This window comes from Actinopolymorpha cephalotaxi (assembly GCF_013408535.1).
In the GTDB taxonomy this organism is placed as follows: domain Bacteria; phylum Actinomycetota; class Actinomycetes; order Propionibacteriales; family Actinopolymorphaceae; genus Actinopolymorpha; species Actinopolymorpha cephalotaxi.
In genome coordinates this window covers 6,416,155-6,529,290 of the sequence record NZ_JACBZA010000001.1, presented here as the reverse complement: position 1 = coordinate 6,529,290, position 113,136 = coordinate 6,416,155, and the positions used below count along the sequence as shown (strand labels likewise).

General features: G+C 71.3%; 107 protein-coding genes, 1 tRNA gene and 1 riboswitch (2 of these 109 cut by a window edge). Of the genes, 49 read left to right on the top strand and 59 right to left on the bottom strand.

Translation table 11 applies throughout. The features are described 5' to 3' along the window. Positions 1–55: the 3' end of a TIGR03621 family F420-dependent LLM class oxidoreductase gene (locus FHR37_RS29130; RefSeq protein WP_092886385.1), read on the top strand. Its footprint begins 839 nt before the window's first position; the window shows 55 of its 894 coding nt (coding positions 840–894); its start codon lies beyond the left edge, outside the window; its stop codon occupies positions 53–55. A 227-nt stretch (positions 56–282) separates the two neighbouring features. Beyond that, the gene (locus tag FHR37_RS29125) at positions 283–2,139 is read left to right on the top strand and encodes a phosphoenolpyruvate carboxykinase (GTP) (RefSeq protein ID WP_092886387.1); all 1,857 of its coding nucleotides are present in this window, start codon (positions 283–285) and stop codon (positions 2,137–2,139) included. On the opposite strand, the gene FHR37_RS29120 is transcribed toward FHR37_RS29125, so the two are convergent. The 4 genes from FHR37_RS29120 to FHR37_RS29105 form a co-directional block, all read right to left on the bottom strand. After that, positions 2,114–3,928, bottom strand: coding sequence for an acyltransferase (locus tag FHR37_RS29120; protein ID WP_092886389.1), 1,815 nt, complete (start codon positions 3,926–3,928; stop codon positions 2,114–2,116). The genes FHR37_RS29125 and FHR37_RS29120 overlap by 26 nt on opposite strands. Positions 3,929–4,077: 149 nt before the next feature. Beyond that, positions 4,078–5,286, bottom strand: coding sequence for a hypothetical protein (locus tag FHR37_RS29115; RefSeq protein WP_092886391.1), 1,209 nt, complete (start codon positions 5,284–5,286; stop codon positions 4,078–4,080). Positions 5,287–5,574: 288 nt separating this feature from the next. Then, positions 5,575–6,114 (bottom strand): hypothetical protein, encoded by a 540-nt coding sequence (locus FHR37_RS29110; RefSeq protein ID WP_139239101.1) that lies wholly within the window; start codon positions 6,112–6,114, stop codon positions 5,575–5,577. A gap of 387 nt (positions 6,115–6,501) precedes the next feature. Beyond that, positions 6,502–6,595: transfer RNA gene (locus tag FHR37_RS29105), tRNA-Ser, on the bottom strand. A 473-nt stretch (positions 6,596–7,068) separates the two neighbouring features. Between FHR37_RS29105 and FHR37_RS29100 the strand changes: the two genes are divergently transcribed. Next, positions 7,069–8,595: an LCP family protein gene (locus FHR37_RS29100; RefSeq protein WP_202884575.1), complete on the top strand. Its 1,527-nt coding sequence runs from the start codon at positions 7,069–7,071 to the stop codon at positions 8,593–8,595. Positions 8,596–8,635: 40 nt separating this feature from the next. Here FHR37_RS29100 and FHR37_RS29095 read toward each other — a convergent pair whose 3' ends face one another. Beyond that, positions 8,636–9,172, bottom strand: coding sequence for a hypothetical protein (locus tag FHR37_RS29095; RefSeq protein WP_092886395.1), 537 nt, complete (start codon positions 9,170–9,172; stop codon positions 8,636–8,638). A 177-nt stretch (positions 9,173–9,349) separates the two neighbouring features. On the opposite strand from FHR37_RS29095, the gene FHR37_RS29090 reads away from it, so the two are divergent. Further along, positions 9,350–10,363: a DUF6081 family protein gene (locus tag FHR37_RS29090; protein ID WP_092886397.1), complete on the top strand. Its 1,014-nt coding sequence runs from the start codon at positions 9,350–9,352 to the stop codon at positions 10,361–10,363. Positions 10,364–10,387: 24 nt separating this feature from the next. Here FHR37_RS29090 and FHR37_RS29085 read toward each other — a convergent pair whose 3' ends face one another. Next, positions 10,388–11,017, bottom strand: coding sequence for a TetR/AcrR family transcriptional regulator (locus tag FHR37_RS29085; RefSeq protein WP_092886399.1), 630 nt, complete (start codon positions 11,015–11,017; stop codon positions 10,388–10,390). A gap of 88 nt (positions 11,018–11,105) precedes the next feature. Here FHR37_RS29085 and FHR37_RS29080 point away from each other — a divergent pair, with 88 nt between their 5' ends. Beyond that, on the top strand, positions 11,106–12,074 hold the full coding sequence (locus FHR37_RS29080; RefSeq protein ID WP_175542693.1) for a nuclear transport factor 2 family protein: 969 nt from the start codon (positions 11,106–11,108) through the stop codon (positions 12,072–12,074). Here the strand turns inward: FHR37_RS29080 and FHR37_RS29075 are convergent. The 8 genes from FHR37_RS29075 to FHR37_RS29040 form a co-directional block, all read right to left on the bottom strand. Next, positions 12,064–12,960 carry a carbohydrate ABC transporter permease gene (locus FHR37_RS29075; RefSeq protein ID WP_175542694.1) on the bottom strand — a complete coding sequence of 299 codons (897 nt, stop codon included), beginning with the start codon at positions 12,958–12,960 and terminating at the stop codon, positions 12,064–12,066. The two genes, FHR37_RS29080 and FHR37_RS29075, sit on opposite strands and share 11 nt — an antisense overlap. Next, the gene (locus FHR37_RS29070; protein WP_092886401.1) at positions 12,960–13,910 is read right to left on the bottom strand and encodes a carbohydrate ABC transporter permease; all 951 of its coding nucleotides are present in this window, start codon (positions 13,908–13,910) and stop codon (positions 12,960–12,962) included. The genes FHR37_RS29075 and FHR37_RS29070 overlap by 1 nt, the downstream gene beginning before the upstream one ends. 6 nt (positions 13,911–13,916) lie before the next feature. Continuing rightward, positions 13,917–15,206 (bottom strand): ABC transporter substrate-binding protein, encoded by a 1,290-nt coding sequence (locus FHR37_RS29065; protein WP_092886403.1) that lies wholly within the window; start codon positions 15,204–15,206, stop codon positions 13,917–13,919. Between the two features lie 548 nt (positions 15,207–15,754). Beyond that, a complete protein-coding gene (locus tag FHR37_RS29060) occupies positions 15,755–15,970 on the bottom strand; it encodes a hypothetical protein (RefSeq protein ID WP_092886405.1) in 216 nt (71 codons plus the stop codon). A gap of 300 nt (positions 15,971–16,270) precedes the next feature. Continuing rightward, positions 16,271–17,206, bottom strand: coding sequence for a cation diffusion facilitator family transporter (locus FHR37_RS29055; RefSeq protein ID WP_092886407.1), 936 nt, complete (start codon positions 17,204–17,206; stop codon positions 16,271–16,273). Next, a complete protein-coding gene (locus FHR37_RS33610) occupies positions 17,206–17,757 on the bottom strand; it encodes an ArsR/SmtB family transcription factor (protein WP_456237023.1) in 552 nt (183 codons plus the stop codon). The genes FHR37_RS29055 and FHR37_RS33610 overlap by 1 nt, the downstream gene beginning before the upstream one ends. A 115-nt stretch (positions 17,758–17,872) precedes the next feature. Then, positions 17,873–18,667: an SDR family oxidoreductase gene (locus FHR37_RS29045; protein ID WP_237768979.1), complete on the bottom strand. Its 795-nt coding sequence runs from the start codon at positions 18,665–18,667 to the stop codon at positions 17,873–17,875. Then, positions 18,664–19,689 (bottom strand): zinc-dependent alcohol dehydrogenase, encoded by a 1,026-nt coding sequence (locus FHR37_RS29040; RefSeq protein ID WP_092886409.1) that lies wholly within the window; start codon positions 19,687–19,689, stop codon positions 18,664–18,666. The genes FHR37_RS29045 and FHR37_RS29040 overlap by 4 nt, the downstream gene beginning before the upstream one ends. A gap of 239 nt (positions 19,690–19,928) precedes the next feature. Here FHR37_RS29040 and FHR37_RS29035 point away from each other — a divergent pair, with 239 nt between their 5' ends. Continuing rightward, entirely contained in the window at positions 19,929–20,906 is a 978-nt protein-coding gene (locus FHR37_RS29035; protein WP_092886669.1) for a pirin family protein, read from the top strand. Between the two features lie 61 nt (positions 20,907–20,967). Here FHR37_RS29035 and FHR37_RS29030 read toward each other — a convergent pair whose 3' ends face one another. Next, positions 20,968–21,909 carry a LysR family transcriptional regulator gene (locus tag FHR37_RS29030; protein ID WP_092886411.1) on the bottom strand — a complete coding sequence of 314 codons (942 nt, stop codon included), beginning with the start codon at positions 21,907–21,909 and terminating at the stop codon, positions 20,968–20,970. 274 nt (positions 21,910–22,183) lie between these two features. Between FHR37_RS29030 and FHR37_RS29025 the strand changes: the two genes are divergently transcribed. Then, positions 22,184–23,284: a YeiH family protein gene (locus FHR37_RS29025; RefSeq protein WP_237768980.1), complete on the top strand. Its 1,101-nt coding sequence runs from the start codon at positions 22,184–22,186 to the stop codon at positions 23,282–23,284. Between the two features lie 274 nt (positions 23,285–23,558). Next, a complete protein-coding gene (locus tag FHR37_RS29020; RefSeq protein ID WP_092886413.1) occupies positions 23,559–24,503 on the top strand; it encodes a diacylglycerol/lipid kinase family protein in 945 nt (314 codons plus the stop codon). A 117-nt stretch (positions 24,504–24,620) separates the two neighbouring features. Here FHR37_RS29020 and FHR37_RS29015 read toward each other — a convergent pair whose 3' ends face one another. The 3 genes from FHR37_RS29015 to FHR37_RS29005 form a co-directional block, all read right to left on the bottom strand. Then, entirely contained in the window at positions 24,621–25,463 is an 843-nt protein-coding gene (locus tag FHR37_RS29015) for a DUF1206 domain-containing protein (protein WP_092886415.1), read from the bottom strand. Positions 25,464–25,663: 200 nt separating this feature from the next. Next, the gene (locus FHR37_RS29010) at positions 25,664–25,903 is read right to left on the bottom strand and encodes a DUF6458 family protein (protein ID WP_092886417.1); all 240 of its coding nucleotides are present in this window, start codon (positions 25,901–25,903) and stop codon (positions 25,664–25,666) included. Between the two features lie 278 nt (positions 25,904–26,181). Further along, positions 26,182–26,394 carry a CsbD family protein gene (locus FHR37_RS29005; protein WP_092886419.1) on the bottom strand — a complete coding sequence of 71 codons (213 nt, stop codon included), beginning with the start codon at positions 26,392–26,394 and terminating at the stop codon, positions 26,182–26,184. Positions 26,395–26,617: 223 nt separating this feature from the next. Here FHR37_RS29005 and FHR37_RS29000 point away from each other — a divergent pair, with 223 nt between their 5' ends. Next, positions 26,618–27,256, top strand: a complete 639-nt coding sequence (locus tag FHR37_RS29000; RefSeq protein ID WP_092886421.1) for a hypothetical protein — start codon at positions 26,618–26,620, stop codon at positions 27,254–27,256. Positions 27,257–27,277: 21 nt separating this feature from the next. Here the strand turns inward: FHR37_RS29000 and FHR37_RS28995 are convergent, their stop codons facing one another. From FHR37_RS28995 to FHR37_RS28985, 3 genes are all read right to left on the bottom strand, one after another. Next, entirely contained in the window at positions 27,278–29,449 is a 2,172-nt protein-coding gene (locus FHR37_RS28995; RefSeq protein ID WP_092886424.1) for an ABC transporter substrate-binding protein, read from the bottom strand. Between the two features lie 108 nt (positions 29,450–29,557). Continuing rightward, the gene (locus tag FHR37_RS28990) at positions 29,558–30,898 is read right to left on the bottom strand and encodes a class I SAM-dependent RNA methyltransferase (protein ID WP_092886426.1); all 1,341 of its coding nucleotides are present in this window, start codon (positions 30,896–30,898) and stop codon (positions 29,558–29,560) included. Positions 30,899–30,913: 15 nt separating this feature from the next. Then, positions 30,914–31,078 carry a hypothetical protein gene (locus FHR37_RS28985; RefSeq protein ID WP_175542695.1) on the bottom strand — a complete coding sequence of 55 codons (165 nt, stop codon included), beginning with the start codon at positions 31,076–31,078 and terminating at the stop codon, positions 30,914–30,916. A 17-nt stretch (positions 31,079–31,095) separates the two neighbouring features. Between FHR37_RS28985 and FHR37_RS28980 the strand changes: the two genes are divergently transcribed. Beyond that, a complete protein-coding gene (locus FHR37_RS28980) occupies positions 31,096–31,770 on the top strand; it encodes a hypothetical protein (RefSeq protein ID WP_092886428.1) in 675 nt (224 codons plus the stop codon). Then, positions 31,767–32,429, top strand: a complete 663-nt coding sequence (locus FHR37_RS28975) for a hypothetical protein (protein WP_092886430.1) — start codon at positions 31,767–31,769, stop codon at positions 32,427–32,429. Before FHR37_RS28980 ends, FHR37_RS28975 begins: the two co-directional genes overlap by 4 nt. On the opposite strand, the gene FHR37_RS28970 is transcribed toward FHR37_RS28975, so the two are convergent. Then, a complete protein-coding gene (locus FHR37_RS28970; RefSeq protein WP_237768981.1) occupies positions 32,400–33,221 on the bottom strand; it encodes an AraC family transcriptional regulator in 822 nt (273 codons plus the stop codon). The genes FHR37_RS28975 and FHR37_RS28970 overlap by 30 nt on opposite strands. Before the next feature lie 70 nt (positions 33,222–33,291). Between FHR37_RS28970 and FHR37_RS28965 the strand changes: the two genes are divergently transcribed. The 4 genes from FHR37_RS28965 (at position 33,292) to FHR37_RS28950 (ending at position 36,705) form a co-directional block, all read left to right on the top strand. Continuing rightward, positions 33,292–34,209: a phytanoyl-CoA dioxygenase family protein gene (locus tag FHR37_RS28965; RefSeq protein ID WP_237768982.1), complete on the top strand. Its 918-nt coding sequence runs from the start codon at positions 33,292–33,294 to the stop codon at positions 34,207–34,209. Positions 34,210–34,254: 45 nt separating this feature from the next. Next, the gene (locus FHR37_RS28960) at positions 34,255–34,587 is read left to right on the top strand and encodes a hypothetical protein (protein WP_092886434.1); all 333 of its coding nucleotides are present in this window, start codon (positions 34,255–34,257) and stop codon (positions 34,585–34,587) included. Positions 34,588–34,757: 170 nt separating this feature from the next. Beyond that, on the top strand, positions 34,758–36,449 hold the full coding sequence (locus tag FHR37_RS33365) for a sensor domain-containing diguanylate cyclase (protein ID WP_275936401.1): 1,692 nt from the start codon (positions 34,758–34,760) through the stop codon (positions 36,447–36,449). Positions 36,450–36,492: 43 nt separating this feature from the next. Continuing rightward, the gene (locus FHR37_RS28950; RefSeq protein ID WP_092886436.1) at positions 36,493–36,705 is read left to right on the top strand and encodes an HIT family protein; all 213 of its coding nucleotides are present in this window, start codon (positions 36,493–36,495) and stop codon (positions 36,703–36,705) included. Positions 36,706–37,108: 403 nt separating this feature from the next. On the opposite strand, the gene FHR37_RS28945 is transcribed toward FHR37_RS28950, so the two are convergent. From FHR37_RS28945 to FHR37_RS28935, 3 genes are all read right to left on the bottom strand, one after another. Next, positions 37,109–38,350: a S8 family peptidase gene (locus tag FHR37_RS28945; protein ID WP_092886438.1), complete on the bottom strand. Its 1,242-nt coding sequence runs from the start codon at positions 38,348–38,350 to the stop codon at positions 37,109–37,111. Between the two features lie 234 nt (positions 38,351–38,584). Further along, positions 38,585–39,520 carry a transketolase family protein gene (locus tag FHR37_RS28940; RefSeq protein WP_237768983.1) on the bottom strand — a complete coding sequence of 312 codons (936 nt, stop codon included), beginning with the start codon at positions 39,518–39,520 and terminating at the stop codon, positions 38,585–38,587. Positions 39,521–39,531: 11 nt separating this feature from the next. Further along, positions 39,532–40,308, bottom strand: coding sequence for a thiamine pyrophosphate-dependent enzyme (locus tag FHR37_RS28935; RefSeq protein ID WP_237768984.1), 777 nt, complete (start codon positions 40,306–40,308; stop codon positions 39,532–39,534). A 177-nt stretch (positions 40,309–40,485) separates the two neighbouring features. Here FHR37_RS28935 and FHR37_RS28930 point away from each other — a divergent pair, with 177 nt between their 5' ends. From FHR37_RS28930 to cbbX, 3 genes are read left to right on the top strand one after another with little or no spacing between them, the layout of a single operon-like run. After that, complete coding sequence (locus FHR37_RS28930; protein ID WP_092886440.1) at positions 40,486–41,931, top strand: form I ribulose bisphosphate carboxylase large subunit; 1,446 nt, start codon at positions 40,486–40,488, stop codon at positions 41,929–41,931. A 31-nt stretch (positions 41,932–41,962) separates the two neighbouring features. Beyond that, the gene (locus FHR37_RS28925) at positions 41,963–42,415 is read left to right on the top strand and encodes a ribulose bisphosphate carboxylase small subunit (RefSeq protein ID WP_092886442.1); all 453 of its coding nucleotides are present in this window, start codon (positions 41,963–41,965) and stop codon (positions 42,413–42,415) included. 25 nt (positions 42,416–42,440) lie between these two features. After that, positions 42,441–43,472, top strand: a complete 1,032-nt coding sequence (gene cbbX / locus FHR37_RS28920; protein ID WP_237768985.1) for a CbbX protein — start codon at positions 42,441–42,443, stop codon at positions 43,470–43,472. A 28-nt stretch (positions 43,473–43,500) separates the two neighbouring features. On the opposite strand, the gene FHR37_RS28915 is transcribed toward cbbX, so the two are convergent. Further along, entirely contained in the window at positions 43,501–44,469 is a 969-nt protein-coding gene (locus FHR37_RS28915) for a phosphoribulokinase (RefSeq protein WP_092886444.1), read from the bottom strand. Positions 44,470–44,766: 297 nt separating this feature from the next. On the opposite strand from FHR37_RS28915, the gene FHR37_RS28910 reads away from it, so the two are divergent. Together FHR37_RS28910 and FHR37_RS28905 are read left to right on the top strand one after the other, a co-directional pair. After that, entirely contained in the window at positions 44,767–45,546 is a 780-nt protein-coding gene (locus tag FHR37_RS28910; RefSeq protein WP_175542696.1) for a response regulator, read from the top strand. Continuing rightward, a complete protein-coding gene (locus tag FHR37_RS28905; protein ID WP_092886446.1) occupies positions 45,543–46,751 on the top strand; it encodes a GAF domain-containing sensor histidine kinase in 1,209 nt (402 codons plus the stop codon). Before FHR37_RS28910 ends, FHR37_RS28905 begins: the two co-directional genes overlap by 4 nt. A 27-nt stretch (positions 46,752–46,778) precedes the next feature. On the opposite strand, the gene FHR37_RS28900 is transcribed toward FHR37_RS28905, so the two are convergent. Next, positions 46,779–47,336, bottom strand: coding sequence for an NADPH-dependent FMN reductase (locus tag FHR37_RS28900; RefSeq protein WP_092886448.1), 558 nt, complete (start codon positions 47,334–47,336; stop codon positions 46,779–46,781). 114 nt (positions 47,337–47,450) lie between these two features. Here FHR37_RS28900 and soxR point away from each other — a divergent pair, with 114 nt between their 5' ends. Continuing rightward, positions 47,451–47,906, top strand: a complete 456-nt coding sequence (gene soxR / locus FHR37_RS28895) for a redox-sensitive transcriptional activator SoxR (RefSeq protein ID WP_092886683.1) — start codon at positions 47,451–47,453, stop codon at positions 47,904–47,906. 28 nt (positions 47,907–47,934) lie between these two features. Continuing rightward, positions 47,935–48,864: a phosphotransferase enzyme family protein gene (locus FHR37_RS28890; RefSeq protein ID WP_175542697.1), complete on the top strand. Its 930-nt coding sequence runs from the start codon at positions 47,935–47,937 to the stop codon at positions 48,862–48,864. A gap of 26 nt (positions 48,865–48,890) precedes the next feature. Here the strand turns inward: FHR37_RS28890 and FHR37_RS28885 are convergent, their stop codons facing one another. After that, positions 48,891–49,682 carry an LLM class F420-dependent oxidoreductase gene (locus FHR37_RS28885; RefSeq protein ID WP_202884573.1) on the bottom strand — a complete coding sequence of 264 codons (792 nt, stop codon included), beginning with the start codon at positions 49,680–49,682 and terminating at the stop codon, positions 48,891–48,893. A gap of 206 nt (positions 49,683–49,888) precedes the next feature. On the opposite strand from FHR37_RS28885, the gene FHR37_RS28880 reads away from it, so the two are divergent. Genes FHR37_RS28880 through FHR37_RS28870 form a run of 3 tightly spaced genes read left to right on the top strand, consistent with a single transcriptional unit; the run spans position 49,889 to position 53,212 of the window. Next, a complete protein-coding gene (locus FHR37_RS28880) occupies positions 49,889–51,628 on the top strand; it encodes an ABC transporter ATP-binding protein (RefSeq protein WP_092886454.1) in 1,740 nt (579 codons plus the stop codon). Positions 51,629–51,677: 49 nt separating this feature from the next. Then, complete coding sequence (locus tag FHR37_RS28875) at positions 51,678–52,313, top strand: TetR/AcrR family transcriptional regulator (protein ID WP_092886456.1); 636 nt, start codon at positions 51,678–51,680, stop codon at positions 52,311–52,313. Then, positions 52,310–53,212, top strand: coding sequence for an oxidoreductase (locus tag FHR37_RS28870; protein ID WP_092886458.1), 903 nt, complete (start codon positions 52,310–52,312; stop codon positions 53,210–53,212). The genes FHR37_RS28875 and FHR37_RS28870 overlap by 4 nt, the downstream gene beginning before the upstream one ends. 25 nt (positions 53,213–53,237) lie before the next feature. Here FHR37_RS28870 and fdhF read toward each other — a convergent pair whose 3' ends face one another. From fdhF to FHR37_RS28855, 3 genes are all read right to left on the bottom strand, one after another. Then, positions 53,238–55,988: a formate dehydrogenase subunit alpha gene (fdhF, locus tag FHR37_RS28865; RefSeq protein ID WP_202818275.1), complete on the bottom strand. Its 2,751-nt coding sequence runs from the start codon at positions 55,986–55,988 to the stop codon at positions 53,238–53,240. Then, the gene (locus FHR37_RS28860) at positions 55,985–57,673 is read right to left on the bottom strand and encodes an NAD(P)H-dependent oxidoreductase subunit E (RefSeq protein WP_202818276.1); all 1,689 of its coding nucleotides are present in this window, start codon (positions 57,671–57,673) and stop codon (positions 55,985–55,987) included. The genes fdhF and FHR37_RS28860 overlap by 4 nt, the downstream gene beginning before the upstream one ends. A gap of 61 nt (positions 57,674–57,734) precedes the next feature. Further along, positions 57,735–60,698 carry a cation-translocating P-type ATPase gene (locus FHR37_RS28855; RefSeq protein ID WP_202818277.1) on the bottom strand — a complete coding sequence of 988 codons (2,964 nt, stop codon included), beginning with the start codon at positions 60,696–60,698 and terminating at the stop codon, positions 57,735–57,737. Here FHR37_RS28855 and FHR37_RS28850 point away from each other — a divergent pair. The 3 genes from FHR37_RS28850 to FHR37_RS28840 all read left to right on the top strand — a co-directional run bounded on the left by FHR37_RS28850 (position 60,642) and on the right by FHR37_RS28840 (position 66,832). Then, positions 60,642–63,278 (top strand): bifunctional acetate--CoA ligase family protein/GNAT family N-acetyltransferase, encoded by a 2,637-nt coding sequence (locus FHR37_RS28850; RefSeq protein ID WP_092886462.1) that lies wholly within the window; start codon positions 60,642–60,644, stop codon positions 63,276–63,278. The two genes, FHR37_RS28855 and FHR37_RS28850, sit on opposite strands and share 57 nt — an antisense overlap. A 194-nt stretch (positions 63,279–63,472) precedes the next feature. Continuing rightward, positions 63,473–64,735 (top strand): protoporphyrinogen/coproporphyrinogen oxidase, encoded by a 1,263-nt coding sequence (locus tag FHR37_RS28845; RefSeq protein ID WP_275936402.1) that lies wholly within the window; start codon positions 63,473–63,475, stop codon positions 64,733–64,735. A gap of 96 nt (positions 64,736–64,831) precedes the next feature. Further along, positions 64,832–66,832: a hypothetical protein gene (locus tag FHR37_RS28840; protein ID WP_139239103.1), complete on the top strand. Its 2,001-nt coding sequence runs from the start codon at positions 64,832–64,834 to the stop codon at positions 66,830–66,832. 10 nt (positions 66,833–66,842) lie between these two features. On the opposite strand, the gene FHR37_RS28835 is transcribed toward FHR37_RS28840, so the two are convergent. After that, positions 66,843–68,780 carry an HNH endonuclease signature motif containing protein gene (locus tag FHR37_RS28835; RefSeq protein ID WP_179771035.1) on the bottom strand — a complete coding sequence of 646 codons (1,938 nt, stop codon included), beginning with the start codon at positions 68,778–68,780 and terminating at the stop codon, positions 66,843–66,845. 150 nt (positions 68,781–68,930) lie between these two features. Beyond that, positions 68,931–69,632, bottom strand: a complete 702-nt coding sequence (locus FHR37_RS28830) for a formylglycine-generating enzyme family protein (RefSeq protein ID WP_237768986.1) — start codon at positions 69,630–69,632, stop codon at positions 68,931–68,933. Positions 69,633–70,094: 462 nt separating this feature from the next. Here FHR37_RS28830 and FHR37_RS28825 point away from each other — a divergent pair, with 462 nt between their 5' ends. Continuing rightward, on the top strand, positions 70,095–70,733 hold the full coding sequence (locus tag FHR37_RS28825; protein ID WP_092886466.1) for a DUF4352 domain-containing protein: 639 nt from the start codon (positions 70,095–70,097) through the stop codon (positions 70,731–70,733). A gap of 142 nt (positions 70,734–70,875) precedes the next feature. Then, positions 70,876–72,420 (top strand): aldehyde dehydrogenase family protein, encoded by a 1,545-nt coding sequence (locus FHR37_RS28820; protein ID WP_092886468.1) that lies wholly within the window; start codon positions 70,876–70,878, stop codon positions 72,418–72,420. Here FHR37_RS28820 and FHR37_RS28815 read toward each other — a convergent pair. Both FHR37_RS28815 and FHR37_RS28810 read right to left on the bottom strand, forming a co-directional pair. Further along, complete coding sequence (locus FHR37_RS28815) at positions 72,368–72,814, bottom strand: hypothetical protein (RefSeq protein ID WP_092886470.1); 447 nt, start codon at positions 72,812–72,814, stop codon at positions 72,368–72,370. The genes FHR37_RS28820 and FHR37_RS28815 overlap by 53 nt on opposite strands. Further along, positions 72,811–73,353, bottom strand: a complete 543-nt coding sequence (locus FHR37_RS28810; RefSeq protein WP_202818278.1) for an anthrone oxygenase family protein — start codon at positions 73,351–73,353, stop codon at positions 72,811–72,813. The genes FHR37_RS28815 and FHR37_RS28810 overlap by 4 nt, the downstream gene beginning before the upstream one ends. Positions 73,354–73,563: 210 nt before the next feature. Between FHR37_RS28810 and FHR37_RS32165 the strand changes: the two genes are divergently transcribed. Together FHR37_RS32165 and FHR37_RS28800 are read left to right on the top strand one after the other, a co-directional pair. Next, complete coding sequence (locus tag FHR37_RS32165) at positions 73,564–74,730, top strand: sensor histidine kinase (protein ID WP_092886472.1); 1,167 nt, start codon at positions 73,564–73,566, stop codon at positions 74,728–74,730. Further along, the gene (locus tag FHR37_RS28800) at positions 74,727–75,389 is read left to right on the top strand and encodes a response regulator transcription factor (protein ID WP_092886474.1); all 663 of its coding nucleotides are present in this window, start codon (positions 74,727–74,729) and stop codon (positions 75,387–75,389) included. The genes FHR37_RS32165 and FHR37_RS28800 overlap by 4 nt, the downstream gene beginning before the upstream one ends. On the opposite strand, the gene FHR37_RS28795 is transcribed toward FHR37_RS28800, so the two are convergent. After that, positions 75,390–77,603, bottom strand: a complete 2,214-nt coding sequence (locus tag FHR37_RS28795; RefSeq protein WP_092886476.1) for an MMPL family transporter — start codon at positions 77,601–77,603, stop codon at positions 75,390–75,392. Positions 77,604–77,759: 156 nt separating this feature from the next. Between FHR37_RS28795 and FHR37_RS28790 the strand changes: the two genes are divergently transcribed. After that, positions 77,760–79,004 carry a sensor histidine kinase gene (locus tag FHR37_RS28790; protein WP_237768987.1) on the top strand — a complete coding sequence of 415 codons (1,245 nt, stop codon included), beginning with the start codon at positions 77,760–77,762 and terminating at the stop codon, positions 79,002–79,004. A gap of 25 nt (positions 79,005–79,029) precedes the next feature. Continuing rightward, on the top strand, positions 79,030–79,740 hold the full coding sequence (locus tag FHR37_RS28785) for a response regulator (RefSeq protein WP_269086097.1): 711 nt from the start codon (positions 79,030–79,032) through the stop codon (positions 79,738–79,740). A 13-nt stretch (positions 79,741–79,753) separates the two neighbouring features. Here the strand turns inward: FHR37_RS28785 and FHR37_RS28780 are convergent, their stop codons facing one another. Together FHR37_RS28780 and FHR37_RS28775 are read right to left on the bottom strand one after the other, a co-directional pair. Next, positions 79,754–80,143, bottom strand: a complete 390-nt coding sequence (locus FHR37_RS28780; RefSeq protein ID WP_092886478.1) for a TraR/DksA family transcriptional regulator — start codon at positions 80,141–80,143, stop codon at positions 79,754–79,756. After that, a complete protein-coding gene (locus FHR37_RS28775; protein ID WP_092886480.1) occupies positions 80,136–80,783 on the bottom strand; it encodes a TetR/AcrR family transcriptional regulator in 648 nt (215 codons plus the stop codon). Before FHR37_RS28775 ends, FHR37_RS28780 begins: the two co-directional genes overlap by 8 nt. An 82-nt stretch (positions 80,784–80,865) precedes the next feature. Here FHR37_RS28775 and FHR37_RS28770 point away from each other — a divergent pair, with 82 nt between their 5' ends. After that, positions 80,866–81,366: an NUDIX domain-containing protein gene (locus tag FHR37_RS28770; RefSeq protein WP_092886482.1), complete on the top strand. Its 501-nt coding sequence runs from the start codon at positions 80,866–80,868 to the stop codon at positions 81,364–81,366. Here FHR37_RS28770 and FHR37_RS28765 read toward each other — a convergent pair. The 4 genes from FHR37_RS28765 to FHR37_RS28750 all read right to left on the bottom strand — a co-directional run bounded on the left by FHR37_RS28765 (position 81,363) and on the right by FHR37_RS28750 (position 84,606). Continuing rightward, positions 81,363–82,136: an SDR family NAD(P)-dependent oxidoreductase gene (locus tag FHR37_RS28765; RefSeq protein WP_092886483.1), complete on the bottom strand. Its 774-nt coding sequence runs from the start codon at positions 82,134–82,136 to the stop codon at positions 81,363–81,365. The two genes, FHR37_RS28770 and FHR37_RS28765, sit on opposite strands and share 4 nt — an antisense overlap. 22 nt (positions 82,137–82,158) lie before the next feature. Continuing rightward, positions 82,159–82,416, bottom strand: a complete 258-nt coding sequence (locus tag FHR37_RS28760; RefSeq protein WP_092886485.1) for an acyl-CoA-binding protein — start codon at positions 82,414–82,416, stop codon at positions 82,159–82,161. Positions 82,417–82,567: 151 nt separating this feature from the next. Beyond that, the gene (locus FHR37_RS28755) at positions 82,568–83,614 is read right to left on the bottom strand and encodes a Gfo/Idh/MocA family protein (RefSeq protein WP_237768988.1); all 1,047 of its coding nucleotides are present in this window, start codon (positions 83,612–83,614) and stop codon (positions 82,568–82,570) included. Between the two features lie 116 nt (positions 83,615–83,730). Continuing rightward, positions 83,731–84,606, bottom strand: a complete 876-nt coding sequence (locus FHR37_RS28750) for a phytanoyl-CoA dioxygenase family protein (RefSeq protein ID WP_238344822.1) — start codon at positions 84,604–84,606, stop codon at positions 83,731–83,733. A 226-nt stretch (positions 84,607–84,832) separates the two neighbouring features. Between FHR37_RS28750 and FHR37_RS28745 the strand changes: the two genes are divergently transcribed. Further along, the gene (locus FHR37_RS28745) at positions 84,833–86,044 is read left to right on the top strand and encodes a cytochrome P450 (RefSeq protein ID WP_092886705.1); all 1,212 of its coding nucleotides are present in this window, start codon (positions 84,833–84,835) and stop codon (positions 86,042–86,044) included. A 177-nt stretch (positions 86,045–86,221) separates the two neighbouring features. On the opposite strand, the gene FHR37_RS28740 is transcribed toward FHR37_RS28745, so the two are convergent. The 4 genes from FHR37_RS28740 to FHR37_RS28725 form a co-directional block, all read right to left on the bottom strand. Then, the gene (locus FHR37_RS28740) at positions 86,222–88,324 is read right to left on the bottom strand and encodes a phosphocholine-specific phospholipase C (protein WP_092886487.1); all 2,103 of its coding nucleotides are present in this window, start codon (positions 88,322–88,324) and stop codon (positions 86,222–86,224) included. Positions 88,325–88,460: 136 nt separating this feature from the next. Continuing rightward, positions 88,461–88,943 (bottom strand): YybH family protein, encoded by a 483-nt coding sequence (locus tag FHR37_RS28735; protein WP_092886489.1) that lies wholly within the window; start codon positions 88,941–88,943, stop codon positions 88,461–88,463. 50 nt (positions 88,944–88,993) lie between these two features. Further along, positions 88,994–89,443, bottom strand: coding sequence for an SRPBCC family protein (locus tag FHR37_RS28730; RefSeq protein ID WP_092886491.1), 450 nt, complete (start codon positions 89,441–89,443; stop codon positions 88,994–88,996). Further along, positions 89,440–89,829 (bottom strand): ArsR/SmtB family transcription factor, encoded by a 390-nt coding sequence (locus tag FHR37_RS28725; RefSeq protein ID WP_092886493.1) that lies wholly within the window; start codon positions 89,827–89,829, stop codon positions 89,440–89,442. The genes FHR37_RS28730 and FHR37_RS28725 overlap by 4 nt, the downstream gene beginning before the upstream one ends. A 300-nt stretch (positions 89,830–90,129) precedes the next feature. Here FHR37_RS28725 and FHR37_RS28720 point away from each other — a divergent pair, with 300 nt between their 5' ends. Genes FHR37_RS28720 through FHR37_RS28710 form a run of 3 tightly spaced genes read left to right on the top strand, consistent with a single transcriptional unit; the run spans position 90,130 to position 92,392 of the window. Then, positions 90,130–90,945, top strand: coding sequence for a helix-turn-helix domain-containing protein (locus FHR37_RS28720; protein WP_092886495.1), 816 nt, complete (start codon positions 90,130–90,132; stop codon positions 90,943–90,945). 38 nt (positions 90,946–90,983) lie between these two features. Further along, the gene (locus tag FHR37_RS28715; RefSeq protein ID WP_092886497.1) at positions 90,984–92,099 is read left to right on the top strand and encodes a WD40/YVTN/BNR-like repeat-containing protein; all 1,116 of its coding nucleotides are present in this window, start codon (positions 90,984–90,986) and stop codon (positions 92,097–92,099) included. Between the two features lie 8 nt (positions 92,100–92,107). Beyond that, entirely contained in the window at positions 92,108–92,392 is a 285-nt protein-coding gene (locus tag FHR37_RS28710; protein ID WP_202818279.1) for a MoaD/ThiS family protein, read from the top strand. 24 nt (positions 92,393–92,416) lie between these two features. On the opposite strand, the gene FHR37_RS28705 is transcribed toward FHR37_RS28710, so the two are convergent. From FHR37_RS28705 to FHR37_RS28690, 4 genes are all read right to left on the bottom strand, one after another. After that, the gene (locus FHR37_RS28705; RefSeq protein WP_092886501.1) at positions 92,417–93,130 is read right to left on the bottom strand and encodes a class I SAM-dependent methyltransferase; all 714 of its coding nucleotides are present in this window, start codon (positions 93,128–93,130) and stop codon (positions 92,417–92,419) included. Positions 93,131–93,170: 40 nt separating this feature from the next. Next, positions 93,171–93,593: a DoxX family protein gene (locus FHR37_RS28700; protein ID WP_092886707.1), complete on the bottom strand. Its 423-nt coding sequence runs from the start codon at positions 93,591–93,593 to the stop codon at positions 93,171–93,173. Positions 93,594–93,822: 229 nt separating this feature from the next. After that, entirely contained in the window at positions 93,823–94,962 is a 1,140-nt protein-coding gene (locus FHR37_RS28695; RefSeq protein ID WP_092886503.1) for a C40 family peptidase, read from the bottom strand. Positions 94,963–94,970: 8 nt separating this feature from the next. Then, a riboswitch (cyclic di-AMP (ydaO/yuaA leader) is annotated at positions 94,971–95,133 on the bottom strand. 204 nt (positions 95,134–95,337) lie between these two features. Next, on the bottom strand, positions 95,338–96,027 hold the full coding sequence (locus FHR37_RS28690; protein ID WP_175542700.1) for an amidohydrolase family protein: 690 nt from the start codon (positions 96,025–96,027) through the stop codon (positions 95,338–95,340). 297 nt (positions 96,028–96,324) lie between these two features. Between FHR37_RS28690 and FHR37_RS28685 the strand changes: the two genes are divergently transcribed. Next, complete coding sequence (locus FHR37_RS28685; protein WP_092650604.1) at positions 96,325–96,480, top strand: hypothetical protein; 156 nt, start codon at positions 96,325–96,327, stop codon at positions 96,478–96,480. A 179-nt stretch (positions 96,481–96,659) separates the two neighbouring features. Beyond that, on the top strand, positions 96,660–97,427 hold the full coding sequence (locus FHR37_RS28680) for an alpha/beta hydrolase (protein ID WP_092886507.1): 768 nt from the start codon (positions 96,660–96,662) through the stop codon (positions 97,425–97,427). Between the two features lie 109 nt (positions 97,428–97,536). On the opposite strand, the gene FHR37_RS28675 is transcribed toward FHR37_RS28680, so the two are convergent. Next, positions 97,537–97,770 (bottom strand): hypothetical protein, encoded by a 234-nt coding sequence (locus FHR37_RS28675; RefSeq protein WP_139239105.1) that lies wholly within the window; start codon positions 97,768–97,770, stop codon positions 97,537–97,539. A gap of 143 nt (positions 97,771–97,913) precedes the next feature. Here FHR37_RS28675 and FHR37_RS28670 point away from each other — a divergent pair, with 143 nt between their 5' ends. From FHR37_RS28670 to FHR37_RS28655, 4 genes are all read left to right on the top strand, one after another. Further along, a complete protein-coding gene (locus FHR37_RS28670; RefSeq protein ID WP_092886511.1) occupies positions 97,914–98,306 on the top strand; it encodes an AAA family ATPase in 393 nt (130 codons plus the stop codon). 64 nt (positions 98,307–98,370) lie between these two features. Continuing rightward, entirely contained in the window at positions 98,371–99,414 is a 1,044-nt protein-coding gene (locus tag FHR37_RS28665; protein WP_092886513.1) for a Gfo/Idh/MocA family protein, read from the top strand. A 123-nt stretch (positions 99,415–99,537) separates the two neighbouring features. Continuing rightward, positions 99,538–100,500 carry an aldo/keto reductase gene (locus tag FHR37_RS28660; protein ID WP_092886515.1) on the top strand — a complete coding sequence of 321 codons (963 nt, stop codon included), beginning with the start codon at positions 99,538–99,540 and terminating at the stop codon, positions 100,498–100,500. A 108-nt stretch (positions 100,501–100,608) separates the two neighbouring features. Further along, positions 100,609–101,748 carry an XdhC family protein gene (locus FHR37_RS28655; protein WP_092886517.1) on the top strand — a complete coding sequence of 380 codons (1,140 nt, stop codon included), beginning with the start codon at positions 100,609–100,611 and terminating at the stop codon, positions 101,746–101,748. A gap of 20 nt (positions 101,749–101,768) precedes the next feature. Here FHR37_RS28655 and FHR37_RS28650 read toward each other — a convergent pair whose 3' ends face one another. The 4 genes from FHR37_RS28650 to FHR37_RS28635 form a co-directional block, all read right to left on the bottom strand. Then, positions 101,769–102,803: a hypothetical protein gene (locus FHR37_RS28650; protein ID WP_092886519.1), complete on the bottom strand. Its 1,035-nt coding sequence runs from the start codon at positions 102,801–102,803 to the stop codon at positions 101,769–101,771. Positions 102,804–102,902: 99 nt separating this feature from the next. Then, a complete protein-coding gene (locus FHR37_RS28645; protein WP_092886521.1) occupies positions 102,903–104,510 on the bottom strand; it encodes a CYTH and CHAD domain-containing protein in 1,608 nt (535 codons plus the stop codon). 117 nt (positions 104,511–104,627) lie between these two features. Next, complete coding sequence (locus FHR37_RS28640) at positions 104,628–105,053, bottom strand: pyridoxamine 5'-phosphate oxidase family protein (RefSeq protein ID WP_092886523.1); 426 nt, start codon at positions 105,051–105,053, stop codon at positions 104,628–104,630. Positions 105,054–105,161: 108 nt separating this feature from the next. Beyond that, positions 105,162–105,536 (bottom strand): MerR family DNA-binding protein, encoded by a 375-nt coding sequence (locus tag FHR37_RS28635; protein ID WP_175542701.1) that lies wholly within the window; start codon positions 105,534–105,536, stop codon positions 105,162–105,164. Positions 105,537–105,630: 94 nt separating this feature from the next. Between FHR37_RS28635 and FHR37_RS28630 the strand changes: the two genes are divergently transcribed. Together FHR37_RS28630 and FHR37_RS28625 are read left to right on the top strand one after the other, a co-directional pair. After that, positions 105,631–106,665 carry an SgcJ/EcaC family oxidoreductase gene (locus FHR37_RS28630; protein ID WP_179771034.1) on the top strand — a complete coding sequence of 345 codons (1,035 nt, stop codon included), beginning with the start codon at positions 105,631–105,633 and terminating at the stop codon, positions 106,663–106,665. Between the two features lie 24 nt (positions 106,666–106,689). Next, complete coding sequence (locus FHR37_RS28625; RefSeq protein WP_175542702.1) at positions 106,690–107,577, top strand: phosphotransferase; 888 nt, start codon at positions 106,690–106,692, stop codon at positions 107,575–107,577. A 21-nt stretch (positions 107,578–107,598) separates the two neighbouring features. On the opposite strand, the gene FHR37_RS28620 is transcribed toward FHR37_RS28625, so the two are convergent. The 3 genes from FHR37_RS28620 to FHR37_RS28610 form a co-directional block, all read right to left on the bottom strand. Continuing rightward, complete coding sequence (locus FHR37_RS28620; protein ID WP_092886529.1) at positions 107,599–108,111, bottom strand: DinB family protein; 513 nt, start codon at positions 108,109–108,111, stop codon at positions 107,599–107,601. A gap of 33 nt (positions 108,112–108,144) precedes the next feature. Then, positions 108,145–109,413 carry an MFS transporter gene (locus FHR37_RS28615; protein WP_202818280.1) on the bottom strand — a complete coding sequence of 423 codons (1,269 nt, stop codon included), beginning with the start codon at positions 109,411–109,413 and terminating at the stop codon, positions 108,145–108,147. 114 nt (positions 109,414–109,527) lie between these two features. Further along, positions 109,528–110,733 carry an FAD-dependent monooxygenase gene (locus FHR37_RS28610; protein WP_092886531.1) on the bottom strand — a complete coding sequence of 402 codons (1,206 nt, stop codon included), beginning with the start codon at positions 110,731–110,733 and terminating at the stop codon, positions 109,528–109,530. A 213-nt stretch (positions 110,734–110,946) separates the two neighbouring features. On the opposite strand from FHR37_RS28610, the gene FHR37_RS28605 reads away from it, so the two are divergent. Both FHR37_RS28605 and FHR37_RS28600 read left to right on the top strand, forming a co-directional pair. Next, on the top strand, positions 110,947–111,975 hold the full coding sequence (locus FHR37_RS28605; RefSeq protein ID WP_092886533.1) for a TetR/AcrR family transcriptional regulator C-terminal domain-containing protein: 1,029 nt from the start codon (positions 110,947–110,949) through the stop codon (positions 111,973–111,975). A 91-nt stretch (positions 111,976–112,066) separates the two neighbouring features. Further along, the gene (locus FHR37_RS28600; RefSeq protein WP_092886536.1) at positions 112,067–112,336 is read left to right on the top strand and encodes a DUF1905 domain-containing protein; all 270 of its coding nucleotides are present in this window, start codon (positions 112,067–112,069) and stop codon (positions 112,334–112,336) included. Positions 112,337–112,347: 11 nt separating this feature from the next. On the opposite strand, the gene FHR37_RS28595 is transcribed toward FHR37_RS28600, so the two are convergent. Further along, a protein-coding gene (locus tag FHR37_RS28595; protein WP_237768989.1) for an alkaline phosphatase D family protein crosses the window boundary here: on the bottom strand, positions 112,348–113,136 show its 3' end. The gene runs 834 nt beyond the window's last position; the window shows 789 of its 1,623 coding nt (coding positions 835–1,623); its start codon lies beyond the right edge, outside the window; its stop codon occupies positions 112,348–112,350.

The window sequence follows — 113,136 nt, the reverse complement described above, 5'->3', positions numbered from 1 at the left end:
CGGGGCGTTCATGGACCAACTCGCGCCGGTGGTGGAAGCCCTCACCGGTCGGTGAGATCCACGGGATTTCTGTACAACCCTCGTGAACGGCGAAGCTCCGACGTAGGTATGGCCTGGTCCGGACCGGTCACGCCGACTTGCGGCTGATCATGACGAACCCGGCCCGCTGCCGGCAAGACCTTGCAGCGGATCCGCAAGAACTGGTAGGAGAGCCCTTTCCCGTTGTTGCCGGCACCTTCCCGATCCGGCCCGCGGCCGCCCGCCGATCCCTACCGTGACCGCATGTCCACCACCACTACGCCTACCGGCAGGGTGCTGCACGCCACCGGCGCCACCCCTGCCGGAATCCCCACCAGCCATGCCCGTCTGCGCGCCTGGGTCGAAGACGTCGCCCACCTGTGCGAACCGGACCAGATCTACTGGTGCGACGGTTCGGACGAGGAGTGGGAGCGGCTCACCGACGAGCTCGTCGAGGCCGGCACGCTGGTCCGCCTGAACCCGGCGAAGAAGCCGAACTCCTTCTGGGCGCGTACCGACCCCAGCGACGTCGCCCGGGTGGAGAAACGCACGTTCATCTGCTCCCGGCGCGAGGCCGACGCGGGCCCCACCAACAACTGGATGGACCCGCGGCAGATGAAGGACACGATGACCGAGCTGTACCGCGGCAGCATGCACGGCCGGACGATGTACGTCGTGCCGTTCTGCATGGGCCCGCTGGACGCCGAGAACCCGTTGTACGGCGTGGAGATCACCGACTCGGCGTACGTCGCGGTGTCGATGCGGATCATGACCCGGATGGGGCAAGCCGTCCTTGACGGTCTCGGATCCGACGGTGACTTCGTGCCCTGCCTGCACTCGGTGGGCGCGCCGCTGGAGCCGGGCGAGCAGGACGTGCGCTGGCCGTGCGACGACACGAAGTACATCTCGCACTTCCCCGAGACCCGGGAGATCTGGTCCTACGGCTCCGGTTACGGGGGCAACTCCCTGCTGGGCAAGAAGTGCTACTCGCTGCGGATCGCCAGCGCCATCGCCCGCGACGAGGGCTGGCTGGCCGAGCACATGCTGATCCTCAAGCTCACCTCGCCCGAGCAGCACGTCCACTACGTCGCGGCGGCGTTCCCGAGCGCGTGCGGGAAGACCAACCTCGCCATGCTCGAGCCGACCCTGCCGGGCTGGAAGGTGGAGACGCTGGGCGACGACATCGCCTGGATGCGGTTCGGACCGGACGGCCGGCTGTACGCGCAGAACCCGGAGTACGGCCTGTTCGGCGTGGCGCCGGGCACCGGCTGGAAGACCAACCCGAACGCCATGCGCACCATCGAGCGGGGCAACTCCGTCTTCACCAACGTCGCGCTCACCGACGACGGCGACGTGTGGTGGGAGTGCTACAGCGACTCACCGCCCACGCACCTCACCGACTGGAAGGGCCGGGACTGGACGCCGGGCAGCACCGAGCCGGCCGCCCACCCCAACAGCAGGTTCTGCACCCCGCTGCCGCAGTGCCCGATCGTGGCTCCGGAGTTCGACGACCCGCGCGGCGTACCCATCTCCGCGTTGTTCTTCGGCGGCCGGCGGGCGACCACGGTCCCGCTGGTCACCCAGGCGCGCGACTGGACGCACGGGGTGTTCCTGGCCTCCACGCTGTCCTCGGAGCAGACCGCGGCGGCGGAGGGGAAGGTCGGTGTCGTACGCCGGGACCCGATGGCGATGCTGCCGTTCATGGGCTACAACGCCGGGGACTACTTCGACCACTGGATCAACATCGGCAAGCACCACGACCACGCCAAGCTGCCGCAGATCTTCTACGTCAACTGGTTCCGGCGCGACGAGGACGGCTCGTTCCTGTGGCCCGGGTTCGGTGAGAACGGTCGCGTCCTGAAGTGGGCGATCGATCGCATCGAGGGCCGCGCGGACGCCCGGGAGACGCCGATCGGGTACGTGCCCGCTCCAGGCTCGCTGGACCTGTCCCAGCTGTCGATCGACGACGACACGGTCGAGGAGCTGGTGCGGGTCGACGAGGAGGAGTGGCGGGCCGAGGTGCCCGGCATCGCCGAGTGGTTCGAGACCATCGGCGACACCGTGCCGGCCGCGCTGTGGGGCGAGCTTGACGGCCTCAGGAGCCGGCTCGGGGAGCGGTGACAGCAGCGCCTCCACCTCGCAGCGACGACGCCGGCTCCGGCCGGTGCACGCCGCGCGGGCGGTAGCCGAGCGCGGCACTCTCACCGAGATAGTCCGCGAGCAGCCAGATCACCGCCAGCCACATCTCCGTGCCCTGGAGGCCGGGCGTGCGGTCGCGTTCGGGCCCGCGGTCGTCCTCCAGGGCGAAGGAGAACCCCGCGCCGGCACGCCACCGGGTGAGGGCCCGCTCCAGCTGCCGGCGGGCCCACGCCTCGCCCTCGTCGCGGCGCAGCCGGGTCTGCTTCCCGATCAGCCACAGCGGGTGGATCACGTCCAGCACGTTGCAGGCGTTGCCCAGGTCGTCGCCGAAGTACGCCCCGTCCCGGCTGTGGGTGAGCACGGTGTCCAGGGCCTGCTCGGGGTACGGCAGCGGTAGCCCGAACTGCGCATACGTGCCGCGGGTGAGCCGGTAGAAGCCGTTCACCGGCTGCAGCCACCGGCCGTTCACGTCCGGCCTGCTCCACATGCCGGTGAACGGGTCGGCGTTGGTGAGCAGCCAGCCGAACAGCGGCTCGGCCGGGCCGGTGACGCCGAAGTCGACCAGGTTGCGGTGCAGGGCGGTGCCCACGCCGTCAACCCACGAACCGGCCGACCAGCCGCGGGTGTCCCAGGGCAGCGCCGGCAGCCGGGAGAGGAGTTCGGGCCCGGGCAGGTCCGACACGGCGCGGACGGGGTGGGCGAACGACGTGCCCAACAGCTCCAACGCGTAACCCACACAGAGAATGTGGTAGCTCGCGCCGTTGTCAAGGCTGGGTTGCGCACGCGGATGTGCCGGTGTCGCGTACTCCGGAACGAGCCCGGTCGCGGCGTCCTGGCGGCCCCGCAGGTGCGCGGCGATCTCCTCGCCGGGCAGCTGTGGCGGTGTCGTGCCGAGCAGCAGGTCGGCGATCTCCACCGCGTCGCACCAGGCGCGCACGGTGGGTACGGCGCCGGGCCGGTCGAGGAACCGGCCACCGTGCAGGACACCCTCGCCGGAGTCGGCCACTGGTTGCCAGCAGCGGGCCAGCACGGCCTCGGCCTCCTCGCGGGCCCGGTCGGCGAACGCCGTCAGCCGCGCGGCCAGGTCGCCGCCGGCCGCCCCGGCCTGCCGAGCATTGCCGGCCTGCCCGTTCTGCCGAACCTGCCGACGGTCGCGGATCTGCCGCGCGGGGTTGCCGCCGACCACCGCCCAGGCGGGCACGTCCTTCGTCACCACCGCACCGGCACCGAGCACCGCGTGGTCGCCGACGTGCACGCCGTCCAGAACCACCACGTGCGAACCGATCCACACGTCGTCGCCGATGGTGATGCCCCGGGAGGTCGTCGGCTGCTTGCACACCGGCCGGTCGGGCGCGATCGAGTGGTTGAAGCCGAGCAGCGAGGTGTGCGCGCCGATCCGTACCTGGTCACCCATCCGGACCTGACCGCGCACCACGGAGTACGGGTTGAGCGTGCACTCCGACCCCATCTCCAGGACGTCCACCTTCACCAGGGCGTGGCCTCCGATGTAGGAGGTCGCGCCGAGGCGCAGCCGCCCGGGATGGACGTGGGCGCGGGGAGAGACGAACACGTCGGGGCCGAACTCCACGTCACCGCGGCCGACGAGCTCGTTCTGCCACTCCTGTTGCGCCTTGCGCTCGGCCTCGGTCGCGTCGCGGTGGAACGACCAGGGCGAGCCGAAGTCGTAGTACGTCTCGTACCGGAGGTCCGGCTGGAGGTCCGGCTGGGGCTCTGGACGGGTCTCGGGCACCGGCACATCGCCTTCGGTCATCAGGTCCCCCTCGGGAAAACGCTCTCCGACCTACCAGTCTGGAGTACCCGGCACGGTCGGGACAACGCGCGCTTCAGGAACCGGCCGACCGGTGACCGCCCGCGCGGGCAAGGACGGACCCCGCCGGGACGACACGTCGCACACCCGGCCTAGCGACGAAGGAGACGCCGGCGTACGCGCCGGGCCAGGATCCTGACCAGCTCGGTGGAGCGAACCTTGTGCACCGGCACGCCCACCTTCTCCGGCTTCGCCACCGGCGGAGCCGGCGGCACGGGGTTGAGGGTCGGCACCGCGGCGATCGCGCCGAAGAGCGCCTGCGCCGCCGCCTCCGGGTCCACCAGGGCCGTCGAGGTCGACTCCTCCGCCGCGTCGGGCAACTGCCTGTGCAGCAGTTCCAGGTCACCGATGACGCGTACCCCGGAGCTCGCGATCCGGTTCGCCATCTCGCGGCCCACCGCGACCGCTTCCTCCTGCGCCCACCGCGGAGTCGTCACCCTCGGCTCGTCCGGAACGGGCGTGCGGGCCTCCTTCAGCCGCTGGATTGCGCCGTACCGCACCAGCCTGGAGTAGAAGTTGTCCGGCAGCTCGTCCTGGCCGCGGAACTCGACGTTGAAGCGCCGGACCATCTCGATCTCGCCGAGACTGAGCGACCTGTTCGTGGCCACCGGCACCGCCGGCAGCGTTCCGTCCGGCAGACCGAGCAGCGACTCGAACACCCGCAGCACCATGTCGGGTTGGGAGTCGTCGACCACGACCACGCTCACCCGGTCCCGCCCGACCACCTCGACCCACCGCTCGATCAGCCGATCGTGCCGGTGCCGGCGCCAGAAGCTGGGGTTCGGCTGCTCGTACGGCGGAACCCGCAGCATGTGGTGCAGCCAGTTCTCGTACGTCGTCCGCTGGCCGTTCTGCACGTACTGCTGCCACTGCGAGGGAAGGATCTTCACCAGCGGACGAAGGGTCACCACGACGTGCACCCGCTCGCCGCCGAGGTCCTCGACGATGCGGGCGATCGCTTCGGGTTCGGCCTCGGAGAAGAACTCGCTGCTGATCACGCCGGTCTGCGCGTCGGCGGTCGCCAGGTCCTCGAGCAGCCGGTCCCAGTGGTGCTGCTTCGGCGGGTCGTCGCCCATCATCGAGTGCCGGCCGGTCACGGCGAGCACGGCGTGCATGGGGTGCCGGTCGTAGCTCGGGTAGTAGATGCCCCGCCCGGCCAGCTCCTCGCGGATCTCGAACAGCGCCGCCTGGACGGCAGTCGTCCCCGTCTTGTGCGGTCCGATGTGCAGCAACCGGGCGCCGACCGGCAGCCTCCACTCGTCGACGGGCGGAGCGGACGTCAAGGCGAGTTCGTCTGTCATGGCAAAGGCACGGTAATGCCACATACAAGGGCGAGCTACGTGGGGTGCCTTTCGCGTCCGAATTCGGACACCGATGAGACGCCAGGTGATCGGACCACTGCGGTGAGGAGCAACGGATCGGTCGACCGGACCCGGGTCGCCCCGAGTCGGAGGAGAGTCCGGTCGGCGGTAGCGACAACGACGACTCGAGGCGTAACGAAGCCACGGACAGGCCAGTTGAACAATCCCGAACGATGAGCCGCGGACTCACCCGGCCACCGAGATTGGGCGCAATTGTGCTGTCGCCTGTCAGTTCCGCAGGACACACGCCTCGTCCATGACATGAATACTGGGCGAGAGCGTCTTCACATAGCCCACGCCTGGCTTCTCGTACGCGGTCTCCAGTTGCGACGCGCCGTTGTAATCAGCCGCGACCAGCAGGAGGTGGTACTTACCGTTCGAGTCCTTGTCCGCAGACTGGCCCAAGGTGCCCGTCGCCTGCGTCCACCTACCGTCACTGTCGATGTCGATCGGAGTGCCGGCGATCCAGAAGACCGACTCGTCTCCGCGCACGAGGAGGAACAAGCTTTCATGGCGCTCCATGTGGGCGGTTCCGGCCACGCTGATTCCCTCGTACGGAGCGCGATACACGCAGCCCGTGAGCGGGTCCCGTGGCCTGGCGGTGAAGGCCCCGACGCTGGGCCTCACGGCCTCGACGGCGGCGTGGGAGTCCTGGTAGGCGAGCCAGGAAAACACAGCTGCCGCGACGGCGCCCGTGACGGTTGCGAACCCCACCACGATGGCGCCGACAACCTTCAGTGTCGCCAGTGTCGCTCCATTCATGGCCATCGTCTCTCCCCCCGGAGGAAGCCATTGGTGAGATGAAGCTACGTGCTTGTCCGCTGCACCGGGAACCGAATCTCATCTGGGTGATCAGACTGTGATCAATTTCCGACCCGGTCGCACCACCAAGGCCTCCAGCCCAATAGCCCAATAGCTTCACGGCCCGATGTCAGCGTCGATAATCCGCTGAGTGGATAGTGCAAACTTGCGGGAGAGTCGAGTAAAGACCTCCGCGGAGAAGCTGAGGGAGACGGTCCCGCTGCGCACGATCCGCGCGGGGCCGGTCGCCGGCGCCTGAGACTGCCAACACACTGGCCTTTCGCCGAGCGCACATGAAAACGGCCCCGAACCCAATGGGATTCGAGGCCATTCCGATCTCTTGAGAGATCACATTGGCGGAGGCGGCGGGATTTGAACCCGCGAGAGGGGATGAACCCTCAACCCGCTTAGCAGGCGGGCGCCATAGACCGGACTAGGCGACGCCTCCCCTCGTCCTGGCAGCGCCAGCACGCCGGATCAGGGTAGCGGGCCGGGGCGGAGCCGGGCAAAGCGACCTGCCCGAAGCCACGAACCGCGAGGTCAGATGGCCAATCTCAGGGTGGTGGCGTAGCGTGCGCTGATCCGGGCGTCCGTCGTCTATGCCGGGAAACCGGCCGATTGCGCAGGTCGAACCCGGATAGTCGCACCAAAACGGGCATCACCTGTCACGAACCTGTCCGGAACCGAGGAGAATCCTTCGAACCGGGCAGGCCGATGGCAGCCCGCAGCACAGCAGTAGGACCGAACGACCAACAGGAGCGAACGTGGAGCTCGGCACACCTCGCGACGAGAGCGGACCGGATATCGCACCCGCTGGTGCAACTCCGGGGTCCGCTCACACGTCGTGCCAGGGTGAGAGCCCGCACATTCGCGCCCGAGGGTGGTCCTGGACGGGGGTCCCAGTGGGATTGAATACGGTCCATGTCTGAGCTGGTAAGGGACGAACACGACACGTCGTCGACGCCACCGGTGACCGACCGGCGGCGTCGTCGGCCGGTGTCGTTCACCAGCGCCCTCCTGCTCACGGTCGCCGGCGCGATCGTGCCCGGCCTCGGCCTGCTGGCCGCCGGCCGCCGCCGGCTCGGGGCGGCCGTGCTGGCCGTCGCCGTGGCCCTTCTCGTGTTCATCGCCTGGATCGGGCTCACCCAGCGGCGGTCGCTCCTGCACTGGCTGGTCCAGCCGGACACCCTCCGGGTGATCGGGATCCTCCTGCCCATGGTCGGCCTGGCCTGGATGGTGGTGATCGTCCTCACCTACCGGTCGCTGCGGCCCTGGAACATCAGCCCGTTGCAGCGCATCCTGGGCTCGGCCCTGGTCACCCTCCTGGTGCTGGCCGTACTCACCCCGCTCGCCGTGGGCGGCCGCTACGCCCAGGTGCAACGCGGAGTCGTCCAGGACGTCTTCGCCGGTACGGAGAGCCGGAGTGCCACCCGCCCCAAGAACGTCACCGCGGCCGACCCGTGGGCCGGCCAGGACCGCGTCAACGTCCTGCTGCTCGGCGGCGACGGCGGTAAGGACCGCTCCGGCATCCGGCCGGACAGCATCCAGGTCGCGAGCATCGACACCCACACCGGCAACACCGTGCTGTTCAGCCTGCCGCGCAACCTGGAGAAGGTGCCGTTCCCGCCGGGCTCCTCGCTGGCCAAGGCGTACAAGGGCGGCGTCTACGCCGGGCCGGGCGACCAGCTGGAGTGGATGATCAACTCCATCTACCGCAACGTCCCCGCGCAGCACCCCGGCCTGCTCGACAGCGACAACCCCGGCGCCGACGCCACCAAGCTGGCCGTGGGCCAGGCGCTCGGCCTGAAGCTGGACTACTACGTCCTGATCAACCTGCAGGGCTTCGCGCAGCTGGTCAACGCGCTCGGCGGGATCACCGTCAACATCAACGAGCGGGTGGCCATCGGTGGCGCCACCGACGAGGGCATCAAGCCGTCGGGCTACCTCCACCCGGGCCCCAACCAGCACCTCGACGGCTACCACGCACTGTGGTTCGCCCGCGGCCGCTACGGTGCGGACGACTACCAGCGGATGCTGCGCCAGCGGTGCGCGATGAAGGCGATCATCGACCAGGCCAACCCGGGCACGGTCCTCACGAGGTACGAAGCGATCGCCAAGACGTCGAAGCACATCGTGCTCACCGACATCCCCGGCTCGCTGCTCCCGGCGTTCGTCGACCTGTCGATGAAGGTGAAGGGCGGCGACGTCAAGAGCATCGCCTTCACCAACAAGATCATCAAGCCGTGGAACCCCGACTACAAGCTGATCCACAAGCGGGTGAGCACCGCGCTCGCGGCCAGTGAGAAGGCGCCGCCGACCAAGAAGCCGGCGACCAACCGGACGGTGAAGCCCACGCCGACGCCCAAGCCCTCCGTCAGCGCCACCCCGGACCCGAACGCACCGGCCGACTCCCTCGCCGACGCCTGCGCGTACCGCCCGATCCAGTAGCCGGCCCGGCTCGGTGGCCGGTCCGGTTCGGTAGCTCGGCTCAGTCGAACGGGCGGTAGCCGTGGGCGGTGTTCAGCCGCCCCTGCAACTGCTCCTCCAGCGAACCGACCGGGGCATCCAGCAGCCGGGTGGCGATCAGGCTGCGCCGGCCGTCCGCCAGTGCGACGACGAACACCGCGCCGGCGTCGCCGTCGGACCGGCGTACGTCGGCGACCTCCGACCAGCGCGCCGACCGCACGCTGTCGCGGCGCCAGTTGGTCCGGTTGACGAACCCCTCGTCCGACAGCACCAGCCCCGACCGCCGGCTGAGCAGCGACCAGGCGGCCAGCGCCACGACGATCACGAAGACCGCGAAGAAGATCCACTCCAGCACCACGACGAGGGTGCCGTCGATCGCGGGTACGCCCCGGCGGAGCGCCTCGAGCACCACGGCCAGGGCGAGCCACACGCAGGCCATCCCGAGCATGCGCACCCCGAGCGCCGGGCGCAGGCGGTAGCTGACCGGGGAGCTCGCGCCGGGCGAACCGGGCGTGGGCGAGCCGGGCGTGGAGCCGGACGGGGTCTGTGGGGCGGACATGACACCGGAGTCTGTCACGAGGCCACCATGCCCCCGTCAGGCGTCCGGCCGGCGTCCCGTCGACCCCGTTCGCCTCCCCTGAGGCACGGGACATCCCGCCCGGGCTCGGCTATCTTCGACGAAGTTGATCAAGACACTTGCGACCAGCCGGTCGGAAGGTCGGAAAGGCAGAAGGACATGCGCGATCTCGAGTTCGTTCGCGCAGACGACGGGACGTACCGCCGCCTCTGGGACGACTTCAAGGACGGGTTCACCGTCGGCACGCCAACGGCAAAGTGGTTCTATTTCCGCGCCGGGAGCTTCACCGGTGACGACGGCATGATCACCACCGGCCCCCACGGCCTCACGGTCGTCTCCCCGGGCAGGAATTCGACGACCGGCGACCCCGCGTTCACCCTCACCCTCGCACCGGACAGCCGAAACGGCGGCCTTGCCGGCGGGCTCGACCACGTGAAGTGGCTCGCCTACGCCAACCACACCGCCTCCAGCGGCCATCCCGGCTTCGATGCCGTCACCGGCCAGGTGCTCTCCCTCGAGACCTGGCTGGGGGGACGGACGTACGGAACTCGGTTCCAGCCGTTCGGAGGCGCCGTGGACGACCCGGACGACGACCTGCGGCTCGCTTCGTTCGCGGCGAACCTGATCGACTTCGAGACGTATGCCGTCTTCGACTTCTTCCTTACGAACAAGACCATCTACGCCTTCTACGAGCGCCTCCCGTTCGGCAGGGGTCCGGCGCTCGGAGACAACTACGCGGCCTTCAGTTTTCAGATCCCGGTCGCCGCGAACCATCCGCGGGCGGTGCACCATCTGAGGATCTCCTACGACCGTGCGGCCGGAACCGTGCGCTGGTACGTCGACGAGGAGGAGGTGTTCGGGGTCGACCGCATCGGCTGCCGCATCGACCGCAGATACCTCACCCTCGACCACGGCGGTGAGGACGTGCTCCTGGAGCCGCGACAGCTTGCCTGCGGGATGGGCATGTTCACGTTGCTGGACGGCTACTGCCCGACCGGCACCAGCCTGGTGAAGCTCGGGGACGGCCCCACCGGATACTTCGACCCGAACGTGGGCGAGCCAACGCCGTCGACCTTCGTGGATCCGTCGAGTCTCCCGTCCAGCCGGCTCTTCGGTCAGGGGGCGAGGCTCGACGTTCGTCGCGTGGTGGTCTCGAGCACGGTCGGCACGTGACCCTGGCTCTCGCATCGGGGGTGGTCAGGCGTCCTGGCCGGCGCTCGGTTCGGTAGGGCCGCCGACCAGCGCCTGGAACGCGGGCCGGAGCAGGTCGGTGATCTGCTCCGGCGAGGCGTCGCGAAGGTGGTCCAGCTCGAGCAGGTGACGTCCGGTGGTGACACCCAGCAGGACCGCGACCAGCAGCGCCGACCGCAGCTCGGGGTCCTCGGCGGGAATCACCGCGGCACCCTGGGCGATCTGCCCGGCCAGCGACGCCCGCACCGCCTCGGTCGCCTCCGGGTGGGTGAACGCCGACCGCAGCAGGGGCATGCTGGCGGGCTGCCCGCTCAGCTTGACGCCCAGGATCGACAGCAGCAGCTCGGCGAACTCGGCCGGCTCGGCGGGGAGTTCCTCCTCCGCCGGTACGTGCACGGACTGCCGGAACAGCTGGTCCTTGGAACCGAAGTACTGCATCACCAGCGCCGGGTCGACCCCGGCCGCCCCGGCGACACCCCGGATGGTGGTGCGTTCGTAGCCGCGCTCGGCGAACTCCCGCCGGGCCGAGGCGAGGATCCGCTGCTCGGTCTGCCGGCGGCGCTCGGCCCGGCTGAGCCGGGGACGGTCGGCCGAGTCGGGCGAGCCGGTCTCCTCGGGTTTCCTGGCGGCGCTCATTCTCGTGACTCTACCGGCGTTGACCGAAGCCATGATTTCGCTCTACGCTCGTTGAGATTCAACAATCGTTGAGTGAACGGGAGAGATCATGTCCGAGCCGACAATCGAGCAGACCACCGAGCCGACCTCGGAACCGACCACGGGGCTGACCCCGCGACTGGCCTTCGAGCGGTTCCGGCGCTCGGTCCTGTCCGGCACCACCGACGACTCCGCCGACCAGGCCGAGGACGTCGTGGTCGAGTGGCCGTTCAACCCTCCCGGACGTCCGCACCGGCTCCAGGGCAGATCGCGGCTCGAGGCGCTGACCCGCGCCGGGCGGGCGGCGCTGCCGATGCGCATCGAGGACGTCCCCGTCGTGGCGATCCACGACAGCCTCGACCCCGAGGTGGCGATCGTGGAGTACGAGCTCGCCGGGACGCTCACCGCTACGGGAGAGCGGGTGTCGGGTGCCGTGCTGGTGCTGCTCCGCGTCCGCGACGGGCAGGTCGTGCACGTACGCGAGTACCAGGACGTGGTGGCGATGGCCCAGGCGTTCGGCCGGTTCGACGAACTGGTGGCCGCGGTGAAGGAGGCGGCAGCAGCCGACCCGCCCGATGCCGAGAGCGCTCCTACCCACAGCGCGCACAGCGCGGACAGCGCCGACCCGGCGGGCACCGGGCCGCGGGCCGTCTTCGCCCGCTACCAGCAGGCGGTGCTGGCGAACTCCCGCGAGGAGATGGCCGACCTGTTCGCCCCCGACGGCGTGCAGGAGTTCCCGTTCCGCCTGCCCGGCATCCCGGAGCGGCTGGAGGGCCGGGAGGCCGTGCGTTCCTGGCTCTCCCGGAACGCCGGGCAGCTGATCCGGTTCGAGGCGTACCGCAACGTCGTCGTCCACGACACGACCGACCCGGAGGTGATCGTGGTCGAGCACGACATCGACTGCACCCACCTGCCGACCGGCCGCCCGCTGCGGATGTCGTACGTCTACGTCCTGCGGGTACGCGACGGGCAGATCACCCTGCTGCGCGACTACGCGAACCTGCTGCCCGTGCTCGGTGCCCGCCTGGTCAGCCCTTGATGCCGGTCTCGGCGACGCCCTGCACGAGATAGCGCTGCAGGAACACGAAGATCAGCACCAGCGGAAGGATCGACACCCCGGCGGCCACGAACAGCTCGTGGATGTTGATGGTCTGCGCGGTGACGAACGTCGACAGCGCCACCTGCACGGTCCACGACGAGGAGTCCTGCCCGATCACCAACGGCCACAGGAAGGCGTTCCAGTTGGCGATGAACGTGATCGCGGCGATCGCGGCGCAGAAAGGCAGCGAGTTGGGTACGACGATCAGCCAGAACGTCCGCCAGTAGCCCAGGCCGTCGACCCTGGCCGCTTCCTCGAGCTCCTTGGGGAAGTTGATGAAGTACTGCCGGAACAGGAACGCCGCGAACCCGCTGAACAGCCCCGGGATGATCAGGCCGCGCAGCGAGCTCACCCAGCCGAGCGAGGAGACCAGCACGAAGCTCGGGATGAACGTCACCGCCGCCGGGATCATCAGCGTGGCCACGATGAGGTAGAAGATCTTGTCGGCCGCGCGGTGGGGAATGCGGGCCAGACCGTAGCCGGCCATCGCCGCCAGCAGCAGCTGCCCGCCGGTGCCGAGCACGCCGACGACCGCGGAGTTCCACAGCGCACGCGCCATCGGAACCTCGCTGTCGTTGAAGAGTTCGGCGATGTTCCCCCACTGCAGCGCGCTCGGGAACACCTTCCAGCCGGGCGCGGTGATGTCGGCGTCGGTGGACAGCGCGTTCCGCACGATGAGGTAGAACGGCACCAGGAACACCAGCGTGGTGACCAGCAGCGCCGCCCACCGGGCGATCTTGGCCACCGTCGCCATCGGGCCGCGGCTGTGCCCGATCGGGACGGGTGTTCCGGTGGTGCGTACGGCGGGTTGGGTCGTGGTCGCCATCAGTCCGCCTTACCGAAGCCGAAGATCCTGCTCTGCACCAGCGTGAGGATCATGATGATCACCGCCAGGATGAGTGCGCCGGCACTGCCCCGGCCGAGGTCCTGGATGGAGCCCAGCGAGACGCTGTAGAGATACACCAGTGGCGGCCGGGCGTAGTTGACGTTGCCGACGAGGTTGTAGAACTCGTCGAACGCCTGGTAGGCCGCGATGAGGTTCAGCAGCAGCACCGCAATGGAGGTGGCCCGCAGCTGCGGGAACGTGATGAAGCGGAACACCTGCCAGCCCGGCTTCGCGCCGTCGACGTAGGCCGCTTCGTACAGCTCGGTCGGAATGCGTTGCAGGCCGGCGATGAACAGGATCATGTAGAAGCCGAGCTGCAGCCACAGCCGCACGGTCACCAGCGGGATCCAGTACCACGGCGGGTTGACGGTGCTCAGCCAGGCGATGTTCTCTATGCCGAACCAGCTCAGCACGGTGTTGGCCAGGCCGAACCGCACGCCGTTGAAGATGGACAGCTTCCAGATCAGCGAGGCCACGACGTACGAACACGCGGTGGGCAGGAAGAACACCGAACGGAAGAAGGCGCGTGCCACCCGTACGCCGTTCACCAGCAGCGCCAGGCCGAGCGACAACGCGAAGGTCAGCGGCACGATGAACACCGCGAACACCGTGAAGGTCACCATGCTGGACAGGAAGTTGGGGTCCGTCAGCATGTCCGCGTAGTTGCGCAGCCCCACGAAGTCGGTGGGCGTGACCGTGTTGCGGGCATCGAAGAAACTGAGGAACAAGCTCCACACGATCGGCACGTAGCCGAAGACCAGCAGCCCGACGAGGAACGGTCCGACGAACAGCCAGAAGGCGAGGGAGGAGCCGCGGATGCCGCGGCGCCTCCCCTTGCCCGTCGACGTTTTGGTGCCGTCCGCGGTGGACGACTCGGTGACGGCGCTCATCGCCGCTCAGCCGAACAGCCGGTCGAGCTCTGCCTGGCTGGTCTTCTTCGCCTTCGCCGCCTCCGCGGCCGGGTCGGCGCCCTTCTTGATGATGTTGGTGAGCATGTCGCCGAACGCCGTGCCCATCTTCGGTGTCCAGGCGGGGTTGTCGGTGAAGCCGTTGTCGGCGGCGAGCTTCACCGCTTCGGCGGCGGCGCCGGTCTGTAGCTTCTTCGCCTTTGCCGCAAGGCTCTTGCGGGGCGGGATGTGGAAGCCGTAGCTCAGGCTCCAGTCCTCCTGGAAGTCCGTCTTGTCGATCCACAGCCAGCGGACGAACTTCTTGGCGGCCTCGACGTTCTTGCTCTTCGCGGAGACGAACTGCGTCCAGCCGCCGGAGTAGACCGCGTCCTTGCCCTGCGCGTCCAGCTTCGGGAACGCCATCACGCCGACGTCGTCGCCGAACTTCTTCAGGATGGCGGGCATCGCCCACAGGCCGATCCACTGCATGGCCGCGAGTTCGTTGATGAACGCGCCGGGGTCGGTCCACTCGGTGGGGGCGCCGAGCAACATCGACTTGCTGGCGTACAGCTCGTGCAGTTTGGAGTACGCCTGCAGGGCGCGCTCGCCGGTGAAGTTGGGCTTGTGGTCCTGGGTGAGGTAGGTGCCTCCGGAGGAGTACAACGCGGGACCGCCCATGGCCAGGCCGCCGTCGTTGCCGGCGTACAGGCCCTTCATGTTCTTGTTGGTGAGGGCCTTCGCCGCGGTGATGAGCTCGTCGATCGTCGTCGGCGGCTTGAGTCCGGCCTTGTCCAGCAGGCTCTTGCGGTAGTAGATGAGCTGCGGGTCGTCGATCATCCGGATGCCGTAGAGCTTGCCGTCGACGGTGTTGGTGGTGATGTCGTTGGCGTTGAAGTCGTCCTTGACGTCGCTGATGATGTCGTCGAGGGGTACGACCTGCTTGCTCTGCACCATGGCGATGTTGAGCTGGCTCTCGAAGATGTCCGGGCCCTTGTCGGAGAGCAGTCCGGAGGCGAGCTTCGACGCGTAGTCACCGGGTGTCCACTGCACGTTGACAGCGGCCTTGTCGTACGCCTTGGCGTACTTCAGCGCGGCTTCCTTCGTGCCGGTCTCGCCGTACTGGTGGTACCACTGCGACAACACTGTGTTGCTACCGCCGCCACCGCCGCCGCCCCCGCTCGCCGGGCGTCCGGTGTTCCCGCCACAGGCCGCGGCGAACGCGCCGAGGGCTGCCAGGCCACCCGTACGGCGCAGGAAGGTTCGTCGGCTCCAAGGGCCGGCCGGCTGTGTCGGGGTCATGCGTACACACCTCCGATAAAGAAACGCCGGCCGGAGCGATCACAGCCGGCGACATACGTGCGGACTCCCGGTCACGTCGACCGACGCGGGAGGACACGCTGCCACCGTCGACGGTTCCGCCGGCGACATGAGTGATCTCCCACGTTGGAAAACAGTCGCATTCGGCGGGAATGACGTCAAGAGTTAAATCGTTCGTGCACCGTTTCGTTGTACGCAACGTGCCGGAAACGGGGCGAACCCGCGCCGGGACGGCCCAGATCGCGGAGGCGTGCGATCTGGACCCTCCGAGCACGGGCTCGACGAGGGCACCGGCGCCGGGGCCGACTGGGGCGGTCCCGGCGGATCGGGGCTGTGCGGTGGTTCTGTCGGTGCGGCTGTTCGGTGGTTCGGCTTGCGGCGGTGCGCGGGAACTTCCGGTGGTGCGATGCTGCCGGGTGCTGCGCTGCTGCGAACTCCTGCGAACTTCGTCGTCGGGCGACTCCGCGGTCGGCGTGCCTGTGGTCCGCGCGGCGCCTGCGGCGTACCGGCCGATGATCGTATCGGCGTGGCTACCGCGTCACTTCGTCCGGGCCGTACTCCCGTCCGGGCTCGTCCATCCGGTCGTCGAGCCAGTAGGCCCCGCCGAAACCACCGGTCCCGCCACTCACGCAGAAGACCAGCGGATCGCGGACCTGGTCCCGCCCGACGTCCGGGTCCGGCGCGGTGTACGAGGGTCCGGGAGACCCCTGCGCCGCGGCGAACTCGAACCCGTGTGGTGCCGGCATTGACGCCGCCTTCCGATCTCGTGCAGTACCCCATGGTCACCTGCTCCAATGCCGGTCAGCACCGGTTTCCGCAAATTTGCCACCCAACTTTGCGAGGGATCCCTCATGTTCGCGTCGGCCTGTCGGCGGCTCGGCGGCTGACGGCACGAAGGCCCGGCGCGAGTGCCCGCGCGCGGCGGTCGCGGCGGCGGCGGACGATTCTTCCGCGGAAGAATCGCGGTGCAGCAGAATCCGGAGCGGCGATCCCGTCGTGGATTCTTCCGCGGAAGAATCCGCTGCCGGCCGAGTCAGGCGACCGGTTCAGTCGTGTACGGGGCTCTCGTGCTCGCGGTGGGTGGCCGACTCGATCTGGAACGTCGAGTGCTCCACGTCGAAGTGCCCGGCCAGGCAGGTGCACAGCGCGTCCAGTACCCGTCCGGTGTGGCCGCCGGCCATCGTCGCCTCGTCCACGACGACGTGCGCGGACAGGACGGGCAGGCCGGAGGTGATCGTCCAGGCATGCAGGTCGTGGACGTCGACCACGCCGGGCACGTGCGTGATGTGGTGGCGTACGGCCTCCATGTCCACGCCCCTGGGCACGGCCTCCAGGAGTACGTCGATCGCCTCCCACAGCAGCCCCCAGGCGCGGGGCAGGATCATCAGGGCGACCAGCCCGGACGCGACCGCGTCCGCGCGCTGCCAGCCGGTCAGCGTGATGACCAGCGCCGCGACCACCACCGCGACCGATCCGAGCAGGTCGCCGAGGACCTCGAGGTAGGCGCCGCGGAGGTTCAGGGAGTCCGACTGCGCCCGGTGGAGCAGCAGCAGGGACGCGGTGTTGGCGGCCAGGCCGACCAGCGCGACCACCAGCATCAGCCCGGACTTCACCTCGGGCGGTTCGGACAGCCGCTGCACCGCCTCGACCAGGATGTAGAGCGCGAGGCCGAACAGAATCACGGAGTTGGCCGCGGCGGCCAGGATCTCCGCGCGCTGCCAGCCGAACGTACGCCGGCTCGTCGGCGCGCGCTGGGCCAGCGTCACCGCGCCCAGAGCGAGCACGATGCCGGCGGAGTCGGCCGCCATGTGGCCGGCGTCGGCGAGCAGCGCCAGTGAGCCCGACAGGATGGCGCCGACGACCTGGACCACCAGGACCGACGCGGTGAACAACAGGACGAGCATCAGCCGGCGCCGGTGGCCGCCCGTCGCGGTTCCCTGCGGCGCTGCGTGGCCGTGCCCGTGTCCGTGTCCGGCGGCCATCAGGAGGTCCCTTCCGCACGCGGGGGCCGACGGCCCGGGCGACTTGGACGGCGGTGGGCGCGGACCGGGCCGGACTCCTGCGTCCGCGCGGGCTCGTGGCCGCTGGCGGGGAGGTTCTCGTGCGGCCGGGCCGACCGGGCGAACCCGGGTGCCCGTACGTCGGAGTGCTCGCGTACGTCGGAGTGCTCGCGTACGTCGGAGTCCGCGCAGGTGGTCTGCTCGGCGCCCTCGTTGACCACGGCGAGGAACTCCACCAGGGCGTGCGCGAGGTGCGGGCTGGCCAGGTCGTAGCGGACCTGGCGGCCTTCGGGCGTCGCCGACACCAGGCCGGATCCGCGCAGGAAGGTGAGGTGGTTGGAGACGTTCGGCCTGGTCAGGTCGAGGGTGTCGGCGAGCTGGGCCGGGTAGGCGGGCCCGGCGACCATGGCGAGCAGGATGCGGCAGCGGGTGGGGTCGGCGATCGCCCGGCCGAGCCGGGACATCGCGTCCACGTCCGCCGGGCCGATCGAGGCGGCCTGCGGTCGGTGGGGTCCGGGTGGTGGCGTGCGCACCCGGTCAAGGTACAGCACTCACTGAATTAAGCAAACGCTGAATCATCACCTCCACCCGATTTCGACCGGTACGCCGGTACGCCGGGCCGGTCCGTGGAACGGCCGGCAGGAACGGTCAGCGTGCGAGCCAGCCGCCGTCCACCGGCACGACCGCGCCCGACACGTAGTCCGAGGCGGCCGAGGCCAGGAAGACGGCCACGCCGGCGAGGTCGTCCGGGCGGCCCCAGCGCCCGGCGGGGATCCGTTCCAGGATGGCCCGGCTGCGATCCGGGTCGCCGCGCAGCGCCTCGGTGTTGTCGGTGGCGAAGTAGCCGGGCGCGATCGCGTTGACGTTCACGCCGTACGGAGCCCACTCGTTGGCCAGCGCCCGGGTCAGCCCGGCCAGCCCGCTCTTCGCGGCGGTGTACGCGGCGACGTTGATCCCGCCCTGGAAGCTCAGCACCGACCCCGTGAAGATCACCTTCCCGGCGCGGCGGCGCAGCATCGGCCGGCCGAGCTCGCGGGTGAGGGCGAACTGCGCGGTCAGGTCGACCGCGAGGACCTCGTCCCAGTCGGCGTCGGCGTAGTCGACGGCGGGCGAGCGCCGGATCGTGCCGGCGTTGTTGACCAGGATGTCCACCGGTCGGTCCCGGCCGGCGAGCTCCCGCCCGAACTCCGTCACCGCCGTACGGTCGGCGAAGTCGACCCGGTGCCCCTCGAAGGAGCGGCCGAGCGAGGTCACCGCCCGCTCCACCTCGCTGCCGCTGGCCTGGAGCCGCGAGCTCACCCCGATCACGTCGGCGCCTGCGGCGGCCAGCGCCCGGGCCATCGCCAGCCCGAGCCCGCGGTTGGCGCCGGTGACCAGTGCCAGCTTCCCCGTCAGGTCGAAGATCCCGCCCGTGCCGGACGAGGCACCGGAAGAGTCGCTCACGAGGCGTCCTGGCAGTCGATCAGCACCTTCATCACGCCGCCGCCGGACTCCAGCGCGTCGAACGCCGCGCTCGCGCCGGACAGCGGGACCACCCGCGAGATCAGCTCCTTGGCCGGCACCTGCCGGTCGGCCACCAACGTGACGGCGAACTCGAAGTCGTCCCGGGTGTAGACGCGGGTGCCGAGGACGGACAGCTCCCGCAGGAAGACCTGGTTGAGGTCGACCAGCCGCGGCTCGGAGTGGATGGCCACGACCACCATCGTGCCGCGTACGCCGAGCACGTCGGTGGCGGTGCGGACGCCGGCCGGCGCTCCGGACACCTCGAACGAGACGGGGGCGCCGGCGCCGGAGGTCCATTCCGCGACGTACGCGCCGACGTCAGTGCGGCTCGGGTCGACGACGGTGAGGCCGAGGCGCTCGGCCGTCGCCTGGCGGTGCGGGTCGAGTTCGAGCAGGACGACCTCGCTCCCCTGCGCCTCCGCGACCCGGGCGATCAGCACCCCGATCGGCCCGCCGCCCACGACGACCGCCTTCTCGCCGGGCGCGAGGCCGGACCGGCGTACGTCGTGCACCGCGACCGCGGTCGGTTCCACCAGCGCGGCGACGTCCAGCGGCAGGTCGGCGGGCAGTCCGACCACGACGTCCGCCGGCACCGTCCAGCTTCCCTGCATCGCGCCCGGGATGTCGACGCCGATGACCTTCAGCGTCTGGCACACGTGGGTGTGGCCGGCCCGGCACGCGGCGCAGGTGCCGCACCAGCGCAGCGGCATCACCGTCACCGGGTCGCCGACCTGCCGGTCCGTGACGCCCTCGCCGACGGCGGCGATCCGGCCCGACGACTCGTGGCCGAGCACCGCCTTGGCCGGCACGCGGTGGTCCATCGCCCCGTGCCGGATGTGCAGGTCGGTGCCGCAGATTCCGGCGTACGCCACCTCGATCTCCACCTCGCCCGGCCCGGGCGGAACCCGTTCGCGGTCCTCCACGATCAGGTTCGGGTCACCGGTGTACAGGGCCGCGCGCATGCGATCTCCTTCGCCGTCTGGATGGGTCCCGGTCCAGGGTCCGCACGCTGCCTCCACGTGCGCCCACGTCCGCCGTTGGAGTGCACCACACCGGCGCATTTCCGGCCAAGCCGGTGTCCGGCGCCGGTACGGCCCCGCACCGGCGGGGTAGCGGGAATGTTGACGCTTCAACTATCGTTCAGCGTGGCAGGACCGGCCGCCAGCCGGGCGGCAGGCCCCCACCGATCCAAGGAGTGACCATGCCCGCGGTCAGCGTCGACAACATCCTCGTGCTGCCTCGCCTGCCCAAGGTCGACCCGGCCATCGCCACGGAGCGGAAGGTCACGTCCGTGACGACCGCCCCGAGCGGGTTCGAGGGCGAGGGCTTCCCGGTCCGCCGGGCGTTCGCCGGCGTCGACCTGGGTCAGCTCGACCCGTTCATCCACATGGACCAGATGGGTGAGGTGGAGTACGCGCCGGGTGAGCCGAAGGGAACGCCCTGGCACCCGCACCGCGGCTTCGAGACCGTGACGTACATGATCGACGGCACCCTGCGGCACCAGGACTCCAACGGCGGTGGCGGCCTGATCAGCGACGGCGACACCCAGTGGATGACCGCCGGTGGCGGCCTGCTGCACATCGAGGCCCCGCCGGAGGAGGTCGTGATGAGCGGCGGCCTGTTCCACGGCTTCCAGCTGTGGGTCAACCTGCCCGGCCGGCTGAAGATGACCGCGCCGCGCTACCAGGACATCCACCGGGGCGACGTGGGCCTGGTCAGCTCCCACGACGGCGGCGCGCTGCTGCGCGTCATCGCCGGCGAGGTGGGCGGGCACAAGGGGCCCGGCGTCACGCACACGCCGATCGCCCTGCTGCACGCCACCGTCTCCCCCGGCGCGCAGGTCCGGCTGCCGTGGCGGGCCGACTTCAACGCGCTGGTGTACGTGCTGAACGGCACCGGCACCGTCGGCGCCAACCGTCGTCCGATCCGCAGTGGCCAGCTCGCGGTGTTCGGTCCCGGTGACGTGGTGACGCTGGACGCCGACCAGAACCAGGAGAGCCGCAGCCCGGCGCTGGACGTCCTGGTCCTCGGCGGGCAGCCGATCCGGGAGCCGGTCGCGGCGTACGGCCCGTTCGTCATGAACACCCGCCAGGAGCTCCTGCAGGCGTTCGAGGACTTCCAGGCCGGCCGGCTGGGCACCATTCCCGCCCAGCCGCACCCCGGTCACGACGTGCTCTGAGAACGAGCTCCGAGAATGTGCTCCGAGAATGTGCTCTGAGTACGCCTGAGCCGCCTGCTCGCTACGACCCTCGCCGGGTCGGCGCCCTCCGGGGTCGCCGGCCCGGCGAGCTCGTTCCGGCGGCCAGCGCCAGCAGCCGGGCGGCCGGACCGCTCGGGTCGCGACCGGGCAGCCACACCGCGCGGAACCGGCGTTCGAACCGCAGGTCGCGGACGGCCACCGCGGCCAGCCGTCCGTCCGCGAGCTCCGCGCCCACCGCGAGCGCACTGAGCACACCCGGCCCTTCCCCGGCCATCACCGCCGCCTTGATCGCGGTGGTGGAGCCGAGTTCGAGACCCGCGTGAACGTGGTGCCCCGCCGCTGCGAGCCGGCGGACGAACACGTCCCGCGTACCCGACCCTTCCTCCCGCAGCACCAGCCGGGCCGCGGCCAGCTCGTCCGGGCGTACTCCGGCGGCGCGGCGGGACCACCTGTGACCCGGCGCCACCACGACCAGCAGTTCGTCCGCGCCGACCGTGCGCGACCGCAGGCCGGTCGGCACCGACGTTCCCTCGACGAAGCCGAGGTCGGCGCGCCGGTCGCGGACCATCGCGGCGACCTGCTCGGAGTTGCCGACGCGGAGTGCGACGTCCAGCTCGGGCTCGGCGGTGTGCAGCCGGGCCAGCCAGCCGGGTACGAAGTACTCCGCGACGGTCATCGACGCGGCCAGCCGTAGCTGGCTGGACTGTTCCGCCCGCAGGGCGGCCACGCCGAGGGCGAGTTCGCGGGACGCGTCCAGCACCGGCCGGGCCCAGTCGACGACCGCGGCACCGGCCGGGGTGAGCGTCGAACCGACCGTGGAGCGCTCCAGCAGCCGCAGCCCGAGCCGGCGTTCGAGTCCGCGCAGCCGCTGGCTCACCGCGGGCTGGCTGATGCCGTGCAACCCGGCCGCCTGCCGCAGGCTGCCGGTCTCCGCCACCGTGACCAGCAGGTGCAGGGTCGCGACCTCGGGGAGTTCGAGCACACCGCGAGCATAGAAGACCGGGGGCCGGTCGAAGCTGCGATAAGGCTGCCTTATCACCTGCCCGGCAGACGACGGCTACCACGGACGCCGGATCACCCGCATCGTGAGAGGCGAGTCAGTAGGCCCGGAAACCCGGTCGGCCGGGAAAGCGATCAGCCGGGAAAGCGGTCGGAAGAGCGGATCGGAAAGGGACAGCGTGGCCACGGACGTGCGGAACCCTCCGGCTCAGGCACCCACCACGCGGGCGCCCGCAGCGGGGTCACCTCGTACGACAGTGAGCCCGGCGGGGGCTGCGGGTCCGGCAGGTCCGGCGCGTCCGGCGCGTCCGGCCGGCACGGTCGTCCTGGCGGGCCTGGTGATCCTGGCGACGGCTCTCGTGGCCACGGTGCTCGGCGGCCACGTCCCGGTGGTCGGCGCACCGGTGGTGGCGCTGGCGCTCGGCGTACTTCTCGGCGGCGCCTGCCCTCCGGTGGCACGACTGCGCCCGCGGATGGCACTCCCTGGACGCTGGTGCCTGCAGGCCGCAGTGGTGGTACTCGGCACGAGCCTGTCGCTGCGGCAGATCGCCGACACCGGCCTGGCGTCGCTGCCGGTGCTGGCGGGGACCCTCGGCGTCGCCCTGGTGGCGACCCCGCTACTGGGGCGCGCACTCGGTGTCAACGGCCGCTTGCGCACGCTCGTCGGCGCCGGCACCGCGATCTGTGGCGCCTCCGCCATCGCCGCCACGGCGGGCGTCATCGCGGTCACCGAGGCCGAGATCGCCTACGCCGTCGCCACCATCTTCGCGTTCAACATCGCCGCCGTGGTGGTCTTTCCCGTCCTCGGCCACCTGCTCGACCTGTCCCCCGCGGGCTTCGGCCTGTGGGCGGGCAGCGCGGTCAACGACACGTCCTCGGTCGTCGCGGTGGGGTACGCGTTCGGCGCCGCCGCCGGAACCCATGCCGTCGTGGTGAAACTGACCCGTACGCTCGCGATCGTTCCACTCACGCTCGGTCTCGCGTTCGTCCAGGCCCGAGCCGACCGTGCGGCCCGAGCCGACCGTGCGGCCCGAGCCGACCGAGCAGACCACGCTGCCCAAGTTGCTCCAACCGGCCGAACGCTTCCTCGGCTGCGACAGGTGGTGCCCGGCTTCGTCGTGCTGTTCGCCGTCGCCGCCCTGGCGAACAGCCTGGGCCTGGTCCCGTCGACCGTCCACGAACCGCTCGGCCACGTCGCGGCGTTCCTCGTCACGGCCGCGCTCGCCGCGGTCGGCCTCGGCACCCGGCTGGGTGAGCTGCGAGCGACCGGGCCGCGGCCACTGCTGCTGGGCGCACTGCTGTGGGTGTGCGTCGCCGGCACCGCCCTGCTTCTCCAGGCCGCGACCGGCCAGTGGTGACGGAAGGATCGCAGCTGTCAAGCCACCCTTGACGCAACGGGTTTCGCCGTGGGGTCCGGCGGCTTCACCGTACGGCACGACACGACGCCGGACGGCGACCCCACGGGTGGCACGCGGGGGACGTCGACAGCCGAGCACGGGGCGATCATGCTGATTCCGTACGGCGATTCGGTGCTGTCGTGCTTCGGGGCGGCGAGAAGTCTAGGGTGTGCCGGGGCACGCCCCAGACTCACCGGCCGGTGGGCCACGGATCCGGACGAAGGATGGGTCGCAGATGCTGGTCATCGCCAACAAGGACGCCGGCAGCACCGAACCCGAGGAGATCGAGCGGGCGCTGGAGGTGCTCCGCGCCGACGGCCCGACCGAACTGGTCTACTGCCAGAGCCGCGACCACCTCCAGGAATGCCTCGACGCCCGGGCCGGCCGGCCCGTCGTGGTCATCGGCGGCGACGGTTCGCTGCACACCACGGTTTCCGCGCTGTACGCACGGGGCGAGCTCGCCGACACCCCGCTCGGCCTGATCCCGCTGGGCACCGGCAACGACCTCGCCCGCGGGCTGGACATCCCGCTCGACGCGGCAGAGGCCGCGGAGATCATCCGCGCCGGTGCGTTGCGGCCGATGGACCTGATCGCCGACGACAGCGGCGGCGTGGTCGTCAACGCCGTGCACGTCGGCGCGGGCGCGGAGGCCGCCCAGGCGGCGCATCCGCTGAAGCCGCGCCTCGGCCCCCTGGCGTTTCCGCTGGGCGCGATCGTCGCCGGCCTGCGGACGAAGGGATGGCGCCTCACCGTGGTCGTCGACGGGCGCACGGTCGCCCGGCCCCGGCACAAGACCCTCATGGTGGGCCTGGCGAACGCCCCGAGCATCGCCGGCGGCACCGCGCAACTCTCACCCGGAGCCGTCCCGCACGACGGGCAGGTCGACGTCGTGGTGTCGCACTCGGTGGGCCGGCTCGCCCGGCTGGGCTACGCCCTGCACCTGACCCGCGGCCGGCACACCAGCCGCGACGACGTCGTGTCGCTGCGGGGACGTGAGGTCGTGGTGTCCGGCGAGGAGTTCTTCATCAACGCCGACGGCGAGGTGACCGGTCCACGGCGGCACACCTCGTGGCGGGTCCTGCCGGGCGCCTGGCGGATGTACCTCCCCAGTGGCACGCCGACCGAAGCCGACCCCGACCCCACCACGGCCGCGGCGGCGGGCGACCAGCGGACCGGCTGACAGCCTGATCACGTCGCGATCGACGGCGGACATGACGACGGGCGGGTCTCCTCACCTGGTGTGAGGAGACCCGCCCGTCGGTCACTGCGGTTTCGTCCGGGTTTCGTCCGGTGAAGCTCAGCCCCTGCGGAAGCGGGCGTCGAAGAAGCAGTAGACCCCGTAGCACGCGACGCCGAGGGCGATCAGCCCGAGCAGCACCGGACCGTAGGGCTGCTTCGCCAGCGCCTGCAGCGCCCCGTCGAGCCCGGTGGACTTCTTCGGGTCGTACGTCACCGCCGCGGCGAGGACCAGCACACCCACGAGGGCGTACGCGACACCGACGGCCATGAAGCCGACCTGGCCGAGCCGGATCGTGGCCTTGCGAGTGCCCTGGCTCGCCCGCGCGAAGTTGAGGTCCTCGAGGAACTTCTTCTTCCAGCCGCGGTAGACGAGGTAGCCCGCCCCGGCGATGATGCCGAGCCCCACGAGTCCGACCAGGATCTGGCCGCCGGGGAGTTCGAGAACCTTCGCGGTGATGGTCTTCTGCTTGCCACCGGAGCCGCCCGAGCCGCCACCGGCCGCCATCTTGCCCGCGCTGAACGCCAGTGCGCCGAACGCGATCGCCTTGCCGGCGCTGCCGAGCCGGCGGAACGTCCGGCGCTTGTCGGATTCGGCGTACCCGTATCCGACGCCGGCCTCCGTGAGCTGCCACACCGCCAGCGCGACCAGGCCGATGGTGATCACCCACAGGAGAACACCGCCACCCGGCTGGCTGGCAATGGTCTGCAGTGCGCCCTGCTTGCTGGCGTTGCCGCCACCGCCACCGCTGAAGGCCACCTTGGCCATGAGGTAGGCGAACAGGAGATTGACGAGTCCGTACGCGGCGAGTCCGACTCGGCCGAGCATCCTGACCGGTTTGCTGCCCGCGGCCTGCTGGGCCTGCCGGCCCGCGTTCTCACTACTTCGTACCTGCGCGTTCATCCGCGCTCCCACCCCTGTCCTCTTGTGCAGTGAGCGTGTGGTCCGGGCTCGGATCGGCCGGGGCACAGGTCGTGTCGCGCTTGTCTGCCTCGTTGGCTTTTGTCGGCTTCGTCCGGCTTGCTCTCACAAGCGCCCTACCGGCGGGCACAGCCCCGCTGGGGCAGGTCGGGTGTGACCTGCCCCCGCGTGCGTGACGTGGGTCAGACGGCGGGCGGGCCGTCGTCGTACACCCGGCGCTCCTCGACCCGCGTGGTGGGAGCGGCCGCCGCACGTCGACGCCGAGGACCCCAGATCAGCGCGGTCATGATCAGGCCGATCACGCCGACGACGATCAGGATCCACCCGATGACGTGAATGTCGAGTCCGGAGATGTTGAAGTCGACCGCGAACGCCAGAATGGCACCCACCGCGATGAGGAGAATGCTCGCACCGATACCCATACGTACCACCTCGTGGCTGCGAAAAACTGGACCTGGTTGTCCCCCCGCTTGGATTACCGTCGGCAAACCATAGGCCAATTCAGGGGTCGGCGCGACCAGGCACGATCCCGGCGTGGTGAGGAGGCTGCCACACCGGGACTCTCGCCGGGAACAGCAGGAACGGCGCCCGGGCGGGCACCGGGATCCCTCCCTGCCCGCACATGCGAAACGGGTGCCCCGTGCCGGTCGGCACGAGACACCCGTTCACTCACCTGGAGAAGTGGTGCGAGTGCGCGGCGTCACTTGTCCTTGTCGAAGGCCTTCTTCGCCGAGTCCTTGGCGTCCTCGGCCGCGTCGCCCACCTTGTCGCCGGCACGCTTGACGCCCGCCGACGCCTGGTCGGCGCGGCCCTCGTCACGCAGCTGGTCGTTGCCGGTGGCTTCGCCGGTCTTCTCCTTGGCCTTGCCCTTGGCGCCTTCAGCCTTGTGCTTCATCTTGTCGCCTGCAGCCATTACGGAAGCCTCCCGTCTCTGGTGCGGCCATCGGATGGTGCCGACCGCGACCTCACCTACCAGGAGATACCCAAGATCGCCTTTTCGCAACCGGCACTCCGGACGTCGTGACATCCCGAACCCGCCTCCGCGCCCGCAAGCCGGACTTGACGCTCGTCCGGATCAGGACGTGATTCAAGGCACGTCCTAGGATGCGATACCGATATTCAGGGGGATTGGGACCATGACCGAACACGCGCGCCACCATCCGCTTGCCACCGATCCGCATGCCACCGGCGCACCAGCCGCTACCGGCCTGGCCCGGCCGGAGGTACGCGGACGCGCGGTCGGCATCGTGGTGATGTCGTTCTTCGCGTTCGGCTGGACGGGCTGGGGCTTGTCCACCGGCGTACCGGCCGGAGTGGCGAACGTCGTGCGGATCGTCAGCGCTCTGTGTCTCCTCTCCCTGCTGGGCTGGGCGATCCTCGCCTTCCGGCGGTCGGCGTCACTGCACCCCGGAACCACCGACTACCAGTCCAGGCGAGTCGGCCGCACCTTCGGCATCGTGGTCGGTGCGGAGTTCCTCGGACTGTTCGTCGTGGCCGCCGTCCTCGGACGTACCGGCCATCCCGAGGTCATCGCACCGGTGGTCTGTCTCGGTGTCGGCATCCACTTCTTCCCGCTGCGCAGGCTGTTCGGCGTACGCCTCTACGACGCCACCGGACTCGCGATGTGCGTGACCGCGATCGCCACCGCGATCGTGGCGCCGCTGTCCGGCAACACCGCCCTGTGGACGTTGCTGCCGGGCTTGGGCGCCGCATTCACGTTGTACGCAACGGGTGCACTCCTGCTGCGGCCGTCCGACCTGCGCGGCCCTTCCTGAACGGCAGTAGTCACCGACACGTCAGGCGTGCTGGTCGGGGTTGGTCCAGTGCCACGTCTCCGGGTCGTACACCGCGGGCGTGGGATGGCTCCACGGCCCGGCGAACCCGTTCAGGGCAAGGTTTTCCCGGCGCGGCACGTTGCGCAGGTCCTTGTGCGCAAGGATCGGCACCGGAGTGTTCGCCACCGGTCCGATGAAGAACGGCCCGTCGGACACGTGGACCTTCACCATCTCCCACACCAGCCGGTAGCGGCGCAGGGCGTCCGGCTCGACCTTCGCGCGATCGTGCAGCTCCCACAGCTTCGCGATCGGTCCGCCCTTCTCCGGTTCGACGCTCGGCGGCTTTCGCGCGTAGGGGTCGGTGTTCTTCACCTTCGCAGCGTCGGGGGTGTTGCGAATCGCGTGGTAGTTGGCGTGCAGCGGCGCCCACCAGTCGGCGAAGCCTGCAAGGGGGATGAGCACCTGCGGCTCGACCAGGATCTCGTGGATGCCGCCGCCGTTCTCCCAGGCGGTGGTGGTCATCAGCTCGCCGGCCTGCCACTTGATCGAGAACGCGTCCGGCGCGACGGGGTTCTGCTTCACCGCGATGCCGATCGCCTTCCAGTCTCGTTCCAGCAGGGCGTTCTTGTGGATGTGCTCGGGTGAGGTGCCGCCCGGATAGTCCAGTCGGATGACGAGCTTTCCGCCGTCGGGGAGTTCACGCAGGCCGTCGCCGTCCCGGTCGACGACACCGAGGTCGTCCAGGATCTTCTTCGCCTTCTCCGGATCATGGCGGACGTAGCTGTCCCGCCAACCGGCGTAGGCGTTCTTCGCCTGTGCGCTGCCGGTCAGGTCGATCGCCTTCGGGCTGTAGGTGCCGGTGGTGAGCTCGCCGGTGTTGAAGTAGATCGCCTTGCGGGCGTCGGCGCGGTTGAAGGCGTGCGACAGCGCCTGGCGGAACTTCGGCTCCCGGATCAGCGGCCGGAGCTTGTCGTCCTTGTAGTCGTAGTTGAAGAAGAAGATCGACCCGGTGCCCGAACCCCCGTCCCACAACAGGACCTCCAGGCCGGTGCGCTTCTGTGTCTGCTTCAGCCCGGACACGTCGCCCAGGGTCAGCGACAGGAACGGCCCGTGCGCGTGGTCGAGTTTCCCCTGCTGTAGCTGGAGTTTGGTGACCTCGGGCTCCTGCGACACGACCATGGTGATGGTGTCGAGGTAGGGCAGCTGGTTGCCGGCGGTGTCGACGCACCAGTAGTAGGGGTTGCGTTCCCATACCGCGGTACGCCCTTCGCGGTAGGAGCGCACCTTCCAGCCGTTCATGGTCGGGCAGTCCGGGTTGGTGCCGTAGTCACGCAGCCGGTCGAACTTCCCACCGGCCGCCGCCCAGTCGGCGCCGACCTTGGGGTTGTAGCGGGGGTGGTACTTGCTGAGGTAGTGCTTGGGCGCCATCCACGATGGCCCGACGTTGCCGTTCACCCAGCGGGCAAGGTGGAACGGCGTCAGCGGGGCGGGCGTGGTGTACCGCAGCACCAGTGTGTACGGGTCGGGCGCGGTCATCTTCACGAGCGTGCCGTCCGCGCCCTTGGCCTCGTCCGGTGGCTGCTCGGAGTGGTCCTTGTTCAAAACCATGTCCTGCCACCAGAACATGATGTCCGCGGTCGTCCACGGGTTGCCGTCGGACCAGCGAAGTCCCTTGCGGAAGTGGAACGTCCACTCCGAGGCGTCGGCGTTGGAGTCCCACTCCTGCACCAGCCCGGGGCCCACGTCGCGGCCGTCGTTCAGCCAGCGCAGGGGGGAGTGGCCGTACATGTACTCCTTGTTGGACGCACCGGCCGGGTCGGTGGTGGGCATCCGCAGGTTGCCGCCGTACTTGCCGGGCGTGACCCACCGGTGGGGTACGACGTACGGCGAGTCGGGCAGCCGCTCGGCTACCGCCGGCAGGCTGCCCGCCTTCACCTTCGCGGCCAGCTCGGGCGCCTCGGCGAACTTCGCCGGCGGCTGCAGCGGCTTGATGACCGAACCCTTCCGGCTCGCCCTGCCGGTGGCGGCGGCCTTCGCCCCGTCCTTCCCGCCACCTCTCCCACCGGTCCCACCGGCTCCGTCCTTCCCGCCGCCGGAAGAGCAGGCCGACAGGGTGGCCACGGCGGCCGTCGCGGACGCGAGCAGAAACGTTCGGCGGGCAAGGCGGTTGGGGGGATTCGAGTCTGGGGTCACAGCCCGGACGCTAGGGCTTGCGCCGGGGCGCGCGCGTTCGCGAACGACGGGCGAAACGTACACGAACACCCGAACCGGGCCCGGGCGCCGTCCGACCCGGACGCGGCCCTACTGGGTCGGACCGGCCCGGTGCAGGATCGCCACGCACTCCACGTGGTGGGTCATCGGGAACGCGTCGAAGGCCCGCAGGCCGGTCAGTTCCCAACCGTGCTCGGCGAAGTAGCCGAGGTCGCGGGCCAGTGTGGCCGGGTCGCACGAGACGTAGCCGATCGCCCGGCCGGCGAGGCCCGCGACCTGGCGTACGACGTCGACACCGAGTCCGGCGCGCGGTGGGTCCAGGACCACCAGGTCGGCCTGGTCGAGCCGGCCGAGCACCACGTCGACCCGGCCCTGCTCGACCGTCGCGTTGGGCAGGTCGCGCAGGTTGTGCCGGGCGTCGCGGACCGCGAGCGCGTTCTCCTCCACCCCGACCAGCGGGGCGGACGGTCCGACCGAATCGGCGAGCGCGCCGAGGAACAGCCCCACGCCGCAGTAGAGGTCGAGCACCGACTCGTCCGTCCGCGGTGCCAGGCCGGCGACCACCGCGTCCGCGAGCGCCTGGGCCGCGCCCGGGTGGACCTGCCAGAACCCCGCACCGCTGACCTGCCAGGTCCGCCCGGCGGCCACCTCGCGCACGTACGGCAGACCGGGTCCGGGCCGGGGCTGGCCGTGCAGGATTCGCACCGGGGCGGCGAGCCGGGGTACGCGGACCCGCGCCTTCGGGCCGCGACCGGACACCGCGACCACCCGGTCACCGGTGGCGGCCGAGGCGATGCCCTCCACCCGCGCGGCACCGGGCCAGCGGCGCCGCTCGATGCCGAGCACCTCCACCTCGGGGTGGGCGATCAGGCACTCGTCGACGGGTTCGATGTCGTGCGACCGGTGCCGGCGGAACCCGATCGCGCCGTCCCGGCGTACCGCGAACTGCACCCGGGTCCGCCAGCCGAGCCCGTCGTCGGCGCCCTCGTCCCCGAACTCGTCCGGATCCTCGGGCAGCGCCTCCACCTCGACCGAACGCTCGATCCCGGCGATCCGGCGAAGCTGGTCCTCGACCACCGCGGCCTTCAACCGCCGCTGGGCGGGCAGGGTCGCGTGCTGCCAGTCGCAGCCGCCACAACGGCCCGGCCCGGCGAACGGGCACGGCGGCGTCACCCGGTCCGGCGACGCGGCCAGCACCTCGATCGCGTCCGCCCGCAGCAGGCGCGCGGTCTCCTCCACCACGTGGGCGCGGACACGTTCACCGGGCAGCGCGTGCCGGACGAACGCGACCTTTCCGTCGTGGTGGGCCACACACCAGCCACCGTGCGCGACCGGGCCGATCTCGAGTTCGAGGACCGTGCCGACGAGGCCGCCAGGATCGCGCTCGCGGCCGGCGTCGGGGTGGGCGTCGGTGCCGTCGCTGTCGTTCATATCGGGTCGAGTGTGTCAGCCGGAGGTCTTACCGCCCGCCTCGGCGTACCTCTCGTGCAGACGTGCCCGGATCTGCTCCGCGGTGTAGCTCCGGCGGCGGCGTTCGGCGCGGGCGACCACGACCCCGGTCGCCGCGACCCCGACGACGCCCGCCAGACCCAACAGCTTCCACCACCGCATCCGCCTAGGCTACGACCATGGTGGGCGCGACCATCGATCTCGACGAGGCCGTCGACCTGACCCGGACCGGGGACATCTGGCTGTTCCGCGGCCGGTCCGCGGCCGACCGCGCCATCCGGGTGAGCACCAACAGCCCGGTCAACCACGTCGGCATGTCGGTGGTGATCGAGGATCTCCCGCCGCTGATGTGGCACGCCGAGCTCGGCCGGTCGCTGCCCGACCTGTGGTCGGGCACGCACCAGCGAGGTGTCCAACTGCACGACCTGCGTGACGCGGTCCTCGTCTGGAGCCACAAGTACGGCCAGCGGGCGTGGCTGCGCCAGTTGGAGCCGCCCGCCACCCGGGCCGGCGAGGACGCCACGCTGCGGACGATCGCCCGGCTGGACGGGACCCCCTTTCCCTCGACGGCCCGCCTGGCCGCCCGGTGGCTGCGCGGCCGAATGCCATCGCCGCGAGTGCGCCGGTGGCCGGAGGTGCGACCGGTGCGCCGCCCGGACCTGGAGACCGCCTACTGTGCCGAGGTCGTCGCGATGACGTACGAGGAGATGGGCCTGCTGCCGCCCGGCCGCCGTTCGAGCTGGTACGACGCCGGCCGGTTCTGGAGGGGGGACGACCTCGACCTGTCCGCCGGCGCCCGGCTCGGCGGCGAGATTCGGGTCCGCACACCCGATCGGCCCCAGGAGGCTCGATGAAGTTCTACGCCGACCTGCCCGGGCGACGGGCCGCACAGATGCTGGCGGACGTGCTCAGCCTCGTCTGGATCTATCTGTCCGTACGCGTGATCGTCGCCGGGTACGACCAGATGAGCGGGTACGCCACCCCGGGGCAGCGGCTGGAGACGGCCGGCACCGGCATCCAGGACAAGATGACCGAGGCGAGCCGGGAGGTGTCCGGGACGCCGGTCGTCGGGGACGCGCTGCGGACGCCGTTCGAGACGATGGCCGGCACCGGATCCTCGATCGCCGACACCGGGCGTACCGTCCAGGACTTCGTGCACCAGCTCGCGGTGGGAACCGCCGTCGTGCTGGGCGTCGTGCTGTTCGGGCTGCTGCTGGTCCGGCTGGCGTTCCGCGTCCGGTGGATCGTGCGGGCGACCTCGGCCAGCCGGATGGCAAGCACTCCCGGCGGGGTCTCGGCGCTGGCACTGCGCGCCCTGGTCAACCGGAGGTACCGCCCCCTGGTCGCGGCCGCACCCGGGCTGGGCGACGCCTGGCGGCGCGGCGACCCCGAGTCCCTGCGCCGGCTCGCCTCGGTCGAGCTGCACCGCCTCGGCCTCGAACTCACCTCGATGCCCGGATCGGCGCCGGGATCGGCGGCCGGATCAGTGGCCGGCCCGAACCGCCCGCGGTGAGGCGCCGAGCTCCCGGCGGCAGGCCTTGTTGAACGCCTGCAGGTCGCCGATCCCGACCGAGGCCGCGATGGTCGGGATGGACAACGTGGACTCCCGCAGCAGGTGGCGGGCGCGTTCCAGCCGGCGCCTGCGGATGTGCGCGACCACGGTGTCGCCGGTTTCCGCGCGGAACAGCCGGGTCAGGTGGTTGTGGGAGATGCCGGCCGCCCGGGCGACGTCGGGAACGGTGATCGGGCTGGCCAGGTTGGCAGCGATGTAGGCGAACGCCCGGCCCACCGCGGCGTGCGGCCCACCGTCGGCCGCGGCGCCGAGCTGCACGACGTTCCACAGGGCGGCCCACACCTGCGCGGTCGCCCGGGCCGGTGCGTCCGGCCACGCCGCGACCGCGCGGGAGAGGAGTTCGGTCAGCTGCGGTGCGTCCGCACCGGCATCCTGGATCAGCGGTACGACCCGCGCCGGGCCGGTGGTCGGCAGGCGCAGGTGGGCGTACAGGTGCTCCGAACGCCCGCGGTAGATGTACTGCACCTGCACCCCGGGCGGGATCAGGCTCACCCGGCCCGGCCGGATCGCGTACGCCGAACCGTCCACCACCAGGTCGGCCGCGTAGCGGTAGAGGTGGAACTGCCACATGTCCGGCAGCCGGAAGACGTCGCGGCGGCGGACCGTGCCGTGCACGCCGACGCCCATGCTCATCACCCGCGGCGGCTCCTCGATCCGGACCGCTATCTGCCCGGGCCCGGCCTGTCCGGCGTCGGCCAGCGCGGGCGGCGTTGGGACAGCGTTCTCCGCCACGGTGAAAAACTACCAGTAATGGTGATTGGAACCCACGCCAGGAAAGGTGATCGCGGCCTAGCGTGGACGGGTGCCAACCAGCACGTCCGACGGCAGCGTTCCACCCGTCGCCGCGCACCCACCGGCACTCGCCCCGGCCCTCGGAGAGGACATGACCTTCCAACCTGCTCGCGACCACCTGCTCACCTCGGTGCAGATGGCGCACTTCGTCTCGCACGGCTCCCTCATCATGGAGGCGGTCGTCCCCGAGGAGTTGAACGCCCAGGCGATCGACGTCTTCCGTGAGGGCATCCCGCCGGTCCCGTACGGCACCTCCGTCGAGGACTCCTTTCCCGAGGGCTCGTTCGCGCGCCGCCTGGTCGAGGTCCCCCGGATCGCGGGCGCCCTTCACAGCCTGGTCGGCCCCGGCCCGACGATCGACCACCACGCCGTGCACCTCCGCAGGCCCAACGACGGCCAGGCGCAGCCACTGCACGGCGACGCGATCATCGACGTACGCCTGGACGCGTTCGACGTACAGCTCATGTACTACCCGCAGGACGTCACCCTGGAGATGGGCGGAACGCTCAGCGTGCCGGGCAGCCACCTGCGCCGTACGAACGAGAGCGACACCGGCCGCTACCAGAACCTCCGCGGCCAGACCCGGCTCACCTGCCCGGCCGGCACCGTCGTCCTCGTCCACCACGGCATCTGGCACGGCGGCCGGCGCAACGACAGCGACATCGAGCGCTTCATGTTCAAGATCCGGTTCAACCCGACGGTGCGCCAGCTGCGGCTGTGGAACACCGACGACATCGACAAGCCCGAGGTGAGCGAGAAGCTGCGCAGCCGTTTCCCGTGGTACGAGCACGCGACCGGCCGGCTGGAGATCTACAACCGGGTGCAGATGTGGCGGGCCCTCACCGGCGACGACACCTTCGACATCGACTACTGGTCGACCAGGGTGAGCAACCGCCCGCAGCGGGTCGTCGCCACCGCCGGGCGCTGAGGGCGTTCACACCCCGTCCACAACTCATCCTGGAGTCACTGATACATGAGCACCACGACCGAACAACTTTTCTCCGCCGGACCGGACGGCGCCGGTGAGCAGGTCCTGCGCCAGCGGGTTCTCGTCCTCTACCTCGCCACGTCCGCGCTGGACAGCAGCGTCGTCGGCTGGGCCAACTACGACGGGACCGGCCAGACCTCGCCGACCACCGGCGACAGCGACGAACCGCCGTACGACACCGGTGTCGCCGCGCTGCGGGACGGCTGGCGGCTGATCCAGGCCTCGCAGCTCATCCCGCCCTATCCCGGCCACGAGTACGACGTGTCGTTCCTCAAGCACGAGTTCCTGTTCGAGAAGCTGGTGAACGTCGCCGGCTGAAGCGCGGGTCGTGCGCACCTGAGCGGCGGTCTCCCGGGCGGGCGCGGCCTGACGCCCGGGAGGCCGCTTTCTGACATCGTCACCGCATCGCGTCCAGCGGTGTTGACATCGACGTATTTACGCCGTATCTCCGTCTGGCAAAGAACCCAGAGAGATCTTACGGTTACGCAATGGCAGATCGAACCGCACGCCACGTACGAAGCTGGGGGCTGTGGGCGCTCCCCGCTCCGGCCATGGTGTTCCTTCTGCTGGTCGAGCTCACCGCGCTCACCTGTGCCGCCGGTCTGCTGAGTGACCGCGCCGCGTTCGGCGGCACCACCACCGCGGTGGTCCTGTGCGTCTGCGGTGTGGTCAGTGTCGAGGGCGCCCGCCGGGTCGAACGCCGGCGCCGCCGGGGCGGTGCACTGCACAAGGACCTGCAGCCGGTGTGGATGATCGCCGCCGCGATCGCGCTGCCGTCGGCCACCGCGCTCGTGTGCGTCGTCGCGCTGCGGCTGTGGTGGCGGGTACGCGCGAGCCGGTGCATCCCGCACCGCTGGGTGTTCTCCACCGCCGTGGCGATGCTGGCCGCGGCGTTCGCGCACTCGACGTACGTCACGGTCGACGGCGCCCTGGCCGCCGGCGGATGGTCACCGCGGCAGGTGCCGATCCTCGCGATGGTCGCCGCCGCGGTGGTCTTCGTCGCCGTCGACGCCGTTCTGTGCGCGGTGGTCATCCGCCTGCTCGACCCGGCCAGCACCCCCAGCGAGATGTTCGGAGACCGGGCCGGCCTCACCGTCGACGCGGTGGCAGCCGGGCTGGGATGCCTGGTCGCGGCGGCCTCGATGGTGACGCCGTGGGCCGGCATCCTCGGCGTACCGATCACCCTCGCCGGCCAGCGCGCCCTGCTGCTCGGGCAGCTGGAGTCGGAGGCGTCCACCGACGGCAAGACCGAGTTGACGAACTTCCCCCGCTGGCGGCAGGAGGTCGAGGACCTCCTCGAGCGGGCCCGTCGCCGGGACGGCAGGTTCGCGATCCTGCTCGCCGACATCGACCACTTCAAGCTCATCAACGACCACCACGGCCACCTCGCGGGCGACCACGTCCTGCGCGAGGTCGCCGACCGGATCCGGGCCGTGATCAGGTCCGCCGACGTCGCCGGCCGGTTCGGTGGCGAGGAGTTCGTCATCGGCATGCCCGACGTGGACGTACGCCATGCCGTCGGCGCGGCCCACCGGCTGCGGTCGGCGATCTCCGACGCCCGGCTGCCCGTGCGGGCACGCGACAGCCTCGGCGGCTCGGGCGACCTCGGCGGGTCCGGCCACCTCGGCGACCTCGGCGGATCCGGGGATACGGAGCCGGTTGCAGCGACGCCCGCCGACGCCGACTGGGTCCGGCTCACCGTCTCGGTGGGGGTCGCGGTGTATCCCGTGGACGGGACGACCCTCGACCAGTTGCTGGAGTTCGCCGACAGAGGGTTGTACGCGGCCAAGACCGCCGGACGGGATCGCGTCTCCCGAGGACTGCCACCGGCCGAGGAGGTCCTTCCGCCGACGAGCTCCCTGGTGGGCCCGGTGGACGGCCCCGGGATCGAGCCGGTGGCCGGCACGCTGCGCCCGCAGGCGAGCTCGGTCCTCCCGCAGGCCGGCCCGGCGCTGTCGACCGGAGGCTCGGCGTTGTCGACCGGAGGCTCGGCGTTGTCGACCGGAGGCTCGGCGTTGTCGAACGGAGGCTCGCCGTTGTCGAACGGAGGCTCGCCGTTGTCCTCCGGAGGCTCGGCGCTGCCGCCCGGAAGGCACAGCCGGCCAGGACGCCATGCGCTGCCGGGCCTGCCACCCGACCAGCCCACCGATCCCGGACGCCTGACAGCATCCTCGTCGTGACCGACTGCGTGTTCTGCGAGCTCCTGGCCACCGGCGAAGCTCGATGGGTCGCCAGGGAAGCCGACGCGGCGGGGTCGTCGTCCTGAACGCCAGCGGGCCGGAGACGGGTCAGAGCGTCCCGCACCTGCATTTCCACGTCGTACCCTGCTGGTCCGACGACCAGGCGACGTTCTGGCCGGCGGACAGGTCCGCGCACCAGGTCGCCGGGCCGGTGTACGACGGTCTCGCCGCCGCCCTGACGGCCCCCTCCGCCTGACCACGGCCCCGACATCCCCTCCGCCCGACCTCCCCGTCCGCCTGACCCCCTGTCCGCCTGACCCAGGACGCCGCGCACTGGTGTTGGAAGTGTGAAGAGGGGCGGAGGGCATGGGCACCGTGAGGTTTCACGGTTCCCATGGGAGAGCAGGGGCGAACCGGAAGCGTGAAGCGAGACGGGGGCCCTGGCCACCCGGAGGTTTCACACTCCACCGCCAAAGCGGCTTGGCGGCTAGCCAGTGACGGAAAGTCGGAGCTGGGGAGACTTACGGGTGTCATAGGCCCCGTAAGTCTCCCCAGCTTGCCGCTTTCCGCCGGTACGACAGCCGAAAGCGCCCGGGACAGATCGGCCAGGTGACCGTCCCGGGCGCTCTCTCGACCCCGTCCTGCGTACTCCCTGCGCGCTAGAAGCGGCTGTAGAGCAGGAGGTTCGGCGATCCGGTGCGCGGGTTTCCGACCACGCCCTGGGTGGCCGCGCCGACCATCGCGTTACGAACGGTCGCCGGCGAGGCGCTCGGGTGGCTCTGCAGGTACAGCGCCGCCGCACCGGTCACGTGCGGCGTGGCCATCGACGTACCGCTGATGGTGTTGGTCGCGGTGTCACTGGTGTTCCACGTCGAAGTGATCGACGAGCCCGGCGCGAACAGGTCCAGGCACGAGCCGTAGTTGGAGTACGACGCCCGGGCGTCGGTCGAGGTGGTGGCACCCACGGTGATCGCGGCTGCGACCCTGGCCGGTGAGGTCCGGCAGGCGTTGCCGTTGGAGTTGCCGGCGGCCACGGAGTAGGTCACGCCGTCGGCGATGGAGTTGGCGACCGCGTTGTCCAGCGAGGTGGAGGCGCCACCGCCGAGGCTCATGTTCGCCACCGCCGGGGAACCGGCCGCGTGGTTGGCGGTGACCCAGTTGATGCCGGCGATGACGCCGGAGGTGGTGCCGCTGCCGTTGCAGTCGAGCACCCGTACGCCGACCAGCCGAACCGCCTTGGCCACGCCGTAGGTCGTGCTGCCCACGGTGCCGGACACGTGCGTGCCGTGGCCGTTGCAGTCGTCGGCGCTACCGCCGTCGACCGCGTCGTAACCGCTCACCGCACGGCCGCTGAACTGCGTGTGGCTGAAGCGGATTCCGGTGTCGATGATGTACGCCGTGACGCCGGAACCGGTCGCGTCGTAGACGTAGGTGTTGTTCAGCGGCAGGGCGCGCTGGTCGATCCGGTCCAGTCCCCAGGTCGCGGGCGACTGGGTGGCGTCGATGCTCACCCTCTGGTCTGCCTCGACGTACTTCACGTCCGGGTTGGAGCGGACCTTCGCCAGCGCGGACTCCGGCAGCGCGGCCGCGAACCCCTTCAGGGCAGTGGCGTAGCTGTGGTGCACCCGGCCACCGGCCGAGACCGCCTGGCCGCGTACCGCACGCACCTTCGCCGCCGACGCCGAGTCGCTCAGGACGACGATGTAGTTGCCCTTGACAGCGCTCTCCTGCTGCGTGGCGAGCAACGGTGCCGGACTCGGCCGCGGGCCGGCCGCGTTCGCCACACTCGCGGCGCCGACGGCACCGGACGTGCCGAGCGTGGCCAGGAGCGCGGCGGCGAGGACGGCGAGTGGACGGCGCCAGGGACGCCCCGAGCCCGTCGTCGATGACCTCCACAACATGGAGCCTCCTCATGGGTACGAGCCCGGCGGAGGCTGGGGGCGCCACCGATGGACACTCTCCGTCGCCTCCACGCTGCACTGCGTCGGACTGACCGCATGTGTACGGGAACTTGGGGTCTTTGTCCATAGCCGACCCGGTGACCGACGAGAAGTTTGCACAGTCCGGAAGGTGCCGCAACATCCCGTTCACGCAGCGGACGAGGCGGCCGACGATTCAGCGGAGGAGACGGTGCCTCAGCTCGCACCCCGGTTGAGGAAGCCGTCGATCGAGCGGCGCAGGCCCGCCGGGTCGAGCCCGTGCACGACGTCGTGCTCCTCCGGCGTGCCGTACCGGCGAACCTCGGTACGCCCGACCCCCAGCGCCAGCGTGCGGTGCGGGCGGTCGGCCAGCGCCTCGTCGACGAGCCGCGAGGACGTGCCCGCGAGGTACGGCTCGACCAGAACGACGTCCGCCGCATCCCCGGGAGTGCCGGTCCCGGCCAGGTCGCGGACCGCCGCCAGGTCGAGCGGGCGCACCGTCGCGGCGTAACCGACCGTCACGTCGAGGCCCGCCGTGGCGGCCAGGACCGGGTCGAGCATCGGGCCGACGGCGAGGACCAGCGCCCCGCCTCCCCGGCGTACGACGTCGATCCGCCCGGCCTCGGTGACCGCCGCCGGCCGGGGTGCGGCGTTGGTGCGGTTGGAGAGCCGGACGTACGCCGACCGGTCGGCGGCGACGGCGTGCCGCAGCAGGGAGGGCACCTCGTCGGGGTGGCCGGGTACGTGCACGGCGAAGCCCGGCAGGCTGTCCAGCACCGCCACGTCGCCGGGCGACTGGTGGGTGCGCCCACCCTGCGTCCAGTCATAGGACGCGCCGACACTCACCAGCACGGCGCGGGCGTCCTGGTGACCGAGGTCGAGCTTGATCTGTTCGAAGGACCGCTCGACCAGGAACGGCGCGTAGGAGTGCGCGATCGGGCGCATACCGGTAAGGGAGAGCCCGCCGGCGACGCTCAGCATCAGCGGCTCGCGGATCCCCACGTTGAGGGTGCGATCGGGGTGCCGGTGGGCCGACTCGGTGAAAAGGTCCGCGGAGATGTCGGCCAGGACGACAGCGGTACGCGGGTCCTCGTCGAGGAGTTCCGCGACCGTCCGGGCGAACTCCGTCCGCATGTCGGTCGATGTGGTCATCGTCTCGTCCCTCACTTCTCGGACTGCTCGGTCTGCGCGGACTGCTCGGTCTGCGCGGCGGACTTGGGTTCGACGACGGCGACCACGACGTTCGGCTGTCCGGGAGACCGTTTCGTCAACGCCGCTTCAAGAGCGGCGCGATCGCGCCCGTCCACCACTTGTGTCAACCATCCGTTGACAGCGAACCGCTCAGCCACCCCGCCCGGCCAGCCGTGCGTCGCCGACTGGTTGTCCACCACGACGACGGTGAGGTTGTCCAGGCCGGTCGCACCTGCGTAGGCGATCGCCTCGTGGTTGGTGCCCTCGTCCAGTTCGGCGTCACCGACCAGGACGACCACTCTGGAGGCGATGTGGCCCTGGGCGCGCAGGCCGAGAGCGACGCCGGCGCCGAGCGGCAGGCCGTGCCCGAGGGAGCCGCTGGAGATCTCCGCACCCGGCACCAGCACCCGGTCGGGGTGGTGGCCGAGAGGTGAGTCGAACGACGCGAAGTCGGCAAGCCACTCCACCGGGAAGAAGCCCTTCGCGGCGAGAACGGCGTAGTAGGCCATCGGCCCGTGTCCCTTGGACAGCAGGAACCGGTCCCGTGCCGGATCGTCCACCGTCGCCGGCGACACGTCGAGCACCCGGTCGTAGAGCACCCACAGGACGTCCAGCGTCGAGTGGGCGCTCAGGCTGTGCTTCTCGTCCCCGGTCAGCTTCGTCAGCAGCCGCGGCAGGTCGTCGTACCCGAGTGGGCTGAGCGTGGTTTCCATGCGTACGACACTTCCACCGGCGATGGCGTTCGCCATCGGGCGCGGGATCGAACCCGGCCTACGACGTTGGTCCTAGGCCGTCCGGCGGCACAGCAGGCGGGGTCGGACACAAACACGGCGCCCGCGGCTCGGTGAGTAGTCGCCGACCCGATCGGGTACCTCTTCGAACAGAACGCGAAGCCTGCTTGAGCCACCGTGTCGCGGGGAGCGTCGATGACGACCGGAGAAGCCATGGACCGCTGGGGAGCCGGCGTCATCCCGTACGCGGAAATGGGTTACTGGCAACCCGACTACGCCGTGAAACCGTCCGACATTCTGGCGGCGTTCCGGATCACCCCGCAGCAGGGCGTGCCCGCCGAGGAGGCCGGTGCCGCCGTCGCCGGGGAGTCCTCCACCGCCACCTGGACGGTGGTGTGGACCGACCGGCTCACCGCGTACGAGCGCTACCAGGGCAAGTGTTACCGCGTCGATCCCGTGCCCGGCAAGAGCGGCGAGTACATCGCCTACGTGGCGTACGACATCGACCTGTTCGAGGAGGGGTCGATCGCCAACCTCACCTCCTCGATCATCGGGAACGTCTTCGGCTTCAAGGCACTGAAGGCGCTGCGCCTGGAGGACATGCGGATCCCGCCGCACTACACGAAGACGTTCCAGGGACCGGCGCACGGCATCGTGATGGAACGCGAGTACCTCAACAAGTACGGCCGCCCGCTGCTCGGCGCCACCGTGAAGCCGAAGCTCGGCCTGTCCGCCCGCAACTACGGCCGGGTGGTCTACGAGGCGCTGCGCGGCGGGCTCGACTTCACCAAGGACGACGAGAACATCAACTCCCAGCCGTTCATGCGCTGGCGGGACCGCTATCTGTTCTGTATGGAGGGCGTCACCCGCGCGGAGGCCGAGAGCGGCGAGATCAAGGGGCACTACCTCAACGTCACCGCGGCGACGATGGAGGACATGTACGAGCGGGCGGAGTTCGCCCGCGACCTCGGCAGCGTCATCGTGATGATCGACCTCACCGTCGGCTACACCGCGATCCAGTCGATGGCCAACTGGGCGCGGCGCAACGGCATGTTGCTGCACCTGCACCGTGCCGGGCACTCGACGTACACCCGGCAGAAGTCGCACGGCGTGAGCTTCCGGGTGATCGCCAAGTGGATGCGGCTGGCCGGCGTCGACCACATCCACGCCGGCACGGTCGTCGGCAAACTGGAGGGCGATCCGAACACCGTCGCCGGGTTCTACGACACGTTGCGGGCGAACACGCTGGAACCCGACCCGATGAGGGGTCTGTACTTCGAGCAGGACTGGATGTCGATGCCCGGGGTGATGCCGGTCGCCTCCGGCGGGATCCACGCCGGCCAGATGCACCAGCTGCTGCACTTCCTCGGCGAGGACGTCGTACTCCAGTTCGGCGGCGGCACGATCGGCCACCCGATGGGGATCGCGGCCGGCGCGACCGCCAACCGGGTCGCACTGGAGGCGATGATCAAGGCTCGCAACGAGGGCCGCGACTACCTGCGCGAGGGCGAGGACATCCTGCGGGCCGCGGCCAGGCAGAGCCGCGAGCTCGACGTCGCGTTGTCCACCTGGGGCGACGTCACCTTCAACTACGAGTCGACCGACACCCCGGACGTCGTGGAGATGCCCACGTCGACCTAGCTTCGGCAGCCAGAACGCGAGGACGGACCGCATGCGGATCACCCAGGGCACCTTCTCCTATCTCCCCGATCTCACCGACGCAGAGATCGAGAAGCAGATCCAGTACGCCCTCGACCAGGGCTGGTCGCTGGCCGTCGAGTTCACCGACGACCCGCATCCGCGCAACCACTACTGGGACATGTGGGGGCTGCCGATGTTCGACCTGCGCGACGCGGGCGGCGTGCTGTACGAGGTGAACGAGTGCAGGCGGGCGTACCCGACGCGCTACATCCGGGTGAACGCCTACGACGCGACGCACGAACGCCAGACCACCGCGCTGTCGTTCATCGTCAACCGGCCGGCCATCGAGCCCGGCTTCCGGGTGGTGCGCGAGGAGGGCCAGGACCGGCGGCTGCGCTACACGATCGCGTCGTACGCCGCGGACCGGCCGGCCGGCGACCGCTACCCCAACGGCGACCACCCCGACGGCGGCAGTTCGAAGTGAAGCGTGTCGAAGTGGACGGACCCACGTGAGCGGCGCGGACGAGCGGCGGCGCGGGTTCGGGATGCCGACGCCCAGGCGGGCCGACGGCATGTCCTCAGAGCCAGACGGATCGCCGGCCGACGGAACCGCCCGGCAACCGCCGGTTGACACCCAGCCCGAAGACACCCGGCCCGTGGACACCCTGCCCGCCGACGCCTCCGTCGACCTCGCCGCCGAACGCCGGGCGGCCGGCATCGACGCCATCCTGGACGCGCTGGACGCCGAACTGGTCGGCCTGCGTCAGGTGAAGACCCGGGTCCGCGAGCTCGCGGCACTGCTGCTGGTGGACCGGGTACGCCAGCGGTTCGGGCTCACCTCGTCCCGGCCGAGCCTGCACATGTCGTTCACCGGAAGTCCCGGCACCGGCAAGACGACCGTCGCTCTGCGGATGGCCGAACTCCTGCACCGGCTGGGCTGCATCGACCGCGGCCACCTGGTCGCGGTCACCCGGGACGACCTGGTGGGACAGTACGTCGGCCACACCGCGCCGAAGACCAAGGAGGTGATCAAGCGCGCGATGGGCGGCGTGCTGTTCGTCGACGAGGCGTACTACCTCTACCGCGCCGAGAACGAACGCGACTACGGCCAGGAGGCGATCGAGATTCTCCTGCAGGTGATGGAGAACCAGCGCGACCGGCTGGTGGTGATCCTCGCCGGCTACAAGGACCGGATGGACTCCTTCTTCGCCTCCAACCCGGGGATGAGTTCGCGGATCGCCCATCACCTGGACTTCCCCGACTACGACCTGGACGAGCTCGCCGCGATCGCCCGGCTGATGCTGGCGCAGGAACACTACGAGTTCACCCTGGAGGCGGAGCGGACGTTCCGCGACTACCTGCAGCGCCGGATGCGCCAACCGCGGTTCGCCAACGCCCGCAGCGTTCGCAACGCACTCGAACGCGCACGGCTGCGGCAGGCCAACCGGCTGCTCGACGCCACCGGGCGCACCTGGCACCGGGAGGACCTGATGCGCTTCGAGCCGGAGGACTTCCTCGCCAGCCGGGTGTTCACGCAGTGAATGGCGTACACGTCAACCGCACCTTGCGCTAGCCGGCGGCGTCGCGGATCCCCCGCGCGGCCAGCAGGTGATAGAGCAGCAGCAACTGCGTGATGGCCAGCGGCTCGCTGCGTTCGCCGTTGCCGATGTCGCCCAGCGTTTCTGGCGGGAAACCCGCGTCAACTCCGAGTTGCGCCCACAGCACCTTCTCCACGATTCGGCTCTCCTCGCGCGGGACGTAGCCGTGGATGTGCAGCACGTCGACCGGCTGGCCGTCCTCGTCCCGGCACAGCCGCAGGTGGATCGCCCGCTGGTCGCGTTCGGCCAGCGAACCGCTCAGGTCCGGATGCCTGATCGTGGGGCGCAACATCAGCTCGGCCGACAGCGGCGTACCCGGCGGGTCGTCCCGGCCGGCGACCGGGGCGAACCGCACCACGATGTCGGCGAACGCGCGTTGGGGGCGGATGAACGCGGCCGACTCCGGCTCCCGGTCGACGAGTTCGGCCAGCACCTGGTCGGCGGTGTAGCCGCGCCTGCTGGTGTCCCGGCGCACCTTCCACTGCCGGCGGATGTCCTCGGGTGGGTCGAGGTAGGCGGTGATGTCGAAGCAGGCCCGCATCAGCCTGGTGTGCAACGGCAGCAGGCCCTCCACGATGACGAACTCCTTCGGACGTACGAGCATCGGCCGGGTGAGCTCGCCGGTGGAGTGGTCGTAGACCGGTTTGAGGATCGGCTGCCCGGATGCCAGCAACTGCAGATGCTGTTCGATGATCTCGACGTAGTTGCAGTCCGGATGCAGCGCGGTGAACGGCTTGGACCGGCGTTCCACCCGGTCGTAACGGTGGTAGTCGTCGACGCAGATCGTGGTCACCCGGTCCGGGCCGAGCGCCTCGGCGAGCCCCTTGGTGAGTGTGGTCTTCCCGGCCGCGCTGTCACCGGCGATCCCGATCATGATGGGCTGGCGTACCGGCGCCTGGTCCTCGCGGACGCGGTGCATCCGGATCAGCTTGTGCGGCATGCCCGTTCCCTCCCCTCCCCGTACGGACGTGTCGCCACCGCCGGGACCTGCCGACAGCCAGTGCGTTTGACCCGGGAACCGCACCATGTCCGACATGCGACACGGGGTCCCCTCGTCCGCCTGCTCGAACGGTAGGGCGGGCCGGTCGCGGGCGGCATCCCCCCGCCGAGGGGCGGCCGGGGTGAGGCCCGCGGGAGGACGCCGCGACTGACAACGAAGGTCCCGGTGGCCGCCGCCACCGGTCCCGGTGCCGCCGGACCACCGGCCCGGCGGCGGGGTCACACCTACCCTCGGTGCATGGACAGCCGAGCCGGGGGCGGCAGTCGAACCGTACGCGGGCGGGCGAATCCGCCCGGGCGTACCAAGCAGGAGCCGAAGCCCCAATCCAGGCAGGGATCCCAGGACCGCCAGGCCGCGAACGGCCGGCCGCTGCGGATCATCCTGGTCGACGACCACGAGATGGTCCTGGAGGGGCTGAAGGCGCTGCTCGCCCGGTTTCGCGGCCGGGTGCGGATCGTGGCGCAGTCGGTGAGCGCGGACGCGGCCGAGCCGATGGTCGCCGCGCTCGACCCGGACCTGGTGGTCTCAGACGTACGCCTGCGTGGCTCGGTGAGCGGGCTGGACCTGTGCCGGCGCCTGGTCGAGACCACGCCCGGTCGCCGGGTGGTGCTGCTCAGCGCGTACGACGACGAGCAGTACCTCTTCCAGGCGCTGCGCGCGGGAGCGGCCGGCTACCTGCTGAAGTCCATCGACCGGGAGGAGCTCGTCCGGATGCTGGAGCGGGCGGCGCGCGGGGAGACGGTGGTCGACCCGAGCATGGCCGGCCGGGCGGTCGCGTCCGCGGCGCGGTTGCAGGCCGGGGAGTTCTGGCCGGGCGCGCATCTGGGGCTCAGCCAGCGGGAGAGCGAGGTGCTCGGGTTCCTCGTCTCCGGCCTGTCCAACCGGGCGATCGCCGGCAAGCTCGTACTGGGCGAGGAGACGGTGAAGACGCACGTTCGTTCCATCTTCCGCAAGCTGTCGGTGAACGACCGGGCCGGCGCGGTCGCGGTCGCCCTGCGCGAGGGGATCTTCCGGTGACCGGCCGCGCACTCGGCCTGGCCGACGCGGCGTCGGAGAACGCCCTGCTCGTCGGCATCATCGAGGCCATCTCGGCCGGCCCCGAACTCGAACTGCTGGCCGCGAGGGTGGCGCCGCTGATCGTCGCCGCCACCGCCACCGACGAGTGCTTCGTACACGTCCTCGACGACACCGAACAGTCGCTGACGCTGGCGGGCGCGACCCCGCCGTTCGACCAGGAGGTGGGGCGGGTCCGGCTGCGGCTCGGCGAGGGCGTCACCGGCTGGGCGGCCAGCCGGCGCGAGCCCGTCGTCATCGTGGAGGGCAAGGCGAACGACCCGCGGTACCGCTACTTCCCGGAGCTGCGCGGTGAGGAGTACACCTCGATGGTGTCGGTGCCGATGGCGAGCTCACCCGGCGGGCTGGTCGGCGTACTCAACGTGCACACCCGGCAGCGACGGGAGTTCACCGACGCGGACGTACGACTGCTGACGTCGATCGGCAGCCTGATCGCCGGTGCGGTGCACCAGGCCCGGCTGCACCGCCGGCTGGCCGCCCGCGAACGCGCGCACGAACGGTTCGCCGAACAGGCGGTCGCGGCACAGGAGGCCGAACGCCGCCGGCTGGCCGCCGACATCCACGACGGGATCACCCAGCGGCTGTGCAGCCTGCGGTTCCACATCGACGCCGCGGCGGATGCGCTGACGGAGGATCCGGCGTTCGCGGCCGAGCAGCTCGTGCTGTCCCGCCGGCTCACCCACCTGGCGATCGACGAGGCCCGGGCGGCCATCAACGGACTGCGCCCGCCGGTGCTGGACGACCTCGGCCTGGCCGACAGCCTGGCCAGCCTTGCCCGCGCCGTCGCGGGGGTCGACGTCCTCGTCGAGGTGGACCGGTGCGCGCTTCCCGAGCACGTCGAGATCGCGTTGTACCGGATCGCCCAGGAGGCGTTCCAGAACGTCGTGAAGCACGCCGGGGCGAGCAACGTCCGGCTGAGCCTTCGGCGTTCGGGGCCGGAGGTGTCCCTGGAGGTCAGCGACGACGGGCGCGGCTTCGACCTGCTCGCCGACGACCCGCCCGCCACCACAGTGGGACCGGACGGCGGCGGCTACGGCCTGGGCAGCATGGCCGAACGCGCCGAACTCATCGGCGGGCGGCTCGACGTCCGGTCCGCGCCCGGCCGGGGCACCACCGTGCTCGCCCGGGCAGCCGTCCAGTCGCAGTGAGGCCTTCGCAGTAAGGCCTCTTGGCGGTCAGTCACCATAGGGGCGGGCGTCGCGACCGGCCCGCAGCGTGAACGCCCACCAGGACAGCTGGTCCAGCAGCACCTTCGCGGCGAGTTCGACCGCGCCCGGTTCGAGCGGTTCGCCCTCGCCGTCGAACCTCGTCCGCGCCTGGTGGAAGCTCACGGTCTCCCGCACGGTCACCGCGTGGAGTTCGGCGAAGACCTGGCGCAGTTGTTCGGCCGCGCGCAGACCGCCGGACACGCCGCCGTACGTCACGAAGCCGACCGGCTTGGCCCGCCACTCGACCCGGACGGTGTCGATCGCGGTCTTCAACGGTCCGGGGTAGCCGTGGTTGTACTCCGGCACGATCACGGCGAACGCGTCCGCCGCGCCGATCCGCTCGGTGAACGCGGCGCCGTCCCGCGGCATGCCGTGGTCGGTGACGTCGGCGAGGTCGATGACGTCCACCACGATGTCGCCGCGGCGTTCGACCTGGCCGAGGAACCAGTTCGCGACCACCGGCGCGAACCTGCCCTCGCGTACGCTGCCGACGATCACCGCGAGCTGGAACTGTCCTTCGGACACAGGTACTTCCCTTCGGATCGGCTCGGCGCCCGGGTCCGGTGGGCGCCTGGCCTCCAACCTAGGACCTGAAGTAATGTTCAGCTCAACGCGAAGCGGTCCGTGGAGGTGGCCAACTTGGACGGAGTGCCCTGGGACCACAAGGAGCTCTCGGTCGGGCAGCTTGCCGAACGCAGCGGGGTGGCCGTGTCCGCGCTGCACTTCTACGAACGCCAGCACCTCATCACCAGCAGGCGCACCAGCGGCAACCAGCGCCGCTACCGCCGCGACACCCTGCGCCGGATCGCGCTGATCCGGGTGGCGCAGCGGGTCGGCATCCCGCTCGCCGACATCCGCGCCGCGCTGGCCGAGCTACCGGACGGCCGTACGCCCAACCGGGAGGACTGGGCCCGGCTGGCGGAGCGCTGGCGGGCCGAGCTCGACGAGCGCATCCACCGGCTGACGCAGTTGCGGGACGAGTTCACCGACTGCGTGGGGTGCGGGTGCCTGTCACTGGACCGGTGCGTACTCGCCAACCCGTACGACCGGTTGTCCTCCCACGGCCCCGGTCCGCGCCGCGTGCTCGAGTCCTGACCTTCGGCGTTTGTCCGGCGTTCGGTCGGTGGTAATTGCGTGGCGGGTCCGGCGTTCCCCTTGCAGGCTTGGCGGTCGCGGCTGCTTCAGCCTCAACCTGCACCTGCACGACCTCGGCCTGGTCCTGCGGGTGCAGCAGCCGTTCGTGTCCCGCGACCGGGTGCTCGCGATGCGGGAGGTACGCCGGCGGCTGCTGGCACACGGCCTGCTCGCCGCCGAACCGGTCCGCTGGCACGACCGGGAGCTGCTCACCTGCCGTGGCCGCTGGGCCGAGCTGGAAACCTTCGTCCCCCACGCGAAACCCGAGGCGACGTGGGAGTCGTACCGCTGGATGTACCGCGCGATGGGCGAGCTGCACCGAGGATTGCGCGATGTCAATGCGACCTTGCCCAGGCCGGTGGTCGCGACGTACGCCCCGCCGAGCTCGCTGCGCCGATGGCTCGCCGTCACCGAGTCCGCGGTCGCCCACGACCCTGGAGCGGCCGAAGTGACCGCCGCGCTGCGCCGGATGCTGGCGAAGCTGCGGGCACAGTGGGTGCCCGCGCCGGCGCTGCCCGGCCAGGTGGTGCACGGCGACGTACGACTGGGCAACGTCGGGTTGACACCGCACGGCGAGTCGGTCTACCTGGACTTCGGTTTCGCCGCGCACCGGCCGCGGGTGCACGACCTCGCGTACTCCCTGGCCTGGGTCATCCTGCGGCCGGACTCCTCGGGCTCGGCGGCGACCTTCGACTGGTCCGTGCTGCCCGAGCTTCTCGGCGAGTACGAGGAGGGAGCGCGGACCCGGCTGACTCCGCTCGAACGCCGGGCGCTCGGGCCCTACGTCGCCACGGTGCCGATGTACCACGCCGCACTGGCCGGGTACGACGCCGATCCGGCCGCCTCGGTACACAGGAGGGCCGGCTTCCTGCGGATCGCCTCCTGGCTGCTGGACAACCCCGACGCCGCGCGCACCTGACCGCTCGCCGGCCTGTTCGCCCAGGCCTATTCGCCGTTGAAGTCGGCGATGGCCGCCTCCCACTTCTCCAGCGCGCGTTCGACCGTGCTGCGCGAACCCGACGGCAGCCAGTGGTTGGCCCGCTTGATCCCGGCCTCGTGCATGCGTTCCAGCACCGCCGGGTCGGGCGGCGTGGAGAGCATCTGCACCTCGACGTGCCGCTCGGCGCGGTTGCGCAGCTCCGCGACCCGTTCGAAGATCGCGTCGCCGGAGTAGTTGGGGAACCACGCGTCGCCGAAGGTCAGCACCCGGTCCAGCACGGTCGGGCCGTCGCCGCCGACGAGCACCGGTGGGTACGGCCGCTGCGCCGGCTTGGGGTAGGACCAGATGCGGTCGAACGTCACGAACCTTCCGGCGTACGACGCCTCCTCCTCGGTCCAGATCGCCTGCATCGCCTCGACGCGCTCGCGCAGCACCGCCATCCGCTGCTTCGGGTCGGTGCCGTGGTGGCGCATCTCCTCGCGGTTCCAGCCCGCGCCCACGCCGAACTCGAACCGGCCGCCGGACAGGTGGTCGATGCTGGCGACCTCCTTGGCGGTCACGATCGGGTCGCGCTGGATGACCAGGCACACGCCGCTGCCGATGCGCAGGCTCGACGTCGCCTCGGCGGCCGCGGTCAGCGCGACGAACAGGTCGTAGCAGTGCCAGTACTTCGTCGGCAGCGGCTCGCCGGACGGATACGGCGACTCGCGGCTGGCGGGGATGTGCGTGTGCTCGGCGAAGTAGACAGCGCTCTGGCCGCGCTCCTCGAGCATCCGGGCCAGGGGGCCGGGTCGCATGGCGTCATGTGTCGGGAAGTAACCCACTCCGAAATCCACCAGACCTCGATACCCCGCCGGGCCGGTCGCATGTGTGCGGACACGCCGTTCGTTCCCGGCTCGGTCACATCCGACGGCGAAACCTGGTGGACACGGCTGCGAAGATCATCGGGGCCTGCGGCGATGAGGCGAATCCCCGAGTCGAGACGGTCAGAGGAGGTCCGGCGATGACCAAGGCAGGCGCGTTCCGCGCTGCTCTGGACGCTTCCGCGTACTCGGTGCGGCGTGCCTGGGCGTACTCCCCCAGATGGCTCCTGAAGTCGATCGTCGCCTACCTGGTGCTGGCGGTCACCCCCGCCGCCCAGGTGCTCGCGGTGTCCTGGCTCGCGCACACATCAGGGGGTACGGCACGCGAGTACGTCCCACCGCTCGTCGCGCTGACCGCCCTGCTCGGTGTCGGGCAGGTGATGGACCAGAACTCGAACATGATCGGTCAGCGGACGGAGAACCGCCTGCGCACCCACTACCAGGACGAGCTGATGCGGACGGTCGCCGCACTTCCGCCGCAACGTGTCGGCCTCGCTCAGACCAGCGCCACGATCCAGGGCTGCCGTAGCTCGCTGCACGACCTGGGCAGGCTGGTGACGTCGGTGGTGGCGTCGGTGGGCGCACTCGTCACCGCCGCCGCGCTGTGCGTGACGGTCTGGAGGATCAGCCCGGTCGCGGGCGTCCTGGTGGTCGCCGCGCTCCTTCCCAACCTGCTCGTGTTCGCGTGGGAAGCCAGGATGCAGGACGAGGCGTTCGTTCCGTACGGCGAATGGGAGCGACGTACGGAGTACGCCGTCGAGCAGTTGGTCTCCCAGCGCACGGCGACCGAACTCGCGACCCTCGGCTCGGGAGTCGTCGTGGCGGAGGTGGCCGACGCTCGCCGCCGGACGGCCGACGCGATCATCGACCGCATCCTGGTGCTGCTCACGCGTTCCGGGACTGTCTCCGGTGGCGGCACCGCGATCCTGCTGGGCGGAGCGCTGGCGGGCGTGGTCGTGGGTGGGTCCGGAGGCGCGGGGATTGCCGCGGGCATCGTCGGCGTCCTGTCCGGAGTGGCGGCCACCAGGTCCGCGGGCTTCTCCTTCGGACGGCTGATCTCGTTCGCCCCGAAGGTTCGTGCCTACCGTCAGTTCGTCGAGTCTGTTTCGCCCTCGGTGGACACGCAGATCCGAGCCGACGCCGAGAGCGTTTCCGCGCGTCGGCTGACCGTCACCTATCCGGGCTCGGACGTGCCGGCGATCAGGGATCTGTCCGTTTCCGCGGAGAAGGGCCAGATCATCGCGCTCGTCGGCGTGAACGGCGCGGGAAAGACGACCGCGATCAACACGATCCTCGGCCTCCTCGAACCCGACTCCGGAGCGGTCACCGTCGACGGCGTGGATGCCACCGCCCTGCCCCTGGCGGCACGGCTCGGCTACTTCGGCCTGCTCACGCAGGAGTTCGGCCGCTACGAGTTCACCGTCCGGGACACCATCAGGATCGGCCGACCGGACGGCAAGGCGACCGACGACGAGATCTGGCAGGCGCTCGACTCCGCTCACGCCGGGGACTTCGTCCGGAGGTTGAACGACGGGCTCGACGCCCAACTCGGCTCGCAGTTCGGCGGGGTGGGCCTCTCGGGCGGCCAGTGGCAACGACTCGCCCTCGCGCGCATCTACCTGCGCGGCGCTCCGATCTGGATTCTCGACGAACCCACGTCGGCGATCGACGCGGAGGCGGAGCAGCAGATCTTCGCGGAACTGCAGCGAACCAAGTCCGACCGGATCACGATCGTGGTCTCACACCGTGCGTGGACCCTCAAGGGCATGGATCACATCTACGTGCTCGAGGAAGGCCGGGTCGTCGAGCACGGGACCTACGAGCAGTTGATCAGCCAACAGCGCCGGTTCGCCCAGATCTTCGCCGAGCAGGTTGCCTAACCCGACGACCCGACTTGACGACCTGACGTTCGATACGCACAATGTCAGCATGTCGAAGCGAGCATCGGGCGGGAGATCACCGGACAGTCTGGGTTCCGCCGACCCCGAGGACGCGCGGGTCGATCCGATCCTGACCGCGGCCTACACCTGCTTCACCCGGCACGGCGTGCGCCGCACGACGATGGACGACATCGCGCGGGAGGCCGGCATGTCCCGTCCGGCGGTCTACCAGTACGTCCGCAACAAGGAGGACGTGTTTCGCCGGCTCACCCGCCGGTTGCTCGCGCGGACCCTGGCCGACGCCCGCGCCGGGCTGGAGTCCAAGGATGACCTCGCGGGTCAGCTGACGTCCGCCCTGGAGGCGAAGCTCCGGTTGACGCTGCGCCTGTGGCAGGACAGCCCGGCACATGCCGCCGAGCTGCTGAGCGTGGACGCCCGCACGTCGGCCGACCTGATCAGCGAGTACGAACACGCGATGCGCGACCTGCTCGCCGGCGCGGCCGGTCGTGCCGTGCCGCCCAGAGCCGAAGCCGAGGAGTTCGCGGACCTCCTGCTCGCGTTCACCCGGGGCCTGGAGGCCGACCTGACCGATCACGCCGCCCCGGTCCGGCGGCTACGACACGGGGTGCAGTTGTTCGTCGCGGGACTGGACCACGCCCGCACCAACCCTCTGGAGTCCGTATGACCACCCCGTCCGACCACACCACCCCGTCCGACTCGAGTGCTCGCCCTGGCCAGGTCGCCGACGCGAAGACCACGGCGGTGCTGATCACCGGCACGTCCTCCGGCATCGGCCGGGCCGCCGCGCTCCGGCTGGCCCGCCGCTCTGACCTGACCGTCTACGCCACCGCCCGGCGTACCGAATCCATCGCCGACCTCGCAGCGGCCGGCGCCCGCGTGCTCGCCCTCGACGTCACCGACGAGGCGTCGATGGCCGCGGCCGTGCAGGAGGTCGAGGCCGCGCACGGGTTCGTCGGCGCGCTGGTCAACAACGCCGGCTACGGCGCCTACGGCACCGTCGAGGAGACCGACCTGGACGCCGTGCGGCGGCAGTTCGAGACCAACGTCTTCGGGCTGGCCCGGATGGCCCAGCTCGTCCTGCCCGGCATGCGGCGGGCGGGCCGCGGCCGGATCGTCAACGTCGGCTCCATGGGCGGCCGGCTGGTCTTCCCCGTCGGCGGTTACTACCACGCCAGCAAGTACGCCGTGGAGGCGCTGACCGACGCGCTGCGGTTCGAGGCCGCGCCGTTCGGGGTCCGGGTGAGCCTGGTCGAGCCGGGTCTGATCCGCACCGAGTTCGCGACCACCGCGGCCGGCAACCTCGCCGGTCAGGCCGCGCCGTCCGGACCCTACGCCGCGCTCAACCAGGCCGCCGACCAGCAGATGGCGCAGGGCTACCGATCTCCGCTGATGTCCGCGCGGCCCGAGGCGGTGGCCCGGGTGATCGACCACGCGGTCACCAACTCCCGGCCGCGCACCCGTTACGTCGTCACCCCCGCGGCCAAGGTGCTCGTGCACACCCGCCGGCTGATCGGCGGGCGAGCGTTCGACGCCATCCTCCGCACCCAGTTCCGCGCCGCCTGAGGCGGCAACGGTGACGGGGAAGGTGTCAGGCCCGGCTGAGCCGGACGGCGGTGAGCTTGTACTCCGGGCAGGACGTCACCTCGTCCACCTCGGCGGAGGTGAGCAGGTTCGCCGGCACGTCCGGGAAGGCGAACGTCAGGAACACCTCGCCCACCGCCACCTCGTCGGTCAGCCGAGCCGGAGCGGTCACCGTGCCCCGCCGACTGGTGACCTCGACCGGATCGCCCTCCCCGACGCCGAGCCGCCGGGCGTCGTCGGGGTGGAGGTCGAGGTGTTCGCCGGGCGCCAGCAGCAGGTTCGGCGTACGCCGGGTCATCGTTCCGCTGTTGTAGTGCACGAGTCGCCGGCCGGTGATCAGGGCGTACGGGAAGTCCGCGTCGGGCGGCTCACCCGGCGGCAGCCACGGCCGGGCCGCGAGGTGCGCGCGCCCGTCCGCGGTGGCGAACGCCTGCTCGTACAACCTGGCCTCGCCCGGGTCGTCCGGTCCCCGGCAGGGCCAGTGCAGCGCGCCCTCCCGGTCCAGGCGGTCGTGGGAGATGCCGGCGAACGCCGGGGTGAGCTCGGCACACTCGGCCAGGGCGGCGGCCGGGTCCGGGCAGCCGAGGTCGACGCCGAGCGCACCGCCGACGGCCCGCAGCACGTCGAAGTCGGTGTACGCCTGGCCGGGCGGGTCGAGTGCGGGGCGGACCCGCTGAAACCGCCGGTCGAAGTTGACGAACGTGCCGTCCTTCTCCAGGAACGAACTGCCCGGCAGCACCACGTCCGCGACCTGCGCGGTGGCGGACAGGAAGATCTCCTGGCTCACCACGAAGTCACATGCGTCCAGTGCCGCGCGGACGTGCCGGGAGTCGGGGTCGGTCGCCAGGATGTCCTCGCCGAACACGTACATCGCCCGCACCCGCCCGGCGATCGCCGCGTCGAACATCTCCGGGATCCGCAGCCCCGGCCGTTCCGGCACCGGCACGCCCCACACCGCCGCGAACCTCTCCCGCACCTGCGGGTCGTCGACCCGCTGGTAGCCGGGCAGCACGTCGGGCAGCGCGCCCATGTCGGAGGCGCCCTGCACGTTGTTCTGGCCGCGCAACGGGCTGATGCCCCCACCGTTCGGCGTCCCGACGGCACCGCGCAGGATCGCGAGGTTGGCGAGCGTTCGGACCCCGTCGGTGCCGTGCACGTGTTCGGTGACGCCGAGCCCGTAGACGATCGCGGGTCGCCGAGCGGTGCCGTACGCCTCGGCCGCCGCGGCCAGCGCGTCCGGTGGGACGCCGCTCAGCTCGGCCACCCGGTCGGGCGGGTAGCCGGCCAGCAGTTCCCGCAGTTCCTCGACCTCGGCCGCACGGGTGGCGAGAAACTCCTCGTCGGCGAAGCCGCGGTCGACAAGCAGCCGGGCCAGGCCGTTGAACACCGCGACGTTCGACCCGGGCCGGCCCCGCAGGTGGACGTCGGCAAGCCGGGCCAGTTCGGTCCGCCGCGGGTCGAGGACCACCAGCCGGGCACCGCGCAACGCCGCCTGCACGATCCGCGCACCGATCACCGGGTGGGCCTGGGTGGCGTTCGCGCCGGCGACGAGGATGCAGTCCGCGACGTCGAGGTCCTCGGCGGGGTTGGTGCCGCCGGCAAGCCCGAAGCTCGCGGTCAGGCCGGCCGCGGAGGGCGCGTGACAGATGCGCGAACAGTTGTCGACGTTGTTGGTGCCGATCGCCGTCCGCATCAGCTTCTGCAGCAGGTAGTTCTCCTCGTTGGTGGACCGGGCGGAGGAGATCGCGGCGATGGAGTCCGGCCCGTGCCGGTCGCGGATCCGGGCCAGCTCGCGGCCCACCACGGCGAGCGCCTCGTCCCAGCCGGCGGGTTCGAGCCGGTCGCCACGCCGTACCAGCGGGGTGGTGAGCCGGTCCGGGGAACGCACGAACCCGTACGCGAAGCGGCCCTTCACGCAGGCATGGCCACGGTTGACCGGACCGTCCAGCGCCGGGGTGACGGCGAGGATGCCGGCGTCTCGCGTGTGCACGTCCAGGGCGCAGCCCACCCCGCAGTAGCCGCAGGTGGTGCGGGTGACCTGATCCGAGGTTCGGCCGCCGCGCTGACGGGTGGCCGGCGTACGGGTGGCCGGCTGCGTCCCGGCCGTGGCGAACGACGTGAGCACCGAGACGGGTCCGCTGAGCGCGCCACTCGGGCAGGAGTCCACGCAGCCTCCGCACGCCACGCACGTCGACTCCACCCACGGGCCGCCGGCTCCGGCCGCCACGACGGTGTCCGCGCCCCGTCCGGCCAGGGTCAGCGCGAACGTCCCCTGCACTTCGTCGCACATCCGCACACACCTGCCGCAGGCGATGCACAGGTCGGCGTCCAGCCGGACGTACGGATGGGAGTCGTCCCGGCCGAGCCCCCGCCCGGCCAGGTCGAAGTCCGCCGGCTCCAGACCGAGCCGAGCACACAGCGCCGTGAGCTCGGTGGGCAGTTCCAGAGCGCGTTCGGGGAGCCGTTCCACCATCAGCTCCACCACCCGGCGCACGGTGGCGGCGACCTCGCGATCGTCGGTCCGTACGTCGGCACCCTCCTCGGCCGGGGCTGTGCACGCGGCGACCACACCATGGCCGGTGCGGACCAGGCACACCCGGCAGGCGCCCGAAGGCGCCAGCCGGTCGTCGAAGCAGAGGGTGGGCACGTCCGCGCCGGCCGCACGGGTGGCGTCCAGCACCGTCGCGCCCTCGGCCACCTCCACCGGGTTCCCGTTCACCCGCAGCCGGATGACGTCCCGCACCGGCCGGTCGGTCACGACAGCTCATCCGCATACACCCGGCGCAGACTGCGCACGACGGCCGGAAGCCGGGAGCCGAACGGACACAGGCTCCCGATCTCCATCGTGTCCAGCAGGCTGTCGTCGCGGGCGGCCGCCTCGGGCCGGCGTTCACCGAGCCGGGTGCCCTCGCGGCAGGGCGTGCACGTGCCGCAGCTCTCCCGCGCGCCGAACTCCCACAGCGCCCGCAGCAGGTCGCGCGGGTCCACCCGGTCGTCGACGGCAACCAGGCTGCCGTGCCCGGGCGGCGCGCCGGCTGCGACGAGGGTGGCCCCCAAGAGCGGTAGGTCGAGCTGGTCGGGGTCGAGGAAGCCGCCGAGCGGCCCGCCCACCTGGAGCGCGCGCAACCGGGCGTCCCCCGACAGGCCGCCGCCGAGGCCGACCACGATGTCCCGCAGCGGCGTGCCCAGCTCCACCTCGTACAAGCCCGGCCGACGGAACCTCTCGTTCAGGCACACCAGCAGGGTGCCGGTGTCCGGCGGCACGCCCCGTGCGGCGTAGGTTCGGCCGCCGTCGGCGATGACCGCCGGTACCGCCGCCAGCGTCTCCACGTTGTTCAGCGCGGTGGGCCGGCCGAGCAGGCCGTACTCCGTGGGGTACGGCGGCCGGGGGCGCACCGTGGCCCGCAGTCCGGCCAGCGACCTCAGCAGCGAGGTCTCCTCTCCGGCCAGGTAGGACCCGGCACCGGAGACCACCGTGACGTCCAGCCGAACGCCCGAGCCGTGCAGGTCGGCGCCCAGGTGGCCGCCGGCGTGCGCCCGGGCGACCGCCTCGCGGAGCCGGCCGATGGCGCGCGGGTACTCCGAACGCACGTAGACGAACCCCCGCTCCGCACCGCAGGCCAGCGCGGCGAGAGCCAGCCCCTCCAGCAGCCGGTCCGGGTCCTCCTCCATCAGCACCCGGTCGGCGAACGAGCCGGGGTCGCCCTCGTCGCCGTTGGCCACGACGTAACGCTGTGCGGGTGGGACGGACGAACCCGCCACGGCCCGCCACTTGTACGCGGTGGGAAAGCCCGCGCCGCCCCGGCCGCGCAGTCCTGCGGTCGCCACCTCCGCGCGGATCCGGCTGGCGACCGCGGCGGGGCCTCCGTCGGACCGGACCGCCGCGAGCAACCGCGGCCACACCTGCCAGGACGATTCCTCGCCGACGACGCCCCGAAGGACGACCGGTGGCGTGGCGGCACGGACGACGGGGTCGGGTGCCCTGGGCGGCGCGTCCCCGGCGAGCTGCGCGGCGAGGTCGGCGCCCGCCCGCGGCTGGTCGCCGTCCAGCGCGGCCGGTCCCGTGTAGCAGTAGCCCAGGCAGTGCACCACCTGCAGCGACACCTGTCCGTCGAGCGTGCACTCGTCCGGGGGTACGCCGAGGACCCGGGACACCTCCGCGACGTGCCGGCCACCGCCGCCGGCCACGAAGCAGGCCGTGCCCGCGCACACCCGCACGTGCCGGGCGCCCTGCCGGCCGCGCAGATCGGCGTAGTAGCTCGCGGCTCCGTGCACGGCGGCCACCGGAAGGCACACCTCGTCGGCGACCGCGCGTTCGTCCGACGGGGTGACCACACCGTGCGAGGCACGCGCCGCGCGCAGCCGGGTCAGGCTGTCGTACGCCGGTCCGCCGGTGCGGCGTTCCAGCCCGTCCAGCGACGCCCCGGTCGGCCCGCGGTCCACTTTGCCGCCCGCACGACTCTCACGACCCTCACGACCTTCACGACCCTCACGCACGCAGCCCTCATGCCCGGCGGCGACCGGCGAGGAACCGATCCAGCCGAATCGCGACGTACCCGGCGAACGACACCACGCCCACGATCAAGAGATCGGGCAGCGGCACGGGTTCGGTGCCGAGCAGGTCGCGCAGCAGCGGGACGTACACCCCGGCAGCCTGCAACCCGAACGCGACCACGACGGCCAGCAGCAGGAACGGGTTGGTGAGCGTGCCGGGCCGGGCCCGCGAACCCAGGCCGATCCACAGCTGCGTCGCGCCCAGGGTCAGGAACGCCATGCTCTGCCAGGGCCGCCCGGTAGCGTGGGCCCACACGGCCACCCCGAGTGTCACCGCGGCGACCACGACGGCCAGCCGCGCCACCCGCTGCCACAGCCCGGCGCCGAGGATACGTTCGGCCGGCGGCCGCGGCGGCGAACGCATCAGGTCGCCCTCGGCCGGTTCGGCGCCGAGCGCCACCCCGGGCAGCCCGTGGGTGAGCAGGTTGACCCACAGGATCTGCGCGGGCAGCAGCGGCAGGGGAAAGCCGAGGAACGGGCCGGCCAGCATCACCAGGATCTCCGCGGCACCGCCGGCCAGCCCGTACGCCAGGAAGCGGCGGACGTTGGCGTAGATCCGCCGGCCTTCCTCCACCGCGGCCACCAAGGTGGCGAGCTCGTCGTCGGCGAGGACGAGGTCCGCGGCCTCGCGGGCCACCTCGGTGCCCCGCCGGCCCATGGCCACGCCGATGTCCGCGCTGCGCAGGGCCGGCGCGTCGTTCACGCCGTCGCCGGTCATCGCGACCACCTCCGAGCGGTCGCGGTACGCGTGGATGATGGCCAGCTTCTGCTCCGGACTGGTCCGGGCGAAGACCCGCCCGTCCTCCTCACCGCCGCCTGCCCCCTCGATACCGACCCCCTCGGTTCCGAGGGGCCCCTCGATACCGACCTGGCGGGCGATCGCGTGCGCGGTCGCGGGGTGGTCGCCGGTGATCAGCACCGGCGCGATCCCCGCCTGCCGGCACGCGGCGATGGTGGCCGGCGCCGAGGCTCGCGGCGGGTCCGCGATGGCCACCAGGCCGAGCAGCCGTAGGCCGTCCTCGAGGGCGGCCTCCAGGGCGACCGGGCCGTCCTCCGGTGGAAGGGTGTCCCGCTCGGCGGTGGCGACGGCGAGCACGCGGAAGCCCTCGGCGGCGTACTCCTGGGTCCGCTCGGCGGCGCTGCCCAGCACGCCGGCGCCGTCGGACAGCAGCGGGTTGCGCAGGAGCACCTCGGGCGCGCCCTTGCAGATGACGAGGTAGGAGTCCGGCCCGCGACGGTGCACGGTGGTCATCCGCTTGCGGGCGTTGTCGAACGGGACCTCCGCCACCCGCGGCCAGGTGCTCTCCAGCGCGGCCCGTGTCAACCCGAGCTTGGCACCGGCGGCGAGCAGTGCCGCCTCGGTGGGGTCGCCCGCCGCGCTCCAGGACTCCGACCCGGTACGCGGGGGCAGCAGGCTCGCGTCGGTGCACAGCACGCCCGCCCGCAGCAGGGCCACCACGTCGGGCACCTCCGCGGGGTCGACCGGCCGGCCGTCCCGGAGCAACTCCCCCTCCGGCGCGTACCCGGCGCCGGTCACCTCCACCTCGCCTTCGTACGTCCACAGCCGCTGCACCACCATCGCGCCCTCGGTGAGCGTGCCGGTCTTGTCGGTGGCGATCACCGTCACCGAGCCGAGCGTCTCCACCGCCGGCAGCCGGCGCACGATCGCGTTCCGGCGGGCCATCCGGCGCGCGCCCAGGGCGAGCGCCAGCGTCACCACCGCGGGCAGCGACTCCGGCACCGCCGCGACCAGCAGGCTGATGCCGGTGAGCACCATCAGCTCCAGCGGCTGGCCGCGGACCAGTCCGAGCACCAGCACCACGACGCACAGGACGGCGGCGCTGATCGCGAGCACCCGCGCCACCCCGGCGAGCCGGCGCTGCAGCGGCGTACGGACCGGCTCGGCCGCCATCAGCGCGGCCACCCGCCCCATCGCGCTGGCCCCACCCGTCGCGGTCACCACCGCGAGCCCCCGTCCGCGCACCACCACCGTGCCCGCCGACACCTCGTCGCCGGACTCCTCGGTGGAGGCCGCGGCCTTGTCCACCGGCACCGCCTCACCCGTGAGCATGGACTCGTCGGCGGCGAACGCGACCGCCTCCACCAGCCGGGCGTCCGCGGGAACGACCTGGCCCTCGGCGAGCACCAGAAGGTCACCCGGCACCACCTCCGCGGCCGGCACCTCCCGCTCGGCGCCGTCGCGGACGACCCGCGCCGACGGGGCGGCCAGGGCGGCCAGCTCGGTGATCGCCTGGTCCGCGCGTACCTCCTGACTGACCCCGACCGCGGTGTTCATCACGATCACCAGCACGATGACCGCCGCGTCGGAGATGTCCCGGGTCGCGATGGTGAGGACCGCGGCGACCAGCAGGACGACGATCAGCGGGTCGCGCAACTGGGCGGCGAGCCGGCGGTGCAGCGGCACCGGCGGCCGGCGGGGCGGGGCGTTCGGGCCGTACCGCTCCAGCCGGGCCGCGGCCTCCGCCTCGGTCAGCCCGGCCTGGTCCACAGTGGTGGCGTACCCAGCGAACCCTCCGGTCAGCGCTCCCGAAGCGCACCGGACATGGCCTACCGTGTGCCCTGGGACCGGTGGGGGCCGGTTGGGGCGGGGATGGCGGACGGAGCGCGCATGGAGCCAGACCGGTCGGCGACCAGGGTCGTGCCGGACGAAGCCGGGCAGCCGGGGCAACCCGGGCAGGACCAGCCAGGGCAGCCGGGCCAGCCGGGGCAGGACCAGCCAGGGCAGCCGGGCCAGCCGGGCCAGCCGGGCCAGCCGGGCCAGCCGGGCCAGCCGGGCCAGACCGTTCCCACCGCTCGGACCGCCCAGGCCGTACGCGCGGTCCTCACCGACGGCCGGGTGGTGGAGCTGCGCCCCCTCGGACCGGACGATCTCGACGACCTGCTGCGGCTGCACCAGGACCTCCCCGAACGCGACACCTACCTGCGGTTCTTCACCACCCACCCGGTCGGCCTCCCCGAGCTCCTCGATCAGCTCGTCCGGCCCGGTGACGCCCACAGGCTCACCGTCGGCGCGTTCGTGGGAGACACCCTGATCGGCGCCGCCCACTGCGAAGTGCTGTCCGACCCGGCCGAGGCAGAGGTCGCGATCGTCGTCGACCACCGGCAGCAGGCGCACGGCCTGGGCACGCTGCTGCTGGAGCACCTCGCCTCCGCCGCCCGGCGGCGCGGAGTACGCCGGTTCGTGGCCGAGGTGCTCACCGAGAACGCCGCCATGGTCCGGGTGTTCCGCGACGCGGGGCTGCCGATGACGATGCGGCTGGAAGGGTCGTCGTACCTCGTGACCCTGCGGCTCGTCGAGGGCGCCTCGAGCTACGCCGCCGCCGTCGGCGAACGCGAACGCCTCGCCGACGTGGCCAGCCTGGGCGCCCTGCTGCGGCCGAAGGCCGTCGCGGTCGTGGGCGCCAGCCGCCGGCCGGACTCGGTGGGGCACGCCGTGCTGGCCAACCTGCTGGCCGGCGGCTACACCGGCGCCGCGCACGCGGTCAACCCGCACGCCGACGTGGTGGCCGACGTGCGGTGCGTCCCGTCCGCCCGCGATCTCCCGCCAGGTGTCGACCTGGCCGTCCTGTGCGTCCCCGCCGCGGCGGTCGCGCAGGCGGCGGAGGAGTGCGGTGAACGCGGCGTCCGTGCGCTGGTCGTCGTCACCTCCGGCGTGACCGATCACCCCGAGCGCGCGGACGCGTTGCGGGCGGCGGTCCGCAGGTACGGCATGCGGATGGTCGGCCCGAACTGTCTCGGCGTGGTCAACACCGCCGAGGATGTACGGCTGAACGCGACGTTCGCCCGCGGGCCCGCACCGGCCGGACGGGTCGGCGTCGTCACCCAGTCCGGCGGGGTGGGCATCGCGTTGCTGGAGCAGTTCGCCGCGGTCGAGCTCGGCGTGTCCAGCCTGGTGTCGACCGGCGACAAGTTCGACGTGAGCAGCAACGACCTGTTGATGTGGTGGCAGCGCGACGAGGCCACGGACCTGGCCGTGGTCTACGTCGAGTCGTTCGGCAACCCGCGCAAGTTCGGGGTGCTGGCGCGAGCGCTGGCCGCGCGCAAGCCGGTGTTGGCAGTACGAACGGGCAGCAGCGAGGTCGCCCGGCGGGCCGCCGCCTCGCACACGGCCGCGGCCGCGACGCCGGCGGTCAACCGGGACGCGTTGTTCGACCAGGCCGGCGTACTCGCGATGGACAACCTGAGCGACGTCGTGACGACCGCCTGCGTACTGAGCTGGCAGCCGCTGCCCGCCGGCAACCGGGTCGCGGTGATCGGCAACGTCGGCGGGATCGGCGTACTCGCCGCCGACGCCTGCGCGCGCCAGGGCCTCACCCTCCCCGAACTCGGCGAGGCCACCCGCGCCGAACTCCGCTCGCTGCTGCCCCCGACCGCCAGCCTCCGCAACCCGGTCGACACCACCGCGGACGTGCACGACGAGATCTTCCACAGGTGCGTGCGGGCGGTGCTCGACGATCCGGGCGTGGACGCGGTGCTGGTGCTGACCGCACCCACCGCGGTGACCGATCCGCTGCCCAGGCTGGCGGACGAGGTGCCGTGGGAGCTCGGGCTGCCGGTCGTCGCGGTCCGGGTCGGCCAGACGGCGGTGGTCGACGCGCTGCACCCCACCGACCCCACCGCGGGCCGGCCGGTGCCGGTGTTCAGTGACCCCGCGCACGCGGCCGTCGCGCTGGGGAACGCGGTGCGGTACGGCATCTGGCGGTCCCGGCCGGCCGGGACGGTGCCGGACCTGCCGGACATCGACGTCGACGCCGCCCGCGCCCTGGTGGCGGAGTTCCTCACCGGGCATCCGGACGGCGGCTGGCTGGACCCCGAGGGCGTGGTCACGCTGCTCGGGCACGTCGGCCTGCCGGTCGCCGGCGTCCGGGTCGTCCGGGACGCCGACGAGGCGGTGGCGGCATTCCACGAGAGCGGCCGGCCGGTGGCGCTCAAGGCCGCGGCGGCGGACGTCCTGCACAAGAGCCGGGCCGGCGGGGTGCTGCTGGGGCTGTCCGACGAGGCCGCCGTCCGTGAGGGGTTCGGCGTACTGCGGGAGCGGTTCGGGCCGGCGCTGACCGGCGTCGTCGTCCAGCCGATGGCCGCACCCGGGCGCGAACTCCTGGTCGGGGTGAGCAGCGACCCGACGTTCGGTCCGCTGGTGGGGTTCGGGCTGGGCGGGGTGGACACCGACCTCATCGGCGACCGTACGTACCGGCTGGTGCCGCTCACCGACCTCGACGCCCGCGAGATGCTGACCGCGCTGCGGGCGGGTCCGGCGCTGTTCGGGGAGAACGCCGACCCCCGGCTGGACACCGACGGCATTGTCAACGTGCTCTTGCGCGTCGGCCGGCTCGCCGAACTCGTGCCCGAGGTCGCCGAACTCGACCTGAACCCGGTCGTCGCCACCACCGCCTCGTGTGTGGTGGTGGACGCGCGGGTGCGGCTCGCGCCGGTCGAGGCCGGCGATCCCTTCCTGCGCAGGCTGCGCACCTGACGGTTCAGCCGGCGTACGCCCGGATGATCGTCTGGCGTACGGAGTTGCCGTGTCCGTCGGAGCGGACCGCCCGCAGTGAGACGTACCCCGGCTTCGCCGGCCGCAGCTGCGGGCCGGACCCGAGTGCCCGACCGATGTTCTAGGGTCGACAGGAGGTACGCGAGACGGGAGGCCCAGTGGCCGGGAGGCAGTACGTGGTCGAGTCCGAGTACGACGTGGTGGTGGTCGGCGCCGGCATGGCCGGGCTGGTGGCCGCACTCGACCTGGTCGCCGCCGGCCGCACGGTCACCGTGCTCGAACGCGAGGCGCGCCCGGGTGGCCGCGTCGCCTCCGACCACAGGTCCGGCTTCACGCTCGACCGCGGCTTCCAGGTGCTCAACACGTCCTATCCGCAGGTACGGCGACGGCTCGACCTGCCGGCACTGGACCCGCGGCCGTTCACCGCCGGGGCGCTGGTGCGGTACGCCGGGAAGCTGCACCGGCTGGGCGACCCGCGCCGCCACCCGGCCGACCTGCCCGCCACGATCGGTTCGGGACTGCTGCCGTGGCAGGCGAAGCTCGCACTGGCCGCCTACTCCGCCGACGTGGGGTTCGCACCCGTACGCCGGCTCCTCCAGGCGGAGGAGACCACGGCGGCGGAGTCGCTGGCCCGGCGCCGGCTCGGCGGCCCTGCGGTGGACAGGTTCCTGCGCCCGTTCCTGTCGGGCGTACTCGCCGAGGACCAGCTCACCACCTCCAGCAGGTTCGTCGACCTGGTGTGGCGCAGCTTCGTCCGCGGCACCGTCATCGTTCCGGCCGCCGGTATGGGAGCGATTCCAGCCCAGTTGGCCGCGCGACTGCCCGCGGGAACGCTGCGCACCGGTGTGCAGGTCGAGGAGGTGGCTCCGGGCAGTGTTCGGTACGACGGGCAGCAGGTGCGGGCGCGCGCCGTCGTGGTGGCCACCGATCCGGCGACCGCGGGAAGACTCCTGCCCAGCTTGAAGATTCCGCCTCTTCGCGGGCTCACGACCTACTACCACGCCGCGTCCGAACCACCCCTCGCCGAACCCACGCTGCTGCTCGACGGCGCCGACGACCGGATGATCGTCAACTCGGTCGTCCTCACCGCGGCCGCCCCGTCGTACTCCACCGACGGCCGGGCGCTGATCTCCACCTCCGTCCTCGGGCCGACCGGTCACGACGGCGGCGACCCGCCGGACGAGTCGGAGCTCCGGCCCCGGTTGTCCGCGCTGTACGGCGTACCCACCGACGCGTGGGAGCACGTCGACACCACCGTCGTCCGAGAGGCGCTGCCGGCCGCTCCGCCACCGCTCGGCGACCTGCGCAAGCCGGTCGACCTGGGCGAGGGACTGTTCGTGGCCGGCGACCACCGCGACACCCCGTCCACCCAGGGCGCGATGGCCAGCGGCACCCGGGCAGCTCGCGCCGTCCTGCGGCATCTCGGCGCGACGAGCTGACACCTTCGCAGCGGATGACCGACCGGTTCAGGCCGACCTCGGCTCGGCCCGCCCCGGTAAGTCGGCCCGGTGCCTACAGTGCCGAAGGTGCCGAACGTGCCGAGTGACCAGAGCGTGCCGACCGAGCGGACCGACGACGCGACCGACGGGACCGACGCGACCGCCGTTGCGATCCCGGTGATCGGGTCGCACGAGGTGGCCGACCCACCGGAGTGGGCCCTGCTGCAACGCGACCTGCTGGCCGCCTCGGAGCAGGCCGCGCTGGAGTTCGTCGACCGTTACGCGCGCCCGGACGGGACCCTGCCGTGGCGGGAGTCGTGGCCTGGGATGGACGGCTCGGACGACCCGTACGAGGGGTTCCAGGGGTTGCCGATGCTGTACCTGCTCGGCGGGCGTTCCGAACTCCTCGCCCTCGCCCGGCGCCAGTGGGACGCGATCACCTGGCAGTGGACGGAGTACGGCCAGATTCACCGCGAGTTCGACGCGTACTACGACTGGATGCACCACGGCGAGGCGAACAATCTTCTGTACCTGCTGGCGCTCGCCGACCCGACGAGTGTGAAGGAACGCCGACGGGCCGTGCGGTTCGCCGGCTTCTACACCGGCGAGGACCCGGAGGCGGCGAACTACGATCCGGTCCGGCGGCTGATCCGCTCACCACTGACCGGCTCGCGCGGCCCGCGGTTCACCGTCACCGCCGAGGACTGGAGCACCCACCGCGAGGTGCTGGACAACTACCCGCCGCCGTTCGAGGACCTGCCGGGTGTCACCGGGCCCACGTGCCCGTGGACCGACGACGCGACGTACGCGCACATCCTGGAACGGATGAACGCCCGGATGACCCGTGGCGACGTACCGCTGAACCTCACCGCGACCAGCCTGCTGACCCACGCGTACCTGTTCACCGGCGACGTTCGCTACCGCGACTGGGTGCTCGACTACCGCGCCGCCTGGCGGGAACGCGCCGAGCGCAACGGCGGCTTGCTTCCGGACAACGTCGGGCCCGACGACGTGATCGGGCAGTTCATGGACGGCGCGTGGTGGGGCGGCTACTACGGCTGGCGCTGGCCGCACGGTGCCCACCAGATCCTCGAGGCGGTGGCGATCGCCTGCACCAACGGCGTTCTCCTCGGCGGGACACTCTCGCAGCTGGACCTGATCCGTTCGCAACTCGACGCGTTGTGGGACCTCGGGCAAGACACGGTTGACGGCCGGATCGTCCCGCACCGGCATGTCGACTCCGGCTGGACGGACTACCGGCGGCCTGATGCGCGGGTGCCCGTCACGTGCTGGAGTCTGAGTCATGCGGCGGAGGATCTCGAACGCGTACTGCGGTTGCCGGGGTCGGCGGAGTGGGGTACGCCGACGGACCGGATCGCCAAGGCCAACGGTGCCGCCAACAGCGAGCACTGGTTCGCGTACGTGCGCGGCGCCAACCCGGACTACCCCGGGCAGATCCTGGCCACCAACCAACGCCAGCTTCGCGATCGTCTGGACCGGATTCGTTCCGACGACGGCGACCCTGCGGAGTGGGACGTCCACCACTGGCAGGACATGAGCCCGGTCTTCGCCGAAGGACTCGTGCAGACGATGCTGGGTGCGCCGCTGCACGTCTACCACGGCGGGCTGCAGTTCGCGACCGTACGCTACTTCGACCACCTCGCGCGGCGTCCCGGTTTGCCGCCCGACGTGGCCGCGTTGGTGGAGCATGTCGACGCCTCCTCGGCCACCGTGCACCTGGTCAACTGTGGGGTCGACGAAGGACGCGAAGTCGTCGTCCAGGCAGGCGGATTCGGTGAGCATCACTTCGAGTCCGTCACCGTGCTCGGCTCCCGTGAGGACCCTGACGGCAACGCGGGCTACGACCCCGGCGACAACCCGGGGCAAGTCGCGGTTGACAGCCGCTGGCTGCGGGTAAGCCTCGGCCCGGGTGGGCGGATCCGGCTGCGGGTAAGCCTCGGCCCGGGTGGGCGGATCCGGCTGCGGCTTTCCATGCGCCGCTTCGCCAACGATCCGTCGTACGACACTCCCTGGGTCGCCCGCTCCGACCAACCCGCACTGATCCGCTCCCGCGACCTCTCGGAGTTCGGCGGGTAGCCGGCATCCATCAGAACGGTGGCAGGTCATCGTCAGCTGACCGACTGCCTGCAGTGGCGGCTACCGGTTCGTCTATCGGGTCGGTGAGGGATGGTGCGCTGCTGTGGTACTGCCGGCCGAACGGGTCGGTGAGAGTGTGCTCTCCCGGCCCGGTCTGCTGGAGTTTCCAGTCCCTCTCGGTCTTCGCCTTGTGGTGGCGGGGGCACAAAGGCGCGATGTTGTCGACGGAGGTTTCCCCGCCGTCGGCGTACTCGGTGTTGTGGTCGAGGTGGCAGGTGGCGGCGGGCCTTCGGCAGGTGGTCCATACGCAGCGCTGGTCACGGGCATGTACAAGCTCGGCCTGCAGCCCCCGCAGGAACCTCGCCGGGATCGGATGCAGGTGCAGTAACCGTCCGGTGACCGGATGGGTGATGCCGACACTGAAGCGGGCTTCGGGGTTGTCGAGATGGTTCGCCACGATCCGGCGAGCCACCTCGGTAATGATGGGCCCGACTCCGCCGAGCTCACCGGGCCGGGTGGACAGTCCCATCAGCGTGGTCAACGGCATGTTCAGCTGGATCTTCGAGCGCGTTCGTATCGGACCCCAGCTCGGCTGCGAAGAGGTCCACGGCGGCGGTGGAGGTGTGGAGTTGCCTGTCGGCGGATCAGGCCGGCCCGGCGGATCGGGTGGATCCGGTGGGTCGGGGTTACCCGGCGGCTCGGCGGTGCGGGCGGCGGCCTCGTGGGCGGCGGTGTCGTGGACTCGGATGCCGTTCGTCGCGGCCGTACCGCACACTGTGCAGCTGGGGACCGGTGCCGGAGAACAGTTCCCACACTCACACCAGCTGTCGTGCAGGTCGTGGTCGGGGAACCGGTGCACAGCGCAGTGCCCCTCCCCACTCTGGTCGGTCTCATCCTGCGACCGCTCGGGCTCGGTCTCGGGCTCGGGCTCGGGCTCGGGCGCGGTCTCGGGCTGCTCGGTCTGGCTTTGCGCCCGCTCGTTCTCATCCTTCGCCGGCGCGTTCTCGCTCGCGGGCCGTATGTCGTCTTGGGCATGCGGCTCGTCTTCGACCTGCTCGGTGTCCACCTGCTCGGTGTCCACCTGCTCGGTGTCGGCCCACTCCTGTGGAAAGTCGCTTTCCGCAGGCCGCTGCCCAGAGTCGTCCTGCTCGAGGTCGTCCTGCTCAGACTCGCCTTGCTCAGACTCGCCTTGCGCCGCTGCGTTCTGTGCCGCCGCCTTCGTCTGCGTACTCTCGCCCTGGTCGGGGGTGGCTGTGGGGGCGGAGCAGTCGATGAGGTCGGCGATGCCGCTGAGCAGGGAGAAGGCGATGTCCGCGCGTAGCTGGCTCAGCTTGCGCGGGTCGCCGGCGGACTTCACCGCACGGGCGATCGCGTCGATGTAGCCGTACGCCTCGGCGGCCTGGTCAGCTGACAGGCCACGGATCGCGAGGTCGGCGACCCCGTCGACAGCCGGCCAGATCGCCACGTTCCGTCCGGTGCGTGCTTCCCGGTGCCGTTTACCGGCAGCCTCGGGATCGGCCTTGACGACCTCCGCCTCCACCTTGGCCCGCAACAACCCGCCCCGCAGTTCCAGCACCTTCGGGAAGATCGCGTCCTCGATCGCACCCCACAGATCTGGCTTCGCGTCGGTGATCCGGTCCACGATCGCCCGCACGTCGGGCAGCTCCAACTGCCCGGCCGCCAGCGCTGCTCGTGTGCGCGGCAGGCGAGGCAGGGTGAGGGCCAGCGCCAAATACCAGCTGGCGTGGTAGCCCGACCACCGCAGCAAAGGTTCGAGGACGGCCTGGGTCATCGGGTCCATCTCGGGACTGCGCACGGCCGGCTCGTCGGGCATCCCGGGTTCGGCGTAGGCCAGCTCGTTCACCTCGGCCAGGCACTCCGCCTCCGCCCAGCCGATCAACCGCCGCCACGCCCTGGCCCGCTCCTCCAACTCAAACCCGTTACACACCCCGCGATCCACCGACGCCAGCAACACCGCAAGCCGCGGCCCACCCCGCCACATGATCGACTCACGCTCGCAGAAAAACCCTTATCCACAAGGGAAATTGACGTCAACCTCAACCTGCGCCGACGCCCGGGATCAGACCACCCCTCCGCGTCAGACGGATGTGCGGGCGAGGCGGAAACCGAGGTCGTCGATCGCGAACGAGGGATGGCTGCGGCGCCGCACGGTGGCGCCGCAGCCACGTGCCTGCTCGGCCCACCCGCCGCCGCGGAAGATGCGGTAGGAGCCGTAGACCTCCTCGTCGTAGAGGTCCCAGCACCACTCCCACACGTTGCCCAGCATGTCGAACAGTCCCCACGGGTTCGGCGCCTTGCCGCCCATGTCGTGAACCCGGCCCCCGGAGTTGTCGGCGTACCACGCGATGTCGTCGAGTTCGCCGTACCGATATCCGGTGGTGCCCGCCTTGCAGGCGTACTGCCACTCCGCTTCAGTCGGCAGTCGGTAACCGTCGGCCGTGCGGTCCCAGATCACTTCGCCGGTGCGTGGTTCACGGGAGTACGCCGGGCCGAGTCCGTGCCGGCGGGAGAGCAGGTTGCACAGGTCCACCGCGTCGTGCCAGCTGACGTTCGTCACCGGCGACGCACCACTCCCCTGCGACGCATCACTCGCCGACGACTCCGGATCGGCACCGGTGACGGCCCGGTGCAGGTCCACCGTGACCGGGACGCTCGCCATCCGGAACGGCGCAAGCTCCACCTGCCACCGCGCGCCGATCCGGTCGTCGCGCAGGTCGACGTACCCGGCGGGGATGTCGACCATCGCCGGCACGGTCGGGTCGGCGGTGGGCAGACGCACGTGGAGTCCCTTCAGGTTGAACGGGCTCAGGAGTCGAGCCCGCCGCCACGATATGGGCCGCGAATGAGGGTACGCACACCGATTTGGACATTTGGGGACACACCAGCTATCTTTACCGCGCTGTCCGGCGGGGGCCGGACATGAACCAGGGGGGAAGGTCCAGGCGCGTTCGCGCCTGCTCGTCGCGCGGGCACATCAGCCCGGCGACACGAAGTTCTCGACACACTCACGCGGCCAGGCAGGCAGCGCGTCGTTCGCACGCGCCGGCAACCTGTGTCCAAAGGAGTGTCCGACCGAGCCGACGTCGTACCGAGGTGTGTTCTCGGCACGTCCTGAGCCGGCGGACCGTCCGCGAACTTCTTCGCGTACGCCGACACCGGGCAACGGTGTGGGCACGTGTGACCTCACCCCCCGCAGACGTCGACGAGGGTCGGCGTCCATACGACGAACCGGGGGGTTCTTGTGAAGAAGTTCGGTATCGGCTGCCTCGCCATCCTGGGTGGCGTCTTCGGGCTGGTCCTCATCATCAGCGTCGGAGCAATGCTGTCCGGCGGCGATGACGATGCCACGGCGAGCGACCAGACCACCACCAGCGTCGACGATTCCGCGGACGCCGCCGTCGCGGAGGACGCCAAGAAGGTCGACAAGAAGTCGACGGAAGCTACGAAGTCCGACGACAGCGAGAAGGCCGAGAAGGTCGAGAAGACCGCCGGCATCGGCGACCCGGTCCGCGACGGTGACTTCACCTTCACCGTCACGAAGGTGACGGACGGACCCGCGCGGATCGGCGACGAGTACCTCAACACCAAGCCGCAGGGCAAGTTCGTCTTCGTCCACGTGACGGTGGAGAACCACGGCAAGGAAGCCGGCACCTTCTTCGGCGACAACCAGTACCTCGTCGACACCCAGGGCCGCAAGGCCAGCGCCGACAGCGAGGCGGCCGTGTACCTCAAGGATGCGCAGTCGCTGCTGGAGGAGATCAACCCGGGCAACAAGCTGTCCGGCGTCGTGATCTTCGACGTCCCGAAGGACGCCACCCCGGCGAGCCTGGAGCTGCACGACTCGATGCTCTCCGGCGGCGTCAAGGTTGCTGTCAAGTAGTACTTGACCACCTGCGTCGTCGCTGAGCTGTCGCTGCACCGTTGTGGGGGACCACCTTCCGGTGGATCCCCCACAACTGCCGTCAAGCACGGCTTGCTGCCCCGGACGCCCGGAGGTGAGCGAGCGTGAGAAGAATGGCCGCATGATCGGCATTCCCACCACCGGACCCACGTCCCCGATCGCAACGTTGTACGTCGACGGTGCCTGGGTGCCCGCCGCTGACGGCGGCACCAGAGAGATCCGCTGCCCGGCGGACGGTTCGTACGTCAGGCACGTCAGCGAAGCCGGAACGGCCGACGTGGAACGCGCGATCGCCGCCGCCCGCACGGCGTTCGACACCGGGCCCTGGCCGCACACCCCGGCTGCCGAACGCGGCGACCTGCTGCTGCTGGTGGCCGAGCGGCTTCGTGCCCGGACAGAGGAGTTCGCCCGGGCGGAGTCCCTCGACACCGGCAAGCGGATCGTCGAGAGCCGGCTGGACATGGCCGACGTCGCCGCCTGCTTCAGCTACTTCGGCAAGCTCGCCGGCCTCGAGGCGGGCCGGCTCGTCGACGCCGGCGACCCGGGTGTGGTGAGCCGGATCAGCTACGAACCGGTCGGCGTGTGCGGGCTCATCTCACCGTGGAACTACCCGCTGCTGCAGGCGGCGTGGAAGGTCGCGCCCGCGCTGGCCGCCGGCAACACGTTCGTCCTCAAGCCGAGCGAGCTCACCCCCGGTACGGCCATCCTGTTGATGGACGTGCTCACCGAGGTGGGCCTGCCGGCCGGCGTGGCCAACCTCGTCCTCGGCGCGGGTCCCGTCGCGGGCGCACCGCTGTCGGAGCACCCGGACGTCGACCTGGTGTCGTTCACCGGTGGACTGGAGACCGGCCGCCGGATCGCCGCCTCCGCCGCCACGACGGTGAAGAAGGTCGCCCTCGAACTCGGCGGCAAGAACCCCAACGTCGTGTTCGCCGACGCCGACTTCGACGCCGCGCTGGACAACGCGCTGAACGCCGCGTTCGTGCACTCCGGCCAGGTGTGTTCGGCCGGTGCCCGGCTGGTCGTCGAGGAGTCGCTGCACGACCGGTTCGTCGACGAACTGGTCCGCCGCGCACGGATGATCCGGATGGGCGGGCCGTTCGACGACGACGCCGAGACCGGTCCGCTGATCTCCGCGGCCCACCGGGACAAGGTGACCGAGTACGTCCGCCGCGGTGTGGCCGAGGGCGCAACCCTGCGTTGCGGTGGGACCTGGGGTGAGGGTGACCTGGCGCACGGTTTCTACTTCGCACCAACGGTTCTCACCGACGTACGGCCGGGCATGTCCGTCGTACGCGACGAGGGCTTCGGCCCGGTGGTCACCGTGGAGACCTTCACCACCGAGGACGACGCGGTGCGCATCGGCAACGACACCGACTACGGCCTGGCCGCGGCGGTGTGGACCCAGGACGCCGGCCGGGCGCAACGGGTCGCTGCCCGGCTGCGGCACGGCACCGTCTGGATCAACGACTTCCACCCCTACCTCCCGCAGGCGGAGTGGGGAGGTTTCGGCCAGTCGGGCATCGGGCGCGAGCTCGGCCCGAGCGGGCTGGCGGAGTACCAGGAAGCCAAGCACATCTACCACAACATCGACCCCCAGGTGACCGGCTGGTTCACCGACCACGAGGCACGAGGCGGCACAACGCAGCCGCGACCGCACCTGTGATCACGCCCACGATCGTGCCGGTGACGAGACTGGACCCGACCGCGGCGGTGCGGATGATGCGTTCCTGCGCGGCCGGGTCCAGGTCGGCGAGGTTGCCGCCGAGCGCCGGTGGCCGAGCCCCGAAGCTCTGCTCCCACAGCAGTTGGTGCCCGGCCGCGAGGAACACCGCGTAGATCGCGCCGATCACCACGACGGTCAGGAACGGACGCGGCGGACGCCGCCACAGCACGGCCGCGATCCAGCACAGCGGTGGCAGGAACACGAAGAGACCGTTGACGAACGTGCCCTCCTCGATGACACCGAGGTCGTGCAGCACCACCCGGGGCGCGGCCAGCGCGGCGAGCCCCACCAGGGCCGGCCAGGAGAATCCCAGGGCGCGGGTCACCCGGCTCATCGGGCCACCTCCGCGGGATCGGTCGCGGACCCGGCGGCGGCCGCACGCGCGTTGGCACGGTCGCACCGTACGAACGCGGTGAACGCGAGCGCCGAGGTCACCGCGCCACCGGCCAGGCGTACCCAGTGCCCGGCGACGAACTCCTCCGCGACCTGGCGAAGGTACGCCGCGGAATGGGTGCCCACGGGGTCGACGAACATGATCTCGTTGCGCGGCCAGAAGAACAGCACGGAGAAGAGGAACTCGCAGGCGACGAAGACGGCCGCCGCCCCGGCGACCCACCAGCGCAAGCCGGGGTTGCGCCAGCTGAGCACGAACGCGAGCAGGCTGCTGATCGTCACGGTCGCGCCGAGCGGGGGGAAGTAGTCGCTCGGGCCGCCCTCGACCATGAACTCCCGTGCCCGGTCCAGCGACGCGGGCGCGTCACCGAAGATGTTCGGGTACAGCATCACGGTTTCGGCGGCGACTCCGCCGAAGGACAGCATCGCGCCCCACACCAGCACGACGAGCGCGATCCAGGTCAGTTTCGTACGGGACACTTTCGGTGGTCCTCCTGTCGTTCTCCGGCGCCGCGGACGACATCCGGGGCGCCTCTCCTTGGGGTCGTCGACGACGCTAGGTTCGGCAGGGGCCGGCGGTCTGCCGCGTGACAGCGCGATCACGGGTCGCTTCTCGACGTACGCGGGCACCCGGACCTGACGCCCGGCGGCGACTGTGGCCGCCGCCCGCGCCGGTCTACGCTCACTTGCGTGCCGGCAACCCAGCCCACCCGCACCGACGCGCTCCTCGCCGCCGCCACCTTCTGCCTGGTCGCGGCGGCCGCGGCGACCGCGCACGAGACCCCTGCCAGGGCGGTGCCGGCGTACTGCTTCGCGCTCGGGTTCGCGGTGGTGATCCTCTTCGGCCGGGGGTGGCCGGTGCCCGCGCTGCTGGCCACCGCGGCCGGCATCCTCGCCTACTACACGCTGGATCTGCCGCCGGTCGGGCTGGCCGCGCCGATCGCCGCCGTGCTCTACTCCGCCTCCGAACGGGGCCGGCTGGTGCCGGCCGCGATCGTCGGCGGCGGCCTACTCGCGGTCTCGATCCCCGTACGCCTGGTCGAAGGGGACGACCCGGCCGTCGTCGTGGGCTTCGAACTCGGCTCGGAGGCGGCGCTGATGGTCGCCGTGATCGCACTCGGCGACGCCGTCCGCAACCGCCGAGCCCTGCGGACCGAGCTGACCCGGCAGGCGGCGGCCGCCGACGAGGAACGCCTCCGCGAGGCCGCCCGACAGGTGGAGGCGGAGCGGCTGCGCATCGCCCGGGAAGTCCACGACACCCTCGGGCACACCATGTCGGTGATCACCCTGCAGTCCGCCGTGGCCGAGGAGGCGCTGGCCGACGGGCGGTCCGAGCCCGCCAGGGCCGCGCTGGCCGCGATCCACTCCGCCGGCGGCAGCGCGATGGCCGAGTTGCGCGCGACACTGCGCACGCTGCGGCGCGACACCGGCACCCGCGAGCCGACGCCCGGCATCGACCGGCTGCCGGCGCTGCTGGACGGCGTACGGCGAAGTGGGCTGACCGTCGACCTGTCGGTCACCGGCGACGTCGACGCGCTGCCGGCGGTGGTGGGCGCGACCGTCTACCGGGTCGTGCAGGAGGCGCTGACCAACGTCCTGCGGCACGCCCTCGCCACCAGGGTGACGGTCACGATCTCACTCGCCGCCGGGCAGCTGTCGCTGGACGTGGTGGACGACGGACGGGGTATGCCCCCGAATTCCCAACCAGGCAAGGAAGGTCAGGGGCTGCGCGGCATGACCGAGCGCGTCGCGCTGCTCGGCGGGACCGTGGAGACCGGCCGTGCGGACAGCGGATCCGCGGGGCCTGGTGGCTTCCGGGTGCGGGTCCGCCTGCCGCTGAGCCGAGGTGAGGCATGACCGGGATCCGGGTCGTCCTGGTCGACGACCAGTACCTCGTCCGCACCGGGCTGCGCGCCCTGCTCGACCGCGCACCGGACATCGCCGTCGTCGGTGAGGCGGGCGACGGAGCGACCGCGCTCGGCGTCGTCCGCGCGCAGCGACCCGACGTCGTTCTGATGGACGTACGCATGCCCGGCACCGACGGGCTGGAGGCGACGCGACGGATCCTCGACGACCGCGACCTGAGCGACGTCCGCGTGGTGATGCTGACGACCTTCGACGACGACGAGTACCTCTTCGAGGCCATCCGCGCCGGGGCCGCCGGCTTCCTCCTCAAGGACACCGCGCCGGATGCTCTGCGCGATGCCGTCCGTACGGTGGCGGGCGGGGACGCGCTGCTGTCCCCGGCCGTCACCCGGCGGGTGCTCGCCGCGGCGGCCCGGTCGCCGGTGGCGGATCCGGCCCGGCTCGACGGTCTCACCGACCGCGAACGCGACGTTCTCGCGCAGGTCGGCGCCGGGCGGTCGAACGCGGAGATCGGGAGCGTTCTCCATCTGAGCCCGGACACCGCCCGCACCTACGTCAGCCGGCTGCTGGCCAAGCTGAACGCCCGCGACCGTTCGCAGCTGGTGGTGATCGCCTACGAGAGCGGGCTCGTCCGCCCCGGGCAGAGCTGATCATCGGTCGATCGTCACCCGCGGGAGCCGGCGCAGCCACCGTGGCAGCCACCAGGCGCGGGGGCCGAGCACCTGCATCACCGCCGGCAGCACCAGGCAGCGGATGACCACGGCGTCGAGGAACACCGCGACCGCCAGGCCGAGCCCGAACTGCTTGAGCATCCGGCCCGGATCGAGCAGGAACGCCCCGAAGACCACGATCATGATCGCCGCCGCCGCGGTCACCACCCGGGCGGTGGTGGCCAGGCCCTCGCTGATGGCGTGGGAGGCGTCGCCGGTCCGCTCCCACTCCTCGTGCATGCGGGAGAGCAGGAACACCTCGTAGTCCATGGACAACCCGAACACGATGGCGAAGATCATCACGGGGACGAACGCCTCCACCGGGCCCGGCTCCACGCCGAAAAGCCCACCGGCGAAGCCGTTCTGGAAGACCAGCGTGACCACGCCGAGGGACGCGCCGACACTGAGCAGGTTGAGGACGGCCGCCTTCACCGGGATCAGCACCGAGCGGAAGACCAGCATCAGCAGGAGGGCCGACAGCCCGACCACCACGCCCACGAACAGCGCCAACCGGTCCTTGACAGCGGTGGAGAAGTCCGCCACCGCCGCGGTCGCACCGCCGACCAGGAACGTCGCGCCGGTGTCCCGCGCCACGTCGGGCAGGACGTCGGTACGCAGCCGGTCCACCAGGTCGGCCGTCGCGGTGTCCTGCGGCTTGGAGTCCGGGAAGACCAGCAACGTGGACACCCCTGCCCGTTTCGCCGGCATCGGCGGGGTCACCTCGGCCACGCCGTCCGCGTTCGCCAGGGCACGCTGCGCGGCCTGTGCGGCCGGTTCGCCACCCTCGGCGAGCACCAGCAAGGGGCCGTTGACACCGGGCCCGAATCCCTTCGCCAGCAGGTCGTACGCCTGTCGGCTGGTCTTCGTCGCCGGGTCGTTCCCGGCGTCGGCGAACCCGAGGTGGAGGTCGAGCAGCGGCACGCACAGGGCCATCAGTGCGACCACCGGCACCACGATCGCGAGCACCGGCCGCCGCTGCACCGCGGTGGACCAGCGCCGCCACCGCGCACCCTCGGCCGTCCTCGCCCGGGCGGCGTGCCGGCGTACGGCGCGCTCGATCCGGCCGCCGAGGATGGCCAGCAGGGCAGGCAGCAACGTCAGCGACGCGAGCATCGTGACCAGCACGGTGAGCGCGACCGCCACGGCGACACCCTGCAGGGATCCGAGTCCGAGAACCGCCAGCCCCATCAGGGCGATGATCACCGTGCCGCCGGCGAAGAACACCGTCCGGCCGGCGGTGTCCAGGGCGGCCCGCGCCGCCTGGTCACGGTCGAGACCCCGCAGCAGTTCGGTCCGGAACCGGGAGAAGATCAGCAGGGCGTAGTCGATCCCGACGCCGAGCCCGACCAGCACCATCAACGGCGTGGTGAAGTCCGCCACCACGGCGACGTGCGAGGCGAGCGCGACCAGACCGACGGTCGCACCGACGGCGAACACCGCGATCACGATCGGCAGGCTCGCGGCCAGCACCGAACCGAACATCAGCACCAGGATCACCAGCGCGGCGAGCAGGCCGATCCCCTCGGCCGCACCGCCACCGCTCTCCTCCGCGCCACGCACCGCGTCACCGCCGAGCGCGACCTTCAGACCGGCACCATCGGCCCGCTGTGCGGTGTCGATGATCGTCCGCACCGCCTCGGCGGGCACCTCCTGGGAGGGCGCGTCCAGCAGCACGGTCGCGTAGGCGATGGTGCCGTCGTCGGCGACCGCGTACCGCGCCGCGTACGGACTGGTGACGTCGGCCACGTGCGGCAGTTCGCGGACGGCGGCGAGCATCCGGGTCACCCGCACCTTCGTGCCGGCCGACGCGATGCCGGCGGGGGCCTCCACGACGATCGAGATCGTGCCGCCCGCCTGCACCGGCGACTCCGCGGCCAGCCGGTCGGCCACCTGCTGGGACTCCGTACCCGGCAGCGAGAAGTCGTTCTGGTACGCCGATCCGACCGCCTGGGCGGCCACGGTGGCCCCGACGAGCACGGCCGCCCACAGCACGAGAGCCCGCCATCGGTGCCGCGCCGACCAGCCGGCCAGCCGTGCGAAGACGCTGCCCCTGCGGCCGGCCGGCCGGGAGCCGGGGGACGAATCGGGCGACGAATCGGGCGAGGACCCTGACGGGGAAGGGATGCGGGACTCGACCCGCGGCTGTTCAGCCATCGCTACGCACCTCCTGTGGTGACGCGGCGACGCTACGAACGCCGGGCACTCACCGGGAACGCCCCGCGGGAGGGTCCTCGCGTACCCCCACGGTGGTACGGAAAGTGCTCCCGCCGAGGGACCCGCCGGGCGGGTGGGACCACCTACGCTGGGCGGGTGCTCCGACGAACCCGGGTCCGGATCCCCTACGCCACGGTGGCGATCGACGTCGTGGTCGCCGCGGTGGCGTTCGTCGTCTCGATGGGCGTACTCACCTCCGGCGGGTTCGGCACTCCCGACCCGGGCACGCGTGGGCTGGACGCGACCGCCGTCGTCCTCGGCGCGCTGGCCACCCTCCCCCTGGTCGCCCGCCGGTTCGCGCCGCTCGCGGTCTACCTGCTGACCGCCCTCGCCACCGTGACGCTCCTCTACCTGCGCTATCCGTTCGAGCTTCCGCTGGGCGTGTTGATCGCGGCGTACGAGGTGGCCACCGCCTACAGCGGTGCGGGCCGGCAACGGCGGATCGTCGCGATGGTCGCGATCGGGGCGTTCGTCCCGCTCATCACGCTCGCCTACTGGCTGGCGGGGGTCAACGTCGAGTCGATCCTTTCCGGTCTGCTGCTGTGGGTCGCGATCTTCGCCGGCATGTGGATCGCCGGGGACCGGACCCGGCTGCGGCGCGAACGCCTTGCCGGGCTGGAGGACCAGGCCCGGCGTTCGGTCCGCGACACCGAACGCGAACGCCGGCTCGCGGTGGCGGAGGAGCGCACCCGGATCGCCCGGGAGTTGCACGACTCGGCCGGGCACGCCATCAACGTGATCCTCGTCCAGGCAGGCGCGGCCCGGCTGCTGCAGGAACGCGACCCGGCGGGTTCCCGGCAGGCGATCGCGACGATCGAGGACGTGGCCCGTACGACGATCACCGAGATCGACCGGCTGGTGCACGCGCTACGCGAGGACGACCCGGCCGTTCCGCCGACGCCCGCCGATCCGGGCGCCCTGGCCGAGCTGCTGAGCAGCCGACGCTCCGACGGGTTGGCGCTCACCAGCGAGGTGCGCGGCGAGCCCCGGCCGCTGCCGCGCGGGGTGGCCTGGGCCGCCTACCGCATCCTGCAGGAGGCGCTCACCAACGCGGCCCGGCACGGCAGCGGGACCGCCCACGCCGTGGTCGAGCACAGGCCGGACGCGATCGAGATCACGGTGACGAACCCCGTCCCGGAATCCGTACGCGCCCTCGCCTCCGCGCCGGCCGTTTCCTCCGACGGGCCGGTCACCGGAGCACCGCACACACCGGGCACCCGGCACGGCATCATCGGGATGCGCGAACGTGCCACCCTGCTCGGAGGGTCCTTCGAGGCCGGCGCCGACCACGGCACGTTCCGGCTGTCGGCCCTGCTGCCCTTCGACGGGGGCGCCCGGTGAGCAACGAGAGCGACGGGAGCAACGGGTGAACGACGACGGGAGCGGTCCGGGCGCCGCGCTGCGGGTGCTGGTGGTCGACGACGACGATCTGATGCGGGCCGGGCTTCGTGCCGTCCTGTCCACCGACGACACGATCGAGGTCGTGGGCGAGGCGAGCAACGGGCGGGAGGCCGTCGAGCAGGTCCGCCGGCTCCACCCGGACGTCGTGCTCATGGACGTACGCATGCCGGAACTCGACGGCATCGCCGCCACCCGCACCATCGTCGAGGCCGGTCCCGAAACGCGGATCCTCGTGCTCACGACGTTCTCCGACGACGAGTACGTCTACGGCTCGCTCGCCGCCGGCGCGTCCGGCTTCCTGCTCAAGCGCACCCGGCCCGAACACCTCATCGCCGGAATCCACACGGTCGGCGCGGGTGAGTCCCTGCTGTCCCCCGCCGTCACCCGTACCGTCATCGACCGGATGACCAGCCAGGGACGCCATCCGGTCGATCCCGCGGCTCTCGGCAGGCTGCGCGCGCTGACGCCTCGCGAACGCGAGGTGCTCGAGCTCGTCGGCCGTGGACTGTCCAACGCCGAGATCGCGGGCACGTTGTTCGTGGAGGAGTCGACGGTGAAGACGCACGTGAAACGGCTCCTCGCCAAGCTCCATCTGCGCGACCGGGTGCAGGCGGTCATCCTGACGTACGAAACGGGTCTGGTGCGGCCGGGCGAGCAGCCCTCGGCCGGCAGCTGACCGGCTCGACAACTCAGCGGGTGCGCGCGGCGCAGGTGACGCAGGTCGTGGTGGCGGGGCGGATCCGCAGGCGCTCGACCGGGATGGGCCGCCCGCAGCGCTCGCATCTGCCGTACGTCCCGGCGGCCATCCGGTCCAGCGCAAGGTCGAGTTGACGCAGGTGTTCGTGAGTCTGGTCGAGCAGTGCCTGCACGTGTGCGCGTTCGAACGCGGTGGACGATCCCTCCGGGTCGTGCTCGTCGTCGGTGGCCACCAGTGCGGCCGACTCGACGATGCCGGTCAGGTCGCGGGTGAGGAAAGCCAGCCGCCCGGCGGTGCGTTCCCGGTCCTCTTCCACCAGGGCGCGTAGCTCGGCCAGGTCGTCGCTCGGCAACCCGGCGTCACCCATGCCGGTGTCACTCATGCCGGTCGCGTTTCTCGGGTACGCCCGCCGACAGCATCCTGGTCACGGTTCGCTGGTACGCCTCGAAGTCCATGTCCGGCAGCACCGCGCGGTGCAGCAGCAGTCCGTCGATCAGTGCCGCGAACACCCCGGCGGACACGATCGGGTCGGGGTGCCCGCATGCCGCCAGCCAGTCGGCGAACCGCTGCCGGATCTCCTCGATCAGGGTGGCGAACTCCGCGCGCAGGGCGTCGTCGCGGGTGGCGGCGAGGAAGCCCTCCACCATCAGCAGCGACGCCGGGTCGGTGCCGGTGTAGGGCCGCAGGAAGCCGAACAACGTGTCCACTCCGGTGCGGACGTCGGCGGCCTGGCTCAGGACGTCCACCAACTGGAAGACCATCTCGCGGGCCGTACGCATCACCGCCTCGCGCAGCAGGTCGGCCACCGAGGAGAAGTGGTAGTGCACCAGCGCCGGGTTGACCCCGGCCCGCTCGGCGACCAGCCGGGTGGAGACCGCACCCCAGCCGACCTCCCCGACCAGTTGTGCGGCGGCGTCCAGCAGCCTGGTTTTGGTGGCTTGGCCCCTTCCGGAGGACGCCTGCCCGCGGCCGGAGGGCTCCTGACCGCGGCCGGAGGACGCCTGCCCACCTCCGCCGGTCACCCTCGCGCACCCGGGATTCGCACGTCGCCTCCGTGATTGGTCGGTCGCCCAGGACGCTAACACGTACCGGTACGGTGTCGAGGTGACCGAGCGATTCCAGGTGGTCCCCGCCGCGTACGTGATGTTCCTCCGCACCGTCGACGGCACCGAGCAGGTGCTCCTTCAGCTACGCCAGGGCACCGGCTACATGGACGACCACTGGGCGATGGCCGCGGCCGGGCACGTCGAGGCCGGCGAGTCGGTGTTCGAGGCGGCGTGCCGGGAAGCCGAGGAGGAGCTCGCGGTGAAGATCGAACCGGCCGACCTCACGCCGCTCACCGCCATGCACCGCACCGGCCGTACCGGCGACCCGATCGACGAACGGGTCGACTTCTTCCTGCAGTGCCGCACCTGGACCGGCGAGCCCCGACTGGTCGAGCCGGACAAGACCGCCGACCTGCGGTGGTTCGCGCTGGACGACCTGCCCGAGCCGGTCGTACCCCACGAACGCTTCGTCCTGGACCGCGTGCGCGCCGGCGGCATCGACCCCGTCGTCAGCTTCGGCTTCACCGGCCCGACGCTCCCGCACGACAAGCGTTCCTAGAACGTCACGGCCAGGCCGCCGTCGACCGGGACGATCGCGCCGCACACGTACGCCGCGGCCGGTGAGGCGAGGAACGCCACCACGTCGGCCACCTCGGCTGCCGTACCGGCACGTCGCATCGGGATCCGCCCGCCCCGGACGTAGACCGCCCGGAACTCCTCGCTCTCCAGCTCGTTCTCCCCGTCCACGACCGACATCGGGGTGTCCACGAAGCCCGGCGCGACCGCGTTCACCCGGATGCCGTGGTCGGCGAGTTCGATCGCGAGGCATCGGGTGAGCTGGTCGACCGCACCCTTGCCCGCGTTGTAGTGGCTGGACTCCGCCAACCCGCGGTTGCCGTTGATCGAGGAGACGTTGACGATGACGCCGCCGGTGCCGCGGGCGACCATCCGGGCGGCGACCTCCCGGGAGAAGAGGTAGGCGCCCTTCACCAGCACGTCGAACGTACGGTGCCAGACCGGCGTGGGCGCCTCGACGAACCGCACCGGCTCGAAGATCCCGGCGTTGTTGACCACGACGTCGATCGGGCCGGCCTGCTCCTCCGCCGTACGCACCACGCGTACGACGTCCTCCTCGACGGTGACGTCGGCGGCCGCGAAGGTGACGTCCAGCCCCTCCGCGCGCAACGCGTCCCGGGCCTGCTCCCCGGCCTCGGCGCGGCGGTCGACGATGACGACGCGGTCGCCGCCGCCGGCCAGCCGCCGGGCGGTCGCCAGCCCGATTCCGCTGGCACCCCCGGTGACCAGTGCGACCCGCCCGGCGCCAGTCATCGCGTACTCCTCGTCGAGAGTGTCAGCCGATCAGGCCGGAGGCGAGGTCGACGTACGCCTGCTTGGCCTCGGCCGAGCTCATCCCGTGCACCGACTCCCACGCGTCGTGCTTGGCCCGCCCGACCACATTGGTGAAGCCGGGGCGCTTGCCGTCCACGTCGCCGATCGTCGCCTGCTTGTACAACGCGTACAGCCGCAGCTTGACGTCGTTGCCCGGGTCCACGCCGAGCGCGGCCACCGCCTTCACGGCACCGGTGAAGTCCGTCTCCAGGTCACTCATCGCGCACCTCCCCGCGCGGGACGGTGGTCGTCCCGCTCTACCGGTCTATGCCCCGGCACGGCCGCGCGCAACGTCGACCGGCGTGTTCCGGCCATCGTTCGGGCCGATCGCTCCGGTCGTCGTCGCACGCGGCGCGCGGGTCATGAGGGTGTCAGCGGACGGAGACGCGGGCGCCGCCCTCGCCGGCCGAACGGTAGATCGCCTCGCTCAGCTCGGCGACCGCGATCCCGGCGGCGGGAGGTGCCTCGTTGACGGCCTCGCCGCGGATGCTGGCCAGCAGGGCCTCGTGGATCTCCGGGGGCTCCGGGAGGTTGACCGGCTGCACGAGCTCGTCGCCGCGGTAGTGCGTCACCTTGCCGGTACGCCACGGGTGCTGCGGGTCGGCCTCGTACCGCAGCAGGCCGTTCGTGCCGGAGACGGCGACGTTCTCCATCCAGGTGGTGGCCAGGTCGCCCACCACGTGCAGCTGGCCCTGCACACCGCCGGCGAACGACACCGTCGCCGAGGTGTTGATGTCGACCGGCGACCCGGCGTTGTCGACCAGCGCGGAGACGGTCTCGACCGGCTTGCCGACCAGCCACAGCAGCATGTCGGCGAGGTGGGAGCCCGAGTCCATCAACATCCCGCCGCCGGACAGGGCGGGGTCCTGCCGCCAGGTGCCCACGGTGTTCTTCAGCCAGCGCTGGCCCACCGAGACCATGATCGACCGGAGCTCGCCGAGCTCACCGGAGGCGATGACGTCGCGCATGTAGCGGTACGCCGGGTCGAACCGCCGCTGGTAGCGCACCATCACCGTGACACCGGCGGTCGCCGCGGCGGCCTCGATCTCCCGCGCGTGCGCCGGGTCGCAGGTGAGCGGCTTCTCGCACAGCACGTGCAGGTTGCGCTTGATCGCGCCCATCACGATCGGGTGGTGCAGGGTGTGGGGGGTCACCACGGTGAGCGCCTCCACCTCGACCCCGGCGTCGTACAGCTGCTCCACGTCGGCGTACGCCGGCACGTCGGCGACTGCGGGCACCCGGGTGCGGAAGCTCGCGAGGTTGCGCTCACTCGGGTCGACCAATGCCACGATCTCGAAGTCGGCGAGGTTGGCCAGTCCCAGCGCGTGTCCGGTCGCCGCACCTCCACAACCGACCACAGCGACCTTCAGCCTGCTCACGTCCATGCCTCCCAGCGGTGCGGATCCTGTTGTCCGCATCCGACCCTTCCACACCGACCCGGACGGGGCGGAACCCTTATCCGTTAACGGACAGGGGCTCGGCGCCCCGTCAGGGCACGGCTACGGAGGGGCAGGTCGCCGGCGGGCCGGTCGTCCTACCGTGAGGCCGGCGAAGCGGCGCGTGACCACACGACCGGGAACGCGTCGTCGGTCATCAGCTCGCCGTCGCCGACGGTGACGAACTTCTTCATGATGTGGTCCCCGCCGGCGGCGTAACGGGTGTCGTCGCCCATCACGTGCACCGCGATCGCCCGGCGCGGGCGGTTGCTGGTGTTGCCGTGGGAGCCGTGCCAGGTCAGCGAGTGGTGGAAGTGCACCTCGCCCTTGGCGACCGGGCGCAGGACCACCTCGACCGGCTTTCCGTCGTACGTCTCGGGCAGGGCCGGGTCGTCCTCGGTGCGCCGCAGGAAGTCCATCTGGTCGCCCCACAGGTGGGAGCCGCGGACCATGCTCATGCAGCCGTTCGTCTCGTCCACGTCGTCCAGCGCGACCCAGGCGGTGACCTGGGTGTCCGGAGTCAGGATCGGCCACAGCGGGGCATCCTGGTGCCAGTGCAGCAGGCCACCCTGCTCGGCCGGCTTGTACTGGATCTGGTCGTGCCAGACGCGCAGCTCCCCCGCACCGCTGAGCTGGGCCAGCTCCTCGGTGATCTTCGGGTTGTGGATCAGCCGGTCGAACGCCGAGCTGGCCTGCCAGATGTTCACGATCTGCCAGATGGGCCGCTCGTCGGTCCCGAGGTTGGCGAGCTGGACCGGCTTCGGCACGTCGGTGCGGTCGCGCTGGTCGATGACGCGTTCCATCTCCGCGCGCAGCTCGTCGACCTCGGCGTCGTCGAGCACCCGCGAACCCTTCACGAACCCGTCGGCGCGAAAGCGCGCCACCTGCTCCTGCGTCAGCATGCTGAGGATCTCCTGACCCTGTTCGCGGCGGCGCGGCGGCGTGTTGTGATCGCGGACCACACACTGCCGCATCTGTTCCGGTTACGCCTTATGCGAACGTGTCGCGGGGGCGCCGGAATTGTCAAGCGGAGTTCAGGGATCGGACGAGATTCGGGCGGCAGGGACCGGCGGCCGTTGACCGTCGCCGGCTGGGGGCGGACGCTGGTCGGAGGCCGTACGGACGACGGGCTGACGACCGGGCCGACAACGGGCCTGGCGACGCGCCGACGACGGGAACGTGGACCACATCGGGGGAACGATGACCACAGTCGCGGACACCTGGGCGACCCATCCGGACCAGTTCTGGCTACACGGTCAGGCACCGCCGGCCATGGTGGAGTACGCCGAGAAACTGGGGTTCTGGAAGGTCTACGGCTATCCCGAGGCCGTACACATCCTCGCCGACCCGCAGACGTTCTCCTCCGACACCAGCCGTTTCGTACCCCGCCAGGACTTCGTCGAGGGCAACCTGCCGACGATGGACCCGCCGGAGCACCACAAGCTGCGCAAGCTGGTCAGCCACGCGTTCACCCCGAAGGTCGTCGCCGACCTCGAGCCCCGCATCGCCGAGATCACCAACGCACTCCTCGACCAGGCGGCGGCCGACCGGAGTGCGGACCGGGCTGCCGGCCGGATGGAGCTGGTCGCCGACCTCGCCTATCCGCTTCCGGTCATCGTCATCGCCGAACTCCTCGGCGTTCCCAGCAGCGACCGGCACCTGTTCAAGCAGTGGGTGGACGGCGCGTTCAACAGCTCCGAGCAGTTCTCCCTGGTGGAGCCGAGCGAGCAGCAGCAGCGCGCCGTGGACCGGGCTTTCGAGCAGTTGCACCACCTCACCGACTACCTCGGCGAGCACGCCGCGGAGCGCCGCCGCCGCCCGCGTGAGGACCTGCTCACCAAGCTCGTCGAGGCCGAGGTGGACGGCGAGCGGCTCAGCGACGCGGCGGTGGTCAACTTCGCCAACGTGCTGCTGATCGCCGGGCACATCACCACCACCATGCTGCTCGGCAACACGGTGCTGTGCCTGGACGCCCACCCGGACATCGCCGCGCGGGTACGCGCCGACCGGTCCCTGGTCCCGGCCACCATCGAGGAGTCGCTGCGGTTCCTCAGCCCGTTCGCCGCCCTCGCCCGGGTGACCACGACCGACGTCGCTGTGGGTGGGACACAGATCCCCGCCGGGGAGATGGTGATGGTGGTGCTCGCGGCGACCAACCGGGACCCGCGGCAGTTCACCGACCCGAACGTCTTCGATCCCGGCCGCGACCCCAATCCGCATCTGGCGTTCGGGCGCGGCATCCACTTCTGCATCGGGGCACCGCTCGCCCGGCTGGAGGGACGGGTCGCGCTGAACATCCTGCTGGACCGGTTCCCGCAGCTGCGGACCGACCCGGACGAGCCGCCGACCTTCCTGCCGTCCCCGAACCTCACCGGCGTACGGACACTCCCACTCCTGCTCAGCTCCCGCTGAGGCACGGGTGTCCTGCTACCCGGATCAGCGCGGGTGAGTGCCGTGATCCGGCGAAGTGGGTAAACGCCGGGTGGCCAGAACCCCCTTGAGGCTTCAGGGCCGATCGACCGCAGTGCGGCGTCGGCGAAGGCGCGATAGAACGACTGCAAGTCCAGGTTGACGGTGCTGACGGGGCGATCAGGGGGTCCGTCCCGCCCGTCCGTCCTCGATCCGGCCGGCGAGCCGGCGTCGGAACGCCGGGTCCTCCACCGCCCGCACCTCCAGGTCGTACCACCCGTCGTCGGTCGGCCACTCCACCGGCCGGCGGCTTCTGGCGGCCAGCCGGACAGTCCGGTCGGAGTCACCGTGGTCGAGCGCCCGCAGCCGAAGGGTCACCGCGGTCCCGCTCGCGTTGTTCAGCAACAGGCGAAGGCGCGACCCGTGGCCGGGCTGCTCGGCGACCCGCACGTCGACCCCGGCGGCCGCGCCCGCGACCGTCCCGGCGAGCTCGTACCAGAACCTGTTCGGCCCCTGCACGCCCAGCCGGTACCGCCCGCCGGCCACCTGCACCTGTTCGACGTGGCTACCGAGCACGTCGAGGTGGAGCGGCTGGCCGAACTCTCCGGCGTACGGATAGATCGTGAAGTGCGCGGAGGCCGTTCCCTCGTTGGTGAAAGTCAGCGCGAGCCGGCCGCCGCCCTCGAGCCGGGTGCGGACGGCCGGGCGGTACGGCAGTGCCCGCGCCGGCCGGCGGCCCGGTTCCTGCGGCGGCACCGACTGGTCCGCGGGCGCCTGCGGGTGCCAGCGATCGATCGGCGCGGGCACCGGCCCGGGCTGGTCGAGCCGTGGTGCCCGGCCCGGCCGGGCGAAGTCGAACGCGGAGGTGAGGTCGCCGCAGACCGTGCGCCGCCAGGTGCTGATGTTGGGTTCCCGTACGCCGGTCCAGCGCTCGAGGAACCGCAGCACCGACGTGTGGTCGAAGGTCTCGGAGTCGACGTGCCCGCCGATCGTCCAGGGCGAGACCACCGTCATCGGCACCCGCGGGCCGAGCCCGATCGGCCGGCCGTCGTACCAGTCGTCGCCGTTGCCGGACTCCGGACGTGGCGGCACCGGCGGCGGCACGTGGTCGAAGTAGCCGTCGTTCTCGTCGAAGTTGACGAACAGCACCGTCCTGGACCAGGTGTCCACGTCGGCGGCGAGCGCGTCCAGCACGTCGTGGATCAGGTTGGCGCTACCGACCGGGGTCGAGGAGCCGGGATGCTCGGAGTCGACCGCGGACGGCACCAGCCAGGTCACCTTCGGCAGCCGGCCGGCGGCGATGTCGGCACGCAGCCGGGGCACCAGGCTCTCCGGCTCGCTGCGGTACAGCGCCCGGTCGAACAACCGCCGTTCGGCGGGCGTGAGGCTCGCACGCCCGGTGGCCAGCTGGTCCAGCAGCTTCCGCCGCTCCGCCTCGGGTCGGTCGAACAGCGCGAAGTACAGCTCCTCGGTGGTCCGGAACTTCTCCTCCACCGCGGCGAGCGCCTTCGCGCCCACCCGCTTGAACGTACGGAAGTACTCCACCGCGTTGTCGGTGAAGTTGTCCCACTCCTGGTAGATCTGCCAGGAGACGCCGGCGGCCTCCAGTCGTTCGGGGTACGTCGTCCACTCATAACCCGGGTGGTCGTAGTCGTACGCCGCGTTGGTGACCGCCCGCTCCTCGGTGCCGGGCTCGAAGCCGACCGTGCCGCTCCACAGGTAGTTGCGGTTCGGGTTGGTGGAGCCGAACACCGAACAGTGGTAGGCGTCGCAGAGGGTGAAGGTGTCCGCGAGCTCGTACTGCAACGGGATGTCGCGCCGCTCGTAGTACGCCATGGTGGCCTCGGTCTTCGCCGCCACCCAGTCGTCGTACCAGCCGCCCGCCCAGGCCTGCGTGCTCCCCGGCCAGCTGTGGTCGAGCGCACCGAGGTACTGGATGTCGGACGGGTCGCGGTGCGCGCGTTCGGCGCCTTCCCTTACGGAGAAGGGCAACACCTCACCGCCACCGGGTCGCGGCTGGTACGACACCGGACGGCCACTCGGCAGCACCAGCGGCGTGCGGTCGCCGTACCCGCGAACTCCGCGCATCGTGCCGAAGTAGTGGTCGAAGGACCGGTTCTCCTGCATGAGTACGACGACGTGCTCGACGGCCTTCAGTCCGCCCGGCCGCATCGGCGCGGCCATCGCACGGTGGAGGGAGGGCGGCAGCACGGACGCGAGGCCGGCACCGGCCGTGGTGGCCGCGGCCGAACCGAGCAGGCGGCGACGAGAGAGTTGGGTCACGCACGCAGTGTCGTCGCGTTCGGTGCACCTGTCGCCAACGGCGGCCGATCCCGTGGTGGCCGGTTGGTGACGTCCCGGCGTCCCGACGTCGCGACGTCGCGGGACGCGAGCGCTGTACTTCTCCTCGGCCTACTCCTCACCCCGGTAGGTCGCCGGTCACCACCGCCTTGCCGGTCTCGGCGTCGAAGGGCACCGAGGCGTGCTCGTGCACGATCTTCCAGCCGTCGTCGCGCCTGCGCAGGCAGCTGGTCGCGCGCACCCACATGCCGACCTCGGTGCCGTCGACCATGGTGCCGCTGATGCGGACCAGGAAGTGGCAGAAGGCGAGGTCGGCGCCCGCGGTGATCTCCAGGTCGCGGATCTCGTGACCGATGCCGGTGCGGTACGCGGCGAACCACTCCTGCTTGCGGGCAGCCGTATCGGCACCCCGATGGACGAACGGGGCCACGGCATCGAACACCACGACGTCCGGGTCGTTCGCCGCGGCGAGCGTCGCGGCGTCCTTCCCGGCGACGGCCCGGGTGCGAGCCTCGAACAGCTCGCGGATCTCGGCTTCCGCGTTCGGGTCGTTCGTACCGCGTTCTGTGGATGTTCTGGATGCTCTGGACGTCGGGGACATGGTGAACTCCCTTCTGCGATGGGGGAAGCGAGGACGGAGGTGATCGCCGGTCAGGACCGGCCGAGTTCGCGGCCGAGGGCGTCCAGCCAGTCGCCGGTGCCCTGCTCACGCCAGTCGGGGTGTTCCCGGTCGTCGAGGAAGGTGCCCTGTTCGGTGAGGACGAGCCGCGTACCGGTGCCGTCGGGCACGAACTCGACGGTGGTCACCGACACGGTGGCCGGCACGCCACGGCCGTACAGCACGGTGGAGTAGACGATGCGCTCGCCGCCGAGGATATCGCGATAGACCGACTCGGCGAGGATCTCCTGCCCGTCGTCGGTGTGTCCGTGGGCGGCCTCGGTGCCGCCGACGCGGAAGTCGAGGGTGTAGCCGGAGTCGGCGGCGGCGAACCACTTCGCCTTCGTGTCGCGATCGGCCCACGCCGCGAACACCTTCGCGGGCGGGGCGGAGTAGGTCCGCTCCAGCGTGAAGGTGCTGTGCTTCACCGAGTGCTCGGTCATGATCCGGTCTCCTCAGGGGTGCCGTCTGTCGTCTTCGTCTGGGTCGAGGCGTGCTCGGGCGGGCTCTCGCCGAGGACGTCGCCGAGGCGGTCCAGGCGGCGCTCCCACGTCGTACGCCGATGGCGCAGCCACTCCTCGGCGCGCCGCAGGCCGGACGGGTCCAGCCGGCAGGTGCGGACCCGGCCGGCCTTCTCCGACCGGACCAGCTCGCTCGCCTGCAGTACCTGCAGGTGCTGGACCGTGGCGGCCACCGTCACGCCGAGGAACCGCGCCAGCTCGCTCACCGTGGCCGGGCCGCGGGTCAGCCGCTCGATGATCGCCCGGCGGTTGGCATCGGCCAGGGCGTGGAACACCTCGTCCGCGGCCGTCGGCTCATCGTTAAGCATGCACTTAACAATACGAGCCTCGGAAGAGCAGCTCAAGTCTTCGCTTAAGTTTCCATGGCGGCGACTTCGACGACTCTCGGATTCGGCCAGGCAGCACGGGGCGTCCAGTAGCGGTTCGAACGTCTGTTCGATATAGTCGGCCTGGCCAGCGCCTGCAACTACCCGGGGAGGGTCGGCAACGGTGTAGCCAAGGTGCTGGAGCCGGCCGGGCCCATCCTCTAGGGTGGGCCCGCCGGTCCGGCTCATCGACAGTCCGGCCGACACGAACGGCGTTCCCACGCAGTACGGCGGTGCGAGGCGATGCACGAGGTCGCGGTCCAGGCGGCACGCTTCCTCGCCGCGCATGCCACCGAGCCGATCCGCCTCGGCGACGTCGCCGACCACGTGGGCTACAGCCCGTTCCACCTCTCCCGGATCTTCGAACGCCACCTCGGCCTCCCGCCGGGCCAGTTCGTCGGCGCGCACCGCTTCCAGCACGCCAAGCGCCTGCTGCTCGACGGCGACGAACGCATCATCGACGTCTGCTTCGCGGTCGGCTTCACCTCCGTGGGCACGTTCACCAGCCGGTTCGCGGCCTCGGTCGGCGTCGGTCCGGGCGAGTTCCGGCGGATCCCCGACACGCTGGCCGCCGGGTCGCCGCGACCGGTGAGCCGGCCCGGCGGCGACCGGAACGGCGGCGTGGTCACCGGCGTCGCCCACCTCAGCCCCGGCGCCATGGCCGCGCTGGGCGGGTCGGCCGCGGTCTACGTCGGCGTCTTCGCCCGGCGCGCCCCACGCGGTACGCCGGTCAGCGGCGCCCTGCTCGACGACAGCGGCGGCTTCGTCCTCACCGGCATCCCGCCCGGCAGCTACTGGCTGCTCGCCTCCGCGCTGCCCGGACGCGCCGACCCCCTGGGGCAACTGCTCCCCGAGCGTGGCGTCACCGGTCACTCGCCGTGGCCGGTGCGGGTGACGGCGGCCGCCCCGCCGGTCCGCCGCGACGTCCACCTCGACCTCACGCCGTCCTGGTCGGCGCCCGTCGTCGTGGCGCTACCCCCACTGGCCTGCGGAAGCGCAAGATTGGAGAAGACGGCGGCCGGTCGGACCGCTAGCTTGACCTCGGGGATCGCAGGGTAGACAGCTGCGCGGCGCGGGCCGCGACGAAGGAGCACACAGTGAGCGGCGTACGCGTTCTGGTCGGCACCCGCAAGGGCGCCTTCATCCTCACCTCCGACGGCCGGCGCGAAGACTGGGACGTCAGCGGCCCGCACTTCCCCGGCTGGGAGACCTACCACGTGAAGGGGTCACCCGCCGACCCCAACAGGCTGTACGCCGCCCCGTCCGGAGGCTGGTTCGGCCAGGTGATGCAGCGCTCCGACGACGGCGGAAAGTCCTGGCAGCCGGTCGGCAACGACTTCAGCTACGACGGCACTCCCGGCACCCACCAGTGGTACGACGGCACCCCGCACCCGTGGGAGTTCGCCCGGGTGTGGCACCTCGAGCCCTCGCCGACCGACCCCGACACCGTCTACGCCGGAGTCGAGGACGCCGCGTTGTTCCGTACGACCGACGGCGGGCAGTCCTGGTCGGAGGTGGCCGGCCTGCGCAACCACGGCTCCGGATCCCACTGGCAGCCCGGCGCCGGCGGCATGTGCCTGCACACGATCCTGCTGCACCCCACCGACCCCGAGCGGATCTTCGTGGCCATCTCCGCCGCAGGGGCGTTCCGCACCGACGACGGCGGCAAGACCTGGCAGCCGATCAACCGCGGCCTGAAGTCCGAGGGCATCCCCGACCCGAACGCCGAGGTCGGCCACTGCGTCCACCGCCTCGCGATGCACCCGGCACGCCCGGACGTGCTGTACATGCAGAAGCACTGGGACGTGATGCGCAGCGACGACGCCGGCGACTCGTGGCACGAAATCAGCGGCAACCTGCCCACCGACTTCGGCTTTCCGATCGACGTCCACGCGCACGAGCCGGAGACCGTCTACGTCGTCCCGATCACCAGCGACTCCCACCATTTCCCGCCCGAGGGAAAGCTGCGCGTCTACCGCAGCCGTACCGGCGGCAACGACTGGGAGCCGCTGACCAAGGGGCTGCCACAGAGCCACTGCTACGTCAACGTCCTGCGGGACGCGATGGCGGTCGACTCCCTCGACTCCTGCGGTGTCTACTTCGGTACGACCGGTGGCCAGGTCTACGCCTCGGCCGACGCCGGCGACAACTGGGCGCCGATCGTGCGCGACCTGCCGGCGGTCCTGTCCGTCGAAGTCCAGACGCTGCCATGATCCGGGTCGTGCTCCCCGCGCACCTGCGCTCCCTGTCGGGGGCGGACCGCGAGGTGCGGCTGGAGGTGCCGGGCGAGCCGACCCAGGCGCTGGTGCTGGACGCGCTGGAGGCCCGCTACCCGATGCTGCGGGGCACGATCCGCGACCCGAAGACGCGACGCCGGCGGGCGTTCGTCCGGTTCTTCGCCTGCCAGCAGGACCTCTCCCACGACGACCCCGACAAGCCGTTGCCCGGCGAGGTGGCCGAAGGCGCCGAGCCGTTCCTGGTGGTCGGCGCCATGGCGGGCGGCTGAGGGGCCAGTGCGTTTGGGCACGACCTAAGGTGCGGCCGCCGCGGGAACGGCGCGTACCCACATCCCGTCGTCGGTGAGGTAGGCGTCCACCCGCAGGCCCACCTCGGCCAGCGCCTGCTCGAACTGCTCCGTGGACAGCGGCCGGGACAGGAACGTCTGCGTCCACACCGCGTCGGGGAAGGCGTACTCCGCGTGTACGGAGTTGACCCCCGGGCCGACCGGCTCGGAGGAGACCACCCGGAACGTCCCTTCGGCGCCGGCCCCGTCGCGCAACGGGCGCTCCCACGGCACCTCGTCGTGCCAGCTGCGGCCCTCCCGCTGGATCAGCACGCATCCGCCCGGCGCGACGTGCCGCAGGCAGGTCGCCAGCATCCCCCGCCGTACGTCCTCGGAGCCGGCGTGGACCAGGAACGACGCCAGCAGCACGACGTCGAAGCGCTCGCCGAGGTCCAGCGTCTCGATCGGGCTGAGCACGGTGCGCGCTTCACGGACGCGTTCCAGCATCTCCGGGGACTCGTCCACGGCGGTCACCGCGAACCCGTGCGCGAGCAGCGGGTGGGTCATCCGGCCGACGCCGCAGCCGAGCTCGAGGATCGCGGCGCCGGGTGGCACCGAACGGGCGATGAGTTCGGGCGAGTCGTCCACCGGGATCCTGCTGTAGAGCTCCACCGCGCAGCCGTCCGGGGTGATCGCGCCCGGTCCGGTCCCGTGGTAACCCTCACGCCGTCGTACGTCCATCCGGCCCACTCCCTCTCGCTCGGCTGCACTCCTCGTTCGATCAACGACGCAACCCGGCGAGTAGCTCCCTGGTGTCCGCCCATCGCGCCCACGCGACGAACGCGATGAGGATGCCCAGCGCCACGGTGAGGATCGCCATCGCGGCCATGCCGGGCATCAGGAACAGGTTGGTGAGCGTGGCGCAGACCATCAGACCGACCAGGGCGATCGCGGCGAGCCCGCACAGCCGCGGGATCAGCAGACCGATCGCGCCGGCGAGCTCACACGCGCCGGTGAGGTAGCGGAGCCACTGGCCGAACCCGAGGGCCTCGAAGCCCTCCACCTGCGCCGGGTCGCCGGACAGCTTCGAGTACGCCACGGACAGGAAGAAGGCAGCCAGCAGAACCTGAAGAACCCACAGGGTGATGGTGAGTGCGCGGGAGCGGTGCGGAGCGGCGGTGGAGCGGACTTCGTGCGTGGTCATGAGGTGCGTTCCCCTTCGGGCGACCCGGTTGTGGCCGGGCGGTGGCGGTCCGAACGTGTCGGTGTAAGGACCGTCGACGTCGCCGGAAGTCATCGCTGCGGCAGTCGCAGGGTGACCGAAGGGGAACGGAACGCAGATGTTCGTGGACAGCACGACAGGCGCTGACGCCAGCGGGGGGTTCCGGCATCAACGCCTGTCGTGGTTCGGGGGGCGCGGAGAGGTGCGCGGCCTAGCCGGGCCGCACCGCTCCGGCGTAGGGCATGTACTTCATCTTGATGTACTCGACCGTCTTGCCGGGGCGCGGCGCGTGGATGACCATGCCGTTGCCCGCGTAGATGCCCACGTGGTGACGGTCGCTGTAGAAGAGCACCAGGTCACCGATCTGCAGCTGGGACTTGGAGATCTTGGTCGAGATGGCGTACTGCGAGCGCGACGAGTGTGGCAGGGAGACCCCGGCCGCTCTCCACGCGCCCATGGTGAGGCCGGAGCAGTCCCAGCTGTTGGGGCCGTCCGCACCGAAGACGTACGGCTCACCGAGCTGGGCCTTGGCGAACGCCAGGGCGGTCGCGCCGCGGCCGCTGCCGGAAGGCGCGGGTGCAGGTGCGGGCGCGGGTGCCGGACCCGGGTTGGACGGGATGTCGGTCTTCGGCGTGCTGCGGCCACCGCCGCCGGTGCTGCGGTTCGAACGGGACTGTGCCCGATCCCGCGCGGCCTGCTCGCGGGCAGCCTTCTCCTGGGCCGCGCGCTCGGCGGCCGCGATGCGCCGCTTCTGCTCGGCGGTGAGGCGTTCGAGCAGCGCCTTCGCCTCGGCGGCGTTGCGCACCGCGGTCTTCCGGCGGGCGTCGGCCTGGCTCTTGGCCTCGCGGTAGCTCGCGAGCTCCGCCGACCGGGCCGCGCGCTGCTCGGCGAGCCGCTTCTGGCCCTCCTGCAGCTGCCGGAGCATGTCGCCCTGCTGTGCGTCCACGACCTTGACCGTGCGCATCCGGGCGAGGTATTCGTTCGGGTTCTTGGAGACCGCGAGCTGGGCGGTCATGTCGACGTTGCCGGCGCGGTACTGAGCCGCGGCGAACTGGCCGATGTCGCCACGCAGAGCGCTCACGCGCTGCTGCTGGCGGGTGACGTCGGCGTCGAGGGTGCGGACCCGGCGGTTGATGGCCGTCATCTTGTCGCCGAGCTCGTTGGCCTGCTCGGTGACCTTCTCGGCCTTCTCGTAGAGCGCGTCGACCTGCTGGCGCACCTCGCCGATGCTGCGCGTGGACGGGTCGGCGTAGCTGCTCGAGCCGGGGAGCGCGACCAGGGCGGCCAACGTCGCGGTGGTGGTGCCGACGACGAACAACGCGCGCCCTGAACGGGCCCTGCGGGTTGTCACAGGCGGTGCCTTTCTTCCTCAACGCCTACCGGGTGAGCTGACGGGTTCGGGCCGGGAAGTTGCCCTACGGCGAGCTCGGCGGCCAACCTGCGACCGTCGCGCCTGCCGATTCACCCCAGAAAACACGTGGTTCCCCGGCTCCCCGCAGAGCTGATCCGTCGTGGATCACCCCAACAGGGACTAAGCGAGACATCTGCGCCGACCGGGACGGCCGACTCAAACTGGACAGATATCTGATGGAGACCATAGTGACCGGTCCGTGATCAATCAACACCGGCACCCCCGGGAAGTTGTCCGGAGATTCGACATTTCGCAAGATTTGTTCCCGCGTCGTGGGATCACGGCGGCGAACGGCCAGGCCACAGGGTCACAGGGTCACGACTCCTGGCAGCAGGTGTGCCGGCTCTCCTCGACGTAGTGCGGGTCGTGCCACCAGTACCGCCGGTTCGCCGGCGGGTCCGGCACCGGGTCGGCCAGCCGGCTGACAGGGCGGGACCGCGCCCGCAGGCGCTCGCCGGCCGCGCCGGACACGAACGGTGCGAGGAGACCGTCGACGTCGAACAGCTCGCCGTTGCACATGACCTGGCGTACGTCCGCCGCGGCGGTGATGTCGGCGAGCGGGTCGCCGCCGAGCACCACCAGGTCGGCGTACGTGCCAGGGCGCACGGTGCCGAGCGGCTCGCCGAGGAACTCACCCGGCGCCCTCGTCGCCGTGGTCAGCGCGTCGTACGGCGAGACGGGGTACTTCACCATCGCGCGGAGGTTCAGGTGGGTGCTGACCGCGCGGTTCGCGATCGGCGAGTCGGTGCCGGTGATCACCACCCCGCCGCCGCGCAGCATCGCCGCTACCTGCGCCACCTGCCGGGCGAGGTTCTCCCGCGCGACGGTCTGGTCGGTGTCCCGCGCGGTCCGCGCGGTGGCCTGCAGTCCGGCGTACTTCCACGGCGGGTACAGCGTCCGCACCCGCCGGTCCGTCACCAGCGACGTGTCCTCCCGCAGCAGGGTGGTCGCGCCGAACAACGTGGGCGTACGGGCGGCGCGGGCGGCGTCGAAGATGTCGATCACGTCGCGGTAGCCGGTGCCCAGGGCGGTGGCTGTCCGGGAGAACCCGAACCGGTTGGTCGCCCCGACCCGGACTCCGGCGTCAAGATCGTTTTCTCACCGAAGCACAGTGTGCGCACGTCTGGCTACGGCGTGACATCCGGACGTCGTATTGCGGCCATTGACGAAGACTTGATCACGGTACGGAAACGGTTCCCGGACACAGCCCCGGAAGACCGCTACGCTGCAGCACCGAAAACCCCGGTGCGGATCGGATAGCCGCCCGCCCGGTGACCCCCTAGAAAAGATGAGGCAGTCACTGTGATCATCCTCGGCATTATCCTCACGATCCTGGGCTTCGCCCTGGGCATTTCGATCCTCTCGACTATCGGCATCATCCTGCTGGTCATCGGCGTGGTGCTGTTCATCCTCGGCGCCATCGGGCGTCCGGTCGGTGGCCGGAAGGTCTGGTTCTGACCCGCAACACCGGTTCTGGCCCGGAGCGGTTCCATTAGCTCCGACAGGTTCTGAGCCAACCGGCAGCCCCGCGCGCACACCGCGCCCGGGGCGGCCGGGTTCGGCCGTTGCGCCGGCAGCCTTCCATCGGGAAGGCTGCCGGCGATGCGTTTTCCGGCCACAGTGAAGGATCTCCGCCCATGGCGTTGATGCGTTGCGACTTCTATTCCGAGGCACTCCAGCTCAGTACCTCGATGACGGTGATTCTGCCGCAGGAGACGACCACCCAGATCGGGATGTCCGGCGCGGCCCGCGAAGGCGGTGCCCCCGTCCTCTACCTCCTGCACGGCCTCAGCGACGACGACACCATCTGGCTGCGGCGTACGTCCATCGAGCGCTACGTCTCCACGCTCGGCCTCGCCGTCGTCATGCCGGCGGTGCACCGCAGCTTCTACGCCGACGAGGCGCACGGCAACCGCTACTGGACGTTCCTGTCCGAGGAGCTTCCGTCGCTCGTCGGCCGGTTCTTCCGGGTGTCCGACCGGCGGGAGGACACGTTCGTCGCCGGCCTGTCGATGGGCGGGTACGGCGCCGTCAAGTGGGCCTTGCGCCAGCCGGAACGCTTCGCGGCGGCGGCCAGCCTGTCCGGGGCGCTGGACGTGGCCAACCCGGGTATGCGGGAGAACCGCCCCGAACTCATCGACCGGGTCTTCGGCGACGAGGTGAGCGGCACCGACAACGACCTGCTGTGGTTGCTCGAGCAGGGGGCGAAGTCGGGGCAGCAACTCCCGGCCCTGCACGTCTCGTGCGGCACCGAGGACGGCCTGATGGCCCACAACCACGCGTTCGTGGACGCCGCGCGCCGCCTCGATGTGCCCGTCACCGTGGAGTTCGAGCCCGGCGAGCACGAGTGGGGTCTGTGGGACCGCAAGATCCAGGACGTACTCCGCTGGCTGCCGCTGTCCTGACGGCAAGCCCTGACCGCTCGGCCGAGCACTGCCGGTGATCCCGCGCGTTTCGTCGCGAGACGTCTTCCCGTATGTGCGTCTTCGTACGACTGTCAATCCTTCCTTGCGTTCAGCCGGTCAGGCTGATCACCAGGTGTTCCACCAGCCCGGCCGCACGTGCGGGGTCGTCGGCCAGGACGCCCAACGCGTCGTACATGGGGAACGAGGTAACCGCGACGACTCCGGCAAGAACGGATACCGGATCGATCGCCACCTCGGCGTCCTTCTCCGCGGCGAGCCGGCCGAGTAGCTTCGCCAACTGGTCACCTCGCCACTTCTCACGTTCGGCCAGCCTGACGGCCACCTCACGGTCCACCGCGGCCAGACCGAAGAGGGGCCGTAGGACGACGCGCTCCGCATGCCAGAAACGACAAGTCTGCTCCACGATGGCCTTGCGGGCTGCGGTCGCGCTGAGGTCGCGGGTCGTACCGAAAGGCTGGTGGTCGAATGACCGCGGGAACCCTTGTCGAGTTCGGCGGCCTGCCCGGGACGGGCAAGTCGACCCTGGCGCGGCACCTTGCCGACCACAGCGGCGCGGTGTGGCTGCGCATCGACGAGATCGAGAACGCGATGCGCCGCAACGGCCTGAGTGCGTACGCCCGCCACCTCGTCATCGAGACCGCGTGCCCGGACACCGTGGAACACCGACGGCGAGTGGAATCTCGGAGGTGTGACCTGCCCGGATGGTCGTATCCAGACTGGGAGGAAGTTCGCCGGACCGCACGCCACTACCAGCCTCGTACCGATGTACGAATGGTGGTGGACACCACCCGGCCGGCTGAGATCTGCCGCCGCGAGATCACCCTCCATCTCGCGGCGGCGCTGCGGACAGTCCGCTGACCGACGGCGGCGTTCCGTTCGGTAGGACTCCCGGCCGCCGCGGCCGGCGTGGAATGGTGGACGCATGACGAGCACCGACTCCCGTACGACAAAGCCGTTGAAGTTCGCCGCCGTCGGCCTCGACCACGGTCACATCCTCGGCCTCGTGCACGGCCTGATCGGGGCGGGTGCGGAGTGCGCCGGGCTGTGGAGTGAGACCGACACCCCGCACACGGCGGCGCTGGCCGAGCGGGCTCCGCACATCCCCCGCGTCGCCGAGGCGGACGAGCTCCTCACCGACCCCGACATCGCGCTGATCGTCACCGCTGCCGTCCCCGCGCGCCGGACCGAGATCGCGGTCGCGGCGATGCGCAACGGCAAGGACGTGGTGACCGACAAGCCGGGCGCCATCACCCTGGACCAGCTCGCCGAGGTGCGGACCGCGGTGGCCGAGACCGGACGTTTCTGGTCGGTGGCGTTCTCCGAGCGCACCGCGTCCAGGGCGACCGTGCACGCCCGTCGGCTGATCGAGGAGGGCGCGATCGGCCAGGTCGTCCAGACCATGGGAACCGGCCCGCACCACCTGCGGCCGCACACCCGACCGTCGTGGACGTTCGACCCGGGGCTGGCCGGCGGGATCCTCGCCGACATCGCCTCCCACCAGGTCGACCAGTTCCTCTACCTGACCGGCTCGACCAGCGCGGAGGTGGTGTCGTCCACGGTCGGCAACTTCGCCCACCCGGAGTACCCCCAGTTCGAGGACTTCGGCGAGGTCGTCCTGCGCAGCCCGCACGCCCACGGCTATGCCCGGGTCGACTGGTACACCCCTGACGGGCTTGGGGTCTGGGGCGACGGCCGGCTCACCGTGCTCGGGACCGAGGGCTACCTCGAGGTACGCAAGAACATCGACCTGCTCGGCCGGCCCGGCGGCGACCACCTCTTCCTCGTGAACGGCAAGGACACGCAGTACCTCCAGAGCGACGACGTCGAGCTGCCGTACTTCCCGGCCATCCTCGACGACGTGGTGCGGCGCGGCGACACCGCGATTCCGCAGGAGCTGGTCCTCACCGCGACCGAGCTGGCCCTGACCGCCCAGGCCAACGCCACGCGCGTGGGCGGCCTGAGCTGACCCGGCACCCGGCAACCCGGCAACCCGGCACCCGGCCGTACGCCCGATTGATCGGTCTGGGTGCTCAAACTCAGCGGATTCTGCTGTTGGACGGCTGTCCGCCCGGCTTACAGGATGGAGAGCATGGAATTCACTCACCTCGGTCGTACCGGCCTCAAGGTCAGCCGCCTCTGCCTGGGCACGATGAACTTCGGGCCGCACACGACAGAGGCTGACTCGCACGCGATCATGGACGCCGCCCACGACAAGGGCGTCAACTTCTTCGACACCGCCAACGTCTACGGCGGTCAGGACAACAAGGGCAACACCGAGACGATCGTCGGCAGCTGGTTCGCGCAGGGCGGCGGCCGCCGCGAGCGCACCGTGCTGGCCACCAAGGTCTACGGCGACATGGGCGACTGGCCGAACGAGGGCCGGCTGTCCGCACTGAACCTCCGCCGCGCGCTCGACGCCAGCCTCAAGCGGCTGCAGACGGACTACATCGACCTGTACCAGTTCCACCACATCGACCGGCAGACGCCGTGGGAGGAGATCTGGCAGGCCCTCGACGTGGCCGTCCAGCAGGGCAAGATCCTCTACGTCGGCAGCAGCAACTTCGCCGGCTGGCACATCGCCCAGGCCCAGGAAGCGGCGGCTCGCCGCAACTTCGTCGGCCTGGTCAGCGAGCAGTCGAAGTACAGCCTGCTCGCCCGCGCGGTCGAGCTCGAGGTGCTCCCCGCCGCCCAGCACTACGGCCTCGGCGTGATCCCGTGGTCGCCGCTGGCCGGTGGGCTGCTCGGTGGTGTCCTCCGCAAGGAGAACGAGGGCAAGCGCCGCCAGCAGGCCGAGGCGATCCAGAAGCACCGGCCGCAGCTGGAGGCGTACGAGAACCTCGCCGCCGAGCTCGGTCACGAGCCCGGTGACGTGGCGCTGGCCTGGCTGCTCGCACAGCCCGCGGTGACCGCGCCGATCATCGGGCCGCGCACGATGGAGCAGCTCGACGCCGCCGAGCGCGCGCTGGACGTCCGGCTGGACGACAAGGCGCTCGACCGGCTGAACGAGATCTTCCCCGGTCACCGCACCGCGCCCGAGGACTACGCCTGGTAGGTCGCCGTACCTGACTGGGTTCCTCGCACCATCGAAGCCTCCCGGCCCTTGGCGTACGCCTCGGGGCGGGAGGCTTCGTTCGTGCCCGAGACGCGCGATGATCGGGGGATGAGCGGGACTGGCGGGCACGGCGACCTCCGCGATCTCCTGCCGGTCGTGCTGGGCTGGCTGGACGCCGGCCGCCGGTGCGCGGTGGCGACGGTGGTGGCGACCTTCGACAGCGCTCCCCGCGACGTCGGCGCGGCGATGGCCGTCGCCGCGGACGGCGCGGTGGCCGGCAGCGTGTCCGGCGGCTGCGTCGAGGCCGCGGTGTACGAGCGGGCGCTGGCGGTCCTGGACACCGGCCGGGCAGTCCTCGACCGGTACGCCGTCAGCGACGAGGACGCCTTCGCGGCCGGCCTGACCTGCGGCGGGACCATCGAGGTGCTGGTCGAGTCCGCCGACGCGACGCTGCTCCACCGGCTCGACGCGGCCGTTCGTACGCCGGAGCCGGTGGCGGCCGTGACCGTGGTCAGCGGTGCCGAGCCGGCCGGAACCCGGCTGCTCGTCGGTGCCGAGAGCACGTACGGTTCGCTGCCCACGCCGGACGCGCAGGCGGCGCCGGCCCTGCTCACCGAGGTACGCGCGATGCTGGCCGCGGGCGAGTCCGGGATCCGGCAGCTTTCGACGGCGCCGCACACCGAGCCGCTCAGCATGCTCGTCCAGGCGTACCTCCCGCCGGCCCGGATGCTCGTCTTCGGCGCCACCGACTTCGCCGCCGCGGTGAGTTCGGCCGGCGCGTTCCTCGGCTACCGCGTGACGGTCTGCGACGCCCGGCCGGTCTTCGCCACCGCCGAGCGGGTGCCCGACGCGGCCGAGGTGGTCGTCGACTGGCCGCACAGGTACCTCGCGCGCGAGGCCGCCGCCGGTCGGCTCGACCGGCGCACCGTGATCTGCGTACTCACCCACGACCCGAGGTTCGACGTGCCGTTGCTCGAGGTCGCGCTGCGTGGCCCGGCGGCCTACGTGGGCCTGCTCGGCAGCCGGCGGACGGCCGACGACCGACTGGCACGGCTTCGCGAGCGCGGGTTCACCGAGGCCGAGTTGCGCCGGCTGTCCGCCCCGATCGGGCTCGACCTCGGTGGCCGTACGCCGGCGGAGACCGCGATCTCGGTCGCGGCGGAGATCGTCGCCTGCCGCCGCGGAGGAACCGGGCGGCGGCTCACCCACACCGACGGCCCGATCCACGACCGGCCGTCCCCGCACTGACCGCGATGACTAGGCAGGCCTCAGCGGGCGCGGGCCAGCCGGTGATAGCCGAGGGTGGCGACGCCGAGGGCGACGCCCCAGGCTAGGAAGAGCACCTCGGTGCCGGTGACGGCCCACGCCGACGCGAGCCCTGCCCAGGTGGTCTGCCCGTCGACGAGCGCGGTGGCGATCATCGACAGACCGATCACGCCGTACGACGTCAGCGCCACCGAGACGACGCCGGCCGGGACCAGCGCGAGCAACCGAGGAACGCGGCGGCGGCCCACCAGCGGCACCCAGCGCGGGAACTCCTGTCCCCACCGGGCGGCGAGTCCCAGGGTGAGCAGGCCACCGAGCGCCGGTAGGCCGCACAGGGCGAGACCCATCGGGACGTTGATGTCCTCGCGAACCTCCGCCAGCATCCGCGCCGGGATCCCGAGCGGCACGCCGAGCAGCCACAGCGTGTGCGGCATCGTCCAGCCGAGCAGCGGCAGGGCGCACCCGGCGTAGGCCCAGGCGCGCAACCACCTTGGTGCCGGGCGAACTCCGGCCGGGCGTCGCACCCCCTGCGCGCGGGGCACCGCCGCTACCGCCGCGGCCGCGACCAGCAGTCCGCCGGCGAGGAGCACGACGCGGTTGGCGAGGTCGCGCCAGTCGGTGGGGTGGCCGGCCGCCGCGGCGAACTCGAACACCAGGTGCCCCGGGAACGACAACGCGACCAGAACCGCGGCGCACCCCCACAACCCGGCGGCCACCACTCGTCCGGGCCGGGCGACGCCGAGCGCGGTGACAGCGACCAGGACCGCGCACAGGGCGACCGCGCCCCATCCGGACCAGAACGGCAGGACTTCCACTCCGGAAGCGCCGCATCCGGTGACCGCCTGACCGGCGGTGTGCTCAACGGTGCGGTCGCACGCGGTGTAACCCCACCGGCTACCGGTGGCCCACAGGAGGCGGAGCATGGCATAGGCGTCGGCGAACACGAACGCCGCGAGCAGCGCCCAGGCCGGGCGGCGTCCACCTCTGGGCAGGCTCCTGGGTGCCGGTCCTGCGGTCGCGGAAGGGCTGTCGGTCATGCCCCGACGATGCGCGGCGCCGGCCTTCGGGCGCGTGCACCCGGCGAGGGGTTCGGCTCACCCGGCGGAGTGAGCGAGTGCTCGACGCGAGCTGCCGCGTCAGCCGAGCCAGCGCCTGGCCTTCTTGCGGCGGATCGTCCGCTCCACCGCGGGCAGGTCCGCGAGGACGCGTTCGGCGGCGGCCTGCTCGCGGGCGTGCAACAAGCCGTAGGTGAAGGCATTCTCGTGGTCGAGATGGGCGCGTACGCCGACCTCACGCAGAGTCTGCCGGGCGACGACGCTGTCCTGGTGGGCGCCGAGCACCGTCTGCAGCCGCTTGAGGTCCTTCACAAGGCGGCGGGCGTCCTTGCCGCCGACGGCGGTGAGCGCCTCCGCGGCGTAACGCGCCCGCTTGGCGGCCTTGCGCGCCTCGTGCAGCGCGGTGGTCCGGTCGCGCACGACACCGGGAAGCGGCGGGATCACCGACGGCGTGGCCGCGGGGCGGGTGGACAGTGCGGCGGCGCGGTCGAGCCGGCGGTCGACCCGGCGTAGCGCCTTGCGTGCCCGCTTGCGGAGCTCGGCCGCGGCGGCCTCCTGACCGGCGGTGGCTTCCACCAGTGCGTCCAGGCTGTCCAGCAGCGCGGAGTATCGCGGGCTGTCCAGCGCCTCTGCGACGCGCTGGCGTGCCTGCCCGGCCTCGGTCGCGAAGTGGTCGCCGATCCGGCGTTCCACCGGACCGATCACGAGCTCGGTGGGCTCGGCCTCGATGGCGGCACGCAGACGCTCGGCCTGCACCTGGCTGTCGCGGAGCAGGCCCAGCTCGCCGGCGAGCCAGCGCAGCTCCACGCCGAGAGGGTCGGTGCGCGCACGGTCGAGGAACGGCCGGAAGGTGCGCAGCGTGCTCCGCAGCCGGCGGCAGGCGACGCGCAGCTTGTGCACCGCCTCGGGGTCGCCATGTCGTACGCCGGGATCGAGGGTGATGATCGCGTCTCGCTGGTCGGCGATGTACGTAGCGACTGCCGACCACGCACGCTCCTCGTCGCTGCCCGGCCCACTCCGCGTCCGCCCGGCCGGCCGGCCGGTCCGCGTGGCGCCCGCGCGCCGGAGGTCGAGCGTGCGGGCCAGCTTCGACCCGAACGCCGCCGGTCGCGCGCCCGCGTCCAGCAGGAGCCGCTCGGCGGCGTCGAGCAGGTCGGCCGAACCCTCGACCAGCTCGACCTCCACCTCCCGCCACTCGCTCGTGGTCACCGTGTCGCCGTAGGTGTGCGCGGTGACGTGGTCGTCGCTGACCTCGGCGAGAGCGCGGCCGGAGTCCGAACGCAGGACGCGGTCCAGCCGTCGGGTGCGGATCCCTGCCACCGGGCGCAGCGGATGCCCCCGGGTCAGGGCGCGGAGCTCGTCGGCGAAGGATGCGGGCGGCTCGGCTGGTTCGGCGCGTTCGCCCTCGTCGAGCGGCGCTCTGAGCTCGGTCCGCGCACCGTGATGCTCGGGCGCTCCCCCGGCGCCGGCCGGGCGCTTGAGGTGCCAGCCCGCGTCGTGGCCGCCGGTGCGCCGGCGAAGCGTCACCCCGTGACGGGACAGGTGCAGCTCGTCGGTGTCGTAGTAGGTCGCGTCCAGCTCGTGCTCGACGGGTTCGTCGACCGAGGCCGCTCCGGGGACCGAGGACAGATCCGGCAGGACGAAGTCCGGCTCGACGTCGTACTTGCGTTCCACTTCCAGATGAGGCATTCGGCTCCCTTCCGACGTGCCTCATCCCTACCGGACGCGGGCGTGGTTCGCCACCTCGCCCACCCGGGGGCCGGGGGCAGGGCGGCCGGACGAGGCGGCACCCTCAGGCAAACCGGGTCAGAACGAACCCAGGTCGGCGGACAGCCAGCGCTCCGGCCGCATGGTGACGACGAGCTGCTCGCCGTGCTCGGCCTTCGACATCTTGATGTAGCCCTCCACGATCTCCGGTGACAGGTATCGCCGCGCCATCTCGTCGAGGTGCTCGTCGTTCATCGGGCTGGTCCGGGTGACCGGGCCTTCCACGGAGACGTAGCGCACCGAGGGCTGCACCCGTTCGACCATCAGCGAGAACCGGCCGGCGGCCTCGATCAACCGCGCCTTGCGGGAATCCACTCCGGTCAGCACCCAGGCCTCGCCGCCGGGCTCGTACTGGTACCAGATCGGCACCACGAGCGGCCCGCGACCGTCTTCGGCGTCCACCGCCAGCGCGGCGACGTGCGGCTCGGCAAGGAACTCTTGTCGTTCGTTCACAGACAGTGCCATGCCGCAGACCCTACGAGAGACCGCCGACAACTGCCTTCCAGTCTGGAGGGCGCCGGCAAGGAGCAGTGCCGGACCCCTTCTTTCATTGATCTTCCGGCCAGGTGCTCGTCAGCTCTCGGCGCGCGAGCTCGCTCGCGGGGTCATTTCGTCCAGCAGGGCGAACAGGTGGTCGATGCGCTGGGTGAGTACGTCGCGGAGCCGGGCGGCCAGGCGTTCCCAGTCCTGCGGCGCGGGCGGCTCCTTCTCGGGCAGGGCGGCGAGAGCTTCACGGATCTCCGCGAGGGTGAGGCCCACCCGCTGCGCGGCTCGGATCATCGCCACCCGGCAGAGGACGTCGCCGAAGAAGCGCCGCCGGTTGCCCGCGACCCGTTCACACGGCAGCAGGCCGTTGTCGGCGTACCACCGAACGGCCGAGGGTGCGATGTCCATGCGCTCGGCGACCTGGCCGACCGTCAGTCCGGAAACGTGCCAGTCGAAGTCCATTCGGTGATGGTTCCACCGGCAGCTCTTGTCTTCAAGTGCACTTGAACCCATAGCTTCCGAGGCGTCGGCACAACGACGAACGAAGGGACAACTCATGCGTACAAGGACAATCCGGCTCGCGGTCATCGCGGGCAGCACCCGGCCTTTCCGGCGGGCGCACTCGGTGGCGGACTGGGTGTGTGCGGCCGCGAGCGAACCAGGCCAGGACCGCGCGTACGACCTCACCCTGGTCGACCTGGCCGAGGTCGATCTGCCGATGCTGTCCGAACCGGCGCCGGCGATGGTCGGCCAGTACGCCCAGGAGACCACGCGGCGATGGTCGGAGCTGGTCGGGAGGTTCGACGGCTACGTTCTGGTGTCGCCGGAGTACAACCACTCCACGTCGGCGGTGCTGAAGAACGCGTTGGACCACCTGTACGCCGAGTGGCGTGACAAGCCGGTCGGCTTCGTCGGCTACGGCACCGACGGCGGGGTCCGGGCGGTGGAGCACCTGCGTCTGGTCGCCGCCGAACTCGGGATGGCGGGGGTCGGTCCCCAGGTCGCGCTGAACCTCTTCGACGACTTCGACGGCCAAAGCTGTGCCCCGCGGACGAGGCAGGTCGAGGCTCGCGACCGCATGCTCGCAGGTGTCGCCCGCTGGGCCGAAGCGCTCAGGCCGCTGCGTCCGGCCCGGTCCGCTCCGGTGCCGGACGGTGATCGGCCGATCCTCGCGGACCCGGCCGCCTACCCGGCCGCGACGGACGCTGTGGAGCAGTTCGTCACGGCGCTACAGGGCGGTGTCGATTCCTCGGACGCGGACAGGTTCGACCACCTGTTCGCCGCGGACGTGATGTGGGGAAGTCCGTACGGCAGAACTCTGGCCGGGTTCACCGAGCTCAACGCAATCCATCGAACCCTGATGGCCCGGCAGGCGGCACCGCCGTCCCGCTTCGAGATCGTCCGGGTGACGGCTCCGGCGCCTGACGTCGCCGTCGCGCACGTACGCAGGCAGGCGGTGGACGCCGACGGCAAGGCGACCGACGGTTTCTCCGAGATGGCGATGTACGTGCTCGTCGAACGGGACAGGCGCTGGTGGCTCGCCGGAGGGCAGAACACACCGATCGCGCAGGCACAGCCCTTGCCCTCGTGACGAATCCACCGCAGGGTGACGGTTGTGGATCCGGCAACGAGCAGCGCGCGGCGACTCGTCGACGACCTCAACGCGCGGTCCGGGCTGTGCCTCGAGTTCGTCGGGGCCGCCGCCCAGGGCGAGGTCAGTGAGGCGGTGTTCGTACGGCGGCCGGACGGTCGCGACGGCGTGCTCACCCGCTCGACCGCGCCCGCCGACTTCCTGCGCCACATCGCCGGCGTCCTCGCTCTCGCCCGCGAGCGTGGCGCCCCGGCGCCACGCCACGAACTCGTCACCGACGTCTCCGAGAACGCCGTCATCCTCCAGGAACGACTGCCGGGCGCGCCACCCGCACACGTGACGGCGCGGACGGTCGACGCGATCGTCGCGGCGAACGACCTTCTGGCTGGAGTCCTCGCCGACCGACCGGACGTCCACGTCCCCAAACTTCACCTGCGGGAGAGCGGGGACGGCTGGTGCCTGCACGAGACGCTCGACCGGTACGACGAACGGAGCCGCAGGTTGCTGCAGTGGATCCACGAGGTCGGCGAGGTCGCGCCGACGCACCTGGCCGGCGTCGACCTGGTGCACCTGGATCTCGTACCCGGCAACGTCCTCCTCGACCCGACCGGAGCCGTCAGCGGCATCGTCGACTGGGCCGGCATCGGGCGCGGTGACCGGTGGTTCGCCCTGCTGAAGCTGCGGTTCCAGCTCGCGTTCCTGCGCGTCACCCGGCCGGCCGGCGGTCCGTCGGTCGAGCCGGAAGCGATTTCCCGCCTGGACGAGATCTTCGACAAGCAGGTGGACCCGGTGCTGCTCCGCGCGTACTGGGCACACGCGAGCCTGAGCCTGGTCGACTGGGCCTTGCGCCACGGTCCGCGCGACCACGCCGAGCACTACCTCGACATCGCCCTGTCCCGGTTCATCCCGTAAGGCCCGGCCGACGATACGGAGTCAGACGCCGGTGGTGCCGTCGACGATCTGGCGCAGCAGGTCCGCGTGGCCGTTGTGCCTGGCGTACTCCTCGATCAGGTGCACGTAGATCCAGCGCAGGGACACCTGCCGGCCCCAGCTCGCCATCGCGAACTCGGTGTCCAGGCCCACGCCCGCGACGGCAGTCCGGGCGGCGGCCATCTCCGCCACCAGCGTCGCGTAGTCGGTCTCGGCGCCGCTCGCGTCGGCGTCGTCGAAGTCCACGCCGGCCGGGTAGACCGCCGGAAGGATCTCACCACCCACATTCCGGCGGAACCACATTCGCTCCACCTCCGCGACGTGCCGGAGAAGTCCGAGCAGCGAGAGGTTCGACGTGGGGACCGCCCGGCGGGCCAACTGCTCGCCGGTCAGCCCGGCGCACTTGTGCAGCAAGGTGGCGCGGTGCCAGTCCAGCCATCCGTCGAGGACAGCGCGTTCGTCGCCGACGAGCGGCTCCGCATGACCTCGTTCGACCTGCGGCGCGATCCATGCCATGTCGTCATCCTGCCGAACCAGCTGAGGCGCTCGTCAGGCCGGCGCGCGTTCGGCCTGGATCTGTTCAAGGCTCTTGCCGGCCGTACGCGGCATGAACACCAGCCCGACAGCACCGCTGATCACCAGCAGGCACAGCAGGATCAGCGCGAGCGTGTGGAATCCGGTCGCCGCGAGCACCGGCACCAGGAAACTCCAGCCACCGATGAGGATCCGCACCACGCCGTACAGCAACGCCTGTGAGCTCGCCCTGATCCGGGTCGGGAACAGCTCGGTCGACCAGACCCGGAAGAACGGTCCCTGCCCGAACCCGCTGCCGAGGTTGTTCACCACGAGGTAGACCACGGCGACCCCCACGCCGAGCGGGAACGTGAACAGCACGCCGTACGCGATCGCCTGCAGCGCCGCGCCGATCCCGAACAGCAGCCGCCGGTGCCGGGTGTCGCTGAGCGGCATGAACACCACCGACGTGGTGATCGACACGACGAGGAAGCCCATCGCCTGCAGGGCGACGCTGGTTCCCTGGCCGGCGCCGCCGACGGTACGCAGGATGTACGGGAAGAAGAACCCGGCCGTCCCCGCGACGAGGTTCCACGGCAGGAACATCGCGAACACGAACGCGAACGCCCGCAGGTTCGCCTTCGTGGTGAAGTCCCGCAGCCGCATCCCCGCCTGCCGGCCGGCGTTGCGCCAGCGTTCGGACTCGACCATCCCGCGGCGGAAGAACCACGTCACCAGCGCCACCACCAGCAGGTGGGCGAAGACGATCCGGATCCCCAGCAGGCCAAGGGGTGCGAGCGCCCAGGCGAGCGCCAGCGTCAGCACCGGGCCGAGTGACCAGAACACGTTGGTGAGGCCGAGCATCTTCCCGCGCGCCCGAGCCGGGGAGAACTCCGCGATCAGCGTCCACGACGTGGGGATGTCCGCGCCGACCGCGAGCCCGACGATGACGAAGCCGACCAGCAGACCGGGCAGGCTGGGCGAGAAGATGATGAACAGCGTCCCGAACGCGTACACCAGCAGGTCCCACTGGTAGACCCGTTTGCGGCCCACCCGGTCACCCAGCCAGCCGCCGATCAGGCAGCCGACGCCGGCCGAGATGGCGTTCGAGCTGAACGCCGCGATCAGGCCGACCGCACCGCTGCTCAGGTGGTATGCGCTCGCCCACAGGGCAAGGCCCGCGGAACCCGCCACGATCGAACCGGCGTCGATGTAGTCGGCCATCGACGCGAGCACCGCCCAGCGCCAGTGCCGCCGGTCCAGGGTTTCGTCGTCCTTCACGCGCGGCCCGCGGGTTGTGTTCACGGGCCGCCATCGTTCTCGCGGCACGGAGCGACGGTCAAGCCTGCAAGGCCGCACTGACTGGGACCGGCCTGGCCACTCCCGGACCGGCGCCGGACTCCGCGCCGGGCACCGCTGTCAACCCACGCTTGCGAAGGCGTACTCGGGGAGTTCGATGTCGGCCGCCTTGGCGAACTGCCGGGCCATCAACGGCCGCATCGGCCACCGGTTCATCCACCGCATGGACAGCCCCCGCGCCCGGATCGCCGCCGCACTCATCGGCGCGTATCCCGACACCCCGCCCGGCGGGAGCTCCTGCGCGCTGGTGACGTAGGGCCGGATGCGGTTCTCGTAGCGGGCGAAGGCGGTCGCGTGGTCGCCGCCGGCGGCGAGCTCACCGGCCAGCACGTACGCACCGACCAGGGCGACGCTGGTCCCCAGCCCGGTGAGCGGGGTCGGGCAGTAGCCGGCGTCGCCGAGCAGCACGACCCGGCCGCAGGACCAGTGGTCGAGGTGCACCTGCCCGATCGAGTCGAACGCGAAGTCGGTGCCGGCACGCATTCCGGCGAGCAACCGCGGGACCTCCCAGCCCACCCGGGCGAACCGTGCCGCGATCACGTCCTGCTGCCCGCGTACGTCGCGCCGGTCGTACGACAGCGGCTCGGACCGAAAGCTCAGCCCGGCCTTCACCTCACCGGGCAGGCGGCCCGGCCGGGCTGACGCGACCAGCCCGCCGGGCGCGTTGTGCATGAGGTACCAGTCGTCGAGCGCGATGTCCTCAGTGGTGGTGAACCAGGCGGTGTAGCAGTCCAGCGGGCGGACGTACCTCTCCTCGGGACCGAACGCCAGTGCGCGGACGGTCGAGTGCAGCCCGTCGGCGCCCACCACCAGGTCGAACCGGCGGGGAGCGGCGCGTTCGAACCTCACCTGCACGCCGTCCTCGTCCTGGCGCAGCTCGGTGATGGTGTCGTCGAAGAGGTACTCGGTGTCGGGCAGCGTGGCGTCGTACAGCAACTCGCACAGGTCGCCGCGCAGGATCTCGATCTCGGACACGATGCCCTCGCCGCCGAAGCTGTCCGCCGGCATCCGAGCGGTGATCCGGCCCCGGCTGTCGACCAGGGCGAGGCCGCGCTGGTCCAGCGAGATTGCCCGTGCCCGCTCCATCAGTCCCATCCGGGTGATCACAGTGCGGCCGGCGCCGCGCAGGTCGACCGCCTGGCCGCCGGGCCGGGGTGCCGGCGCGCGCTCGACGACGGTGGGGCTGTAGCCGGCTCTGCGTAGCCAGTACGCGGCGGCCGGGCCGGCGATGCTGGCGCCGGAAACGAGGACGGTCTTGTTCGACATGGCGGTGACTGTACGGTGTACGCACAGTCCGTGCAAGCGTTGTTTACAACATGATCCGTACGACCGTACTAGTGCACTCACCGCCTGACAGCCGGCCTGGCGGCGCGACCGACTGGTGGTCCGGCGTCGGAAGGCTAGGCTGAGCAGGGCGTCGGTGCACTAGTACAGCGGTCGTACGACTCCGCAGGATCCGCAGAAGGGAAGGGCCCCCGGATGGCAGCTTCGTCCACGGCGTCGCGGTGCCGCGAGGTCGTCGCCGCGCTCCGTCGCCGCATCGAGACCGGCGAGCTCGCACCGGGCGACCGGGTTCCCTCGACCCGGGAGATCACCCGTGAGTGGGGCGTGGCGATGGCGACCGCCACCAAGGCGCTCACCGAGCTTCGCCACCTCGGCCTGGTGCGGGCCGTGCCCGGCGTCGGCACCGTGGTCGCCGAGCGCGGAAGGCCGGTCAACCGGCCAACCGACCCGGCCGGCCGCGCCACCACCGGCAACCGAACCACCACCGACACCCGAACCACCACTGACGGCCGAGCCACTACTGACGGCCGAGCCCCGGCGGACCGTACGCTCACCACCGAGCGCGTCGTCGAGGCGGCGATCGCCGTCGCGGACGCCGAGGGCGTCTCGGCCGTGTCGATGCGCCGGGTGGCCGTCGAACTCGGAGTCGCCACCATGTCGCTGTACCGGCACGTGCGCGACAAGGACGATCTGCTGCTGCGGATGATGGACGCGGTGATGGCGGCTTCGCCGCTCCCGGCCGAGCCACCGGACGGCTGGCGGGCGCGGCTGGACCTGGTGGCCCGGACGCTGTGGGCGATCTTCCGCCGGCATCCCTGGCTCGCGCCCACCATGTCGATCACCCGCCCGCAGGCGACCCCGCACGCCCTGCCGTACACCGAATGGGTGCTCGCCGGTCTGGTCGCCGAGGGCTTCGACCTGCAGACGGCGTTCACCATGCACCTGACGCTGTTCAACTACGTGCGCGGCACGGCGGTCAACCTGGAGAGCGAGGCGGAGGCGGAAGCGGCCAGCGGGCTGACGAACCAGGAGTGGATGGCGGCCCAGCAGCCGGCCATCGACCGGATCGTCGCCGAGCAGCGGCTGGTGACGTTCGCCCGGCTCGCCGAGGAGGAGTACGACTTCGACCTGGACGCGCTGTTCGAGTTCGGTCTGCAACGCCTGCTTGACGGCTGCACCGACCTGGCGGCGTCCACGCGGCGGCGCACCCGTCCCCGGCGATGAGTTCCGAGCCGACAGCAGGTCTGAAGGTGGGCGACGCCACCGGCGCGCCCCGGCGCCACGGGCACCGTACGACCAGCAGGAGGACCAGGCGATGGACAAGCACTTCGAGGCCACGTTGGAGAAGAGCCCGGCGAAGGGAGGCTGGACCTATCTCGTCTGGCCGGAGTCGGTGGACTACTTCGGCACCAAAGGACTGGTGAAGGTGCGCGGCACGATCGACGGACACCCGTTCCGGAGCTCGTTCATGCCGCTCGGCGACGGGCGGCACAAGCTGCCGGTGAAGTCCGACGTACGCGTGGCCATCGGCAAGCACGCGGGCGACACCGTGACCGTCCACCTGCTGGAGCGGATCACGGACTGAGTTCAGCCGGTTCAGCCCTCCTGGACGCCGGGCCGGCGGTCCTCCACCACCCAGGTGGCACGGGTGCTGACCGGCGCGCCAGGCCGGGTGACGTACGGCAGCACCCGGAAGTCCGTCCGCCACCGCTCCCGGTCCACGTGCACCCGGACGTAGCCCCGGCGGGCGTTGTAGAACTTCAGGTCCGGGTTCGAGGCGAGCATCAGCCGTCCCCGCGCGTCCACCTCCGCACCGTCGCCGCGGGTGGTGACGGACGTGCCGACGAACTCCGCGCCCACGGTCGGCGACTCGGGATCGGCGTAGTCGGCTCTGAGGTCCATGGCGTGGTTGCGGTGCCGGTCGCCGGTGATCACCACGAGGTTCCGCACACCGGCGTTCCGGGCGGCGGCGAGCACGCGGTTGCGGTCGGCGACGTAGCCGTCCCACGCGTCCAGCGACACCTTCGTCGCCGGACCGGGAGCAAGATCGCCCTGCCCCATCGGGACCTGGTTGCCGAGCACCTGCCACCGGGCCGGGGAGGTCGCGAACCCGTTCAGCAGCCATGCCCGCTGCCGGGTGCCGAGGATGGTCCGGCCGGCGGCGAACCGCCCGGTGCAGCCGGCCTCCCGCCCGCCTCCGCAGGGCTGGTCGTCGCGGTACTGCCGGGTGTCCAGCATGGTGAGGTCGACCAGCCGTCCGTACGCCAACCGCCGGTGCAGGCGCATCGCCGGGCCGGACGGCAACTGGGTGTGCCGCATCGGCTGGTTCTCGTACATCGCCTGGAACCCCGCCGCCCGCCGCCGGCGGAACGCGACCGGATCCGC

Bases quoted from the DNA above. Each gene is read 5' to 3' on its own strand.
- FHR37_RS28670 (WP_092886511.1), top strand. From the start codon at position 97,914: ATGACCGCGGGAACCCTTGTCGAGTTCGGCGGCCTGCCCGGGACGGGC.
- FHR37_RS28795 (WP_092886476.1), bottom strand. From the start codon at position 77,603: ATGGCTGAACAGCCGCGGGTCGAGTCCCGCATCCCTTCCCCGTCAGGG.
- FHR37_RS28880 (WP_092886454.1), top strand. From the start codon at position 49,889: ATGACCAAGGCAGGCGCGTTCCGCGCTGCTCTGGACGCTTCCGCGTAC.
- FHR37_RS28660 (WP_092886515.1), top strand. From the start codon at position 99,538: ATGGAATTCACTCACCTCGGTCGTACCGGCCTCAAGGTCAGCCGCCTC.
- FHR37_RS29005 (WP_092886419.1), bottom strand. From the start codon at position 26,394: ATGGCTGCAGGCGACAAGATGAAGCACAAGGCTGAAGGCGCCAAGGGC.
- FHR37_RS28760 (WP_092886485.1), bottom strand. From the start codon at position 82,416: ATGAGTGACCTGGAGACGGACTTCACCGGTGCCGTGAAGGCGGTGGCC.
- FHR37_RS28915 (WP_092886444.1), bottom strand. From the start codon at position 44,469: ATGCCGCACAAGCTGATCCGGATGCACCGCGTCCGCGAGGACCAGGCG.
- FHR37_RS29020 (WP_092886413.1), top strand. From the start codon at position 23,559: ATGCTGGTCATCGCCAACAAGGACGCCGGCAGCACCGAACCCGAGGAG.
- FHR37_RS28635 (WP_175542701.1), bottom strand. From the start codon at position 105,536: ATGGACTTCGACTGGCACGTTTCCGGACTGACGGTCGGCCAGGTCGCC.
- FHR37_RS28960 (WP_092886434.1), top strand. From the start codon at position 34,255: ATGAGCACCACGACCGAACAACTTTTCTCCGCCGGACCGGACGGCGCC.
- FHR37_RS28980 (WP_092886428.1), top strand. From the start codon at position 31,096: ATGGTGGGCGCGACCATCGATCTCGACGAGGCCGTCGACCTGACCCGG.
- FHR37_RS28885 (WP_202884573.1), bottom strand. From the start codon at position 49,682: ATGCGACCCGGCCCCCTGGCCCGGATGCTCGAGGAGCGCGGCCAGAGC.
- FHR37_RS28815 (WP_092886470.1), bottom strand. From the start codon at position 72,814: ATGAGCCGGGTGACCCGCGCCCTGGGATTCTCCTGGCCGGCCCTGGTG.
- FHR37_RS29125 (WP_092886387.1), top strand. From the start codon at position 283: ATGTCCACCACCACTACGCCTACCGGCAGGGTGCTGCACGCCACCGGC.
- FHR37_RS28765 (WP_092886483.1), bottom strand. From the start codon at position 82,136: ATGACTGGCGCCGGGCGGGTCGCACTGGTCACCGGGGGTGCCAGCGGA.
- FHR37_RS28870 (WP_092886458.1), top strand. From the start codon at position 52,310: ATGACCACCCCGTCCGACCACACCACCCCGTCCGACTCGAGTGCTCGC.
- FHR37_RS29120 (WP_092886389.1), bottom strand. From the start codon at position 3,928: ATGACCGAAGGCGATGTGCCGGTGCCCGAGACCCGTCCAGAGCCCCAG.
- FHR37_RS29035 (WP_092886669.1), top strand. From the start codon at position 19,929: ATGCCCGCGGTCAGCGTCGACAACATCCTCGTGCTGCCTCGCCTGCCC.
- FHR37_RS28605 (WP_092886533.1), top strand. From the start codon at position 110,947: ATGGCAGCTTCGTCCACGGCGTCGCGGTGCCGCGAGGTCGTCGCCGCG.
- FHR37_RS28735 (WP_092886489.1), bottom strand. From the start codon at position 88,943: ATGTCCCCGACGTCCAGAGCATCCAGAACATCCACAGAACGCGGTACG.
- FHR37_RS29000 (WP_092886421.1), top strand. From the start codon at position 26,618: ATGACCGAACACGCGCGCCACCATCCGCTTGCCACCGATCCGCATGCC.
- FHR37_RS28935 (WP_237768984.1), bottom strand. From the start codon at position 40,308: ATGGCGAACGCCATCGCCGGTGGAAGTGTCGTACGCATGGAAACCACG.
- FHR37_RS28630 (WP_179771034.1), top strand. From the start codon at position 105,631: ATGCGTACAAGGACAATCCGGCTCGCGGTCATCGCGGGCAGCACCCGG.
- FHR37_RS29100 (WP_202884575.1), top strand. From the start codon at position 7,069: ATGTCTGAGCTGGTAAGGGACGAACACGACACGTCGTCGACGCCACCG.
- FHR37_RS29055 (WP_092886407.1), bottom strand. From the start codon at position 17,206: ATGGCCGCCGGACACGGACACGGGCACGGCCACGCAGCGCCGCAGGGA.
- FHR37_RS29070 (WP_092886401.1), bottom strand. From the start codon at position 13,910: ATGAGCGCCGTCACCGAGTCGTCCACCGCGGACGGCACCAAAACGTCG.
- FHR37_RS28940 (WP_237768983.1), bottom strand. From the start codon at position 39,520: ATGACCACATCGACCGACATGCGGACGGAGTTCGCCCGGACGGTCGCG.
- FHR37_RS28610 (WP_092886531.1), bottom strand. From the start codon at position 110,733: ATGTCGAACAAGACCGTCCTCGTTTCCGGCGCCAGCATCGCCGGCCCG.
- FHR37_RS28600 (WP_092886536.1), top strand. From the start codon at position 112,067: ATGGACAAGCACTTCGAGGCCACGTTGGAGAAGAGCCCGGCGAAGGGA.
- FHR37_RS28720 (WP_092886495.1), top strand. From the start codon at position 90,130: ATGCACGAGGTCGCGGTCCAGGCGGCACGCTTCCTCGCCGCGCATGCC.
- FHR37_RS29060 (WP_092886405.1), bottom strand. From the start codon at position 15,970: ATGCCGGCACCACACGGGTTCGAGTTCGCCGCGGCGCAGGGGTCTCCC.
- FHR37_RS33365 (WP_275936401.1), top strand. From the start codon at position 34,758: ATGGCAGATCGAACCGCACGCCACGTACGAAGCTGGGGGCTGTGGGCG.
- FHR37_RS28975 (WP_092886430.1), top strand. From the start codon at position 31,767: ATGAAGTTCTACGCCGACCTGCCCGGGCGACGGGCCGCACAGATGCTG.
- FHR37_RS28820 (WP_092886468.1), top strand. From the start codon at position 70,876: ATGATCGGCATTCCCACCACCGGACCCACGTCCCCGATCGCAACGTTG.
- FHR37_RS29015 (WP_092886415.1), bottom strand. From the start codon at position 25,463: ATGAACGCGCAGGTACGAAGTAGTGAGAACGCGGGCCGGCAGGCCCAG.
- FHR37_RS29010 (WP_092886417.1), bottom strand. From the start codon at position 25,903: ATGGGTATCGGTGCGAGCATTCTCCTCATCGCGGTGGGTGCCATTCTG.
- FHR37_RS29090 (WP_092886397.1), top strand. From the start codon at position 9,350: ATGCGCGATCTCGAGTTCGTTCGCGCAGACGACGGGACGTACCGCCGC.
- FHR37_RS28800 (WP_092886474.1), top strand. From the start codon at position 74,727: ATGACCGGGATCCGGGTCGTCCTGGTCGACGACCAGTACCTCGTCCGC.
- FHR37_RS28910 (WP_175542696.1), top strand. From the start codon at position 44,767: ATGGACAGCCGAGCCGGGGGCGGCAGTCGAACCGTACGCGGGCGGGCG.
- FHR37_RS28750 (WP_238344822.1), bottom strand. From the start codon at position 84,606: ATGCGGCAGTGTGTGGTCCGCGATCACAACACGCCGCCGCGCCGCCGC.
- FHR37_RS28930 (WP_092886440.1), top strand. From the start codon at position 40,486: ATGACGACCGGAGAAGCCATGGACCGCTGGGGAGCCGGCGTCATCCCG.
- FHR37_RS28640 (WP_092886523.1), bottom strand. From the start codon at position 105,053: ATGGCACTGTCTGTGAACGAACGACAAGAGTTCCTTGCCGAGCCGCAC.
- FHR37_RS29115 (WP_092886391.1), bottom strand. From the start codon at position 5,286: ATGACAGACGAACTCGCCTTGACGTCCGCTCCGCCCGTCGACGAGTGG.
- FHR37_RS28650 (WP_092886519.1), bottom strand. From the start codon at position 102,803: ATGACCGACAGCCCTTCCGCGACCGCAGGACCGGCACCCAGGAGCCTG.
- FHR37_RS29075 (WP_175542694.1), bottom strand. From the start codon at position 12,960: ATGGCGACCACGACCCAACCCGCCGTACGCACCACCGGAACACCCGTC.
- FHR37_RS28665 (WP_092886513.1), top strand. From the start codon at position 98,371: ATGACGAGCACCGACTCCCGTACGACAAAGCCGTTGAAGTTCGCCGCC.
- FHR37_RS29085 (WP_092886399.1), bottom strand. From the start codon at position 11,017: ATGAGCGCCGCCAGGAAACCCGAGGAGACCGGCTCGCCCGACTCGGCC.
- FHR37_RS29065 (WP_092886403.1), bottom strand. From the start codon at position 15,206: ATGACCCCGACACAGCCGGCCGGCCCTTGGAGCCGACGAACCTTCCTG.
- FHR37_RS29095 (WP_092886395.1), bottom strand. From the start codon at position 9,172: ATGTCCGCCCCACAGACCCCGTCCGGCTCCACGCCCGGCTCGCCCACG.
- FHR37_RS28875 (WP_092886456.1), top strand. From the start codon at position 51,678: ATGTCGAAGCGAGCATCGGGCGGGAGATCACCGGACAGTCTGGGTTCC.
- FHR37_RS28985 (WP_175542695.1), bottom strand. From the start codon at position 31,078: ATGCGGTGGTGGAAGCTGTTGGGTCTGGCGGGCGTCGTCGGGGTCGCG.
- FHR37_RS28680 (WP_092886507.1), top strand. From the start codon at position 96,660: ATGGCGTTGATGCGTTGCGACTTCTATTCCGAGGCACTCCAGCTCAGT.
- FHR37_RS28730 (WP_092886491.1), bottom strand. From the start codon at position 89,443: ATGACCGAGCACTCGGTGAAGCACAGCACCTTCACGCTGGAGCGGACC.
- FHR37_RS28655 (WP_092886517.1), top strand. From the start codon at position 100,609: ATGAGCGGGACTGGCGGGCACGGCGACCTCCGCGATCTCCTGCCGGTC.
- FHR37_RS28950 (WP_092886436.1), top strand. From the start codon at position 36,493: ATGGGTCGCCAGGGAAGCCGACGCGGCGGGGTCGTCGTCCTGAACGCC.
- FHR37_RS28990 (WP_092886426.1), bottom strand. From the start codon at position 30,898: ATGAACGACAGCGACGGCACCGACGCCCACCCCGACGCCGGCCGCGAG.
- FHR37_RS28725 (WP_092886493.1), bottom strand. From the start codon at position 89,829: ATGCTTAACGATGAGCCGACGGCCGCGGACGAGGTGTTCCACGCCCTG.
- FHR37_RS29110 (WP_139239101.1), bottom strand. From the start codon at position 6,114: ATGGCCATGAATGGAGCGACACTGGCGACACTGAAGGTTGTCGGCGCC.
- FHR37_RS28620 (WP_092886529.1), bottom strand. From the start codon at position 108,111: ATGGCATGGATCGCGCCGCAGGTCGAACGAGGTCATGCGGAGCCGCTC.
- FHR37_RS29040 (WP_092886409.1), bottom strand. From the start codon at position 19,689: ATGCGCGCGGCCCTGTACACCGGTGACCCGAACCTGATCGTGGAGGAC.
- FHR37_RS28755 (WP_237768988.1), bottom strand. From the start codon at position 83,614: ATGCGGACAACAGGATCCGCACCGCTGGGAGGCATGGACGTGAGCAGG.
- FHR37_RS28705 (WP_092886501.1), bottom strand. From the start codon at position 93,130: ATGGACGTACGACGGCGTGAGGGTTACCACGGGACCGGACCGGGCGCG.
- FHR37_RS28745 (WP_092886705.1), top strand. From the start codon at position 84,833: ATGACCACAGTCGCGGACACCTGGGCGACCCATCCGGACCAGTTCTGG.
- FHR37_RS28945 (WP_092886438.1), bottom strand. From the start codon at position 38,350: ATGTTGTGGAGGTCATCGACGACGGGCTCGGGGCGTCCCTGGCGCCGT.
- FHR37_RS29080 (WP_175542693.1), top strand. From the start codon at position 11,106: ATGTCCGAGCCGACAATCGAGCAGACCACCGAGCCGACCTCGGAACCG.
- FHR37_RS28780 (WP_092886478.1), bottom strand. From the start codon at position 80,143: ATGAGTGACACCGGCATGGGTGACGCCGGGTTGCCGAGCGACGACCTG.
- FHR37_RS28925 (WP_092886442.1), top strand. From the start codon at position 41,963: ATGCGGATCACCCAGGGCACCTTCTCCTATCTCCCCGATCTCACCGAC.
- FHR37_RS28645 (WP_092886521.1), bottom strand. From the start codon at position 104,510: ATGCCTCATCTGGAAGTGGAACGCAAGTACGACGTCGAGCCGGACTTC.
- FHR37_RS28700 (WP_092886707.1), bottom strand. From the start codon at position 93,593: ATGACCACGCACGAAGTCCGCTCCACCGCCGCTCCGCACCGCTCCCGC.